Source organism: Pseudomonas entomophila L48 (genome assembly GCF_000026105.1).
Taxonomy (GTDB): domain Bacteria; phylum Pseudomonadota; class Gammaproteobacteria; order Pseudomonadales; family Pseudomonadaceae; genus Aquipseudomonas; species Aquipseudomonas entomophila.
The window spans coordinates 4711514-4825423 of record NC_008027.1; the positions used below are offsets into that span (position 1 = coordinate 4711514).

Annotated in this window: 102 protein-coding genes and 1 other RNA gene (2 of these 103 only partly in view); 41 read left to right on the forward strand and 62 right to left on the reverse strand. The window is 64.3% G+C overall.

The genetic code is table 11. The annotated features are described in order from the left end of the window. The 10 genes from PSEEN_RS20410 to edd all read right to left on the reverse strand — a co-directional run. On the reverse strand, positions 1-355 hold the 5' portion of the coding sequence (locus PSEEN_RS20410) for a carbohydrate porin (protein WP_011535463.1). The gene continues 989 nt to the left of window position 1, outside the view; the window shows 355 of its 1344 coding nt (coding positions 1-355); it begins with the start codon at positions 353-355; its stop codon lies beyond the left edge, outside the window. A gap of 189 nt (positions 356-544) precedes the next feature. After that, positions 545-1693, reverse strand: a complete 1149-nt coding sequence (locus PSEEN_RS20415; RefSeq protein WP_011535464.1) for an ABC transporter ATP-binding protein — start codon at positions 1691-1693, stop codon at positions 545-547. A gap of 3 nt (positions 1694-1696) precedes the next feature. Beyond that, complete coding sequence (locus PSEEN_RS20420) at positions 1697-2542, reverse strand: carbohydrate ABC transporter permease (protein WP_011535465.1); 846 nt, start codon at positions 2540-2542, stop codon at positions 1697-1699. After that, entirely contained in the window at positions 2535-3443 is a 909-nt protein-coding gene (locus PSEEN_RS20425) for a carbohydrate ABC transporter permease (RefSeq protein ID WP_011535466.1), read from the reverse strand. Before PSEEN_RS20425 ends, PSEEN_RS20420 begins: the two co-directional genes overlap by 8 nt. A 115-nt stretch (positions 3444-3558) precedes the next feature. Further along, the gene (locus PSEEN_RS20430) at positions 3559-4845 is read right to left on the reverse strand and encodes an ABC transporter substrate-binding protein (RefSeq protein ID WP_011535467.1); all 1287 of its coding nucleotides are present in this window, start codon (positions 4843-4845) and stop codon (positions 3559-3561) included. A 115-nt stretch (positions 4846-4960) separates the two neighbouring features. Next, positions 4961-6178, reverse strand: coding sequence for a D-mannose isomerase (locus PSEEN_RS20435; RefSeq protein ID WP_011535468.1), 1218 nt, complete (start codon positions 6176-6178; stop codon positions 4961-4963). A 199-nt stretch (positions 6179-6377) separates the two neighbouring features. Beyond that, positions 6378-7832, reverse strand: coding sequence for an ATP-binding protein (locus tag PSEEN_RS20440; protein WP_011535469.1), 1455 nt, complete (start codon positions 7830-7832; stop codon positions 6378-6380). Next, positions 7816-8511, reverse strand: coding sequence for a response regulator (locus PSEEN_RS20445; protein ID WP_373694293.1), 696 nt, complete (start codon positions 8509-8511; stop codon positions 7816-7818). The genes PSEEN_RS20440 and PSEEN_RS20445 overlap by 17 nt, the downstream gene beginning before the upstream one ends. Before the next feature lie 93 nt (positions 8512-8604). After that, positions 8605-9561 carry a glucokinase gene (locus tag PSEEN_RS20450; protein ID WP_011535471.1) on the reverse strand — a complete coding sequence of 319 codons (957 nt, stop codon included), beginning with the start codon at positions 9559-9561 and terminating at the stop codon, positions 8605-8607. Continuing rightward, complete coding sequence (edd, locus tag PSEEN_RS20455; protein ID WP_011535472.1) at positions 9558-11384, reverse strand: phosphogluconate dehydratase; 1827 nt, start codon at positions 11382-11384, stop codon at positions 9558-9560. Before edd ends, PSEEN_RS20450 begins: the two co-directional genes overlap by 4 nt. 266 nt (positions 11385-11650) lie before the next feature. Here edd and gap point away from each other — a divergent pair, with 266 nt between their 5' ends. From gap to PSEEN_RS20490, 7 genes are all read left to right on the forward strand, one after another. Further along, positions 11651-12652 (forward strand): type I glyceraldehyde-3-phosphate dehydrogenase, encoded by a 1002-nt coding sequence (gap, locus tag PSEEN_RS20460; protein ID WP_011535473.1) that lies wholly within the window; start codon positions 11651-11653, stop codon positions 12650-12652. Between the two features lie 210 nt (positions 12653-12862). Next, positions 12863-13375, forward strand: a complete 513-nt coding sequence (locus PSEEN_RS20465; protein WP_011535474.1) for an RNA polymerase sigma factor — start codon at positions 12863-12865, stop codon at positions 13373-13375. A gap of 93 nt (positions 13376-13468) precedes the next feature. Further along, the gene (locus PSEEN_RS20470; RefSeq protein ID WP_044488435.1) at positions 13469-14431 is read left to right on the forward strand and encodes a FecR family protein; all 963 of its coding nucleotides are present in this window, start codon (positions 13469-13471) and stop codon (positions 14429-14431) included. Between the two features lie 125 nt (positions 14432-14556). Next, positions 14557-17145 (forward strand): TonB-dependent receptor, encoded by a 2589-nt coding sequence (locus PSEEN_RS20475; RefSeq protein WP_011535476.1) that lies wholly within the window; start codon positions 14557-14559, stop codon positions 17143-17145. A 253-nt stretch (positions 17146-17398) separates the two neighbouring features. Further along, positions 17399-18004 (forward strand): biliverdin-producing heme oxygenase, encoded by a 606-nt coding sequence (locus tag PSEEN_RS20480; protein ID WP_011535477.1) that lies wholly within the window; start codon positions 17399-17401, stop codon positions 18002-18004. A gap of 49 nt (positions 18005-18053) precedes the next feature. Beyond that, positions 18054-18467 (forward strand): YbaN family protein, encoded by a 414-nt coding sequence (locus tag PSEEN_RS20485; protein ID WP_044488436.1) that lies wholly within the window; start codon positions 18054-18056, stop codon positions 18465-18467. Positions 18468-18524: 57 nt separating this feature from the next. Next, a complete protein-coding gene (locus PSEEN_RS20490) occupies positions 18525-19883 on the forward strand; it encodes a CoA transferase (RefSeq protein WP_011535479.1) in 1359 nt (452 codons plus the stop codon). Between the two features lie 79 nt (positions 19884-19962). On the opposite strand, the gene arcD (PSEEN_RS20495) is transcribed toward PSEEN_RS20490, so the two are convergent. Next, the gene (gene arcD, locus PSEEN_RS20495) at positions 19963-21390 is read right to left on the reverse strand and encodes an arginine-ornithine antiporter (RefSeq protein ID WP_011535480.1); all 1428 of its coding nucleotides are present in this window, start codon (positions 21388-21390) and stop codon (positions 19963-19965) included. A gap of 425 nt (positions 21391-21815) precedes the next feature. Here arcD (PSEEN_RS20495) and arcD (PSEEN_RS20500) point away from each other — a divergent pair, with 425 nt between their 5' ends. The 14 genes from arcD (PSEEN_RS20500) to PSEEN_RS20565 all read left to right on the forward strand — a co-directional run bounded on the left by arcD (PSEEN_RS20500) (position 21816) and on the right by PSEEN_RS20565 (position 41446). Next, positions 21816-23243, forward strand: coding sequence for an arginine-ornithine antiporter (gene arcD, locus PSEEN_RS20500; RefSeq protein ID WP_011535481.1), 1428 nt, complete (start codon positions 21816-21818; stop codon positions 23241-23243). A 31-nt stretch (positions 23244-23274) separates the two neighbouring features. Continuing rightward, a complete protein-coding gene (gene arcA, locus PSEEN_RS20505; RefSeq protein WP_011535482.1) occupies positions 23275-24531 on the forward strand; it encodes an arginine deiminase in 1257 nt (418 codons plus the stop codon). 69 nt (positions 24532-24600) lie between these two features. Next, on the forward strand, positions 24601-25611 hold the full coding sequence (locus tag PSEEN_RS20510) for an ornithine carbamoyltransferase (RefSeq protein ID WP_011535483.1): 1011 nt from the start codon (positions 24601-24603) through the stop codon (positions 25609-25611). Positions 25612-25725: 114 nt separating this feature from the next. Further along, positions 25726-26655, forward strand: a complete 930-nt coding sequence (arcC, locus tag PSEEN_RS20515) for a carbamate kinase (protein ID WP_011535484.1) — start codon at positions 25726-25728, stop codon at positions 26653-26655. 56 nt (positions 26656-26711) lie between these two features. Beyond that, on the forward strand, positions 26712-27080 hold the full coding sequence (locus PSEEN_RS20520) for a DUF5064 family protein (RefSeq protein WP_011535485.1): 369 nt from the start codon (positions 26712-26714) through the stop codon (positions 27078-27080). A 207-nt stretch (positions 27081-27287) separates the two neighbouring features. Beyond that, positions 27288-28796 carry a sigma-54-dependent transcriptional regulator gene (locus PSEEN_RS20525; RefSeq protein ID WP_011535486.1) on the forward strand — a complete coding sequence of 503 codons (1509 nt, stop codon included), beginning with the start codon at positions 27288-27290 and terminating at the stop codon, positions 28794-28796. Positions 28797-28999: 203 nt separating this feature from the next. After that, positions 29000-32617 carry a S8 family serine peptidase gene (locus PSEEN_RS20530; protein WP_011535487.1) on the forward strand — a complete coding sequence of 1206 codons (3618 nt, stop codon included), beginning with the start codon at positions 29000-29002 and terminating at the stop codon, positions 32615-32617. Next, on the forward strand, positions 32607-34106 hold the full coding sequence (locus tag PSEEN_RS20535) for an MBL fold metallo-hydrolase (RefSeq protein ID WP_011535488.1): 1500 nt from the start codon (positions 32607-32609) through the stop codon (positions 34104-34106). The genes PSEEN_RS20530 and PSEEN_RS20535 overlap by 11 nt, the downstream gene beginning before the upstream one ends. A 266-nt stretch (positions 34107-34372) precedes the next feature. Then, positions 34373-34756: a glycine cleavage system protein GcvH gene (gene gcvH, locus PSEEN_RS20540; RefSeq protein ID WP_011535489.1), complete on the forward strand. Its 384-nt coding sequence runs from the start codon at positions 34373-34375 to the stop codon at positions 34754-34756. A gap of 11 nt (positions 34757-34767) precedes the next feature. After that, positions 34768-37623, forward strand: coding sequence for an aminomethyl-transferring glycine dehydrogenase (gene gcvP / locus PSEEN_RS20545; RefSeq protein ID WP_011535490.1), 2856 nt, complete (start codon positions 34768-34770; stop codon positions 37621-37623). 155 nt (positions 37624-37778) lie between these two features. Beyond that, complete coding sequence (locus PSEEN_RS20550) at positions 37779-39155, forward strand: L-serine ammonia-lyase (RefSeq protein WP_011535491.1); 1377 nt, start codon at positions 37779-37781, stop codon at positions 39153-39155. Between the two features lie 26 nt (positions 39156-39181). Continuing rightward, the gene (gene gcvT, locus PSEEN_RS20555; RefSeq protein ID WP_011535492.1) at positions 39182-40303 is read left to right on the forward strand and encodes a glycine cleavage system aminomethyltransferase GcvT; all 1122 of its coding nucleotides are present in this window, start codon (positions 39182-39184) and stop codon (positions 40301-40303) included. A gap of 347 nt (positions 40304-40650) precedes the next feature. Beyond that, positions 40651-40860, forward strand: coding sequence for a cold-shock protein (locus tag PSEEN_RS20560; protein ID WP_011535493.1), 210 nt, complete (start codon positions 40651-40653; stop codon positions 40858-40860). A 97-nt stretch (positions 40861-40957) separates the two neighbouring features. Continuing rightward, entirely contained in the window at positions 40958-41446 is a 489-nt protein-coding gene (locus tag PSEEN_RS20565; RefSeq protein ID WP_011535494.1) for an RDD family protein, read from the forward strand. A gap of 138 nt (positions 41447-41584) precedes the next feature. On the opposite strand, the gene lptG is transcribed toward PSEEN_RS20565, so the two are convergent. Beyond that, complete coding sequence (lptG, locus tag PSEEN_RS20570) at positions 41585-42646, reverse strand: LPS export ABC transporter permease LptG (RefSeq protein ID WP_011535495.1); 1062 nt, start codon at positions 42644-42646, stop codon at positions 41585-41587. Beyond that, complete coding sequence (gene lptF, locus PSEEN_RS20575) at positions 42639-43754, reverse strand: LPS export ABC transporter permease LptF (RefSeq protein ID WP_011535496.1); 1116 nt, start codon at positions 43752-43754, stop codon at positions 42639-42641. Before lptF ends, lptG begins: the two co-directional genes overlap by 8 nt. Positions 43755-44043: 289 nt before the next feature. Between lptF and PSEEN_RS20580 the strand changes: the two genes are divergently transcribed. The 5 genes from PSEEN_RS20580 to rlmF all read left to right on the forward strand — a co-directional run bounded on the left by PSEEN_RS20580 (position 44044) and on the right by rlmF (position 50503). After that, positions 44044-45537: a leucyl aminopeptidase gene (locus PSEEN_RS20580; protein ID WP_011535497.1), complete on the forward strand. Its 1494-nt coding sequence runs from the start codon at positions 44044-44046 to the stop codon at positions 45535-45537. 48 nt (positions 45538-45585) lie between these two features. Continuing rightward, positions 45586-46014 carry a DNA polymerase III subunit chi gene (locus tag PSEEN_RS20585; RefSeq protein ID WP_011535498.1) on the forward strand — a complete coding sequence of 143 codons (429 nt, stop codon included), beginning with the start codon at positions 45586-45588 and terminating at the stop codon, positions 46012-46014. A gap of 5 nt (positions 46015-46019) precedes the next feature. After that, on the forward strand, positions 46020-46391 hold the full coding sequence (locus tag PSEEN_RS20590; RefSeq protein ID WP_011535499.1) for a hypothetical protein: 372 nt from the start codon (positions 46020-46022) through the stop codon (positions 46389-46391). 152 nt (positions 46392-46543) lie between these two features. Beyond that, the gene (locus PSEEN_RS20595) at positions 46544-49390 is read left to right on the forward strand and encodes a valine--tRNA ligase (RefSeq protein ID WP_011535500.1); all 2847 of its coding nucleotides are present in this window, start codon (positions 46544-46546) and stop codon (positions 49388-49390) included. Positions 49391-49552: 162 nt separating this feature from the next. Next, positions 49553-50503, forward strand: a complete 951-nt coding sequence (rlmF, locus tag PSEEN_RS20600) for a 23S rRNA (adenine(1618)-N(6))-methyltransferase RlmF (RefSeq protein ID WP_011535501.1) — start codon at positions 49553-49555, stop codon at positions 50501-50503. Positions 50504-50553: 50 nt separating this feature from the next. Here rlmF and PSEEN_RS20605 read toward each other — a convergent pair whose 3' ends face one another. Then, positions 50554-50835: an HU family DNA-binding protein gene (locus tag PSEEN_RS20605; protein ID WP_011535502.1), complete on the reverse strand. Its 282-nt coding sequence runs from the start codon at positions 50833-50835 to the stop codon at positions 50554-50556. Between the two features lie 392 nt (positions 50836-51227). Here PSEEN_RS20605 and yejK point away from each other — a divergent pair, with 392 nt between their 5' ends. Beyond that, entirely contained in the window at positions 51228-52235 is a 1008-nt protein-coding gene (gene yejK, locus PSEEN_RS20610; protein ID WP_011535503.1) for a nucleoid-associated protein YejK, read from the forward strand. A gap of 151 nt (positions 52236-52386) precedes the next feature. On the opposite strand, the gene PSEEN_RS20615 is transcribed toward yejK, so the two are convergent. From PSEEN_RS20615 to colR, 9 genes are all read right to left on the reverse strand, one after another. Beyond that, on the reverse strand, positions 52387-52683 hold the full coding sequence (locus PSEEN_RS20615; protein WP_011535504.1) for a GIY-YIG nuclease family protein: 297 nt from the start codon (positions 52681-52683) through the stop codon (positions 52387-52389). 43 nt (positions 52684-52726) lie between these two features. Continuing rightward, positions 52727-53185: a nuclear transport factor 2 family protein gene (locus PSEEN_RS20620; RefSeq protein ID WP_011535505.1), complete on the reverse strand. Its 459-nt coding sequence runs from the start codon at positions 53183-53185 to the stop codon at positions 52727-52729. 95 nt (positions 53186-53280) lie between these two features. After that, positions 53281-54555, reverse strand: a complete 1275-nt coding sequence (locus PSEEN_RS20625; RefSeq protein WP_011535506.1) for a CynX/NimT family MFS transporter — start codon at positions 54553-54555, stop codon at positions 53281-53283. Positions 54556-54568: 13 nt separating this feature from the next. Then, positions 54569-55216: a FadR/GntR family transcriptional regulator gene (locus tag PSEEN_RS20630; protein ID WP_011535507.1), complete on the reverse strand. Its 648-nt coding sequence runs from the start codon at positions 55214-55216 to the stop codon at positions 54569-54571. A gap of 298 nt (positions 55217-55514) precedes the next feature. Beyond that, entirely contained in the window at positions 55515-55748 is a 234-nt protein-coding gene (locus tag PSEEN_RS20635) for a hypothetical protein (protein WP_011535508.1), read from the reverse strand. After that, positions 55745-56446, reverse strand: coding sequence for a lipopolysaccharide kinase InaA family protein (locus PSEEN_RS20640; RefSeq protein ID WP_011535509.1), 702 nt, complete (start codon positions 56444-56446; stop codon positions 55745-55747). The genes PSEEN_RS20635 and PSEEN_RS20640 overlap by 4 nt, the downstream gene beginning before the upstream one ends. 6 nt (positions 56447-56452) lie before the next feature. Further along, positions 56453-57133 (reverse strand): class I SAM-dependent methyltransferase, encoded by a 681-nt coding sequence (locus PSEEN_RS20645; RefSeq protein ID WP_011535510.1) that lies wholly within the window; start codon positions 57131-57133, stop codon positions 56453-56455. 107 nt (positions 57134-57240) lie between these two features. Further along, positions 57241-58569, reverse strand: coding sequence for a sensor histidine kinase (locus PSEEN_RS20650; protein WP_011535511.1), 1329 nt, complete (start codon positions 58567-58569; stop codon positions 57241-57243). Next, positions 58559-59242: a two-component system response regulator ColR gene (gene colR, locus PSEEN_RS20655; protein ID WP_011535512.1), complete on the reverse strand. Its 684-nt coding sequence runs from the start codon at positions 59240-59242 to the stop codon at positions 58559-58561. Before colR ends, PSEEN_RS20650 begins: the two co-directional genes overlap by 11 nt. A gap of 181 nt (positions 59243-59423) precedes the next feature. Here colR and PSEEN_RS20660 point away from each other — a divergent pair, with 181 nt between their 5' ends. Further along, positions 59424-60152 carry a phosphatase PAP2 family protein gene (locus tag PSEEN_RS20660; protein WP_011535513.1) on the forward strand — a complete coding sequence of 243 codons (729 nt, stop codon included), beginning with the start codon at positions 59424-59426 and terminating at the stop codon, positions 60150-60152. Positions 60153-60262: 110 nt separating this feature from the next. Here PSEEN_RS20660 and groL read toward each other — a convergent pair whose 3' ends face one another. The 5 genes from groL to PSEEN_RS20685 all read right to left on the reverse strand — a co-directional run bounded on the left by groL (position 60263) and on the right by PSEEN_RS20685 (position 64916). After that, positions 60263-61903 (reverse strand): chaperonin GroEL, encoded by a 1641-nt coding sequence (gene groL, locus PSEEN_RS20665; protein ID WP_011535514.1) that lies wholly within the window; start codon positions 61901-61903, stop codon positions 60263-60265. A 50-nt stretch (positions 61904-61953) separates the two neighbouring features. After that, positions 61954-62247: a co-chaperone GroES gene (locus tag PSEEN_RS20670; protein WP_003260750.1), complete on the reverse strand. Its 294-nt coding sequence runs from the start codon at positions 62245-62247 to the stop codon at positions 61954-61956. A 213-nt stretch (positions 62248-62460) separates the two neighbouring features. Further along, positions 62461-62922: an FxsA family protein gene (locus PSEEN_RS20675; RefSeq protein ID WP_011535515.1), complete on the reverse strand. Its 462-nt coding sequence runs from the start codon at positions 62920-62922 to the stop codon at positions 62461-62463. Between the two features lie 66 nt (positions 62923-62988). After that, a complete protein-coding gene (locus PSEEN_RS20680) occupies positions 62989-63720 on the reverse strand; it encodes a HugZ family pyridoxamine 5'-phosphate oxidase (RefSeq protein WP_011535516.1) in 732 nt (243 codons plus the stop codon). A gap of 188 nt (positions 63721-63908) precedes the next feature. Continuing rightward, entirely contained in the window at positions 63909-64916 is a 1008-nt protein-coding gene (locus PSEEN_RS20685) for a DUF481 domain-containing protein (protein ID WP_011535517.1), read from the reverse strand. A 152-nt stretch (positions 64917-65068) separates the two neighbouring features. Between PSEEN_RS20685 and PSEEN_RS20690 the strand changes: the two genes are divergently transcribed. Then, complete coding sequence (locus PSEEN_RS20690) at positions 65069-65422, forward strand: MGMT family protein (protein ID WP_011535518.1); 354 nt, start codon at positions 65069-65071, stop codon at positions 65420-65422. Between the two features lie 43 nt (positions 65423-65465). Next, positions 65466-67013, forward strand: a complete 1548-nt coding sequence (locus tag PSEEN_RS20695; protein ID WP_011535519.1) for an AmpG family muropeptide MFS transporter — start codon at positions 65466-65468, stop codon at positions 67011-67013. A gap of 141 nt (positions 67014-67154) precedes the next feature. Here PSEEN_RS20695 and PSEEN_RS20700 read toward each other — a convergent pair whose 3' ends face one another. The 3 genes from PSEEN_RS20700 to PSEEN_RS20710 all read right to left on the reverse strand — a co-directional run bounded on the left by PSEEN_RS20700 (position 67155) and on the right by PSEEN_RS20710 (position 70046). Then, positions 67155-68399, reverse strand: a complete 1245-nt coding sequence (locus PSEEN_RS20700; protein ID WP_011535520.1) for an MFS transporter — start codon at positions 68397-68399, stop codon at positions 67155-67157. A 207-nt stretch (positions 68400-68606) separates the two neighbouring features. Continuing rightward, complete coding sequence (locus PSEEN_RS20705) at positions 68607-69446, reverse strand: mechanosensitive ion channel family protein (protein WP_011535521.1); 840 nt, start codon at positions 69444-69446, stop codon at positions 68607-68609. A 114-nt stretch (positions 69447-69560) separates the two neighbouring features. Next, positions 69561-70046: a YajQ family cyclic di-GMP-binding protein gene (locus PSEEN_RS20710; RefSeq protein WP_011535522.1), complete on the reverse strand. Its 486-nt coding sequence runs from the start codon at positions 70044-70046 to the stop codon at positions 69561-69563. A gap of 99 nt (positions 70047-70145) precedes the next feature. Between PSEEN_RS20710 and PSEEN_RS20715 the strand changes: the two genes are divergently transcribed. Genes PSEEN_RS20715 through PSEEN_RS20725 form a run of 3 tightly spaced genes read left to right on the forward strand, consistent with a single transcriptional unit; the run spans position 70146 to position 73690 of the window. Continuing rightward, a complete protein-coding gene (locus PSEEN_RS20715) occupies positions 70146-71063 on the forward strand; it encodes a putative 2-dehydropantoate 2-reductase (RefSeq protein ID WP_011535523.1) in 918 nt (305 codons plus the stop codon). A 37-nt stretch (positions 71064-71100) separates the two neighbouring features. Next, on the forward strand, positions 71101-73122 hold the full coding sequence (locus PSEEN_RS20720) for an ATP-binding protein (RefSeq protein WP_011535524.1): 2022 nt from the start codon (positions 71101-71103) through the stop codon (positions 73120-73122). 1 nt (position 73123) lies between these two features. Further along, positions 73124-73690, forward strand: coding sequence for a cob(I)yrinic acid a,c-diamide adenosyltransferase (locus PSEEN_RS20725; RefSeq protein ID WP_011535525.1), 567 nt, complete (start codon positions 73124-73126; stop codon positions 73688-73690). A 76-nt stretch (positions 73691-73766) separates the two neighbouring features. Here the strand turns inward: PSEEN_RS20725 and PSEEN_RS20730 are convergent, their stop codons facing one another. The 4 genes from PSEEN_RS20730 to secA form a co-directional block, all read right to left on the reverse strand. Next, on the reverse strand, positions 73767-74711 hold the full coding sequence (locus PSEEN_RS20730) for a Nudix family hydrolase (RefSeq protein ID WP_011535526.1): 945 nt from the start codon (positions 74709-74711) through the stop codon (positions 73767-73769). Beyond that, entirely contained in the window at positions 74708-75340 is a 633-nt protein-coding gene (locus PSEEN_RS20735; RefSeq protein ID WP_011535527.1) for a glutathione S-transferase family protein, read from the reverse strand. Before PSEEN_RS20735 ends, PSEEN_RS20730 begins: the two co-directional genes overlap by 4 nt. A 120-nt stretch (positions 75341-75460) precedes the next feature. Beyond that, positions 75461-76678: a bifunctional glutamate N-acetyltransferase/amino-acid acetyltransferase ArgJ gene (gene argJ, locus PSEEN_RS20740; protein WP_011535528.1), complete on the reverse strand. Its 1218-nt coding sequence runs from the start codon at positions 76676-76678 to the stop codon at positions 75461-75463. A gap of 167 nt (positions 76679-76845) precedes the next feature. Beyond that, entirely contained in the window at positions 76846-79584 is a 2739-nt protein-coding gene (secA, locus tag PSEEN_RS20745; protein ID WP_011535529.1) for a preprotein translocase subunit SecA, read from the reverse strand. 384 nt (positions 79585-79968) lie between these two features. On the opposite strand from secA, the gene PSEEN_RS20750 reads away from it, so the two are divergent. Continuing rightward, positions 79969-80424: a DUF721 domain-containing protein gene (locus PSEEN_RS20750; RefSeq protein WP_044488437.1), complete on the forward strand. Its 456-nt coding sequence runs from the start codon at positions 79969-79971 to the stop codon at positions 80422-80424. A gap of 158 nt (positions 80425-80582) precedes the next feature. On the opposite strand, the gene lpxC is transcribed toward PSEEN_RS20750, so the two are convergent. From lpxC to rsmI, 18 genes are all read right to left on the reverse strand, one after another. Beyond that, positions 80583-81494, reverse strand: coding sequence for a UDP-3-O-acyl-N-acetylglucosamine deacetylase (lpxC, locus tag PSEEN_RS20755; protein ID WP_011535531.1), 912 nt, complete (start codon positions 81492-81494; stop codon positions 80583-80585). Positions 81495-81606: 112 nt separating this feature from the next. Beyond that, a complete protein-coding gene (ftsZ, locus tag PSEEN_RS20760; protein ID WP_011535532.1) occupies positions 81607-82803 on the reverse strand; it encodes a cell division protein FtsZ in 1197 nt (398 codons plus the stop codon). Positions 82804-82858: 55 nt separating this feature from the next. After that, on the reverse strand, positions 82859-84121 hold the full coding sequence (ftsA, locus tag PSEEN_RS20765) for a cell division protein FtsA (RefSeq protein WP_011535533.1): 1263 nt from the start codon (positions 84119-84121) through the stop codon (positions 82859-82861). Positions 84122-84135: 14 nt separating this feature from the next. Next, positions 84136-85005 (reverse strand): cell division protein FtsQ/DivIB, encoded by an 870-nt coding sequence (locus tag PSEEN_RS20770; protein ID WP_011535534.1) that lies wholly within the window; start codon positions 85003-85005, stop codon positions 84136-84138. A gap of 5 nt (positions 85006-85010) precedes the next feature. Then, the gene (locus PSEEN_RS20775) at positions 85011-85967 is read right to left on the reverse strand and encodes a D-alanine--D-alanine ligase (RefSeq protein WP_011535535.1); all 957 of its coding nucleotides are present in this window, start codon (positions 85965-85967) and stop codon (positions 85011-85013) included. Beyond that, positions 85964-87412: a UDP-N-acetylmuramate--L-alanine ligase gene (gene murC, locus PSEEN_RS20780; protein ID WP_011535536.1), complete on the reverse strand. Its 1449-nt coding sequence runs from the start codon at positions 87410-87412 to the stop codon at positions 85964-85966. Before murC ends, PSEEN_RS20775 begins: the two co-directional genes overlap by 4 nt. Then, entirely contained in the window at positions 87405-88484 is a 1080-nt protein-coding gene (murG, locus tag PSEEN_RS20785) for an undecaprenyldiphospho-muramoylpentapeptide beta-N-acetylglucosaminyltransferase (RefSeq protein ID WP_011535537.1), read from the reverse strand. The genes murC and murG overlap by 8 nt, the downstream gene beginning before the upstream one ends. Beyond that, positions 88474-89688 carry a putative lipid II flippase FtsW gene (gene ftsW / locus PSEEN_RS20790; RefSeq protein ID WP_011535538.1) on the reverse strand — a complete coding sequence of 405 codons (1215 nt, stop codon included), beginning with the start codon at positions 89686-89688 and terminating at the stop codon, positions 88474-88476. Before ftsW ends, murG begins: the two co-directional genes overlap by 11 nt. Then, a complete protein-coding gene (murD, locus tag PSEEN_RS20795) occupies positions 89685-91031 on the reverse strand; it encodes a UDP-N-acetylmuramoyl-L-alanine--D-glutamate ligase (RefSeq protein WP_011535539.1) in 1347 nt (448 codons plus the stop codon). The genes ftsW and murD overlap by 4 nt, the downstream gene beginning before the upstream one ends. A 6-nt stretch (positions 91032-91037) precedes the next feature. Further along, a complete protein-coding gene (gene mraY / locus PSEEN_RS20800; protein ID WP_011535540.1) occupies positions 91038-92120 on the reverse strand; it encodes a phospho-N-acetylmuramoyl-pentapeptide-transferase in 1083 nt (360 codons plus the stop codon). Then, the gene (locus tag PSEEN_RS20805) at positions 92120-93487 is read right to left on the reverse strand and encodes a UDP-N-acetylmuramoyl-tripeptide--D-alanyl-D-alanine ligase (RefSeq protein WP_011535541.1); all 1368 of its coding nucleotides are present in this window, start codon (positions 93485-93487) and stop codon (positions 92120-92122) included. The genes mraY and PSEEN_RS20805 overlap by 1 nt, the downstream gene beginning before the upstream one ends. Further along, the gene (locus tag PSEEN_RS20810; protein WP_011535542.1) at positions 93480-94943 is read right to left on the reverse strand and encodes a UDP-N-acetylmuramoyl-L-alanyl-D-glutamate--2,6-diaminopimelate ligase; all 1464 of its coding nucleotides are present in this window, start codon (positions 94941-94943) and stop codon (positions 93480-93482) included. The genes PSEEN_RS20805 and PSEEN_RS20810 overlap by 8 nt, the downstream gene beginning before the upstream one ends. Then, positions 94943-96673 carry a peptidoglycan D,D-transpeptidase FtsI family protein gene (locus tag PSEEN_RS20815; RefSeq protein WP_162042962.1) on the reverse strand — a complete coding sequence of 577 codons (1731 nt, stop codon included), beginning with the start codon at positions 96671-96673 and terminating at the stop codon, positions 94943-94945. The genes PSEEN_RS20810 and PSEEN_RS20815 overlap by 1 nt, the downstream gene beginning before the upstream one ends. Beyond that, positions 96673-96966, reverse strand: a complete 294-nt coding sequence (ftsL, locus tag PSEEN_RS20820) for a cell division protein FtsL (RefSeq protein WP_011535544.1) — start codon at positions 96964-96966, stop codon at positions 96673-96675. The genes PSEEN_RS20815 and ftsL overlap by 1 nt, the downstream gene beginning before the upstream one ends. Beyond that, entirely contained in the window at positions 96963-97910 is a 948-nt protein-coding gene (gene rsmH, locus PSEEN_RS20825; RefSeq protein WP_011535545.1) for a 16S rRNA (cytosine(1402)-N(4))-methyltransferase RsmH, read from the reverse strand. The genes ftsL and rsmH overlap by 4 nt, the downstream gene beginning before the upstream one ends. Further along, entirely contained in the window at positions 97907-98362 is a 456-nt protein-coding gene (gene mraZ / locus PSEEN_RS20830; protein WP_011535546.1) for a division/cell wall cluster transcriptional repressor MraZ, read from the reverse strand. The genes rsmH and mraZ overlap by 4 nt, the downstream gene beginning before the upstream one ends. 308 nt (positions 98363-98670) lie before the next feature. Then, positions 98671-99030, reverse strand: an RNA gene (gene rnpB / locus PSEEN_RS25885) — RNase P RNA component class A. A gap of 223 nt (positions 99031-99253) precedes the next feature. Beyond that, positions 99254-100096 (reverse strand): 16S rRNA (cytidine(1402)-2'-O)-methyltransferase, encoded by an 843-nt coding sequence (gene rsmI / locus PSEEN_RS20835; protein WP_162042964.1) that lies wholly within the window; start codon positions 100094-100096, stop codon positions 99254-99256. Positions 100097-100316: 220 nt separating this feature from the next. Here rsmI and PSEEN_RS20840 point away from each other — a divergent pair, with 220 nt between their 5' ends. The 5 genes from PSEEN_RS20840 (at position 100317) to PSEEN_RS20860 (ending at position 104030) form a co-directional block, all read left to right on the forward strand. After that, the gene (locus PSEEN_RS20840) at positions 100317-102134 is read left to right on the forward strand and encodes a penicillin-binding protein activator (RefSeq protein WP_011535548.1); all 1818 of its coding nucleotides are present in this window, start codon (positions 100317-100319) and stop codon (positions 102132-102134) included. After that, positions 102134-102505: a YraN family protein gene (locus PSEEN_RS20845; RefSeq protein ID WP_011535549.1), complete on the forward strand. Its 372-nt coding sequence runs from the start codon at positions 102134-102136 to the stop codon at positions 102503-102505. The genes PSEEN_RS20840 and PSEEN_RS20845 overlap by 1 nt, the downstream gene beginning before the upstream one ends. An 87-nt stretch (positions 102506-102592) precedes the next feature. Next, a complete protein-coding gene (locus tag PSEEN_RS20850; RefSeq protein WP_011535550.1) occupies positions 102593-103186 on the forward strand; it encodes a phosphoheptose isomerase in 594 nt (197 codons plus the stop codon). Then, positions 103183-103761: a BON domain-containing protein gene (locus PSEEN_RS20855; protein ID WP_011535551.1), complete on the forward strand. Its 579-nt coding sequence runs from the start codon at positions 103183-103185 to the stop codon at positions 103759-103761. Before PSEEN_RS20850 ends, PSEEN_RS20855 begins: the two co-directional genes overlap by 4 nt. A gap of 50 nt (positions 103762-103811) precedes the next feature. After that, positions 103812-104030 (forward strand): YgdI/YgdR family lipoprotein, encoded by a 219-nt coding sequence (locus PSEEN_RS20860; RefSeq protein ID WP_011535552.1) that lies wholly within the window; start codon positions 103812-103814, stop codon positions 104028-104030. A gap of 48 nt (positions 104031-104078) precedes the next feature. Here the strand turns inward: PSEEN_RS20860 and PSEEN_RS20865 are convergent, their stop codons facing one another. From PSEEN_RS20865 to rplM, 7 genes are all read right to left on the reverse strand, one after another. Continuing rightward, positions 104079-104513, reverse strand: a complete 435-nt coding sequence (locus PSEEN_RS20865) for a ClpXP protease specificity-enhancing factor (RefSeq protein WP_011535553.1) — start codon at positions 104511-104513, stop codon at positions 104079-104081. 15 nt (positions 104514-104528) lie between these two features. Beyond that, positions 104529-105152, reverse strand: coding sequence for a glutathione S-transferase N-terminal domain-containing protein (locus PSEEN_RS20870; protein WP_011535554.1), 624 nt, complete (start codon positions 105150-105152; stop codon positions 104529-104531). A gap of 117 nt (positions 105153-105269) precedes the next feature. After that, the gene (locus PSEEN_RS20875; RefSeq protein WP_011535555.1) at positions 105270-106049 is read right to left on the reverse strand and encodes a cytochrome c1; all 780 of its coding nucleotides are present in this window, start codon (positions 106047-106049) and stop codon (positions 105270-105272) included. Further along, complete coding sequence (locus PSEEN_RS20880) at positions 106049-107260, reverse strand: cytochrome b (protein ID WP_011535556.1); 1212 nt, start codon at positions 107258-107260, stop codon at positions 106049-106051. Before PSEEN_RS20880 ends, PSEEN_RS20875 begins: the two co-directional genes overlap by 1 nt. After that, a complete protein-coding gene (gene petA, locus PSEEN_RS20885; protein ID WP_011535557.1) occupies positions 107260-107853 on the reverse strand; it encodes a ubiquinol-cytochrome c reductase iron-sulfur subunit in 594 nt (197 codons plus the stop codon). The genes PSEEN_RS20880 and petA overlap by 1 nt, the downstream gene beginning before the upstream one ends. Before the next feature lie 262 nt (positions 107854-108115). Further along, positions 108116-108508 (reverse strand): 30S ribosomal protein S9, encoded by a 393-nt coding sequence (gene rpsI, locus PSEEN_RS20890; RefSeq protein ID WP_003260797.1) that lies wholly within the window; start codon positions 108506-108508, stop codon positions 108116-108118. 14 nt (positions 108509-108522) lie between these two features. Next, positions 108523-108951, reverse strand: coding sequence for a 50S ribosomal protein L13 (gene rplM, locus PSEEN_RS20895; protein ID WP_003260798.1), 429 nt, complete (start codon positions 108949-108951; stop codon positions 108523-108525). A 257-nt stretch (positions 108952-109208) separates the two neighbouring features. On the opposite strand from rplM, the gene PSEEN_RS20900 reads away from it, so the two are divergent. Together PSEEN_RS20900 and PSEEN_RS20905 are read left to right on the forward strand one after the other, a co-directional pair. Beyond that, complete coding sequence (locus PSEEN_RS20900; protein WP_011535558.1) at positions 109209-110249, forward strand: NADP(H)-dependent aldo-keto reductase; 1041 nt, start codon at positions 109209-109211, stop codon at positions 110247-110249. Between the two features lie 242 nt (positions 110250-110491). Then, positions 110492-111412: a GlxA family transcriptional regulator gene (locus tag PSEEN_RS20905; protein WP_193383930.1), complete on the forward strand. Its 921-nt coding sequence runs from the start codon at positions 110492-110494 to the stop codon at positions 111410-111412. 131 nt (positions 111413-111543) lie between these two features. Here the strand turns inward: PSEEN_RS20905 and zapE are convergent, their stop codons facing one another. Together zapE and PSEEN_RS20915 are read right to left on the reverse strand one after the other, a co-directional pair. Then, positions 111544-112638 carry a cell division protein ZapE gene (zapE, locus tag PSEEN_RS20910; RefSeq protein WP_011535560.1) on the reverse strand — a complete coding sequence of 365 codons (1095 nt, stop codon included), beginning with the start codon at positions 112636-112638 and terminating at the stop codon, positions 111544-111546. 226 nt (positions 112639-112864) lie between these two features. Further along, positions 112865-113910, reverse strand: partial view of a tryptophan--tRNA ligase gene (locus PSEEN_RS20915; protein WP_011535561.1) — the 3' portion only. The gene runs 304 nt beyond the window's last position; the window shows 1046 of its 1350 coding nt (coding positions 305-1350); the start codon falls outside the window, past its right edge; the stop codon is at positions 112865-112867.

The following is a 113910-nucleotide window of genomic DNA, read 5'->3' on the forward strand; positions in this document are numbered from 1 at the left end:
TGCGGTCGTTGGACAGGTTGCGACCGCTACGCTCGGTGATCGCCAGCTTGAACTCGGTATCTTTCCAGCCGAGGATCTTCTCCAGGTCCAGATGCGCGCCCAGGGCGAACTGGTCGCTGTAGCGCGCGGTCTTGTCGTCGTTGTAGCCACCGTGCAGATTGCCGGCCACCTCGCCGACATAATCGAGGGTGAAGTCGTAGCCCTTCTCCAACAGCTCGGTGCGGGTGCCGCCCCAGTCGCCGGTCATCCATTTCGATTCCGACGAGAAAGCCTCGGCGGCCTGGGCCCCGCTGCTGCCGACCACGGCCAGCAGCGCCAACGAACCCAGGGTCCTGATGCGATTGCGATGTTCCATCCCTTTGCGTCCTCTTTTCTTGTTATTAACAGAACGAATCAACGGCTTGATCTTTCCTGTGGGAGCGGCCTTGTGTCGCGAATGGGCTGCAGAGCAGCCCCAGCGATTGTGCGGGTTGCTCAGATCCTGGGGCCGCTACGCAGCCCATTCGCGACACAAGGCCGCTCCCACAGGGTATGACCGCCGTACTTAACGGCCTTTGAAACGCGTCACGTTGTCCTTTACAGCGGTGGTGGCCAGGTCCAGGCGTTCGCCGCTGGCAGCGTCGAACAGCAGCACCCGCGCCGGGTCGAACTGCAGGTTGAGGCTGTCGCCGACCCGGCATGCCACATCCGGCGCCAGGCGGCAGCAGACCTTGGTCTGGTTGAGGGTGACGAACACCAGCAGGTCCGGGCCGGTGGGTTCTGTGACCTGCACCTCGGCACGGATGCCCGGCAGGCCATTGCCCTGCTCCGCCCCCAGCGCGATCTGCTCCGGGCGCACGCCGAGAATGATCTCAAGCCCCTCCAGCTCGTCGGCCGCCACGCCCAGCGGCAGCTCGCAACGCGCCTGGCCGCTGTCGAGCAGCGCCAGCACGCGGCCATCCTGCTTCGTCAGGCGCACCGGGATGAAATTCATCGGTGGCGAACCAATGAAGCTGGCGACGAACAGGTTGGCCGGGTCGTTGTAGATCTGCTGCGGCGTGCCGAACTGCTGGATGATGCCGTCCTTCATCACCGCCACCTTGTCGCCCAGGGTCATGGCCTCGATCTGGTCGTGGGTGACATACACCGTGGTGGTCTTCAGGCGCTGGTGCATCAACTTGATCTCGGTGCGCATCTCCACCCGCAGCTTGGCGTCGAGGTTCGACAGCGGCTCGTCGAACAGGTAGATCTTCGGCCGCCGCGCCAGGGCCCGGCCCATGGCCACCCGCTGCTGTTGGCCGCCGGACAGCTGGCCGGGCTTGCGCTCGAGCAGGTGCTCGATCTGCAGCAGCTTGGCGACCCGCGCCACTTCCTCGTCGATGGCCGCCTGGGGCAGCTTGCGGATCTTCAGGCCGAAGGCGATGTTGTCGCGCACATTCATGGTCGGGTACAGCGCGTAGGACTGGAACACCATGGCGATGTCGCGGTCCTTCGGGCTCATGCCACTGACATCCTCGTCGTCGATGAGGATCGCCCCGCCGCTGATGCTTTCGAGGCCGGCAATGCAGTTCATCAGCGTCGACTTGCCGCAGCCCGAGGGGCCGACCAGGATCAGGAACTCGCCGTCCTTGATCGCCAGCTGGATATCCTTGAGCGTGTCGGGCAGGCCCGCGCCGTAGGTCTTGTTCACGTTACGCAGTTCGAGTGTTGCCATGACTTACCCCTTGACCGCGCCGGCGGTCAGCCCGCGCACGAAATACTTGCCCGCCACCACGTAGACCAGCAGCGTCGGCAGCCCGGCGATCATCGCCGCGGCCATGTCGACGTTGTATTCCTTGGCCCCGGTGCTGGTGTTGACCAGGTTGTTCAGGGCCACGGTGATCGGTTGCGAGTCGCCACTGGAGAACACCACGCCGAACAGGAAGTCGTTCCAGATCTGGGTGAACTGCCAGATCAGACAGACCATGATGATCGGCGTCGACATCGGCAGGATGATCCGCCCGAAGATGGTGAAGAACCCGGCGCCGTCCAGGCGCGCAGCCTTGACCAGCGCCTCGGGGATGCTCACGTAGTAGTTGCGGAAGAACAGCGTGGTGAAGGCAAGGCCATACACCACGTGCACCAGCACCAGGCCACCGGTGGTGCTGGCCAGGCCCAGTTTGCCGAGGGTGAACGAGGCCGGCAGCAGCACGGTCTGGAACGGCAGGAAGCAGCCGAACAGCAATAGCCCGAAGAACAGCTGCGAACCACGGAAACGCCACATCGACAGCACGTAGCCGTTGAGCGCGCCGATGGCGGTGGAGATCAGCACGGCCGGCACGGTGATCAGGATCGAGTTGACGAAGTAGCCGCTGACCGTGGCCCAGGCCTTGGCCCAGCCGATGCCGGTGAACACCGTCGGCCAGCTCAGCAGGTTGCCGGTGCTGATGTCTTCCGGGGTCTTGAAGCTGGTCAGCAGCATCACCACCAGCGGCACCAGGTACAGCAGCACGGCCAGCAGCAGCACGCCATGGATGGCGATGCGGCTGAAGCCCAGCGCAGGTTTGTCGGTATGGCTAGTCATGGCGCTTGCCCCGCAGCTCGGAGTACAGGTAGGGAACGATGATCGCCAGCACCGCGCCGAGCATCAGGATGGCGCTGGCCGAGCCCATGCCCATCTGCCCGCGGCTGAAGGTGAACGAATACATGAACATCGCCGGCAGGTCGGAGGAGTAGCCCGGCCCGCCTGCGGTCATGGCCGCGACCAGGTCGAAGCTCTTGATGGCGATGTGCGCCAGGATCATCAGCGAACTGAAGAACACCGGCCGCAGGCTGGGCAGCACCACCGTCCAGTAGATGCGCGGCAGGCTGGCACCATCAAGCTGGGCGGCGCGGATGATCGACGGGTCGACCCCGCGCAGGCCGGCCAGGAACATCGCCATGATGAAGCCCGAGGCCTGCCACACGGCAGCGATCACCAGGCAGTAGACGACCCGATCGGGGTCGATCAGCCAGTCCAGGCGGAACCCTTCCCAGCCCCAGTCACGCAGCAGCTTGTCCAGGCCCATGCCGGGGTTGAGCAACCACTTCCAGGCGGTGCCGGTGACGATCATCGACAGGGCCATGGGGTACAGGTAGATGGTGCGGATAAAACCTTCACGGCGAATGCGCTGGTCGAGCAGCACGGCGAGGAACACGCCGATGGCCAGGGTCACGCCGATGAACAGGCCGCCGAACAGCAGCAGGTTCTTGCTCGCCACCCACCAGCGGTCGTTATCGAACAACCGCGCGTACTGCGCCAGCCCCGCCCATTTGTAGGTAGGCAGGAAGGTGGAGGTGGTGAACGAGAGGACGAAGGTCCACAGGATGTAGCCGTAGAAGCCCACCAGGACGATGAACATGCTGGGGGCCAGCACCAGTTTCGGTAGCCAGCGCTGCAGCGCGTCCAGGGGTGAAGCCCGCAAGCGGGCGGTTGCAGTGGTCATGGTTCAGATCCCGTTTCGAAAACGACACATAGCCCTGTAGGAGCGGCTTTAGCCGCGATCACCCGCGAAGCGGGTGACGGACACCGCGTTGCCTGCATCGCGGCTGCAGCCGCTGCTACTGAGCCGCCTTCACCGCCGCGTAGAGCTTCTTCGCCGCATCGGCCGGGTCGGCCTTGGGGTCGTTGATGTAGTTGGTCACCACATCGAAGAACGCCCCCTGCACGGCCAGCGTGGTCGCCATGTTGTGCGCCATGCTCGGCTGCAGCCCGCCGGACTTGGCGTCCGCCAGGAAGTCTTTGGCCGAGGCCTGGGCGCAGGCGTCGAAACCGTACTTGTTCATATCGGCCAGCATGTCGTTGCGCACCGGGATCGAACCCTTGTTGATGCTGAACACCTTCTGGAAGTCCACGCCCAGGACCTTCCTGGCGATGTCCTGCTGCCCCGCCGCAGTGCCTTCGTTCTTCTGTTTGAACACCACCAACGAGTCGATGTTGTAGAGGAACGCCTGGTCAGTGCCTGGGAAGGCCACGCACTGATAGTCCTTGCCCGCGGTCTTCTTGGCCAGGGTCCATTCACTCTTGGCCCAGTCACCCATGATCTGCATGCCGGCCTTGCCGTTGATGACCTTGGCGGCTTCGAGGTTCCAGTCCTGGCCCTTGCCATCAGGGTCCATGTAGGTGGCGACCCGCTTCAGCTCGGTGAGGGCCTTGACCATCTGCGGCCCCGTCAGGGCTTCCTTGTCGAGCTCGACCAGCGCCTTCTTGTAGCCTTCGACGCCCATCACCGAGAGCACCACGCTCTCGAACACCGTGCTGTCCTGCCACGGTTGGCCACCGTGGGCGAGCGCAATGAAGCCTGCGGCCTTGAGCTTGTCGCCGGCGGCGTAGAATTCATCGAGGGTGGTCGGCGCCTTGTCGATGCCGGCCTTCTTGAACACCTCGGGGTTGATCCACAGCCAGTTGATGCGGTGGATATTCACCGGTACGGCTACGTAGTCGCCGTCGTACTTCACGGTGTCGGCGACTTTCTTGTCGAGCAGGCCGTCCCACTTTTCTTCCTTGGCGACATCCTTGAGGACGTCAGGGTCCAGCAGTCCGGTGGCGGCCCAGTCCTGGATGTCCGGGCCTTTGATCTGGGCAACGGCGGGCGGGTTGCCGGCCACGGCGCGGCTCTTGAGCACGGTCATTGCGGTGGCGCCACCACCACCGGCCACGGCGCCGTCCTTCCAGGTGAAGCCATCCTTCTCGACCTGGGCCTTCAGCACATCGACAGCGGCCTTTTCACCGCCGGAGGTCCACCAATGGACGACCTCCACGTTGCCTTTGGTGTCGGCGGCATGGGCACTGAGGGAATAAAGGGAGGCGAGGGAAATCGCGGCGGCGAGACGAAGCGTCGAATTCATGGGAATACCTTTCTTGTTGTTATGCGTGGCAAGACTGTCGCTTGCTTTGCATCGAGTGTAAGGATCTCGCGCCCCGCCTCAGGTAACGAACGGATGCGCGATTGTCATCATCTGGTTACAAAGCCAGCGCCGTGGCCAGGCTTGGGGCCAGCGGCAGGCGTGGCAGCAGCAGGGCCTGGTAGGCGTGATAGAGGTCCGGCTTGCCGCCCCAGATACGGGCACTGGGCTGGTTGGCCGGGTCGAGTTCGTGGTGCCAACTGCCATGGGCGCGGTCGATGAAGTGCTCGCCGATGAAGTCCCAGAAGCAGCGATACCAGCGCTCGTACTGCGCCTCGCCCGTGCGTCGCAGCAAAGCGGCGGCGGTGGCGCAGGCCTCGGCGTGCACCCAGTGCAGGCGTTCGCGCACCACCGGGCGGTTGCGCCAGTCCAGGGTGTAGACCAGGCCCGGTGCGCCATCGACCTGCCAGGCATGGCGGCAGGCGCTGTCGAACAGGCCCTTGGCGGCGCTCGCCAGGCCCTTTGCCACGGGCAGGCCGGCCTGCTCGCGGGCTGCCTCCAGATGCAATAGCAAGCGTGCCCATTCGAAGGCATGGCCGGGTGTGGTGCCGTAGGGGCGGAAGCCATCGGCGGGGTTGTCGCGGTTGTAGTCCGGCAGGGCCTGCCAGTGTCGGTCGAAATGCTCGGTGATGCGCAAGCCATCTGTCGCGGACTGGCTGAGGATGAGCCGGTCAACAATTCGCTGGGCGCGATCCAGCCACAGCGTGTTGCCGGTCACGTCGGCCAGGGCGAGGAACGCCTCGACGCCATGCATGTTGCTGTTGGCGCCGCGGTAGGCCTCCGGCTGTTGCCAGTCGCGGGCAAAGGTTTCGCCCAGCGCGCCCTCCTCCTCGCTCCAGAAACGCTGCTCGATGACCTCGATCGCGTCCTCCAGCAGCGCCTGGGCGTGGCTGACACCGGCCACCACCGCCGAACTGGCGGCCAGGGCGACGAACGCATGCAGGTAGGCGGCCTTGTCGCTGCCGCGCTGGCCTTGCGGATGGGAGAACCAGCCGCCGAAGTCGGCGTCGCGCATAGGCTCTTGCAGTGCGGCGACGCCGTGCTCGACCAACCCCAGGCAGCCTGGCACACCCTGGATATGCGCCAGGGCGAAGCTGTGGGTCATGCGCGCGGTGGTCAGGGTTTCGGCGATGGCGCAACGGGGCAGGCGGCCTTCATCGTCGAGGTTGCCGAAGCCTTCGGACAAGCGCGAGGCCTTGGCGAAATCAAGCAGGCGCAGGGCTTCTGTCGTGAGCCAGGCGTGGTGGACCGGGGAATCGAGCCAGCTGTGGGTCATGGGACATGCCTTCCTTGTTGTTGTCAGCGGATTCTAGCCAGCCGTCCTGGCTGGCATGTCACGAAGGCCCGCAGGTTTGTCACCGGACGGTGACCTGTAGGAGCGGCTTCAGCCGCGATCACCCGCGAGCGGGTGCAGGGCACCGCGGTGCCTGCATCGCGGCTGAAGCCGCTCCTACAGGGAATCGCGGCAACCTTCCTCAATCGGCGGTTCGGGGCAGGTACAAGGTTACCCGCAATCCACCTTCGCGCAGGTTCAGCAGGCTCACTTCCCCGCCATGGCTGTGGGCGATGTTGCGCGCGATCCCTAGCCCCAGCCCGTACCCTTGTTGCTGCCCAGCCAGGCGAAAATGCGGCTCGAACACCTGCTCCAGGCGCTGCTCCGGCACCCCCGGCCCCTGGTCGTCGACTTGCAGCACGAAGCTTTCGGCGCTGTCGAGAATCCGCAGATGCGCCCGCTCGCCATACTTGATGGCATTGTCGATCAGGTTGCCGATGCAGCGACGCAGGGCCAGCGATTTGCCCGGATAAGGTGACAAGGCCTTGCCTTCGACCGTGATGCGACCATCACCCACGTAGGGTTCGGCAAGCATCTCCAGCACCTGGTTGAGGTCGATCGGCTCGATGTTCTCGTGGATGTCGGTGTCCTTCACGCACTGCAACGCGCCCTTGACCAGCAGCTCCAACTCATCCAGGTCGCGGTTGAACTTGGCCTGCACCTGTTCATCCTCCAGCAGCTCGACCCGCAGGCGCAGGCGCGTGATCGGTGTGCGCAGGTCATGGGACACGGCACTGAACAGCTGGGCGCGCTCGGTCAGGTAACGGCTGATGCGCTCGCGCATGCTGTTGAACGCCCGCCCCACCTCGACCACCTCGCTGCCGCCGCCCTCGGCCACCGGCGCCACGTCCGCGCCCAGCGACATTTCCCGCGCAGCCCGCGCCAGGCGCTTGAGCGGCCGGCTCTGCCAATGCACCAGCAAGCCGATGAACAGCAGCAGCATGGCGGTGGTGAGGGCGATGAAACCGATCTGCTGGCGCGGCAGGCGCTCGGCCTCAAGGCTGGTGTAGGGCTCGGGCAGCAGTGAGGCGATGTACAGCCACTCGCCTTCGTCCAGGCGGATCTGGGTGACCAGCACCGGGGGGTTGAGTGGCTCGAGGGTGAGCGAGTAGTGCGCCCACGAACGCGGCAGCTCATCGAGCTTCAGGCCGCTGTTGAAGATACGCAAGTCGTCCGGACTGACGAACGCCACGGAGATTTCCATCTGCTGCCCCAGACGCTCATGCAACACCTGCTGGAACACCTCGATCACCGCTTGCTTGCGCGGGGTGACCGGCAACACCGGCATCTCCAGCGGCTTGACGTTGAGCGAGACGAAGAAGCGCGTGCCGCCCATGCTGCGCAACTGGTCGAGGACCATGGGCCGGTAGCCCACCGGCAGCGAGCGGAAGTAGCTGACACTGGCGCTCATCGAATGGGCCAGGCTGCTGGCGCTGGCGCGCAGGCCCTGCAACTGGCTGGCGCGCAACTGCGCCACCCAGATCAGGCTCGACAGCCCCTGGGCCAGCAGCACCACCAGCAAGGTGAGCAGCAGCATGCGCCCCAGCAACGAACGCGGCAGCAGGCGCCAGCGCCGCTCGCTAGGCCGGGCAGACATGGGCCGCCAGCAGGTAGCCGCTGCCGCGCACGGTGCGGATCAATCGCGGGGGCTTCTCGGTGTCGCGCAGGCGTTGGCGCAAGCGGCTGACCGCCATGTCGACGATGCGGTCCAGGGGCATGGGTTCGCGGCCGCGTGTGGCATTGCCGATGGTGTCGCGGTCGAGGATCTGTTGCGGGTGGTCGAGGAACAGCTTGAGCAGGGCGAAATCGGCACCGGACAGGATCACTTCCTCGCCGTAGCGGTGAAACAGCCGGTGGCTGACCGTGTCCAGGCGCCAGTCGTCGAACGCGAGCACCGCGCTGGCCGGTGCCGCCTGGCCGAACTCGGCGCGGCGCAGCAGGGCCTTGATCCGTGCTTGCAACTCACGCGGGCTGAAGGGTTTGCCGAGGTAGTCGTCCGCGCCCAGTTCCAGGCCGATGACCCGGTCGGCTTCGTCGGAGCTGGCGGTGAGCATGATGATCGGCACCCGTGACAGGCGCGGGTGCTGGCGCACCCAGCGGCACAGGCTGAAGCCGTCCTCGTCGGGCAACATCACATCGAGGATCACCAGGTCGCAGGGGCTACTGTCCAGCGCGCGGCGAAAGCCCTGGCCGTCGGCTTCGGCGTGCACCTGGAAGCCGGAGCGGGCGAGGTAGGTCTGCAGCAGTTCGCGAATGTCCTGGTCGTCGTCGACCATCAGGATCGATTTACCGGCAGTGGTCACAATGGTCCTTCCTTTTGTCAGCGCAGATCTTCATGCCTGCTGTTGGGGCTTACCCCGCGATCAAAATCAGCGATCCAGTGATTGCTGCAGAGCCACCCCCGCCCCCAGCAACCCGGAAAACTCCGCCGTCACCAGCCACACCGGCACCCCGGCGAAATACCCGCTCATGCAGCCCTTGTCGGCAAAACTCGCGGCAAAACCACTGCGCAGGAACAACTCGGCGAAACGGGGAATCACCCCACCGACGATATAGACACCTCCCCGGGCGCCGAGGGTGAGCACATTGTTGCCCGCCACCCGCCCGAGGAATCGGCAGAACTGCTCGATCACCGCCAACGCCCTAGGCTCGCCGGCCAGGGCCGCGTCGGTGATCTGCGCCGGCGTCTTGTGCGTCGGCGTGGCGCCATCGAGCGCGCAGATGGCCTGGTACAGCCGCACCAGCCCGCCACCACTGAGCACGGTTTCGGCGCTGACATGACCGATCTGCCGATGAATCTCCTGGTGGATCGCCGCCTCGCGGGCATTGCCCACCGGCAGGTCGACATGCCCACCCTCGCCCGGCAGCGCCAGCCAGTGCTCGCCCAGGCGCAGCAGGCTGCCCACGCCCAGGCCGGTGCCAGGCCCGATCACCAGCGCCGGACGCGACGGGTCGGCCTGGCCGGCGCAAACCTCGTGGAACTCGCCGTCACGCAGCCGGGTCATGCCCAGGGCCATGGCGGAGAAATCGTTGATCAACAGCAGGCGCTCGACCTGCAGTGTCTGGCAGAAGGCGCTGCGGCTCAGCCGCCAGTGGTTGTTGGTGAAACGGAATTCGTCGCCGTCCACCGGCCCGGCCACCGCCAGGCACACCGCCGCCAGGCCGCCACGGGCGATGCCCTGGTCGGCGAGGTAGGCTTCGATGGCCTGCTCGGGGCTGGTAAAGTCGGCGGTCGCCAGGACCTGGACCGCGTGCAGTTCATTGTTTCGCCACAAGGCAAAACGTGCGTTGGTACCGCCGATATCGCCAACCAGCAGGGCTTTCATTCAAGGTGCTCCAGAGCCGAAGTGAAGGCGCTCGCGCCCTTTTCGGCCGAACTGAACGCCACGCGCATGAAGCCGAACAGCTCACGCCCGCAGCCCAGGTCGTTGCCCTTGGGCGGTTCGGGCAGGTCACGGCTGGCCAGTTCCTCGGCCGACACCATGATCCGCAGCGTGCCTTCGACACCATCGACGCGCACGATATCACCATCGCGCACCCGCGCCAGCGGGCCACCGTCGAAAGCCTCGGGGCATACATGGATGGCCGCCGGGATCTTGCCCGAGGCACCGGACATGCGCCCGTCGGTGACCAGCGCCACCTTGTAGCCCCGGTCCTGCAGCACGCCGAGGAACGGCGTGAGCTTGTGCAACTCGGGCATGCCGTTGCAGCGTGGCCCCTGGAAACGCACCACGGCGACGAAGTCGCGCTCCAGCTCACCGGCCTTGAACGCATCGGCCAACGACTGCTGGTCGTGGAACACCCGCGCTGGCGCTTCGACCACCTGATGCTCGCGCGCCACGGCGGACACTTTCATCACGCCACGGCCCAGGTTGCCCTCCATCACCCGCAGGCCGCCCTCCGGCGAGAACGGCCGCGCCACCGGGCGCAGGATGCTCTCGTCCAGGCTGTCCTTGGGGCCCTCGCGCCAGACCAGCTGGCCATCCTCGAGGAACGGCTCCTGGGTGTAGCGGCGCAGGCCATGCCCGGCCACGGTGTTGACGTCCTCGTGCAACAAGCCTGCGTCGAGCAGTTCGCGGATGAGGAAAGCCATGCCGCCAGAGGCCTGGAAATGGTTGATGTCGGCCTTTCCGTTCGGATAGACGTGGGACAGGGTCGGTACCACTTCGGAGAGGTCCGCCATGTCCTGCCAGGTCAGCTGGATGCCGGCAGCCTGGGCGATGGCCGGAATATGCAGGGTGTGGTTGGTCGAGCCGCCAGTGGCATGCAAGGCGACGATCGAGTTGACCAGCGCCTTCTCGTCGACGATCTCGCCGATCGGCATGAAGTTGCCGCTGGCCTTGGTCATGCGCGTGACCTGCCGCGCGGCCTCGGCGGTGAGGGCGTCGCGCAGCGGCGTGTAGGGGTTTACGAAGGACGCGCCCGGCAGGTGCAGGCCCATGACCTCCATCACCAGTTGGTTGGTGTTGGCGGTACCGTAGAAGGTACAGGTGCCCGGGCCGTGGTAGCTCTTCATCTCCGACTCGAGCAGTTGCTCGCGGGTGGCCTTGCCCTCGGCGTAGCGCTGGCGCACGTCGGCCTTCTCCTTGTTGGAGATCCCCGAGACCATCGGCCCACCTGGCACGAAGACCGTCGGCAGGTGGCCGAAGCGCAACGCGCCCATCATCAGGCCGGGGACGATCTTGTCGCAGATGCCCAGCATCAGCGCGGCGTCGAACATGTTGTGCGACAGGGCGATGGCGGTGGACATGGCGATCACTTCACGGCTGGCGATGGCCAGTTCCATGCCCGGCTCGCCCTGGGTGACACCATCGCACATGGCCGGCACGCCACCGGCGAACTGGCCCACCGAGCCGATGTCGCGCAGGGCCTGCTTGATCTGTTCGGGGAAGTGTTGATACGGCTGGTGCGCCGAGAGCATGTCGTTGTACGCCGAGACGATGGCCACGTTGGCGGCGTTCATCAGGCGCAGGGTCTGCTTGTCCTCACCGCCGCAACCGGCCACGCCATGGGCGAAGTTGGCGCATTGCAGGCTGGCGCGCATGGGTCCGTCACTGGCCGCGCCGCGGATCAGCTCAAGGTAGCGTTCACGGGTGCGGCGGCTGCGGGCGATCAGCCGTTCGGTGACCTCAAGGATGCGCGGGTGCATGTACTGGACTCCAGGCTAACGGTAAGGGCGGTCTCACCGGGCATTTTCCCTCCAAACGATTGCGACCTAGGCTCTAGAGAAAGACGCCTGACACGTTCGGGGAAGGGCTGACCCGACCACTCGTTGTATGTTTAAACAAAATACTGCCAGCAAAAAGGCTTGTTTTCTATCACTCGATGAATAATCTTGTAATTCCAACAACAAAACCGTTTCAGTGAAGCTACTCTTTGTGCCACAGGCTTCACCTGACTGCCAGAGGTAACGCCATGACCCTTCGCATCGCCATCAACGGCTTCGGTCGCATCGGACGCAATATCCTGCGTGCACTCTACACGCACGGCTACCGTCAGGACCTGCAGGTCGTCGCCATCAACGACCTGGGCGACAGCGCGATGAACGCCCACCTGCTCAAGTTCGACAGTGTCCACGGCACCTTCGACGCCACGGTCGAGTCTGACCACGAAAGCCTCACCGTCAACGGCGACCGCATCGCCGTCAGCGCCATCCGCAACCCCGCCGAGCTGCCCTGGAAAGCCCTGGCCATCGACGTGGTGTTCGAGTGCACCGGGTTGTTCACCGAGCGCGCCAAGGCCGCCGCGCACCTGACTGCAGGGGCTGGCAAGGTGATCGTCAGCGCGCCGGCCAAGGGCGCCGACGCCACCGTGGTGTACGGGGTCAACCACGACGTGCTGCGCGCCTCGCACCAGGTCATCTCCAACGCCTCGTGCACCACCAACTGCCTGGCGCCGGTCGCCCAGGTGCTGCACCGTGAGTTCGGCATCGAGCAGGGGCTGATGACCACCATCCACGCCTACACCAACGACCAGGTGCTCACCGACGTCTACCACACCGACCCGTACCGTGCGCGCTCGGCCACCCAGTCGATGATCCCGAGCAAGACCGGCGCCGCCGAGGCCGTGGGCCTGGTGCTGCCGGAACTGGCTGGCAAGCTCACCGGCATGGCGGTACGGGTACCGGTGATCAACGTGTCGCTGGTCGACCTCACCGTCAACCTCAAGCGCGAGGTGACGGCGGAGGAAGTGAACCAGGTGTTCCTCGAGGCCAGCCGCCACTCCCGGGTGCTGGGCTACAACGCGCTGCCGCTAGTGTCGTGCGACTTCAACCACAACCCGTTGTCGTCGATCTTCGACGCCAACCACACCCGCGCCAATGGCCGCATGCTCAAGGTACTGGCCTGGTACGACAACGAGTGGGGCTTCTCCAACCGCATGCTGGACAACTGCCTGGCGTTGTTCAACGCCAAGTGACCCTCGCGGCGTTGTACCTGTAGGAGCGGCTTTAGCCGCGATCACCCGCAAGGCGGGTGCCAAACACCGCGATGTCTGCATCGCGGCTGAAGCCGCTCCTACAGTCACCCGTGCGCCCCCCAATATTTACCCGCTCATGACAATTCCGCACTTGACCTGAAGCATGGATGATAAGCATTATCATTCACCCCAAAGCGGTCAGGTCTCCCCGTGAGTCAATCCCGGTTCAACTCAGTCTTCCTCAACCAGCGCCTCACGCTGCTGCGTACCCTGCAACGCATGGTGGGCAACCCCAGTACCGCCGAGGACCTGCTGCAGGAAACCTACCTGCGGGTGACCCGCGCCCTGGGCGAACGTCCCATCGAGCACCTGGAGCCCTTCGTCTTCCAGACCGCCCGCAACCTCGCCCTGGACCATCTGCGCGCCCGTCGGGTGCAGGCCCGCACACTGGTCGACGATGTCCCCGAGCAGGTTCTGCACAATGTCGCTGCCCCTGCAGGCAGCAGCGAAGACGCCGCCCATGCCGAACAACTACTCAAGCACCTGAGCGTCAGCCTCAGCCAGTTGACCGAGCGCCAGCAGCGCATCTTCATCCTCAGCCGTCTGCATGGCGCCAGCTACCTGGAGATCGCAGAACAACTGCAGGTCTCGGCCAGCACGGTACAGAAGGAACTGAAACTGATCATGGCCATCTGCATGGGCGTGGCCGACCGGCACCAGTGACAGCACCGCTCGCCAGTCCAACCGCGCAAAGCCCTTGCCATGCGCCTGGTCAGCACTGATCATGCGCAAAAAAGCCCGCCGCAAGGACCCCTCGTGACCGACCTGCCCTCCCCTCGCCCGACACCCGCCGCGCCTGACGCCCGTGCCCGTGCCCGCGCAGAGGCGATGGACTGGCTGATCCGCCTGCAGTGCGCCGACGAGCAGGACACCCAGGCCTTCGAGCACTGGCTGGGTGCCGAGCCGGAAAACGCCGAGGCCTACGTGGAAGCCGAGGCGCTGTGGAACGGCGCACCACTGCGCCAGGCCGCCGGCCAGCTGCACCAGCAGCGCCGCCGCACTGCCGGCGGGCGCCTGCGCCGCCACTGGAAGCCCCTGGCCACCGCCGCCATGCTGCTGGTCGGGCTGTTCACCTTCGGCAACCTGCCGGTGCGCCTGCAAGCCGACCACCTGACCGTGGTCGGCGAGCGGCAGCGCCTGCAGCTGGACGATGGCGCCAAGGTCCTGCTCAACACCAACTCGGCCTTCGCCAGTGATGTGCGCGACGGGCGCCAGGTAGCCCGCCTGCTGCAGGGCGAGGCGTACTTTCAGGTATCCGATGGCGGCCAACCCGCACTGGAAGTGCAAGCCGGACCGCTGCGCGCCAGCGTGCGCGACACCGATTTCGCCGTGCGCTACCTCGATGGCCAGGCCCAGGTGCGCGTGCAACGCGGCGATGTCGACTTGCAGGCGGCCAGCGATCAGCGCATCCGCCTCAGCGCCGGCGACAGCATCAGCGTCGGCCCCGACGGCTTCGGCCAGCGCCAGCGCCCGGACCTGCGCAAGGAGCTGGCCTGGATCGAGGGTCGCCTGGTATTCGAGAACTGCCCATTGAGCCAGGTGCTCGCCGAGGTGCGCCGCTACTACCCCGGCTGGATCATCAACCACAATGAACGCCTCGAGCAGGTCGCCGTCACCGGCAACTACCGCCTCGACCAACCCCTGGAAACCCTGCGCGCCCTCGCCCATATCACCTCGGCGCAACTGCACGAATACCCTGCACTGGTAATCCTCAACTGACCTGAAAGTTTTTTTACGCGATCGCCTTCCCTCGCCCGTCTCGTTATAGCCAATACGATTGATTCTCGTTCGAAAACGAGAACAGCCACTGCCTATAACCCTTCGCGCGACAGGGAGCGCTTTCGATGTCCACTGGTCAAACCCGCCCGTCCTCCACATCCCGCCGCCGCGGGCAACTGTCGCTGCTGACCCTGGCCCTGCTTGCCAGCGGCGCCATCAGCCTGCCGACGCTGGCCGCCGAGCCGGCACAGGCCAGCAGCCCGCGCATGGGCGACTACCGTTTCGCCATCGCCCAGCAGCCGCTGGTGTCAGCCGTCAATGCGTTCAGCCAGGTGACCGGTTGGCAAGTCGGGTTCAGCGCGGAGCTGGCCGAGGGCGTGGCGTCGCCAGGCGTACAAGGTTCGCTGGCTCCGGAGGCCGCGTTGCAACGGCTATTGCACGGCACCGGATTGAGCTACCGCAAGATCGGCAACGGTAACGTGGTGCTGGAACGCCAGGCGGCCGGCAATGCCATCGCCCTGCAACAGGTGACCGTCAGCGCCACCCGCAGCGCCCAGGACGTCAGCCAGGTGCCGAGCACCGTCAGCGTGCAGACCCGCGAACAGCTGGACCGCCAGAACGTCAACGACATCAAGGAACTGGTGCGCTACGAACCGGGCGTCTCGGTCGGCGGCGTCGGCCAGCGCAGTGGCCTGAACGGCTACAACATCCGCGGCATCGACGGTGAACGCATCCTCACCCAGGTCGATGGCGTGTCGATCCCCGACAGCTTCTTCTACGGCCCCTACGCCCAGACCCAGCGCAACTACGTCGACCCGGAAATCGTCAAGCGCGTGGAAATCCTCCGTGGCCCGGCCTCGGTGCTGTACGGCAGCAACGCCATCGGCGGCGCAGTGAGCTACTTCACCCTCGACCCCGACGACATCATCAAGCCTGGCAAGGATGTCGGCGCGCGCCTGAAGACCGGCTACAGCTCCGCCGACGATAGCTGGCTGACCTCCGCCACCGTCGCCGGCCGCCAGGGCGATTTCGACGGCTTGCTGCACCTGAGCCAGCGCAACGGCCACGAGACCGAATCCTACGGCGAGCACGGCGGCACCGGCCTGGACCGCAGCGAGGCCAACCCGGAAGACGTGCGCACCACCAACGTGCTGGCCAAGCTCGGCTGGAACTACGCCGACGACGCGCGCCTGGGCTTCACCTACGAGCACTACAAGGATGACCGTGACCAGAACATCCTCAGCGCCGTGGGCGGCCCGTTCATTCCGGGCCGTGGCGCCTCGAACATGTACCGCATGCGCCAGGGCAACGACACCGTCACCCGCGAACGCTTCGGCATCAACCACGAGTTCGGCCTCGACAGCCTGGTCGCCGACCATGTGAAGTGGAGCCTGAACTACCAGATCGCCAAGACCGACCAGCGCACCGACGAGCTGTACTTCGCCAGCGGCCGCCAGGTGTTCCGCGACCGCCAGACCACCTACAAGGACCGCCAGTGGGTCTTCGACGGCCAGTTCGACAAGGCCTTCAGCATCGGCGCCACCGAGCACCTGCTGACCTACGGCACCACCCTCAAGCACGAGAAAGTCACCGGCTCGCGCAGCGGCACCGGCACTTGCCTGAACGTGGGTGGCAGCTGCCGGGCCATCGGCCAGAACAGCCCGAGCGACGGCCAGGTGCTGGTCAGCGACTTCCCGGACCCGACCGTGAACACCTACAGCCTGTTTGCCCAGGACGAGATCCGCTGGAACAACTGGACCTTCCTGCCGGGTGCGCGCTATGACTACACCCGCATGGAGCCGAAGATGACCGCCGAGTTCCTGCGCGGTATCCAGGGCACCGGCGCGGCGCCCGGCAGCATCGACGACTCGGACAAGAAGTGGCACCGCGTCTCGCCCAAATTCGGCGTCACCTATGCCTTCAACGACAACTACACCTGGTACGGCCAGTACGCCGAAGGCTTCCGCACCCCGACCGCCAAGGCCATGTACGGGCGCTTCGACAACCCGACCCTCGGCTACAGCGTCGAGCCCAACCCGAACCTGGAACCGGAGAAGAGCAAGAGCTACGAGACCGGCCTGCGCGGCAACTTCGAGGCCGGCAACTTCGACGTGGCGGTGTTCTACAACAAGTACCGCGACTTCATCAACGAGGACGCCGTGCAGTCGGCCAACCTGGGTTCGACCTTCCAGGCCAACAACATCAAGCACGCCACCATCAAGGGCGCCGAGTTCAAGGGCCGCCTGAACCTCGACCACTTCGGTGCCGCGCAAGGCCTGTACACCCAGGGCTCGCTGGCCTACGCCCGTGGCCGCAACGACGACACCGGCCAGCCACTGAACAGTGTCAACCCGCTGACTGCGGTACTGGGCCTGGGCTATGAGCAGCAGAACTACGGCGGGTTGGTCAGCTGGACCTTGGTCAAGCGCAAGGACCGTGTCGACGACACCACCTTCTTCGCCCCCGATGGCGCCAGCAAGCAGTTCCGCACCCCGGGCTACGGCGTGCTGGACCTGACCGGCTACTACAAGGTGACCGACGACATCACCGTCAACGCCGGCCTGTACAACCTGACCGACAAGAAGTACTGGCAGTGGGATGACGTGCGCGGCTACGACGCGCTGGGCGAAGCCGGGGTGACCCAGCCGGCCAACCTGGATCGCCTGACCATGCCGGGGCGCAACTTCGCCATCAACCTGGTGTGGGACATCTGATCGACCGAAACCGGCGGCTGTATCGCGGTTGTAGGAGCGGCTTCAGCCGCGAAGCGGGCACCACAGTGTGCGGCACCCGCTTCGCGGGTGATCGCGGCTGAAGCCGCTCCTACACAGACCGCGCCGAATCAATGCGCGACGGCCCTGACTTCGATTCATGAGAATGATTTCACTTCGCAGGTGAGGTTTTTTTACTGTCCCGCGTCTTCTGTTTCGTCTTGTCACTAGACGCCCTATTTTCCAAGGATGCCCCATGAACGCCCCTTCCTCCGAGCGCGCCGCCCTGCGCTCCCAGCGCCTCAACCAGATCACCCACGCCCCGCACACCGAGCTGGATGCCCTGGTCAAGTCGCACAAGCCGTTCGACACCCGCGAGAGCTTCGCCCGCTTCGTGGTCGCCCAGTACCTGTTCCAATCCGAACTGCAGGCGCTGTACACCGACCCGCAACTGATCGCCATCGTCCCTGACCTGGCCGAACGCTGCCGCGCCGAACAGGCCCGCCTGGACCTGGCTGACCTCGACACCGAAGTTCCCTCCCCAGTGGCCGGTGCCCTGCAGTCGCCAAGCCTGGGTGAGGCCATGGGCTGGATCTTCGTCTCCGAAGGCTCCAAACTGGGCGCCGCGTTCCTGATCAAGCGTGCCGTGGCCCTCGAGCTGTCCGACAGCTTCGGCGCCCGTCACCTGGGCGAGCCGGCCGGTGGCCGCGCCGAAGGCTGGAAGCAGTTCACCCGCATCCTCGACAGCCTGGAACTGTCGCCGGAGGAAGAAGCCGCCGCCGAACGTGGCGCGGTCGCCGCCTTCGAGCGCTTCACCGAACTGCTCAAGCATGCCTACGCGACCGATGCCGCCCTGGCCTGACACGCTTTACCCGGCCGCCCTCGGGCGGCCACACCGTTGCCGTGAGACCATGACCCGAATCGCCCGCTCGAAACTGTCCCGCCTGCTGTATGCGATCCTGGCTTATGTCAGCCTGGGGATCGGCCTGGTCGCCATCGTCATCCCCGGCCTGCCCACCACCGAGTTCATCCTCCTCGCCGCCTGGGCCGCCACCCGCAGCTCACCGCGCCTGTCGGCGTGGCTGGAGAATCACCGCCTGTTCGGCCCGATCCTGTACAACTGGCGCAACGGCAAGGTGATCCAGCGCCGGGCGAAAGTCAGCGCCACCATCAGCATGCTGCTGTGCGCAGGATTGATGCTGACCTTCCTCGACCACCACTGGCCGGTGTTCCTCGCCATCGCCGGCATGACCCTGGGCAACCTGTGGATCTGGTCGCGCCCCGAGCGCCCGATCACACCCGCTGCCGTCGAACTGCAACGCTGAGCATTTGCGCCCCGGCGCAGGATGTACTGCAATTGGATCCACGAAGGAGGATCCTGCATGCAGCCGTTGCTCGAGACCATCGCTCATTCCCTGACCCTCGATCCTGCCGCCGTGCGTTGGCAAGGTATCGGTACCCTACCCTCCGCGTTCGCCGTCACCGGGCTGGCTTCGGCCAGTATCGCCGCCGCTGGCCTTGCCCTGGCCAACTTGCTGCGAGGCCAGCTGGACAGCTGCCCGCTGGTCCGCGTAGACCGGCGCCTGGCCTCCTTCTGGTTCGCCACCAGCCTGCGCCCCCAGGGCTGGGAGCCACCGCCCCTGTGGGATGCCATCGCTGGCGACTACCCGGCTCGTGACGGCTGGATTCGTCTGCACACCAATGCGGCGCATCACCGTGCCGCCGTCGTGAGCGTGCTCGGCCCGGTGACTGATCGTGCCAGCGTGGCCCGACGTGTGGCGCTATGGAACGCCGAAGCACTCGAGGCCGCCGTGGTCGCGGCCGGAGGCTGCGCGGCGCGAATGCGCGGTTGGCTGGAATGGTGTGAGCACCCTCAGGGCCGGGCAGTGAACGCGCAGCCACTGATCCTGCGCGACACCTTCGCCGGACCGTGCCGGCCCTGGCACGGCAGCGAGGCCAGGCCGCTGGCCGGCATCAAGGTGCTGGACCTCACCCGCATCCTCGCCGGCCCCATTGCCACCCGGCTGCTGGCGGGTTTTGGCGCCGACGTGCTGCGCATCGACCCGCCCGGCTGGGAAGAGCCGGCCGTCGCCGCCGAAGTGACCCTCGGTAAACGCTGCGCACGCCTGGACCTGCACACCCCCGAGGGCCGTCGCCTATTCGAGCAACTGATGACCGAAGCCGACGTGCTGGTCCACGGTTATCGCGCCGACGCGCTGGAACACCTCGGTCTGGGCGCCGAGTGGCGCCGCCAGTTGAACCCTGGGTTGATCGACGTAAGCCTGAACGCCTATGGCTGGAGCGGCCCCTGGCGGGACCGCCGCGGTTTCGACAGCCTGGTGCAGATGAGCAGCGGCATCGCCCGCGCCGGCATGCGCTGGCGGCAGGCGGAGCGCCCGGTGCCGCTGCCGGTGCAAGCGCTGGACCATGCCACGGGGTATCTGATGGCGGCCGAGGCGATCCGTGCCTTGGGTGAACGGTTGCTGACCGGCCAGGGTTGCCGCTCACGGCTATCGCTGGCGCGCACGGCGAAGTTGCTGGTGGAGCACGGGACCATGGACGAGGACCTGCCGCTGGCGCCGGAGTCGGCCGACGATCTAGACCCGCATCTCGAACGAACACCCTGGGGTGAAACGCGACGGATCAAAGCGCCACTCAAAGTGGGGGAAGCACGGCTGAGCTGGTCCCTGGGCGCCTGTGAACTCGGCTCTTCCAAAGCCTGCTGGCAAGGCTTTTTGTAGGAGCCAGCCTTGCTGGCGAACGCAAGGCGCAGCCTTGCCCGGTACACCGAGGTGCGCCCTTCGCCAGCAAGGCTGGCTCCTACAGGCTCAGCAGCCCCGAATAGAGCGCATAGGCCGCCAGCCCGGCCCCGGCCAGCACCGCCGCGAATATCAGCTTCTCCCAGGCCGTGAACAACACCTGCCCCTGCTCACGTTTGGCATGGGCGAACAGGATCACCCCCGGCGCATACAGCAACGCCGACAACAGCACGTACTTGAGCCCGCCGGCATACAGCAACCAGACCGCATACAACAACGCGATCACCGCCACCAGCAGGTCCTTGCGCCGCAGCCCGCCCTGCCCCGCGTAGCTCTCCCCCCGCAGCGCCAGCAACACCGCGTAGGCCGCCGACCAGAAGTACGGCACCAGGATCATCGACGACGCCAGGTAGATCAGGCTGGTGTAGGTGCCCGCCGAGAACAAGGTGATCAGCAGGAAGCCCTGGATCATCACGTTGGTCAGCCACAGGGCATTGGCCGGCACATGGTTTTTGTTCTCCCGCGCCAGGAACTGCGGCATGGTCTTGTCGCGGGCGGTGGCGAACAGGATCTCGGCACACAACAACGCCCAGGACAGCAAGGCCCCCAGCAGCGAAACCGCCAACCCGATGCTGATCAACAGCGCGCCCCAGGGCCCGACGATATGCTCCAGCACCGAGGCCAGCGAGGGGTTCTGCAGCCCCGCCAGTTCAGGCTGGGTCATCACCCCCAACGACAGCACATTGACCAGCACCAGCAACGCCAGCACGCCGAGAAAGCCCACCACCGTTGCCTTGCCCACATCCGAACGGTGCAACGCACGCCCGGAATAGACGCTGGCGCCCTCTATGCCGATGAACACGAACACCGTCACCAGCATCATGTTGCGCACCTGCTCGAGTACGCTGCCGAACTTGGGGTTGCTCAGCCCCCAGATGTCGCGGGTGAAGATGTCGGCGCGGAAGGCGAAGGCGGCGATGACGATGAACATCAGCAACGGCACCACCTTGGCCACGGTGGTCACCTGGTTGATGAAGGCGGCCTCCTTGATGCCACGCAGCACCAGAAAATGCACGGCCCACAACAGCAACGAGGCACAGCCGATGGCCACCGGCGTGTTGCCTTCGCCGAACACCGGGAAGTAGAAGCCCAGGGTGCTGAACAGCAGCACGAAGTAGCCAACGTTGCCCAGCCAGGCGCTGATCCAGTAGCCCCAGGCCGAAGAGAAGCCCATGTAGTCGCCGAAACCGGCCTTGGCATAGGCGTATACCCCGGAGTCCAGCTCCGGTTTGCGGTTGGCCAGGGTCTGGAACACGAACGCCAGGGCCAGCATGCCCACCGCGGTGATGCTCCAGCCGATCAGCACGGCCCCCACGTCGGCGCGCGCGGCCATGTTCTGCGGCAACGAGAAGATCCCGCCACCGATCATCGAGCCGACCACCAGCGCGATGAGCGCGCCAAGGCGCAGTTTCTGTCCTGGTTCGCTCATGGGGTTCCTCGTGCGCGGGCGCGCGTAAACGTATTTACCAATATTATTGTTACAGGATTTTTATCAAATCGAGCCATTAAACCTATAGCACTCATAACCGGAATGTCTATGGCATCCCCCTCATAAAAATCACAGTTGTCGAATACTTCACGAGCCGTCTAAACCTGTCGCTATTTACTGTGAAAAATTTGCGAAAACCCTAAAACGGTCTAACTTCACAGTTCGCAGGCGAAACGGAGCGTTTGCTCTAGAAGGACACGGAGGTGCCAGCGCACAAGGCCTGCGTCAGAGCTGTCGGCATCCTCCAGGAGGCGCATGAGAGATTTTTCTGATCTTCATGCGGGCATGAACTGATCTAAGTCAGCGAATGATCCAGGCGTCAGATTTATTCTGAGGTCAACTTTCTCCTGGTACGGAGTCGTTAAATGTCTGATTCTCCCGGAAAACTAAAACTAGGTGCACTTGTTGCACTTGTCGTCGGCTCGATGATTGGCGGCGGGATCTTCTCGTTGCCACAGAACATGGCCGCCAGCGCTGGCGTTGGGGCCGTGCTGATCGGCTGGGCCATCACCGCGGTGGGCATGCTCACCCTCGCCTTCGTCTTCCAGACCCTCGCCAACCGCAAGCCTGACCTCGACGGCGGGGTGTACGCCTACGCCAAGGCCGGTTTCGGCGACTACATGGGCTTCTCTTCGGCCTGGGGCTACTGGATCAGCGCCTGGCTGGGCAACGTCGGCTACTTCGTGCTGTTGTTCAGCACCCTGGGGTACTTCTTCCCGGTGTTCGGCGAGGGCAACACCCCGGCGGCGGTGATCGGCGCGTCGATCCTGCTGTGGGCGGTGCACTTCCTGGTGCTGCGCGGCATCAAGGAAGCGGCGTTCATCAACCTGGTCACCACCGTGGCCAAGGTCGTGCCGCTGGCGTTGTTCGCCCTGATCTGCCTGTTCGCCTTCAAGCTCGATGTGTTCACCGCCGACATCTGGGCCCTGGGCACACCTGAACTGGGCAGCGTGATGAACCAGGTGCGCAACATGATGCTGGTCACCGTGTGGGTGTTCATCGGCATCGAGGGCGCGAGCATCTTCTCCTCCCGTGCGGAAAAACGCTCCGACGTGGGCAAGGCCACGGTCATCGGCTTCGTCACCGTGCTGCTGTTCCTGGTGCTGGTCAACGTGCTGTCGCTGGGCGTGATGACCCAGCCGGAACTGGCCAAGCTGCAGAACCCGTCGATGGCGGCCGTGCTTGAGCACGTGGTCGGCCACTGGGGCGCGGTGCTGATCAGCGTGGGCCTGATCATCTCGCTGCTGGGAGCGTTGCTGTCCTGGGTGCTGCTGTGCGCCGAGATCATGTTCGCCGCCGCGAAAGACCACACCATGCCGGAGTTCCTTCGCCGCGAGAACCAGAACCATGTGCCGGCCAACGCCCTGTGGCTGACCAACGCCATGGTGCAGATCTTCCTGGTCATCACCCTGTTCTCCAACAGCACCTACCTGTCGCTGATCTACCTCGCCACCTCGATGATCCTGGTGCCCTACCTGTGGTCGGCGGCCTACGCGGTGCTGCTGGCGGTGCGCAGCGAGACCTACGAACAGGCCCTGGCCGAACGCCAGAAAGACCTGATCATCGGCGGCATCGCCCTGCTCTATGCGATCTGGCTGCTGTACGCCGGCGGCGTGAAATACCTGCTGCTCTCGGCCCTGCTCTACGCCCCTGGGGCGATCCTGTTCGCCAAGGCCAAGCGCGAGGTCGGTCAACCGATCTTCACCAACGTCGAAAAACTGATCTTCGCCGCCGTGGTCGCGGGCGCCCTGGTGGCGGCCTACGGCCTGTACGACGGCTTCCTGACGCTCTGAACCACGACTTCGCTTTACAGGAGGATTCACCATGTCCACTGAGAAACAGAAATACGGCGTTCATTCCGAAGCCGGCAAACTGCGCAAAGTGATGGTCTGCAGCCCGGGCCTGGCGCACAAGCGCCTGACCCCGAGCAACTGCGACGAACTGCTGTTCGACGACGTGATCTGGGTCGACCAGGCCAAGCGCGACCACTTCGACTTCGTCACCAAGATGCGCGAGCGCGGCGTCGACGTGCTGGAAATGCACAACCTGCTGACCGACATCGTCCAGCAACCCGAAGCGCTGAAGTGGATTCTCGACCGCAAGATCACCTCCGACACCGTCGGCGTCGGCCTCACCAACGAAGTGCGCAGCTGGCTCGAAGGGCTGGACCCTCGCCACCTGGCCGAATTCCTGATCGGCGGCGTGGCCGGCCAGGACCTGCCGGAAAGCGAAGGCGCCAGCGTGGTCAAGATGTACAACGACTACCTCGGCCACTCCAGTTTCATCCTGCCGCCGCTGCCCAACACCCAGTTCACCCGCGACACCACCTGCTGGATCTACGGCGGCGTGACCCTGAACCCGATGTACTGGCCGGCGCGACGCCAGGAAACCCTGCTGACCACCGCCATCTACAAATTCCACAAGGAGTTCACCGAAAAAGGCGAATTCCAGGTCTGGTACGGCGACCCGGACAAGGACCACGGCAACGCCACCCTCGAGGGCGGCGACGTGATGCCCATTGGCAAGGGCGTGGTGCTCATCGGCATGGGCGAGCGCACCTCGCGCCAGGCCATCGGCCAACTGGCGCAAAACCTGTTCGCCAAGGGCGCGGTGGAGAAAGTCATCGTTGCCGGCCTGCCGAAATCCCGCGCCGCCATGCACCTGGACACCGTGTTCAGCTTCTGCGACCGCGATCTGGTCACGGTCTTCCCGGAAGTGGTGAAAGAGATCGTGCCGTTCATCATCCGCCCCGACGAAAGCAAGCCCTACGGCATGGACGTGCGCCGCGAGAACAAGTCGTTCATCGAGGTGGTCGGCGAGCACCTGGGGGTCAAGTTGCGCGTGGTCGAGACCGGTGGCAACAGCTTCGCCGCCGAGCGCGAACAATGGGATGACGGCAACAACGTGGTGGCCGTGGAGCCCGGCGTGGTCATCGGCTACGACCGCAACACCTACACCAATACCCTGCTGCGCAAGGCCGGGATCGAGGTCATCACCATCAGCGCCGGCGAACTGGGCCGGGGCCGCGGCGGCGGCCACTGCATGACCTGCCCGATCGTGCGCGACCCTATCGATTACTAACGCCCACTGCACCCGGCCGCGCCCACGAAGCGGCGGCCGGGCTTCCAACCGAACTCAAGGAGAACCGTCATGGCGTTCAATATCCACAACCGCAACCTGCTCAGCCTCGAACACCACAGCACTCGCGAGCTGCGCTACCTGCTGGACCTGTCCCGCGACCTCAAGCGCGCCAAGTACACCGGTACCGAGCAACAGCACCTGAAGGGCAACAACATTGCCCTGATCTTCGAGAAGACCTCCACCCGCACCCGCTGCGCCTTCGAAGTCGCCGCCTATGACCAGGGTGCCAACGTCACCTACATCGACCCCAACTCCTCGCAGATCGGCCACAAGGAGAGCATGAAGGACACCGCCCGCGTGCTCGGGCGCATGTACGACGCCATCGAGTATCGCGGCTTCAAGCAGGAGATCGTCGAGGAGCTGGCCAAGTTCGCCGGCGTACCGGTGTTCAACGGCCTGACCGACGAATACCACCCGACCCAGATGATTGCCGACGTGCTGACCATGCGCGAGCACAGCGACAAGCCGCTGCACGACATCAGCTACGCCTACCTGGGCGACGCTCGCAACAACATGGGCAACTCGCTGCTGCTGATCGGCGCCAAGCTCGGCATGGACGTGCGCATCGCCGCGCCCAAGGCCCTGTGGCCCCATGACGACCTGGTCGAGCGCTGCCATAAATACGCCGAGGAAAGCGGCGCGCGCATCACCCTGACCGAAGACCCGAAAGCGGCGGTCAAGGGCGTGGATTTCGTCCACACCGACGTCTGGGTGTCGATGGGCGAGCCGATCGAAGCCTGGGGCGAGCGCATCAAGCTGCTCAAGCCCTACCAGGTGAACAAGGAGCTGATGAAGGCCACCGGCAACCCGCGTTCCAAGTTCATGCACTGCCTGCCGGCGTTCCACAACTCCGAGACCAAGGTCGGCAAGCAGATCGCCGAGCAGTACCCGGACCTGGCCAACGGCATCGAAGTGACCGATGACGTGTTCGAGTCACCGGCCTGCATCGCCTTCGAGCAGGCGGAAAACCGCATGCACACGATCAAGGCGATCCTAGTGTCGACCCTGGCCGACCTGTAACCCGGTCGCAACGCACCCTCGCGTAGGAGCCGGCTTGCCGGCGAACGGGCCACCGCATTCGCCGGCAAGCCGGCTCCTACAAGGGACGTGCCACCCATCAAAAGGACATTCCCCATGCGTATCGTTGTTGCTTTGGGCGGCAACGCCCTGCTGCGCCGCGGCGAGCCGATGACCGCCGACAACCAGCGCGCCAATATCCGCACCGCCACCGAGCAGATCGCCAAGATCCACCCCGGCAACGAGCTGGTCATCGCCCACGGCAACGGCCCGCAGGTCGGCCTGCTGTCGCTGCAGGGGCTGTCGTACAAGCCGGATGAAGCCTATCCGCTGGACGTGCTCGGCGCCGAGACCGAAGGCATGATCGGCTACATGATCGAACAGGAGCTGGGTAACCTGCTGGCCTTCGAGGTGCCCTTCGCCACCCTGCTCACGCAAGTCGAAGTGGACGCCAACGACCCGGCGTTCAAGGACCCGACCAAGTTCATCGGCCCGGTCTACGCCAAGGACGAAGCCGAGCGCCTGGCCAAGGAGAAAGGCTGGGTGGTCAAGCCCGACGGCGACAAGTACCGCCGCGTGGTGGCCAGCCCTAAACCCAAGCGCATCTTCGAGATCCGCCCGATCAAGTGGCTGCTGGAAAAGAGCAGCATCGTGATCTGCGCCGGCGGCGGCGGCATCCCCACCCTGTATGACGAGAACCGCAAGCTCAAAGGCATCGAGGCGGTGATCGACAAGGACCTGTGCTCGGCGCTGCTGGCCGAACAATTGGACGCCGACCTGCTGATCATCGCCACCGATGTCGACGCGGCGTACATCGATTTCGGCAAACCGACGCAGAAAGCCATCGCCCAGGCCCACCCCGACGAACTCGAGAAGCTGGGCTTCGCCGCCGGCTCCATGGGGCCGAAGGTCCAGGCCGCCTGCGATTTCGCCCGCCATACCGGCAAGGTGGCGGTGATCAGTTCGCTGGAGAACATCGAGGACATCGTCAAAGGCACCGCCGGCACCCGGGTTTCCACGCAGATGCCCGGTATCAGCTACCGTTGAATGCAGTTGGCGGGTGCCTGGCGCCCGCCGTTTTCAACCTTCCGGAGGATTCCGCCATGGCCCAGTATCAACCCGGTCACGTGCATATCGAGCGCACCGCGCTGAACACGAACGACCACAGCTATGACCTCAATATCGAGTACGAGGCGGCGACCGACCCCAAGGAAGGCAGAGGTATCCAGTTCCGCATGCACGGCCACATCGAGGGCAAGACCGTCGATGAAAAATTCTTCCTGGCCAAGGACCAGGTGCTGCCGAGCTTTCTGATGCAGTTGAGCCGCAAGGCCCAGTCGTACCTGCCACCACCGAAGAAGTTCGAGAACCTCGGCTCGCCGCACAAGCTGTATGACTATATGTTCGAAGACATTCGCACCAAGTTGGATGTGAAATCGGGCGACCCGATCAAACCTGAACACCTCGAGTGACTTCTGGGGCTGCTATGCAGCCCTTTCCGACCGGTCCGACGCCTCGGCAAGGCCGCTCCCACAGGTAAAACGCCGTATCTAAAAGCGGTGAGATACCTGTGGGAGCGGCCTTGCGTCGCGAAAGGGGCGCAACGCGCCCCCGGCAATGTTGGGCTAGCCCCGGCTCCCAAGGCATACTACGGCCTCCCTCGGCCATAATTGCCCCCCATGCGCATCCACGTCAGCTTCATCGACCGCGTCGGCATCACCCAGGAAGTCCTGGCCCTGCTCGGCGCCCGCAACCTGAACCTCGATGCCGTGGAGATGGTCCCGCCGAACGTCTACATCGACGCCCCCACCCTCAGCCCCGCCGTGCTCGAAGAGCTGCACGACGCCCTGTTCGAGGTGCGCGGCGTGCAATCGGTGGAAGTGGTCGACATCCTCCCCGGCCAACGCCGCCACCTGCAACTCGACGCCCTGCTCGCCGCCATGAGCGACCCGGTGCTGGCCGTGGACAGCGCCGGCAAGGTGCTGCTGGCCAACCCCGCGCTGATCGCCCTGTGCGGCCGCGAATCGGCCGGGCGCTCGGTGGGTGAGCTGTTCGGCGACTCCGATCTGCTGCAAGCGTTGCTGGACAACAACTTCCACCTGCCCATGCGCGAGATGCAGCTCAACGGCCAGAGCCTGCTGCTCGACGCCACGCCGATCACCCACGCCGGCGGCCTGCTGACGTTGTACCCGCCCAACCGCATGGGCGAACGCCTGTCGGCCCTGCACCACGACCACGCCGAAGGTTTCGACGCCATGCTCGGCGACTCCCCGGCCATCCGCACCCTCAAGGCCCGCGCCCTGCGCGTGGCCACCCTCGACGCGCCGCTGCTGGTGCACGGCGAGACCGGCACCGGCAAGGAATTGGTAGCCCGCGCCTGCCATGCCATCAGCAGCCGCCACAACGCGCCGTTCCTGGCGCTCAACTGCGCGGCGCTGCCCGAGAGCCTGGCCGAGAGCGAGCTGTTCGGCTATGCTCCCGGCGCCTTCACCGGCGCCCAGCGAGGTGGCAAACCGGGGCTTATGGAACTGGCCAACCAGGGCACGGTGTTTCTCGACGAGATCGGCGAGATGTCACCGTACCTGCAGGCCAAGCTGCTGCGTTTTCTCAGCGATGGCAGCTTCCGCCGCGTGGGCGGCGACCGCGAGGTGAAGGTGGACGTGCGCATCATCAGCGCCACCCACCGCGATCTGGAGCGCATGGTTGCCGAAGGCACCTTCCGCGAAGACCTGTTCTACCGCCTCAACGTGCTCAACCTGCAGGTCCCGCCGCTGCGCGATCGTGGCCAGGACATCCTGTCCCTGGCGCAGTATTTCATGCAGCAGGCCTGCACGCAGATCCAGCGCCCGCCCTGCCGCCTGGCCCCGGCCACCCATCCGGCGCTGCTGGGCAACCCCTGGCCGGGCAACGTGCGCCAGTTGCAGAACGTGATCTTCCGCGCGGCGGCCATCTGCGAAAGCAACGTGGTGGACATCGGCGACTTGGACATTGCCGGTACCTCGGTAGCCCGGGGGCACGATGGCGAAGTGGCGAGCCTGGAGCAGGCGGTGGGGGATTTCGAGCGGGAGTTGCTGCAGCGCTTGTATGCCAGCTATCCCTCGACACGGCAGCTGGCTGGGCGGTTGCAGACCTCGCACACGGCGATTGCCCAGCGCCTGCGCAAGTACGGCATCCCCGGCAAAGCCTGACCCTGGAACCACTCGATTTGGCGCGACCTCTGTAGGAGCGGCTTCAGCCGCGATCACCCGCGAAGCGGGTGCCACACACCGTGGTGCCTGCATCGCGGCTGAAGCCGCTCCTACAAAGGGCGCGACGGCCAGGACCGGCTACGCTGAAGGCACCCTGCCATCAACCTGCGCAGGGGGACTCGGCACGGACAGGGAGGGACACCATGGCACAGGCGCTGCTGGTCAAGATTCGGGGGAGCTTGAGCGACGGACACAGACAGGGGCTGGCCGCCGCAGTCGGCGCGCCGGACATGGAAGCGATCCTGACGATCCCCGCCCAACCTGGTATCGCCGGCGTGGCGGCCACGCAGGGTTCGACCTGGTACCGTGCCCCCTTGCCGCCCACGACCAACTCCTGGGACGCCGCCCATGCCATGCTGGCCCACGGGGCGGGTTTTGCCGCCACCGGGACCACGCCAATCGAGTTCGTCGAACCGGACATCGAGCAAGCCTGGCTCACCGAGTCGCCGGCACCCGCGACCGCGCTGGCCGCAGCGGCCTGCACCTTTCATCCCCAGGACAAGTCAGGCCAGAAGGCCGTGGTAAAGGATGACAACCAATGGCACCTTGACGACCGATTCACGCAGCTGGGCGCTGCGCGGGGCAAGGTCGCCAAGGACCAGCAGCAGGCCATCCGGATCGCGCACCTGGACACCGGCTACGACCCGAACCACGCTTCCCTGCCCCTGAACCTCGACAAACAGAACCAACGCAACTTTCGCGACCGTGATCACCCCAACGACGCGACTGATCGCACACCGGATGGCTGGACGGCCGTGCGCAACCAGGGCCATGGCCATGCCACGCTGAGCCTCCTGGCCGGCAACGAAATCAACAACCCCGCCATCGCGCAGGGCTTTTCCGGCTTCGTCGGCGGCGCGCCACACGCCACCGTCATCCCCATCCGCATCGCCGACTGGGTCGTGCGCTTCTCGACCAGCAGCATGGTCCAGGGCTTCCAGTACGCGGTGCAACAGAAGGTGCACATCCTGTCGATGAGCATGGGCGGCCTGTCCTCCCGCGCCCTCGCCGATGCGGTCAACCTGGCCTACGAGCACGGCGTGTTCATGGTCACCGCAGCAGGCAACAACTACGCCTGGGCACCGACACCCGGCTCGATCGTGTTCCCCGCCCGCTTCAAGCGCGTACTTGCGGCCTGCGGGGTGATGGCCAACGGGCGCGCCTACACCGGACTCAGCCCGGGCACCATGCAAGGCAACTATGGGCCGGCATCGAAGATGCAGACGGCAATGGGCGCCTTCACCCCCAACGTGCCGTGGGCCGAGTTCGGCTGCGGCAACCTGGTCAGCATGGACGGCGCGGGCACCTCCTCGGCCACGCCACAGCTGGCAGCCGCCGCCGCGCTATGGATGGCCAGCCATCAAACGGAACTGGCCACGTACCCGGAGCCGTGGATGCGCGTCGAGGCAACACGCGCGGCCCTGTTTGGATCGGCCTTGCGCACCACCGGCGCCATGGACGCGGAAGAAACCCTCGAGAAGATCGGACGGGGCGTGCTGCAGGCAAACGCGGCCCTTGGCATTGCGCCACCGGCAAAGGACGTGCTCGTGAAGACCTCACCGGCAGAGCCCAGCTGGAGCTGGCTCAACCTGATCACCGGTGCTGGCGGCGTCTCGCTTGCCCCGGGCCAGGCATCGGCGGTCGAGCAGATGCTGGCGCTCGAACTGACGCAAATGGCGCAGCGCCATCGCGCAGTGGACGAGGCGCTACCCGACGGTGACATCGGCACTGACATGCCAGCGGCCTTGCTCAATCGCTACCTCGAGGCGGCACTTGATTCCGGCAGTCCTTCAGCGCCTCTGAAAGCCTTCCTTGAAAGGCACCTTGGCCGGCCCCAAGGCGTCCCAGCCACGGGCCCCGTCACGGTAGCCGAGGGCCCACGCATCGCACGCAAGACCAAGCAACTCCCCACCCCGCCACGGCGCCTGCGCGTCTATGCGCTTGACCCGTCCATCGCCAAGCAGCTGGACTCCGTCGAGATCAACGAGACCGTCATCAACGTCCCCTGGGAAAAACTCGAACCAGGACCGGTTGGCGAGTACCTCGAGATCGTCGACATCGACCCCGCCTCCGACCGCCTCTACGACCCGGTGGACCTGAACGAGCCGAAGCTGCTGGCCCAGGATGGCTGGCCGCCCTCCGAAGGCAACCCGGCTTTCCACCAGCAGATGGTCTACGCCGTGGCGATGAAGACCATCAGGAATTTCGAGGAAGCCTTGGGCCGGCGTGTGCTCTGGGCTTCGCGCAAGGTCGCGGGCACCGGCGGGCAGGGCCAGCCGCACTACGAGTACCACAGCGTGCGCAGGCTGCGGATCTACCCCCACGCACTGCGCACCGAAAACGCCTACTACAGCCCCGACAAGGTGGCGCTGCTGTTCGGCTACTTCCAGTCCACCTCGACGGCGACCGCCGCCACCCCTGGCGGCAGCATGGTGTTTGCCTGCCTGTCCAGCGACATCATCGCCCATGAGATGTCCCACGCCCTGCTCGACGGTCTGCATCGCAGCTTCCAGGATGCCTCCAACCCAGACGTGCCGGCGTTTCACGAAGCCTTCGCCGATATCGTCGCGCTGTTCCAGCACTTCTCGATCCCCGAGCTGGTGCGTTTCCAGGTGCGCCAGGCCCGTGGCCGGCTGGATGCGGCGAAACTGCTGGGCTCCCTGGCCCAGCAGTTCGGCGAAGGAACCCACCGTGGCGGGCCCCTGCGCGACTACCTCGCCAAAGGCGACAAGCCCAGCTACCCCGACGAGCTGGAGGTGCACGCACGAGGCTCGATCCTCGTCTCGGCGGTCTATGAAGCGTTCCTCAGCATCGTCGACCGCCGCACGGCGGACCTTGTCCGTATCGCCACCAACGGCAGCGGGCTACTGCCCAGGGGCGCCCTGCTCCCCGATCTGGTCGAGCGCCTCACCGAAGAAACCTGCAAGACCGCCCGGCATGTGCTGCGCATCTGCATCCGCGCGCTGGATTATTGCCCCGCCGTCGACATCACCTTCGGCGAGTACCTGCGCGCACTGATCACCGCCGATATCGATTTGGTGGCCGTCGACCGGTTCCACTACCGCGTCGCCTTCATGGACGCGTTCCGCAAGCGCAACCTGCTGCCAGCGGACGTGCGCACGGTCTCGGAAGAGTCACTGGCCTGGGGAACACTGGTCGATACGCGACCGAAGTGGCTGAAAACGCTGGTCAAGGACCTCGACTTTGGCTGGGACCTCAAGCTCGATCGGGAAGCGATCCACAGGCTTAACGAAACCAACAGCAAGACACTGTGGGAACGCCTCTCCCGGCTTCTCAAGCGCCACCCCGAACTGTACCCGGCCTTCGGCCTGCTTCCCGACGTGCCGAAGTACACCGAGGACGGAGAGATCGCGGAGCCGGCGAGCCCCGGCCGGACCAACTTCTCGGTCTCCAGCGTGCGCCCCGCACGGCGTGTCGCCCCGGATGGCAGCTTTTTCACCGAGGTGGTGGCGACAATCATGCAGCGCCGCCGCGTGCCGGTGGACCCGAGTGACCCGCAAGGGCCACAAATGTGGTTCCGCGGTGGCGTGACGCTGATCATCGACCCAAGCAAGAACCACTGTGAGATCCACTACGCCATCGTCAAGAACTGCGGCAGCGAGAGCCGCCTCGCCCGGCAGCGGCAGAGCGCCTCGGGCGGCGGCTTCGGTGCGTTGCAGTCCCTCTATTTCGCGAACACCCCGAGCGAGCCGTTCGCGCTTCTGCACACCCACAACGGGGAGTTCGGCCATGCCCACTGACCAGCCAGGCTTCACCATCCGCCACTACTGCCAGGGCATTGGCGACTGCCACCTGCTGCGCTTCGACACAGCGGGTGGCGGCGACTTCTGGATGCTCATCGACTGCGGGATCCACACCGCCATCAAGGGCGGCTCGCAGATCATCGACGACATCGTCGAAGACCTCTATCAGCGGACCAAAGGCAAGATCGACGTGTTGGTGCTGACCCACGAGCACACCGACCACATCAGTGCCTTCCGCGAATCCTCGAACCGTTTTTCGCGCTTCAGCATCGGCGAGGTGTGGATGGCTTGGACCGAATCCCCCAGCGATCCCCAGGCCCAGCAGCTGGACAGGTTCAAGCAGCAGGCCCTGAGTGCCCTGTCCGGCGCCAGCCGTCAGTTGCATGGCGCGAACGCGGCAGGCACCGCAGCGTTTCGCGACGGCCTCGACCAGCTCCTGGCCTTCAGCTTCGGCGCCCAGGGCGAGACGGTGCGCGCCATGCGCGATGCCGCCGCCAAGCTGGGCAAGGCGGGCGTCAGGTACCTCGAGCCCACGCTCGCCCCCCTCGACATGCCCGGCGTACCCGCAGTCCGGGTGTATGTCCTGGCCCCCTCGCGAAACGCCGATTACCTCGACATCATCGACCGTGTCGGTGAGCGCTACCCGATGGCCAACAGCCTGCAAGGCCTGCGCACCGCCGAATCGCTCACGAATGCGTTCCGCGCGGCGGCATCGGGCAGCGGCTTCACTGACCCGACAGCACCCTTCGACGCCAGCCAGGGCACCCCGCTGAGCGAACTGACGCGCCCAGGCAAGACGTTCGCGGCAGACCCCATCGGCCGTTTCGCCTACGCGCACTACTACGGCCCAAGCGACCACTCCGACCTGCTGGACACGGGCAAATCCGCAAAGACAGTCGACGCGAGCGCGACCGACCAGGCCTGGCGTCGGATCGACTTCGACTGGCTTGGTGGCGCGGGCACGCTGGCGATGCAACTCGACAACAAGATCAACAACACCAGCCTGGTCCTCGCCTTCGAAATAGTGGCGACCGGGCGTGTCGTCCTGTTCGCCGCCGACGCGCAGATCGGCAACTGGCTGAGCTGGCAGGATGCAACCTGGAAGATGCCCGACGGCACCACCGTGACCGGCCCAGATCTGTTGAAGCGGACGGTCTACTACAAGGTGGGTCACCATGGCAGCGAGAACGCGACGGCCAAGGCCAAGGGGCTCGAGTTGATGATCAGTGAGGACTTGACGGCCTTCATCCCTACCAACGCGGAGGATGCCGGGAAAGTGCGTTGGGGCCGGATGCCATTCCCTTCGCTGCTGGCGGCCCTCGATACCCAGTGCCACCAACGCGTCGTACGCGCCGACGATGCGCAACTGTTGAAAGGAACAGCTTCCTTCCAGGCACCGTCCGGCTCGATCAAGGCACTTCGGGTGGGCAGTGTCGGCAAGGGAAACGACCAGCGTCGCACGTGGATCGAGTTCGACGTGGCCTAGCCCGTATCGAATTCAATCCACCGTAATCAAATCATTCCACATGAATTCGGAAGCGTCTGCGCAAGGGTTTGATCCTCCAGCGCTTTCGAATCGCTAGCCATGTGTATCGATTTCGTTCCATGCAGACGGATCGTATTTCCAATAAACAAATTAAATATTTGATTTATAAGGATATTTATAGTCTGGCCGCATTATTGCTAAGGGAATCCCAACCTTAAGAGCGTGGCCCAACCACGCCCAACGCCCCTGCTTCCCGAGGAATTCCCATGAGCGAGTTGCGTTTCACCGAAGATCACGAATGGCTGCGCGTCGAAGCTGACGGCAGCGTCACCGTAGGCATCACCGCCTACGCCCAGAACGCCCTCGGCGACGTGGTCTATGTGCAACTGCCGGAACTGCAGCAGTACGACAAGGGCGCCGAAGCCTCCACCGTGGAATCGGTAAAAGCCGCCAGCGGCGTGTACATGCCGCTGACCGGTGAAGTGGTCGCCGTCAACGATGGCCTGAACGACAGCCCCGAGCTAGTCAACGAAGACCCGCTGGGCGAAGGCTGGTTCTTCCGTTTCATCCCCGCCGACATGAGCGAAGTAAGCGCCCTGCTCGACCAGGACGCCTACGACCGCCTGCTCAAAGCCAACGACGACGCCTGAGGTACCGCACCATGACCATCAACCTCGGCACCGCCAACGAATTCATCGCCCGTCACATCGGCCCGCGAGCCGCTGACGAGCAAGCCATGCTCAACGCGCTGGGCTTCGACTCGCTGGAAGCGATGACCGCCGCCGTCATCCCCGACAGCATCAAGGGCACCAGCGTGCTCGGCAGCGAAGACGGCCAGAGCGAGGCCGACGCCCTCGCCGCGCTGAAAGCCATCGCCGGCAAGAACCAGCTGTTCAAGAGCTACATCGGCCAGGGTTACTACAACACCCACACGCCGGCGCCGATCCTGCGCAACCTCCTGGAAAACCCGGCCTGGTACACCGCCTACACCCCCTACCAGCCCGAGATCTCCCAAGGCCGCCTGGAAGCGCTGCTGAACTTCCAGACCCTGATCAGCGACCTCACCGGCCTGCCGATCGCCAACGCCTCGCTGCTTGACGAAGCCACCGCCGCCGCCGAAGCCATGACCTTCTGCAAGCGCCTGTCGAAGAACAAGGCCAGCCACGCCTTCTTCGCCTCCGTGCACTGCCACCCGCAGACTCTCGACGTGCTGCGCACCCGCGCCGAACCGCTGGGTATCGAGGTAGTGGTGGGCGACGAGCGTGAACTGGGCGACGTCAGCGCCTACTTCGGCGCCCTGCTGCAATACCCGGCCAGCAACGGCGACGTGTTCGACTACCGCGAGGTGGTGCAGCGCTTCCACGGCGCCGGCGCCCTGGTGGCCGTGGCCGCCGACCTGCTGGCCCTGACCCTGCTCACTCCGCCAGGCGAATTCGACGCCGACGTGGCCATCGGCAGCGCCCAGCGCTTCGGTGTGCCGCTGGGCTTCGGTGGCCCGCACGCGGCCTACTTCGCCACCCGCGACGCGTTCAAGCGCGACATGCCGGGCCGCCTGGTCGGTGTGTCGATCGACCGCTTCGGCAAGAGTGCCCTGCGCCTGGCCATGCAGACCCGCGAGCAGCACATCCGCCGCGAGAAGGCCACCAGCAACATCTGCACCGCCCAGGTGCTGCTGGCCAACATCGCCAGCATGTACGCCGTGTACCACGGCCCGGCCGGCCTCAAGCGCATCGCCGAGCGCACCCACGCGCTGACTGCCATCCTGGCCACCGGCCTGACCAAGCTGGGCATGAAAGTGGTCACCGGTGAGTTCTTCGATACCCTGACCCTGGCCACCGGCGACGCCACTGGCGCCCTGCACGACAAGGCCCGCGCCCAGGGCATCAACCTGCGCCAGGTCGACGCCGCCCACCTGGGCCTGTCGCTGGACGAGACCAGCAGCCAGGCCGATGTCGAGGCCCTGTGGCAGCTGTTCGCCGACGGCCAGGCCACCCCGGACTTCACCGCCCTGGCCGCGAGCGTCGCCGTGCGCCTGCCGGCCGCCCTGCTGCGCCAGTCGGCCATCCTCGAACATCCGGTATTCAACCGCTACCACAGCGAAACCGAGCTGATGCGCTACCTGCGCCGCCTGGCCGACAAGGACCTGGCGCTGGACCGCACCATGATCCCGCTGGGTTCGTGCACCATGAAGCTCAACGCCGCCAGCGAGATGATCCCGGTGACCTGGGCCGAGTTCGGTAACCTGCACCCATTCGCCCCGGCCGAGCAGAGCCAGGGCTACCTGCAGATGACCACCGAGCTGGAAGCCATGCTCTGCGCCGCCACCGGCTATGACGCCGTGTCGCTGCAGCCCAACGCCGGCTCCCAGGGCGAGTACGCAGGCCTCTTGGCGATCCGTGCCTACCACCGCAGCCGCGGCGACAGCCACCGCGACATCTGCCTGATCCCGTCCTCGGCCCACGGCACCAACCCCGCCACCGCGCACATGGCCGGCATGCGCGTGGTGGTCACCGCCTGCGACGCCCGCGGCAACGTCGACATCGACGACCTGCGCGCCAAGGCCATCGAACACCGTGAGCGCCTGGCGGCGATCATGATCACCTACCCGTCGACCCACGGCGTGTTCGAGGAAGCCATCGGCGAGATCTGCGCGATCATCCACGACAACGGCGGCCAGGTGTACATCGATGGCGCCAACATGAACGCCATGGTCGGCCTGTGCGCCCCGGGCAAGTTCGGCGGCGACGTCTCGCACCTGAACCTGCACAAGACCTTCTGCATCCCCCACGGCGGTGGCGGCCCGGGCGTCGGCCCGATCGGCGTCAAGTCGCACCTGGCGCCGTTCCTGCCTGGCCACGCCGCGCTGGAAAACACCCAGGGCGCGGTCTGTGCCGCACCGTTCGGCAGCGCCAGCATCCTGCCGATCACCTGGATGTACATTCGCATGATGGGTGGCGCGGGTTTGAAACGCGCCTCGCAGATGGCGATCCTCAACGCCAACTACATCGCCCGCCGCCTGGAAGAGCACTATCCTGTGCTGTACACCGGTGGCAACGGCCTGGTGGCGCATGAGTGCATCCTCGACCTGCGCCCGCTCAAGGACACCAGCGGCATCAGCGTCGACGACGTGGCCAAGCGCCTGATCGACTTCGGCTTCCACGCCCCGACCATGTCCTTCCCGGTGGCCGGCACGCTGATGATCGAACCGACCGAAAGCGAGTCCAAAGAAGAACTGGACCGCTTCTGCGACGCGATGATCCAGATCCGCGAAGAGATTCGCGCCGTCGAGAATGGCAGCCTGGACAAGGACGACAACCCGCTGAAGAACGCCCCGCACACCGCGGCGGAGCTGGCCGGCGAGTGGGCCCATGGCTACAGCCGCGAGCAGGCGGTCTACCCGCTGCCAAGCCTGGTGGAAGGCAAGTACTGGCCACCGGTGGGCCGGGTCGACAACGTGTACGGCGACCGCAACCTGGTGTGCGCCTGCCCGTCGATCGAGAGCTATCAGGACGTCTGAGGCGGTCTTGGGAAAGCTGGGGCCGCTGTGCGGCCCTTTCCGACCGGTCCGACGCCTCGGCAAGGCCGCTCCCACAGGGACGACGCCGCTCTTGTGGGAGCGGCCTTGCGTCGCGATGGGCTGCGCAGCAGCCCCAAAATCGTCAGGAGTACCACATGTCCCTGAGCGTCTTCGACCTGTTCAAGATCGGCATCGGCCCCTCCAGCTCGCACACGGTCGGCCCGATGCGCGCCGCCGCGCGCTTCGCCGAAGGGCTGCGCCGTGACGGCCTGCTGGCCAGCACGGTCAGCGTCAAGGCCGAGCTGTACGGCTCGCTGGGCGCCACCGGCAAGGGCCACGGCAGCGACAAGGCCGTGCTGCTGGGCCTCGAAGGCGAACACCCCGATACCGTCGACACCGAGTCCATCCCCGCCCGCCTGCAGGCGATCCGCGACAGCGGCCACCTGCGCCTGCTCGGCGAGCACGACATCGTCTTCGTCGAGAAGCAGCACCTGGCGATGATCCGCAAGCCGCTGGACTACCACCCCAACGGCATGATCTTCCGCGCCTTCGACCAGGCCGGGCTGCAGATCCGCAGCCGCGAGTACTACTCGGTGGGCGGCGGCTTCGTGGTCGACGAGGACGCGGCGGGCCATGACCGCATCGTCGAGGACAGCACCGTGCTGCCCTACCCGTTCAAGACCGGCAAGGAACTGCTCGGCCATTGCACCGCGCAGCACCTGTCGTTCAGCCAGGTGATGCTGGCCAACGAAGCCGCCTGGCGCCCGGAAGCCGAGACCCGTGCCGGCCTGCTGCGCATCTGGCAGGTGATGCAGGACTGCGTCGAGGCCGGCTGCCGCCACGAGGGCATCCTGCCCGGCGGGCTCAAGGTCAAGCGCCGGGCGCCGGCGCTCTATCGCCAGCTCAGCCGCCATCCGGAGGCGAGCCTGCGCGATGCGCTGTCGGTGCTCGACTGGGTCAACCTCTATGCCCTGGCGGTGAACGAGGAAAACGCCTACGGCGGCCGCGTGGTCACCGCGCCGACCAACGGCGCGGCCGGCATCGTCCCGGCGGTGCTGCACTACTACATGCGCTTCGTCCCCGGCGCCAGCGAAGACGGCGTGGTGCGCTTCCTGCTCACGGCGGCGGCCATCGGCATCCTCTACAAGGAAAACGCCTCGATCTCCGGCGCCGAGGTCGGCTGCCAGGGTGAGGTGGGCGTGGCCTGTTCGATGGCCGCCGGTGCCCTGTGCGAAGTGATGGGCGGTACCCCGCAGCAGGTGGAGAACGCCGCCGAGATCGGCATGGAACACAACCTGGGCCTGACCTGCGACCCCATCGGCGGGCTGGTCCAGGTGCCTTGCATCGAGCGCAACGCCATGGGCTCGGTGAAAGCGATCAACGCGGTGCGCATGGCCCTGCGCGGCGACGGGCAGCACTACGTCTCCCTCGACAAGGTCATCCGCACCATGCGCCAGACCGGCGCCGACATGAAAAGCAAATACAAGGAGACCGCCCGCGGCGGTCTGGCCGTCAACATCATCGAATGTTGACCCGAATAAAAAACGAGGAGTCACCGATGTCCGAAACACTGCACAAGACCCCGCTGCACGCCCTGCACCTGGAACTGGGCGCGCGCATGGTGCCGTTCGCCGGCTACGACATGCCCGTGCAGTACCCGCTGGGCGTGCTCAAGGAGCACTTGCACACCCGCGAGCAGGCCGGCCTGTTCGATGTCTCGCACATGGGCCAGATCATCCTGCGCGGCAACGATGCCGCCCGCGCCCTGGAGACGCTGGTACCGGTCGATATCGTCGACCTGCCGGTGGGCATGCAGCGCTATGCCATGTTCACCAACCCGCAGGGCGGCATCCTCGACGACCTGATGGTCGCCAACCTGGGTGACGACACCCTGTTCCTGGTGGTCAACGCCGCCTGCAAAGAGCAGGACCTGGCGCACCTGCGCAAGCATATCGGTGATCGCTGCGAGATCCAGCCGCTGTTCGAAGCGCGCGCCCTGCTCGCCCTGCAAGGCCCGGCGGCAGTCAAGGTGCTGGAACGCCTGGCCCCGGAAGTGGCCGGCATGACCTTCATGCAGTTCCGCCCGATCACCCTGCTGGGCAACGACTGCTTCGTCAGCCGCTCAGGCTACACCGGCGAGGACGGCTACGAGATCTCGGTGCCGGCCGCCGCCGCCGAAGCCCTGGCCCGCCGCCTGCTGGCCGAGCCTGAAGTCCAGCCGATCGGCCTGGGCGCCCGCGACTCGCTGCGCCTGGAGGCCGGCTTGTGCCTGTACGGCCACGACATGGACACCACCACCACCCCGATCGAAGCCAGCCTGTTGTGGGCCATCTCCAAGGTTCGCCGCGCCGATGGCACGCGCGCTGGCGGCTTCCCTGGCGCCGACACCGTGTTCGCCCAGCAACAGGCTGGCGTGGCACGCAAGCGGGTCGGCCTGCTGCCCCAGGAACGCACGCCTGTGCGTGAGGGCGCGCAGATCGTCGACCAAGCGGGCAAGGTGGTCGGCGAAGTGTGCAGCGGCGGCTTCGGCCCGACGCTCGGCGCCCCGGTGGCCATGGCTTATGTCGATAGCGAACATGCCGCACTGGATACCGAGCTGTTTGCCTTGGTCCGTGGCAAGCAAGTAGCCCTGAAAGTCAGCAAAATGCCTTTCGTGGCACAGCGTTACTACCGTGGCTGAATGAGTGTTTTGGACAGGTCCGACATATTCGTTTTCGAACCTGTCCAATAACTTCTGAACATAGCGCCAGGCCAGGCGCCACGCCGTTTCCGACAAATCGTTCGGTTATCGGGAAAAGCCTGATTTTCACCCGCCGGAAGGGCTTGTTTTTCGCTCAGGAGTTGGCGTAGAGTCACTGCACTGTGTTTGCATGGGTCGCAACAGTTCGTGACCTGGGCCAGTAGCCGCAATCCGCTACAACCCGTTCGACGTCTCTTACTTTCCTGCAACCCAGCCCAGTAATCTTTCACTTACAAAAGCGTGAAAGAAACTGTCATCAAAATTCAAGTTTCATAGGAAATAAGACAATGGCTGAGCGTCAGAACGGTACCGTCAAGTGGTTCAATGACGAGAAAGGTTACGGCTTCATCACCCCAGAGAGCGGTCCGGATCTGTTCGTCCACTTCCGCGCTATCCAAGGCAACGGCTTCAAGAGCCTGAAAGAAGGCCAGAAAGTGACCTTCGTTGCTGTGCAAGGCCAAAAGGGCATGCAAGCCGACGAAGTCATTCCTCAGTGATCTGACTTCCACAAAAAAGCCCCTGTGTTGACCCACAGGGGCTTTTTTGTGCGCGCAATTCCCTAGAATGGGCCTTTGCCATCTGGAGCCGTCCTGCATGTCCAAGCCTCTGCTCAACCCTCAGGGTGACTTCCCACCGGTCGGCCTGGGCCGGCGCCTGGCCGCCATGTTCTATGACTTCCTGCTGTGCACCGCCCTGCTGATCGTCACCGCCGGGGCTTACAAGATGATCCAGATGGCGATCATCGGCGAAGCGCGCATGCGCGAGCTCACCGAAGCGGGCGCGCTGGATGGCGACCCATTGCTGTCGACGATCCTGCTGTTCGCCCTGTTCGGCTTCTTCGCCAAGTTCTGGACCCACGGCGGCCAGACCCTGGGCATGCAGGTGTGGGGCGTGCGCGTGCAAAATGCCGACGGCAGCGCCATCAGCCTGTGGCAGGCGCTGCTGCGCTTCGTGGTGTCGATCGCCTCGTGGCTGTGCCTGGGGCTGGGGTTCTTCTGGTCGATGATCGACAAGCGCCAGCGCAGCTGGCATGACATCTATTCCGAGACACAGTTGGTACGCCTGCCCAAGCGCAAGAAATAGTGGCCACAGCCCCCCTGTAGGAGCCAGCTTGCTGGCGAACCCCTGCTGGCCCGGTTAGCCAGCAAGCTGGCTCCTACAAAAAGCAACCATCGCGCACAAAAAAGCCGACCCTGAGGTCGGCTTCTTCGTTTGGCGGGATCACCCCGCCCGGCGCATCAACCACAAACCGGCCAACGCACAGATACCTGCCGGTATCACCACAGCCAGCAACGGCGGGAAGCCGAACACCTGGCTCGAAGGCCCCAGCAGATCACCCGCGATGCGGAACACGAAGCCCACCAGCACGCCGGTGAACACTCGCTGGCCCAGGGTTACCGAACGCAGCGGCCCGAAGATGAAGGAAATCGCCATCAGCACCAGCGCCGCGGTCACCGCAGGCTGCAGGACCTTGGTCCAGAACGCCAGCCAGTAGCGGGAATTGTTCAGGCCCTGGTCGGACAGGTAGTGGATGTAGTCCCACAACCCGGTGATGGACAGCGACTCCGGTGCCAGCACCACGGTGTTGAGCAGTTCCGGGGTCACCGAAACGTCCCACACCTCTTCAGGCGCCTTGACCACTTCGGTGTGGTCGCCACGGAAGTAGGTGGTGGCCACATCATTCAACACCCACTTGCCTTCATGGTACTGCGCCTTGCGGGCGAAGCTCGAAGTCTGGATCTTGCGCTGCTCGTCGAAGCGATAGCGGGTCACACCCAGCAGCAGGCCGTTGGGCTGCACCGAGTTGATGTGTACGAACTCTTCGCCCTGGCGATGCCACATGCCGCGCTTGGAGCTCTGCGCCTCGCCACCACCCTGGGCCAGCGAACGATCGGCCTGGGCCTTGTTCTCGGTCACCGGGGCGACGTACTCACCGATCAGCAAACCAACCAGCATCAGCACCAGCATGGGTTTCATCACCGCCCAGACAATGCGGCCGATGGACACGCCGGCGGCGCGCATGATGGTCAACTCGCTGCTGCTGGCCAGGCTGCCCAGGCCGATCAGGCAGCCGATCAGCGCGGCCATCGGCAGCATGTCGTAGAGCCGGCGTGGTGCGGTCAGCAGCACGAAACTGCCGGCGTCCATCACCGTGTAGGTGTCGCTCAGGTCGCTCATCTCGTCGATGAAGGCGAACAACGAAGCCAGGCCGAGAATGATGCCCAGCACGGCGAGAATGGCCAGCAGCACGCTCTGGCCGATGTAGCGGTCCAGTTTAACCACGGGCCACCTCCGCACGGCGAGCGGCGCGCTTGAGACGCAGCGGCTCCCAGTACATCAGCGCCAGGCCGATGAGCAGGAACAGGCCATGGACCCACCAGATACCCAGCGAGATCGGCAGCTTGCCTTTCTCCAGGGCGCCACGCACGGAAATCAACATCGTCAGATAGGCCATGTACAGAAGAATCGCCGGCAGCAGTTTGAGGAAGCGGCCCTGGCGCGGGTTGACGCGGGACAGCGGCACCGCCAGCAGCGTCACGACGAACACCAGCAGCGGCAGCGACAGGCGCCACTGCAGCTCGGCGCGTTCGCGCACGCCCGGGTTGCCGAACAGGTCGGAGGTCGGGATCGCCTCGCGCTCGGTCACCTCTTCGGCGACCTCCGGTTTGGGCAGCAGCACGCCGTAGGTGTCGTACTTGATCGCCCGGTAGTCGGCCTGGCCCGGGTTGCCGTCATAGCGGTAGCCGTTCTGCAGCACCAGGTAGCGGTTGCCGTCAGCCTGCACTTCCTGGTGGCCCTTCTCGGCGACCAGCACCGACGGTGCGCGGTCCTTGGTCTTGTCCTGGTTGAAGCGTTTTTCGGAGATGAACACCCCCGCCAGGTTGATGCGATCGTCGGACAGCTGCTCAGTGTAAGTAACCCGCGAGCCATCACGCAGGGTCTGGAAGCGGCCCGGCACCAAGGTGTCGAACTCGGTGAGCGCATCCTGCTGGGCAATGATCTTCTGCACCTGGGCAACACCCAGGGGCGCCAGGCTCAGGCTCAGCCAGGCCACCAGCAGGGCGACCAGCGCCGCCGGCGCCAGGGTCATCGCCAGCAGGCGCTGCTGGCTCATGCCGGTGGCCGACAGCACGGTCATCTCGCTTTCGAGATACAGCCGGCCATAGGCGAGCAGGATGCCGAGGAACAGACCCAGGGGCAGGATCAACTGCAGGAAACCCGGCAGGCGGAAGCCCATGATCATGAACAGCACGCCCGGATCGAGCACGCCCTGGGCCGCCTGGGCCAGGTATTTGATGAAGCGCCCGCTCATGATGATCACCAACAGCACGGCGCTGACGGCGCTCAAGGTCACCAGGACCTCGCGGGACAGATAACGAAAGACGATCAAACCAGACACTCCTGGGTTGTCAGGGGCGGAAAGCCAAACGAACGATTCGGACAGCCAAGACCCATGCCGGTTCGCCGGGGCGAACCTCCATGTAAAGTGCGCGCATTATCCTGTGATTGACGGCGCCTGTCACTTGGCCGCGCATGACGGCGCATGACGGGGTTGTCATCGAGGTCGCGGCAGGCTCAAACTGGCAGCTTTTCCGCTGGCCGGCATCGGCCGCCAGCCGCGTTATCCGAGCGCCTGCGAAAGACAGCGCCCACTGACAGATCATTCGGGGACCCCAGACATGGAATTGGTTGTAAAAAGCGTAGCCGCTGTATCCGTCAAGACCGCCACTTTGGTCGTACCGGTCGGTGAAGGGCGCAAGCTCGGTGCCACCGCCAAGGCCGTCGACCTGGCCAGCGAAGGCGCCATCAGCGCCGTGCTCAAGCGCGGCGACCTGGCCGGCAAGCCGGGCCAGACCCTGCTGCTGCACAGCGTTCCGGGCCTGAAGGCCGAGCGCGTGCTGCTGGTGGGCAGCGGCAAGGACGAGGCGCTCGGTGACCGCGCCTGGCGCAAGCTGGCCGCCAGCGTCGCCGGCGTGCTCAAGGGCCTGGGCGGCAGCGACGCGGTGCTGGCCCTGGACGATATCGCCGTGACCGGCCGTGACGGCCACTACGGCAAATACCGCCTGCTGGCCGAGACCCTGCTCGACAGCGACTACGTGTTCGACCGCTACAAGAGCCAGAAAGCCGAACCGCGCGCCCTGAAGAAGATCACCCTGCTGGCTGACAAGGCCGGCCTGGCCGAAGCCGAACGCGCCGTGAAGCACGCCAGCGCCATCGCCACCGGCATGGCCTTCACCCGCGATCTGGGCAACCTGCCGCCGAACGTCTGCCACCCGAGCTTCCTGGCCGAACAGGCCAAGGGCCTGGGCAAGGCGCACAAAGGCCTCAAGGTCGAGGTGCTGGACGAGAAGAAGATCAAGGAACTGGGCATGGGCGCGTTCTATGCCGTGGGCCAGGGCAGCGACCAGCCGCCACGCCTGATCGTGCTCAACTACCAGGGCGGCAAGAAAAGCGAGAAGCCGTTCGTGCTGGTGGGCAAGGGCATCACCTTCGACACTGGCGGCATCAGCCTCAAGCCCGGTGCCGGCATGGACGAGATGAAGTACGACATGTGCGGCGCCGCCAGCGTGTTCGGCACCCTGCGCGCCGTGCTCGAGCTGCAACTGCCGATCAACCTGGTGTGCCTGCTGGCCTGCGCCGAGAACATGCCGAGCGGCGGCGCCACCCGCCCAGGCGATATCGTCACCACCATGAGTGGGCAGACCGTCGAGATCCTCAACACCGACGCCGAAGGCCGCCTGGTGCTGTGCGACACCCTCACCTACGCCGAGCGCTTCAAGCCACAGGCGGTGATCGACATCGCCACCCTGACCGGCGCCTGCATCGTCGCCCTGGGCAGCCACACCTCAGGCCTGATGGGCAACAACGACGAGCTGGTCGGCCAACTGCTGGACGCCGGCAAGCGCGCCGACGACCGCGCCTGGCAACTGCCGCTGTTCGACGAGTACCAGGAGCAACTGGACAGCCCGTTCGCCGACATCGCCAACATCGGTGGCCCGAAGGCCGGCACCATTACCGCTGGCTGCTTCCTGTCGCGCTTCGCCAAGGCTTACAACTGGGCCCACCTGGACATCGCCGGCACCGCATGGATCAGCGGCGGCAAGGACAAGGGCGCCTCGGGCCGCCCGGTCCCGCTGCTGACTCAATACCTGCTGGACCGCGCTGGCGCTTGATGCCCCACGCCGGTGGCGCCCTGGTGCCACCGGCCGGCAGACCAAACCATGAGCCAAGTCGATTTCTACATCCTGCCCACCGACTCGCTGTCGGCGCGGCTGGATTTCGCCTGCAAACTCTGCGAGAAAGCCTGGCGCCTGGGGCACCGGGTCTACCTGCACTGTCAGGACGAGGCCCAGCGCCTCGACCTGGACGAGCGCCTGTGGCGGTTCAAGGGTGAAGCCTTCATCCCCCACAACCACGCCGAAACGCACCAGGATGCCAGCGTCGCCCTTGGGCTCGGCAACGACGCCGGTGAGCACCGCGACCTGCTGATCAACCTGGGCGGCGACGTCCCTGGGTTCGTCGGCCAGTTCGAACGGGTCGCCGAGATCGTCGTGGAGGAGCCGACCATCCGCCTGGCCGCACGCGAGCGATTCCGTTTCTACCGCGAACAGGGCTATGCTCTGCAAGACCACCGCTTACAGCGACTTTGACGACGATGGACAAGCAGCTGACTTCCCTCACCCATTCCGCCCACCTGCTCGACGATCTCGAATCGATCCGCGAGCTGCTGGGAGACGCCAACCTGCAACCACCGCTTTTGACCGAGACGGTGGAGCAGATTCCCCTGTTGCTCGACGAGCCCGCCAGCGCCGCACCGTCGGTCGTCGAGACCGCGCCTGCGAAAGCGCCTGAAGAGGATGCCCAGGCTCGCCGCCAGGACACCCTGCTGCACCTGGACACCGAACTGCGCGCCGCCGCGCAACTGATCATGCAGGACGTGATCAACGACTTCACCCCGCACATCGAGACCGAGATCAAGCGCCGCCTCGATGCGCGCCTGGAGCGCTTGCTCAAGCGTTCCGAGTGATCCCGTTCGCCAGCAAGCTGGCTCCTACGCAGGATCCCCCGTAGGAGCCAGCTTGCTGGCGAACTCACTCATCCCTCCCCTGTCGCCTGCGGCCTCCACGTTGGTTATACTTCCCGGCTTTCCCGAATTAATGCCTAAGGGTCCCGCCGCGCATGGATAAGACCTACCAGCCGCACGCCATCGAAACTTCCTGGTACAACACCTGGGAGTCCGAGAACTATTTCGCTCCACAAGGTGCAGGCGAGTCCTACACCATCATGATCCCGCCGCCGAACGTGACCGGCAGCCTGCACATGGGCCACGGGTTCAACAACGCGATCATGGACGCGCTGATCCGCTTCCGCCGCATGCAGGGTCGCGACACCCTGTGGCAACCAGGCACCGACCACGCCGGCATCGCCACCCAGATGCTGGTGGAGCGCCAGCTCGAGGCGAAAGGCCAGAACCGCCATGACCTGGGCCGCGACAAGTTCCTGGAAAAAGTCTGGGAGTGGAAGGATCAGTCCGGTGGCAACATCAGCCGCCAGATCCGCCGCCTGGGCTCGTCGGTGGACTGGAGCCGCGAGCGCTTCACCATGGACGACGGCCTGTCCGAAGCAGTCAAGGAAGCCTTCGTGCGCCTGCACGAAGACGGCCTGATCTACCGCGGCAAGCGCCTGGTCAACTGGGACACCAAGCTGCACACGGCGATTTCCGACCTCGAAGTGGAGAACCACGACGAGAAGGGCCACCTGTGGAACCTGCGCTACCCGCTGGCCGACGGCGCCAAGACCGCCGAAGGCAAGGACCACCTGGTGGTCGCCACCACCCGTCCGGAAACCCTGCTGGGTGACGTCGCCGTTGCCGTCAACCCGACCGACGAGCGCTACCAGGCACTGATCGGCAAGTTCGTCGAACTGCCGCTGGTCGGCCGTCGCATCCCGATCGTCGCCGACGACTACTGCGACCCCGAGTTCGGCACCGGCTGCGTGAAGATCACCCCGGCCCACGACTTCAACGACTATGAAGTCGGCAAGCGCCACAACCTGCCGCTGCTCAATATCTTCGACAAGAACGCCACCGTGCTGGCTGCCGTGCAGGCGTTCAACCTCGACGGCAGTGTCAACGAAGGTATCGACACTTCGCTGCCGGCCCAGTACGCCGGCCTCGACCGCTTCGTCGCGCGCAAGCAGATGGTCGCCGACCTGGACGCGCAAGGCCTGCTGGTCAGCATCGACGACCACGCCCTGAAAGTCCCGAAAGGTGACCGTTCCGGCACCGTCATCGAGCCGTGGCTGACCGACCAGTGGTACGTCTCCACCAAGCCACTGGCCGAACCTGCCATCGCTGCCGTGGAAGACGGCCGCATCCAGTTCGTCCCGAAACAGTACGAGAACATGTACTTCTCCTGGATGCGTGACATCCAGGACTGGTGCATCAGCCGCCAACTGTGGTGGGGCCACCGTATCCCGGCCTGGTACGACGAGGCCGGCCAGGTCTATGTTGGCCGCGACGAGGCCGAAGTGCGCGCCAAGCACAAGCTGGGCAACGAAGTGGTCCTGCGCCAGGATGACGACGTGCTCGACACCTGGTTCAGCTCGGGCCTGTGGACCTTCTCCACCCTGGGCTGGCCGGAGCAGACCGAGTTCCTGAAGAAATTCCACTCCACCGACGTGCTGGTCACCGGCTTCGACATCATCTTCTTCTGGGTCGCCCGGATGATCATGCTGACGATGCACCTGATCAAGAACGAGGACGGCACCCCGCAGGTACCGTTCAAGACCGTGTACGTGCACGGCCTGGTCCGCGACGGCCAGGGCCAGAAGATGTCCAAGTCCAAGGGCAACGTCCTCGACCCGCTGGACATCGTCGACGGCATCACCCTCGACGCCCTGCTGGAAAAACGCACCAGCGGCATGATGCAACCGAAGCTGGCCGAGAAGATCGCCAAGCAGACCAAGGCCGAATTCCCGGAAGGCATCGCCAGCTACGGCACCGACGCCCTGCGCTTCACCTTCTGCTCGCTGGCTTCCACCGGCCGCGACATCAAGTTCGACATGGGCCGCGTCGAAGGTTACCGCAACTTCTGCAACAAGATCTGGAACGCCGCCCGCTACGTACTGGACAAGGGCGAGGACTGCGGCCAGAACGGCGAGGCCTACGAGCTGTCGCTGGCCGACCGCTGGATCATCTCGCAGTTGCAGCGCACCGAAGCCGAGGTGACCCGCCAGCTCGAGCAGTTCCGCTTCGACCTGGCCAGCCAGGCGCTGTACGAGTTCATCTGGAACCAGTACTGCGACTGGTACCTGGAGCTCTCCAAGCCCGTGCTGTGGGACGAGAACGCCCCGGTCGAGCGCGCCCGCGGCACCCGTCGCACCCTGGTGCGCGTACTGGAAGTCGCCCTGCGCCTGGCCCACCCGTTCATGCCGTTCATCACAGAAGAGATCTGGCAGCGCATCGCGCCGCTGGCCGGCATCGAAGGCAAGACCATCATGCTGCAGCCTTGGCCTGAAGCGAACGAAAGCCGCATCGACGCCGCTGCCGAAGGCGACATCGAGTGGCTGAAAGAACTGATGGTCGGCCTGCGCAACATCCGCGCCGAGATGAACATCGGCCCGGGCAAGCCGCTGCCGCTGTTCCTGAAGAATGCCAACGCCGACGACCAGCGCCGCCTGCAGGTAAACGAAGCCCTGCTGAAGAAACTGGCCAAGGTCGAGTCCTTCACCGTGCTCGGCGAGCAGGACGAGGCGCCGCTGTCGGCCACCGCGCTGGTGGGTGACCTGCAGGTGCTGGTACCGATGGCCGGCCTGATCGACAAGGACGCCGAACTGGCGCGTCTGAGCAAGGAGATCCAGCGCCTGCAGGGCGAGGTCCAGCGCGTCGGCGGCAAGCTGTCCAACGCCGCCTTCGTCGACAAGGCCCCGCCTGCGGTGATCGAGAAAGAGCGCGCCAAGCTGGCCGAGTCGGAACAGGCCCTGGCCAACTTCACCGAGCAGCATGCGCGGATCGCTGCGCTGTAACAACCTGATAGACCGCTGGGGCCGCGTTGCGGCCCTTTCGCGACACAAGGCCGCTCCCACAGGACGGCGCCGACTTGAAAGGCGCCACTATCCTGTGGGAGCGGCCTTGTGTCGCGAAAGGGCTGCAAAGCAGCCCCACTGCCGGCAACACCGGATCCGACCATGACCGACAAACCCACCCTGCACCCCCGCAACCGCCACCAGGGCCGCTACGATTTCCCCGCCCTGATCAAGGCGCACCCGGATCTCGCCCGCTTCACCATCACCAACCCCTACGGCAAACCCAGCATCGACTTCGCCAACCCCGAAGCCGTGCGCGTGTTCAACCGTGCCCTGCTCAAGGCCCAGTACGGTGTCCAGCACTGGGACATCCCCGCCGACTACCTGTGCCCGCCGATCCCCGGCCGCGCCGACTACATCCACGTGCTGGCCGACCTGCTGGCCGAGGACAACGCCGGCGATGTACCCCGCGGCGCCCAGGTGCGGGCCCTGGACATCGGTGTCGGCGCCAACTGCATCTACCCCCTGCTGGGCCACAGCGACTACCGCTGGCGCTTCCTCGGCTCGGACATCGACACCACCGCCCTGGCCTCGGCCAAGGCCATCGTCCAGGCCAACAAGCTCGACAAGGCCATCGGCTTGCGTCAGCAAACCCAGCCCAAGCACATCCTCGCCGGGCTCCTGCAGGCGGACGAGCGCTTCGACGTGACCTTGTGCAACCCGCCCTTCCACGCCTCACGCGAGGAAGCCACCCGCGGCAGCCAACGCAAGTGGAAGAACCTCGGCAAGCAGGACCCCAAGCGCAAGTTGCCGGTGCTGAATTTTGGCGGGCAGAACAACGAGCTGTGGTGCGAAGGCGGCGAGATCCGCTTCGTCAGCCAACTGGTCGGCGAAAGCGTGCAGTACGCCGAACAGGTGCTGTGGTTCACCAGCCTGGTATCGAAGGCCAGCAACCTGCCGGGCATCGAGGCAGCCTTGAAGAAGGCCGGCGTGAAAGCCCTGCGCATCGTCGAGATGGGCCAGGGCCAGAAGCAGAGCCGGATGGTCGCCTGGAGCTTCCACGACGACGCGGCCCGCCAGGCATGGCATGCCCGGCGTAAATCACAGGCATGAAAAAACCGCGCCCGGGCAAGCCGGGCGCGGTTTCGTCAACGCATCAACAATTACTTGTTGATCGAGTCGGTCAGCACTTTGGCTGGAACGAACTTGACGACTTTCTTGGCAGCGATTTCGATGGCGGCGCCAGTCGAAGGGTTGCGGCCGGTACGGGCAGGACGCTCGGAGACTTTCAGCTTGCCGATGCCTGGCAGGGTGATTTCAGCGCCGTTTTCCAGTTGGTCGGCGACGATCTGGCCCAGTTGCTCCAGGGCAGCGCGCGCGGTGGTTTTCGGCGCGTCGATGGATTCGGCGATATCGGCAATCAGTTGGTCTTTGGTCAGTGCCATGGTGATGTTCCTTCCCTATCAAATTCAGTGGTTGTGCAGCGTGCTTGGTCGGTGGTCGGGCCAGCCCGGGACAATCCAGAGGCCGCGTCGATCGCGTATGTAGATGCGCAAATCGGCGTTTGGTTCGACACCCCGCAAACGTGCTGCCAGCAATGCGCCACACAAGGGGCGCAAGACCGCGCAAAGCTACCACAGGAATCGATAAATATCCGCTGTCGACATTGATTTTGTGCAGGTTTTTCGGGGGTTTTCGGAAAAATCGCAAAAAAATGAACAAAAAACGAACAACTGGCATTTCCGCCAACATCTGGCCACTGCATCACCCCTGCCCTGAGGTAAACTGAGCGACTTTTGCAGCGCGGCTTTCCCCCGCCCACACCACCGAGATTTCCATGCCAATCCGTCATTGCATCGTTCACCTGATCGACAAGAAGCCCGATGGCAGCCCCGCCGTGCTCCATGCCCGCGACAGCGAACTGGCAGCGTCCGACGCCATCGAAAACCTCCTGGCCGACCTCAACGACAGCTACAACGCCAAACAAGGCAAAGCCTGGGGCTTGTTCCACGGCGAATCCGGCGCCTACCCGTTCAGTGGCTGGCTCAAGCAGTACCTGGACGAGGAAAAGGACTTCGCCACCTTCAGCCGCGTCGCCATCGAGCACCTGCAGAAGCTGATGGAGGAATCCAACCTCTCCACCGGCGGCCACGTGCTGTTCGCCCACTACCAGCAAGGCATGACCGAGTACCTGGCCATCGCCCTGCTGCACCACAGCGAAGGCGTGGCGGTGAACGCCGAGCTCGACGTCACCCCGTCGCGCCACCTCGACCTCGGCCAGTTGCATCTGGCAGCGCGGGTCAACCTGTCCGAGTGGAAGAACAACCAGAACTCGAAGCAGTACATCTCGTTCATCAAGGGCAAGAATGGCAAGAAGGTCTCGGATTACTTCCGCGACTTCATCGGCTGCCAGGAAGGGGTCGATGGCCCGGGCGAGACCCGCACCTTGCTCAAGGCGTTCAGCGACTTCGTCGAAAAAGAGGACCTTCCGGAAGAGTCTGCCCGAGAAAAGACCCAGACCCTGGTCGACTACGCCACCACCCAGACCAAGCTGGGCGAGCCGGTGACGCTCGAGGAGCTGTCCAGCCTGATCGACGAGGACCGCCCCGAGGCGTTCTACGACCACATCCGCAACAGCGACTACGGGCTGTCACCGGAGATCCCGGCGGACAAACGCACCCTCAACCAGTTCCGTCGTTTCACCGGGCGCGCCGAAGGCCTGTCGATCAGCTTCGAGGCGCATTTGCTGGGCTCGAAGGTGGAGTATGACGAGGAGGCCGGCACGCTGGTGATCAAGGGCCTGCCGACTCAACTGATCGACCAGTTGAAACGGCGCAAGGACTGATTACACCCGTAGGAGCGGCTTCAGCCGCGAACACCGGCAACGCCGGTGCCATCCACCGCGTCGCCTGCATCGTGGCTGAAGCCACTCCTACAACGAATGCAAGGCGCAGCCTTGCCACGGCGCGGGCCTCGTTCGCCAGCAAGGCTGGCTCCTACACGGTCTTCTGCGCACCGGCGAACGAGGCGACCAACGCCTCCTTCGCCGACTTGCGCAGCTTCTTGACCAAGCGCTCCTGGCGCAGCGCCTCGCCCTTGTCCGGCCACTGCTCCACGTACACCAGCGCCTGCGCCGGGCTGGTCTTGAAGTACCTCGCCCCCTGGCCCTTCTGGTGCTTGATGAAGCGCCGCTGCGGATCGTCACTGATACCGCAGTACAGCGAGCCATTGGCGGCCCGCACCAGGTACACGTACCAGGGCTTGCACTCGGGGGTGATAGGTGTCTCGCTCACGGCTCGATTCAATACAGCTGAGGATGGCCGCCAGCTTACCCGCTCAACGGGCCTGCTGGAATGCACGCAAGCCTTTGAACGCTTGCTGACGCACCTTGTTCTGCAGCATCGGCGTCCAGCCCAACAGCACACCGGGCATGCCCAACGCCTGGCGCGCCCAGCGCCACAGGTCGAAACTGTCGTCATGCTGGCAGATCAGCCCGTCGTGGATCACGAAGCGCGCCTGGATGTCGTTGACCACCACACGGCCGGTCTGGCTGAACAGATAGGTCGCGACCCAATGCGCACCGTCGCTGCGGACATTGTCGAAGGTGAGGGTAAAGTCCTTGGCGCGGGAGGTGAGCATGCGCCACATGTCACCGGCGTCCTGGCCACGCAAGGTGCCGAAAACCGGGTCGCTGAAGACGATATCGTCGCTGTAGCAGGCCACCATGGCCTCGGCATCCAGGCGCTGGAAGGCCTGGTAGAAACGGGTGATCAGGGCGCTGTTGGCGTCGCTCATGGGCTGGTCCGTGCTCGGGTCGAAAACCGCACGATAATCCCAGCCCAGCCATGGCGCCATCTCCATTTGCGCCATGAATGGTGGGCAGGCCCGCTTCAGAGTTTCTCGCTGACGACCCCGACATGCAGCGCCCGCCCGGCGCCAAGCCCGAACAGGATCGCGCCGGCGCCCAGCACCGCGAAGATCCACCCGACTGCGCTCCAGCCTCCCGTGAGGTCATGCACCAGCCCCACGGCGAACGGCCCCATCGACGCCAACGTATACCCCACCCCTTGGGCCATGCTCGACAGGTTGGCAGCCACGTGGGCGTCCTTCGAACGCAGCACGATCAGGGTCAACGCCAGGGCGAAGGTACCGCCCTGCCCCAGCCCGAGTACCACCGCCCAGCCCCATAGCCCTTCGACGGGCGCGTACAGGCAACCGAACAACCCTGCGAGGGTTACCAGCATCACCACCACGATGGCCAAGCGCTGATCCTTGCCACGGGTCGCCAGCCAGGGCGCGCTCAATGAGCTTGCCAGTTGCACGATCACCGAACCGGACAGCACCAACCCGGCTTCGGTAGGGCTCAAGCCACGCCCGATCAGGATCGACGGCAACCAGCCGAACACGATATAGGCCAGCGACGATTGCAGCCCCATGTACAGGGTCACCTGCCAGGCCAGCGGATCGCGCCACAGGCCGCGCACGCGATAGGCCACCTTGTGCAGGCCATGGCCCTGTCGGGCCTGGGGCAGCCACATCAGCATCGCCAGCAACGCAGGCAACATCCAGACGCCCAGGCCCACCGCCCAACTACCGTCAAAATGCTGCGCCAGCGGCACGGTCGCCCCCGCAGCCATGGCCGCCCCCAGGCACAAGGCCATGGTGTAGACCCCCGTCAGGGCGCCAGCATGCCGGGGGAAATCGCGTTTGACGATGCCCGGCAACAAGACGCCGATGATGCCGATACTCGCCCCCGCCATCAGGCTGCCGAGGAAAACGCCGGCCACCCCCAGCGTACTGCGTACGAGGATGCCCAGTGCCAGGGTGAGAAGGATGCCGAGGATCACCCGTTCGCTACCGAAGCGCCGTGCAAGGATGGGCGCCAGCGGCGCGAACAGCCCCAGGCACAACACCGGCAGCGTGGTCAGCAGGCCGGCCTGCGAAGCATTGAGCCCCAGCCCTTCGGCGACCTGGCCAAGCACCGGCGCCATGCTCGACAGCGCCGGGCGCAGGTTCAGCGCCACCAGCACCAGCCCGAGCAACAGTAACCAAGGGCGGTGTACCGCTGGCGTCTGCTGCTGGACCTGCTCGTCATCAGCTTCGGCGTCGATCAGCAGTTCGTCGAGTTCCGCTTCGCGGGGGTGAGTATTGCGGGTCTGTTGCATGACCTTGTCCCTGTCAGGATTCGATAAGGGTCCGGCTCAGGCGCTTGGCCCGCTGCGGATCGCGTTGTTCGATGGCGTCGAGGATGTCCCAGTGCAGGTCGAGCACGGCCTGGCTGCGTGGAACGCCACCCATGTTGTGCTGCAGGGTGGCGGCCACCACACCGGAGAAGTAGCGGTACAGCTCGCTGAGCGCCGGGTTGTGGGCGGCGTCGACCAGGCGTTGATGGAACACCAGGTCGCAGGCGACGTAGGTATCCAGGTCGCCGTGAAAATGGCCCGCGCTGTGCTGCAGGGCCTGGCGCAGGTCGCGCAGGTCTTCTTCGTTGCGGCGCAGGGCGGCCAGGGCGATGGCTTCGGCTTCGAGGATGTGGCGGGTTTCGCGAGCATGCTCCAGGGTGCAGCGGGACATCGCCTGGACGGCCTGCAGTGGGTCCTGAGCCGTGCGCAAGTAGCTGCCGTCGCCCTGGCGGATCTCCACCAGGCCGCTGAAGGCCAGCACACGCATGGCTTCTCGGACGGTGTTGCGGCTGATGCCCAGGTCACTGGCCAGCTCGGGCTCGGTGGGCAGGCGCTGGCCTATCGACCAGGTGCCCTTGGCGATGCGCTCGCGGAGCTGGTCGACGGCTTGCTCGACCAGGGAGCGTTTGATCAGGGGGGACATGCATTACGTCCAATCATCGGATGAATTTGTCGCGACGTTGGACGATAGCGTTTTTTTGGGGGGTGGGACAAGGGGTGGAGGTTCTGAGGTGGGAGGTCGAGCGCCGCCGCGCGGCGCATCGCGGATGAATCCGCTCCTACAGGCGGGTGGCGCCACGTTGGACAAACAGGAGCACGTTGCAACAGGGTAGGAGCGGATTCATCGGCGATGCGCCGCACGGGCGGCGCTCGATCTCACAGGCGCTGCAACGTTTACGTCGAACAACCTGAAAACCCTGACGCCTGCATCCAACAGGACCTCAGCCAAAAGGCCGCAACCCCTGCCTCATCCCAAACAGAAACAACAACAAATCATGGTCCGGCTCGACCCGCGCCTGCCCGGGTTTGACCACCACCCGCGGCAACGGGCAAGCCTCACCCACCTCGGCCTTGCTGAACACCATCGGCCTGGGTTGCTCCCAGGCAGCCGCAGCCACCGTGGTGACCCCCAGCGCCCCGACGAAAAACAAAGCTCGAGCGATTTCGAGTTTCATTGCTCTAACCCTTTGACAGCGCTGCCAAACGCCATCTGGTAAAAATAGAGCAGGCTGCGCCACTCCGCCTCGTTCAACGACGAATGGCGACGAAGCTGACGCAAGTCGTTGTACGCCGCACGCTGGCAACGGATACGCCGCCGGCACTTCTCCAGGTCGAGCAGCGCAACCTCGACACGGGCCTGTTCACCCTCGCCGATCACCTTCACGAATACATGCTTGCCGTACAGGCAGCCATGCTGCCAGTGCCCCAGGTGCATGCGCGCCAGATTGTCGGCCAGGTCCTTGAGCATGCGCTCATGCACCGCTTGCGGATACCGCTCGCGGGCACCGTCGGCATGCCAGGCGTCGAGCTCGACGAAACCGTCCAGCGCCTCGCTGACCAGCAAGGCCCGCCACTGATGATCGGCATCACGCTCGGCACCGGCGTAGACAATTCGAGGCACGCGCACACCCAGTTGCTCGAAGCTGTTCAGCGCATCAAGCTCGCGCAAGACCGTGGGCCGACCAAACGGGTGCAGCAGGCTGCGGTAGATATGGCCGACCTGACGCTTGGCATAGAGGGTCTGCCCAGTGTCCGTGGACAACCGTTGCACACCGCTCTCGCCACCACGCCGCTGATTGGGCTCCTCGACCCACTCCCCTTGCTGCTGCCAGTAATAATCGAACTGCCTGGTCTCTCTCTGGGCCACTGCCATCAATACCTACCCTTTGCGCAATACGTACACTCGCCACATGGCATAGAACGGCAGGAAGTCGAGTCGTTCCTGAATTCTGAATCCGGCTGCAACAAATTCTTCTTCTACTGTAGCCGCTGGTAACACAAAACGGTTCTGGTAGCTGTCCTGCTCCGCCCGCTGGCTACGCCGTGCTTCCAGCTTTCTGCGCCGCCATGCCTTGAAGTTCCCATCCACCCACAGTGACAAGATAACGCTATCGCGGCTAACTCGTTGAAATTCCGAAAGAATAGTCTGTCGATGAAGAGGATCGCCGATATGGTGGAACAAGCGCATGCAGAAGATGCTGTCCACCGAATTGTCCGGCAGATCAATAGCAAATGCCGATGTCTGCAAAGGCCGTACCCGTGCCACCACCTCTGGCGGTTGCGCCGCACACGCTGTCTCGATCATCGCCGCGGAATTGTCGGCACCAATGATCACGCGATTGGGTTTTTCCGCCAGCAACGGCCAGAAGCGCCCAGCACCACAAGGCAGGTCCAGGACCAGGCCAGGCTCACCCGCCAATGTCAGCGCACGACGTGCCAGTTGTTCATCGCGCTGGTGGGACAGACGACGGGCAAGGCCATCCTGGTGCTTGCGAAAATACTCCTGGGCATGATCCCGGTCGTACTTGTCGGAAAATTCGAGTTTGATAGGGCTTCGCATCGGGCATCTCCTGACTCCAATGCGCCCACCTTAGGTAGGCAAGCGTTGGCGTCAGGTCATGCGGATGTGAAAAATCTGTCAGCGTAAAACACAGATGTTACAAGAAGTTAATCAGTGATCGATGCCTGTTCGCCGCCATCCGTATCCAGATTCGCCGTTTTCCCTTGGCTCAGGTCCACCTGGAAACGGCAGCCATGGGGCAGCGTCGTGGTCAGGGTGACCCGCCAACCCTGGTCATCGCAGATGCGTTGAACCAGCGACAGGCCCAACCCCAGCCCTTCTCCACGACGCTCGTCGCCCCGCACGAACGGCCGGAACATCGCTTCGCGCTCTTCCTCGGGGATCCCCACGCCGCTGTCCTCGACACTGAAACCTGCGGGCTCGAGGCTCAAGCGAATGTAGCCACTGTCGGTGTAGTGGGCGGCGTTGCGCAACAGGTTGCCCATCACCGATTGCAGGAACGTGGCGTTGTACAACACCTGGCTGGCAGCGGCGCGGCCATCGTAGTGCAGTGCCAGGCCTTTCTGCTCGATAGTGTCGCGCCATACGCCGGTCAGGTCATCGCCGACTTCGCGCAGGGTCGCACGGGACGCCACCGCACCTTCATCACGCTGGGCACGGGCAAGCATGAGGAAGGTCTTGACCAACTCGCGCATCTCCTCCGTAGCCCGGGCGATACGCTCGACCTGGCTGCGCGAACGGCTGTCCAGGTTTGGGTTCTCCATCAACAGTTCACAGGAGGTGGCCAGCACCATCAGCGGTGTACGCAGTTCATGGCTGACATCACTGGTGAACAGCCGCTCGCGGGTCAGCGCATCGCGCAGACGTCCCAGGGTGTCGTCAAACGCCACCGCCAGTTGGCCGACCTCGTCCGCGGCATAATCCGGCGCCAAGGGCGGCGCCAACCCAAGCAGTTGGTCACGATGACGGACCTGACGGGCCAGCCGGATCACCGGCGCCATCACCCTGCGGGCCAGCAGCCAACCGAGGATCACCGCCAGTGCCAGGCTGAGCACGAAACCCACCACCACCACCGCGAACAGTACCCGCTCGCGCTCCTCGAAATCGCTCTGGTCCTGCAGCAATACATAACGCCGTCCATCGACGATTTCGACCATGGCGTGATACGACAGCTGGTCGCGGAACACTTCATGGAAGCCCGCATCGAGGTGACGCAGGTCCTTGGGCAGCTCGAAGTCATCGCGCCCACCGCTGAAGTAGAACAACTGGTCCGGGCGCGGGCGATGGCTCCAATCGCTGACGCTGTCCATGCGCAGCAGGCGCTGCAGGTCACCGCCGAGCACCGACGAGATCAAACGCTCCTCGACCAGATGGACGGTGGCGACGATGCCGAAAGCGAACGCCCCGGCCACCAGCGCGCTCATCAAGGCAAAGGCGATGATGATGCGCTGGGCAAGGCTCTGCTTAAACTCCATCGCGGCCCTCGGCGAGGCGATAGCCGACGCCATGGACGGTATGCAGCAGGGCTTTGTCGAACGGTTTGTCGATCACCTGGCGCAGCTGGTGGACATGGCTGCGCAGGCTGTCACTGTCCGGGCAGTCATCGCCCCACAGGGCTTCCTCCAGCACTTCGCGGCGCAACACGTGGGGGCTCTTTTGCATCAACACGGCCAACAGCTTCAGGCCAACAGGGTTGAGCTTGAGCAGGCGGCCCTGGCGGGTGACTTCCAGCGTGTCGAGGTCGTAGCTCAGGTCGGCGACCTGCAGCGTGCGACGACCGCCTCCCTGGGCACGGCGCAGCACCGCTTCGATGCGCGCGGCCAGTTCGGACAGGGCGAACGGCTTGAGCAGGTAATCGTCGGCGCCGGAGCGGAACCCTTGCAGACGGTCGTCCAGTTGATCGCGGGCAGTGAGCATGATCACCGGTGTATCGCGGCGCGCATCCTCGCGCAGGCGCTTGCACAGGGTGTAGCCATCGATGCCCGGGAGCATGATGTCGAGCACGATCAGGTCGTAGTGCTCGGTGGCGGCCAGGTGCAGGCCGGAAAGACCGTCCTGGGCGCAGTCGACGGTATAGCCCTTCATACCGAGGTAGTCGGCCAGGTTGGCCAGGATATCGCGGTTGTCTTCAACCAACAGAATGCGCATCGGGTTCTCCTGTGCGGCGCTTTGCTCGCGGCGCGGCAGGCGCAGCTTAAGGCCATCGCCAGCGTCGTACCAGCCCCGAGCAGAAATCGCCGAACTTGACAGATTTTTCACTGATCCTTCACGGACACAGGATAGCGGGCGCCCGACAATGCCCGGTCTTTTTCAGTCCTCTGGAGCTGTCATGCCGGAAACCCTCCGCCCTCGCCCGATCAACCCGTGGCTGTACCTGGGTATCCCTTTCATCACGGCCGTGACCCTGATCCTGCTCGAGTGGACCTCGCTGGACCTGGACGTGGCCGACCTGTTCTTCGACCAGGCCGCCGGTGAGTTCATCGGCCGTCACAGCTATCTGCTGGAAACCGTGCTGCACGACCGCGTCAAGCAAGGGGTGATCGCCTTCGGGCTGATCGCCGTGGCCGGGTTCGCCGCGAGTTTCTTCTGGAAACGGCTGTGCGGCTGGCGCCGCGAACTGGGCTGCCTGGTGCTGGCGCTGGGGCTGTCGACGGCCTTTGTCACGCCCTTGAAGAAGGTGACCCAGGTGCAGTGCCCCTGGAGCCTGACCCAGTACGGAGGCAAGGAAACCTACAGCAAGCTGCTGGAGCCGCGCCCGCCCACCGACAAACCCGGGCTGTGCTGGCCGGGTGGCCATGCGGCAACCGGTTTCTGCCTGTTTGGCCTGTTCTTCATGCTGCGCGACCGGCGTCCGCGCCTGGCGCGGGCGGCCCTGACGCTGGCATTCGTGGCCGGCTCGGTGTTGTCGGTCGGGCGGATGATGCAGGGGGCGCACTTTTTGTCGCACAACCTGTGGACGGCGGTGTTCTGCTGGTTGATCGGGTTGGGGTCGTATTACCTGGTGTTGTATCGCCGGGGAGTGACGGTTGCGGCAGCACCTCAGAACAGCGTTGCCTGATCGCGGATGAATCCGCTCCTACAGGGGCGGATTCATCCGCGATGGGTTGGACGCCAACAAAAAGCCCCGCACTAGGCGGGGCTTTTTTTGTAGCAGGGGGTAAGGCTGGCTTACATCATGCCGCCCATGCCACCCATGCCGCCCATGTCAGGCATGCCAGCAGCTGGCTTGTCTTCCGGCAGGTCGGCAACCATGGCTTCGGTGGTGATCATCAGACCACCGATCGAAGCTGCGGCTTGCAGGGCCGAACGGGTGACCTTGGCTGGGTCCAGGATGCCCATCTCGATCATGTCGCCGTACTCGCCGGTAGCGGCGTTGTAACCGAAGTTACCCGAACCTTGCTTGACCTTGTCAGCGACAACGCTTGGCTCGTCGCCTGCGTTGGCAGTGATCTGGCGCAGCGGCGCTTCGACGGCGCGACGCAGCAGGGCGATACCGACGTTCTGCTCTTCATTGTCGCCTTTGAGGTCGGCAATGGCAGCCAGGGCGCGAACCAGGGCAACACCACCGCCAGGCACCACGCCTTCTTCGACGGCTGCGCGGGTGGCGTGCAGGGCGTCTTCAACGCGGGCTTTCTTCTCTTTCATCTCGACTTCGGTGCCAGCACCGACCTTGATCACGGCAACACCGCCAGCCAGTTTGGCCAGACGCTCTTGCAGCTTCTCACGGTCGTAGTCCGAAGAGGTTTCTTCGATCTGGGCACGGATCTGCTTGACGCGTGCTTCGATGTCGCCGTCGGCGCCAGCGCCGTCGATGATGGTGGTGTTTTCCTTGGACAGGATGACGCGCTTGGCGTTACCCAGGTGCTCCAGGGTGGCGGTTTCCAGGGACAGGCCGATTTCCTCGGAGATGACCTGGCCGCCGGTCAGGGTGGCGATGTCCTGCAGCATGGCCTTGCGGCGGTCGCCGAAGCCAGGAGCCTTGACCGCTGCAACCTTGACGATGCCGCGCATGTTGTTGACGACCAGGGTCGCCAGGGCTTCGCCCTCGACGTCTTCGGCAACGATCAGCAGCGGACGGCCGGCCTTGGCAACGGCTTCCAGCACTGGCAGCAGTTCGCGGATGTTGGAGATCTTCTTGTCGACCAACAGCAGCAGCGGGCCTTCCAGCTCGGCAACCATGGTGTCCGGCTTGTTGACGAAGTACGGCGACAGGTAGCCGCGGTCGAACTGCATGCCTTCTACGACGGACAGTTCGTTTTCCAGGCCCGAGCCTTCTTCAACGGTGATCACGCCTTCTTTACCGACTTTTTCCATGGCTTCGGCGATGATTTCACCGATGGAGTTGTCGGAGTTGGCGGAGATGGTGCCTACCTGGGCGATGGCCTTGGAGTCGGCGCATGGCTTGGACAGGTTCTTCAGCTCGGCGACGATGGCGGCGGTAGCCTTGTCGATGCCGCGCTTCAGGTCCATCGGGTTCATGCCGGCAGCGACGGCTTTCAGGCCTTCGTTGACGATGGCCTGGGCCAGTACGGTGGCGGTGGTGGTGCCGTCACCGGCAGCGTCGTTGGCCTTGGAGGCAACTTCCTTGACCAGCTGGGCGCCCATGTTCTCGAAGGCGTCTTTGAGCTCGATCTCTTTGGCGACGGAAACGCCGTCCTTGGTGATGGTCGGCGCGCCGAAGCTCTTGGCCAGGACCACGTTGCGGCCTTTCGGGCCCAGGGTCGCTTTTACCGCGTCAGCCAGAACGTTGACACCAACCAGCATTTTCTTACGGGCGGAATCGCCGAATTTTACGTCTTTAGCAGCCATGATCGTTTAATCCTTGGAATTCTTTGGAATAACGGGAAGTCGGGGGGAAATCAGCCTTCGATGACGGCCAGGATTTCGTTCTCGGCCATGACCAGCAGGTCTTCGCCATCGACTTTCACGGTGTTGCTGCCCGAGTAAGGGCCGAAAACCACTTTGTCACCCACTTTCACGGCCAGCGCGCGTACTTCGCCGTTGTCCAGGATGCGACCGGTGCCAACGGCGACGACTTCGCCGCGGTTTGGTTTTTCAGCGGCCGAACCCGGCAGGACGATACCGCCAGCGGTTTTCGATTCTTCTTCGCTGCGACGGATGACGACGCGGTCATGCAGAGGACGAAGCTTCATTGTCGATCTCTCCCAAATTGTGGTTTTCATCGGCCGGTGTCAGCACCGGCGGGTTGATTCGGTCCGGCGTTGCCGGTCAGGGCCCGCCTTCAGCGAACCCCGTGTGTCATGCCCGGTGAACTCACCGGAAACCTTGCGGTGACCACTACATGAGGCCAGTGAAATCAATTACAAGGCTTTGAATGGAAAAATTTTTGCAGGTGCGGTCACGGGTTACTTGTCGCGACGCTCGTACTCGCCCTCGATGACATTCGGGCGATGGCCACCATCGCGTGGCTGGGCCTGGAACGGGTCATCCTGGAACGCGCGCTGGCGCAGGGTCTGCTCTTCGGCACGGCGGCGCAGCTTGCCGGCCACCAGGCGGCGGGTGAACGGCAACAGGCACAGCACACCCAGCACGTCGCTGATGAAGCCCGGCAGCAGCAGCAGGCCACCACCGACGGCCAGCATCAGGCCCTGGAACATGTCCTCGGCGGGCAGTTCACCGCGCTGCAGGCTTTCACGGGCACGCAGGGCGGTGGCCAGGCCGGCCACGCGCATCACCAGCACACCCAGGGCGGAACCGGCGATGATCAGCAGCAGCGCCGGGAAGAAACCGATGGCGGCGCTGACCTTGACGAAGACGAACAGCTCCAGCACCGGAAAAATCAGAAACAGCAATAGAAAAGCACGCATCAAGCATTCCTCTACGGAAGAGAATCTTCCTGTAAGAGCTTCAGATGGATGCGTGCGCTGACGTTTTCAACCCTCAACTGCCACCGCAACCGGCCATTGGTCGGCGCGGGCCAGCAGAACCAAGGCTTCGCGCACTTGTGTCGGATTGTTGCAGGTGCTTGGGAAGGCCAGCCAGTAAACCCCCTGGCCAATGCGCAAGTGCATGCCTTCGCTGTCGATGCCGACCATCTGCGCCGACGCCGTGCGAGGCAGGTCGGTCAGCTCGACGTAGTGGGCAATGGCATTGGCGTGATCGCTGTTCATGTGTTCGATCATGCTCGCTTCGGACTTGCCGGCGAAGGGGTTGGCCAGGGTGACCTGGTCGAGCCAGTGGATCGCACCGAAACCGCCGATGTAGCGGTGACGCACGGGTTGCAGCACCCAGAAATCGAAATCGTGGGCCTTGTGATAGTTCGCCGACTCCGGGAAGTACCGGTAGTAGCGCGCCGCCGCTGCTTCGATGGCCGCTTCGTCCGTCAGCTTGTGCGCCTCGGCCATTACGGTCAGACGGCCGACAGCCTGGACATCCTCGGCGTCACGCTCACCCACCAGCAGCGAGCACTTGGGGTCTTTCTGCAGGTTGTGGGTGTGCTGGGCGATACGGCTGATGAGGATCAGCGGATGGCCCTCGGCGTCCAGGCAGTACGGGACCACCGAACCGAAAGGGTAGCCGGGCATGGACTTGGAATGGGTCGAGAGCACGCCGCGGTATTCCTTGAGCAGCAGTTCCCGGGCGGGGCGGAGGGCGTTGGTACTCACTGGCGTGGGCTCCTGGCAGCGATTCGATGGGTGACAAGATAAGCATTATCACCCTCCCCTGCCACTGGGGCTTTATGTAGGAGCGGCTTCAGCCGCGATGCGGGCAACGCGGTGCCTGGCACCCGCTTTGCGGGTGATCGCGGCTAAAGCCGCTCCTACAGGCGTCGTGCCAGATCAATGGAAGAGGACTACCAGGTTACGCCGAATCCTGCGGTATAGCGCGTCTTGTCCAGATCACTGTCCCGCGTGCCCTTGATCAGGTCCTTCTCCGCCTTGAGGTTGAGCGAGGCCCATTCGGTGACCTTGTAGCGCAGGCCCATCTCGGCATCCAGCGAGTAGTCGGCAACGGTACCCAGCGGCTTGCCGAACTCGCCATTGGTGAAGAACTCCACCCGCTTGCCGATCAGGTAGCGGTTGTAATCCCACTTCACGGCGGCGGAATAGAAGTTGTCCTTGCCACCGTCGCGGTATTCGAAATCGGTACGGTTGATCAGCGAACCCAGGGAGAACGCCCCCAGTTCATCGTCCCAGAACTGGTAGCCCGGGCCGGTACCGACGGTGCGCTGGCGGGCCAGGTCCTCGATCTGGTCACGCTTGTACTCCAGGCGGCCCTGCCAGAACCACTTGTCGGTGATGAAGCGGTCCAGGGCGTACTCGGCGCTCCAGTTGTTGGTCGTGGTGACCTCGTCCTTGGTCTCGCGGTTGTACTCGCCCTCGGCATTGTGCCGCCAGCGGCCATGGCGGGCGGTGGTCTTGAAGCTGACGTCGTAGTCGTCGCTGTTGGTTTCGGCGCGCTTGTAGTCCATCGCCACGTCGACATTGCCTTTCCACAAGAAGTCCTCGACCAGCGGCCGGGGCTTCATGATCTGCTCGATACTGGCCAGCTCGACGGTCTTGGGCGCCTCACCGTTGGCCAGGGTCACCTTGCCAGGCTCCGCGGCCTTGAGCGACTTGGCTTTCTCGCCGCTGTAGGCGTCCTGCTTGACCAACAGTTCCTGATCGCTTTCCAGCGTCTTGACCTGTTTCCAGTCCAGGGCGATCGAGCCGCCATAGGGGGTTTCCAGCAACAGCTTGCCGCCGTCGAAGACCTTGATCTTGCCGCTGAGCCGGTCTCCGTTCTTCATCCATACGGTGTCGGCGAGCGTCGGGGCGCTGAGGGAGGCGACGATGAGGCACAGCAGGGTTCTAGAATACATAAGCGGACTACAGGTTCGATTTGGCGAAAAAGCCGGGCATTATCCGGATCGACACGACTTGAGCAAGGACAGACCGAGGCCATGCCGACGAGTTCAATTCTCATTACCCACCGCCGTTCATCCGTTTTCATCCACAGCTCAGGAGTCGTCTGATGTCCAGCGACACACCCCTCAGCCACGACAATGCCGAGGCCCGACGAACGGCCCTGTATTCGGTGCTGGGGCAAGTCCCACCGGGCAAGGTGGTCAGCTATGGCCAACTCGCCGAATTGGCGGGGCTTGGCCGCGCGGCGCGCTGGGTGGGCCGCACCCTCGGGCAGCTACCCGCCGACACTCGCCTGCCCTGGCATCGAGTGCTCGGCGCTGGCGGGCGGTTGAGCCTGGCCCTGGGCACGCCATCGGGCGACGAACAACGCGCCCGATTGCGCGCAGAAGGCGTCAACCTGACCAATAATCGTGTGGATATGGCGCGCCATGGCTGGCGCCCGATGGAGCACAGCGGTTAGAGTGCGCGCTTTGTTTTCGCTAACTTGAGGCAGATGTTGGCCCATGCCCCGTAAAACCTGGCGCGCTGCGCTCGCTGCCTATGCCAGCCCGTCAACCTTGGTGCTTTTGCTGCTCGGATTCGCCGCCGGCCTGCCCTACATGCTGGTGTTCTCGACCCTGTCAGTGTGGTTGCGCGAGGCGGGCGTGGCCCGCGAGACCATCGGCTACGCCAGCCTGATCGGCCTGGCCTACGCGTTCAAGTGGGTATGGTCGCCCCTGCTCGACCAGTGGCGCCTGCCGCTGCTCGGCGGCATGGGCCGTCGTCGCTCCTGGCTGCTGCTGTCGCAGGGGCTGGTGGTGGTGGGCTTGATCGGCATGGGCTTCTGCGACCCGCAAAAGCACCTGTCATGGCTGATCGCCCTCGCCGTGCTGGTGGCCTTCGCCTCGGCCACCCAGGACATCGCCGTCGACGCCTATCGCCTGGAGATCGCCGACGACCAGCGCCAGGCGGCCCTCGCCGCCAGCTACATGGCGGGCTACCGGGTTGCCGCGCTGCTGGCCACCGCCGGTGCGCTGTTCTTCGCCGAATGGTTCGGCTCCACGGGTTTCAGCTACCTGCACCAGGCCTGGACCGGCACCTACGTGCTGTTCGGCGTGCTGATGCTGCCCGCGCTGTTCACCACCCTGGTGATGCGTGAGCCGCCGGTGCCCCTGCGTACCCAGCTGTCGGCCGCGCGCTACGGGCTGATGCACCAGCTGGTGTCGGTGTTCGTGCTGATCATCCTGCTGGTATCGGTGCCCGCCAGTTTCACCCAGATGTACAACACCGACTGGGCCAGCGTGGTGTTCGGCGATTCGTCCATGCTCGACCTGCTGCTCGAAGACCGCGCCTTCCTGCGCCTGATCCTCTATGCGCTGCTGACCTGGCTGTGCCTGTCGTCGATGGGCCGTCGCGGCCTGGCGCCGGTACTCACGCCGGTCAACGACTTCATCACCCGCTACCGCTGGCAGGCCTTGCTGCTGCTTGGGCTGATCGCCACGTATCGCATGTCGGATACGGTGATGGGCGTAATGGCCAACGTGTTCTACATCGACATGGGCTTCACCAAGGACCAGATCGCCAGCGTCAGCAAGATCTTCGGCCTGATCATGACCCTCGTCGGCGCCGGTGCCGGTGGCCTGCTGATCGTGCGCTTCGGCATCCTGCCGATCCTGTTCATCGGCGGCGCAGCCTCGGCGGCGACCAACATCCTGTTCCTGATGCTCGCCGACATGGGCCCGAACCTGGAAATGCTGGTGGTGACCATCTCGCTGGACAACTTCAGTTCCGGGCTGGCCACCTCGGCATTCGTCGCCTACCTGTCGAGCCTGACCAACCTGAAGTTCTCGGCTACGCAATATGCCCTGCTCAGCTCGATCATGCTGCTGTTGCCGCGCCTGATCGGCGGCTATTCAGGGGTGATGGTGGAGAAGTTCGGCTATCACGATTTCTTCCTGATTACCGCCCTGCTGGGCGTACCGACGCTGGTGCTGATCGCCTTGCACTGGCGCCAGGAGATCGGCCGGGGAAAGCAGGCACCGGTCCAGAGCCCCGCGGCTGAACAAAGCTGACCTGTAGGAGCGGCCTTGTGCCGCGAAAGGGGCGCAACGCGCCCCCGGCAATGGTCATGTGGAGCTCAGATTACTGGGGCCGCTATGCGGCCCATTCGCGGCACAAGGCCGCTCCTACAGGACTCAGTGTGGTCCTCGGGTTTACTGAGCGACCGCCCCTTCCCCAGAGCGCCCACCGACCACGAACCACAACGGCCACAAGGCCAGTGCCCCTGCGATGGCGGCCGCCACGGCAAAGTGCATCAGGCTGCCCCCCGCCCCCAACATCGCCAGTACCGCGCCGCCCAGCCCCAGCAAGGCGATGGTGATCATCCCCAGCATCGCCGACACCAGGCCCTTGCTCTGCTCGCTGGAGAACAGCGTCATGCGGTAAAGCACCGCGTTGGCAACGCCCAGGCCAAGGGCATACAGCGACATCCCGGCCACCACGCTGGGCACCGTCGGCCAGAACCAGGTCGCCAGGAGCATCAGGCCAAGGCCCGCCAGGTAAGGCAGGAGCGCCCCACGTACCAGCGCAGGCAGCGGATAGCGATTGGCAATGCGGTTGATGATCAGGTTGCCCAGGATCAGTCCGCCGAAGACCGGCAACTGCCACAAGGCGTACTCCATCCTGCTCAGGCCCTCGTCGGTGATCAGCAACACCGGTGACAGGCCGATCCAGCCGATCAGCGGCAAGCCCACCAGCCCCAGCGCCGCGCTGCCGGCGACGAAACGGCGGTTGCTCAGCAGTTGGCCGTAACCGGCCAGCAAGGGCAGCAGGTGGATCGGCGTGAACGGCAGGCGCGAGCCGTCGCGGCGCTCCACCCCCAGGGTTTCAGGCATCAATCGGTACAGCAGCACCCAGCACAGCACCGCGCCAGCGGCAAACGCGACGAACAGCCAGCGCCAGTCCAGCCACTCCAGCAGCAAGGTACCGACCAGCGGCCCCAGCAGCGGTGACAGCAGGGCGATGTTGGCCAGCAAAGCCATCATGCGCACCGCGTCGGCTTCGCTGAAGGCCTCGTTCAACGCCGGGTAGCTGACCGTGACCACGAAGCCCAGGCCGATACCCTGCAGCAGGCGCAGCAAGTTGAACAGACCGATATCATGCACCCAATAGGTCGCCAGGCAGGCCACACCAAAGAGCACGCATCCTGACAACAGCAAGGGGCGTCGACCGAAGCGGTCGGACAGAGGGCCGATCAGCCATTGCAGGACCACGCCGCCCAACAAGTACAGGTTCACGGCGTGAGGGATGTATTGGGGGCTGGCCTTGAGGTCGTCGACCACCACCGGCATGGCGGGCATGACCGCGTCGCTGGCCAAGTAGGTCAGCAACTCGAACAGCGCCAGGGTCAGGCCAAACAGCAAGGCGCGCAGGGGGGTGATGTACAGCAGAGGTTTCATGATGGCTATCGGGTGTGAACAGTGGAGTCAGGGTATATGCCAGATACGACCGGAGGTTGGCTGTGAACAAATGTAATGGGATGGAAAACAATGGGGCCGCTGCGCGTCCCTTCGCCGGCAAGCCGGCTCCTACGGGATTGGTGCAACCCTTGTAGGAGCCGGCTTGCCGGCGAAGGGGCCCGCAGCGGCCCCAATGATGAAGCTTGGTTACTGTACGGCCGCTTCCTGCACCACGCGAATCACCCGCTGCGGGAACGGAATATCGATGCCCTCGGCCTTGAGCCGGTCACGGGCATGCTCGTTGAGCATGAACAGCACGTCCCAGTAATCCGGGGTCTTGACCCAGATGCGCAGCGACACGGTGATCGAGCTGTCACCCAGGGTCGAAACCACCGCCTGCGGCGCCGGGTCCTGCAGGACACGCGGGTCCTGGGCCAGCTCCAGCAGCACGTTGCGCGCCTTCTGCAAGTCGGCGTCATAGTCCACACCCACGTCGAACACGACCTTGCGGGTCGGCTGGCGGTTGGTGTTGGTGATGATGCCGTTGGACAGGCTGCCGTTGGGCATGATCACGGTCTTGTTGTCACCGGTACGCACCACAGTATGGAAGATCTGGATGCTGTCCACGGTGCCGGCGACACCCTGGGCTTCGATCCAGTCGCCAATGCGGAACGGACGGAACATCAGGATCAGCACCCCACCCGCGAAGTTCGCCAGGCTGCCCTGCAGGGCCAGGCCGATGGCCAGGCCCGCAGCACCGATGGCGGCGACGAACGAGGTGGTCTCGATGCCGATCATCGACGCCACGCTGACCATCAGCAGCACCTTCAGCACGATATTGGCCAGGGTGCTGATGAAGCCCTGCAACGCAGCATCGGCACGCAGGCCGACCAGCTTGCCCAGGCGGGCGCTGAGCTTGTTGATGATCCACCAGCCGATGGCCAGTGTCAGCAGCGCCAGCAGAAGGCGGCTGCCATATTCCATGATCAAGGGAATCCAGGTCTGCGATTGACGGACCAGCTGATCGACTTCAGCGTTCAAATCCATGTTTTTCTCCTGATGCCGAGCGGCACGTACACAGTGAAGCAGGCCGCGTGAACGAACGCGGCCCGGGCCCCGATGGACATCACTACGCCATCAAGGTTCCGGGCCGGCGCACGATCAGTCGCGGAAGTTGTTGAACTGCAGCGGCATGTCGAATTCCTTGGTACGCAGCAGGGCGATGGCTTCCTGCAGGTCGTCACGCTTCTTGCCGGTCACGCGCACCTGCTCGCCCTGGATGGCGGCCTGGACCTTGAGCTTGCCGTCCTTGATGGTGGCGACGATCTTCTTGGCCAGGTCTTTGTCGATGCCTTCGCGGAACTTGGCTTCCTGCTTCTTTTCCTTGCCCGAGGCGTAGGGGTCCTTGGTTTCCAGGCACTTGACGTCGATCTTGCGCTTGACCAGCGCCAGGCGCAGGATTTCCAGCATCGCTTCGAGCTGGAACTCTTCCTCGGCGGTCAGCAGCACGGTCTGTTCCTTGTCCTTGAACTCGAAGGTGCCTTTGCCCTTGAGGTCGTAGCGGCGATCGAGGTCCTTGATGGCGTTGTCGACAGCGTTCTGCACTTCGTGCTTGTCCAGTTCCGATACCACGTCGAACGAAGGCATGGGTGTTCTCCAGAAAAGAAAGCGCGCTCGTCTGAAGATGGAGCGCGTCGGGTTTGATGGTTAAAATGCGGACTCATTATAACGGGTTGCGAAACGCAGATGAGCAGCACCTGGCACATTCTCGGCGCCGGTAGCCTCGGCAGCCTCTGGGCCTGCCGCCTGGCCCGCGCCGGCAAGGCGGTCCGCCTGATCCTGCGCGATCCGCGGCGCCTGGCGGCCTATCAAGCCGCAGGCGGGCTGACCCTGGTCGAGCAGGACCACGCCAGCCATTACGCGATTCCCGCCGAAACCGGCGACAATCCTGGCCCAATCCATCGCCTGCTGGTCGCGTGCAAGGCTTACGATGCCGCGCCCGCCGTGGCCCATCTCGCCCCACGCCTGGCCGATGGCGCCGACATTGTGCTGCTGCAGAACGGCCTGGGCAGCCAGGACGAAGTGGCCGAGCAGGTACCCCACGCCCGCTGCATCTTTGCCTCGAGCACCGAAGGGGCGTTCCGTGAAGCCGACTGGCAGGTGCGTTTCGCCGGCCATGGTTTCAACTGGCTGGGCGACCCCGGCAACCCCGCCACGCCGGCCTGGTTCGATGACATGCGCGAGGCAGGCATTCCTGCCGAATGGACCGTCGACATCCTTCCCCGCCTATGGCGCAAACTGGCGCTCAACTGCGCGATCAACCCGCTCACTGTGTTGCACGACTGCCACAACGGCGGCCTGCTGGAGCACCTGGTCGAAGTCACCGGGTTATGCGACGAACTGGCCGAGCTGTTGCGTCGTTGCGGGCAACCCAACGCCGCCAGCGACCTGCACGAGGAAGTGCAGCGGGTCATCCTCGCCACCGCGGCCAACTACTCTTCCATGTACCAGGACGTCCGCCATGGCCGGCGCACCGAAGTCCACTACCTGCTCGGCCATGCCTGCCGCGCCGCCGAACGTCACGGCGCGGCCGTGCCCCGGTTGGAACGCCTGCACCAGCGCCTGGTCGATAGCCTGAAGGCTCGCGGCCTGCCCAGCACCTGATGCCACCCACCCAACGGAGATGGAAACCGCCTTGCCCATGACCCTGCGCCAACGCCTGGACAACCTCCCGGTCGGGCAGAAACTGCTGGCGGCCCTGCTGGTGCTGCTGGTCACCATCCTGCTGGTGGCCAACCTGGCATTCATCAGCGCCGCCTACTGGATCACCCAGGACAGCATGGCGCCCCAGGCCTTGCAGACCATCGGCAAGCTGGTGTCCAACCCGCAGCTGTCTTCGCAGGCCGGGGACTCGCCAGAGACCGCCAACGCGCTGCTCAAGGAACTCGACAGCTACTCGCAGCTGCGCGCAGCAGCCATCTACGCCAGCGACGGGCGCCAGCTCGCCCAGCTCCAGCACGGCGACACGCTCACCCTGCCCAAGCGCTTTCGCAACATCGACGGCTGGCGGCTCACAGAGTTTCGCAGCACCCAGTTGATCCGCCTGCCCCGCGACGGCGGCCCGCCGGCGCACCTGCTGCTGGTGGCCAGCAGCGAACTGCCCACGGCGTTCTACACCGGCACCCTGTCGGCCAGCTTGGCCATCCTGGTATTCAGCGTGCTGCTGTGGCTGGTCATCGCCCGTCAGATCAAGCGCCTGATCACCCTGCCGATCAACCGCCTCGAGGAGCTGACGCGCCAGGTCACCCGCGAAGAAAGTTATGCCCTGCGCGCCAAACGCGGCAACGACGACGAAATCGGCAGCCTGGCCGAGGCATTCAACACCATGCTCTCGCGCATCGAGGCCCGCGAGCAGCAGCTCAAGCGCACCCGTGACGAGTTCCAGTCGGCCTACGACCAGGCCCAGGGTTTGGCCGAGGAAACTCGCCACACCAACCGCAAGCTGGAGCTCGAAGTCCAGGTGCGCAGCAAGATCGAGAAGAAGCTCACGGGTTTCCAGAACTACCTCAACAGCATCATCGATTCCATGCCCTCGGCACTGATCGCCCTCGACGAGCAGCTCTATGTCACCCAGTGGAACCATGAGGCCACGGTGCTTTCCGGCACGCCCCTGGACGAAGCGCTGAACCAGCCGATCTTCCTCGCCTTCGAACCCCTAAAGCCGTTCCTGCCACAGCTCAAGGAAAGCGTTGAGAAACACCGGGTGGCGAAGATCGAGCGGATCACCTGGCCCAAGGACGACGACCTGCGCCACTACGCCCTGACCTTCTACCCGCTGACCGGCGGCGGCGGGCGAGGCGTGGTGATCCGCATCGACGACATCACCCAGCGGCTGTCCCTGGAGGAAATGATGGTGCAGTCGGAGAAGATGCTCTCGGTCGGCGGGCTGGCCGCCGGCATGGCCCACGAGATCAACAACCCGCTGGGGGCGATCCTGCACAACGTGCAGAACATCCGCAGGCGCCTGTCACCGGAGCTTGCGCGCAACCAGGAACAGGCCGCCGAGCTGGGTATCGACCTGCCAAGCGTCAACCGCTACCTGGACAGCCGCGAAGTGCCCAAATTGCTCGACGGCATCCAGCAGGCCGGTGCGCGGGCGGCGAAGATCGTCACCCACATGCTCAGTTTCAGCCGCCGCAGCAACCGCCAGCTGGTGCCCTGCGAACTGCCGGCACTGATCGACCAGGCGGTGGAGATCGCCGGCAACGACTTCGACCTGACCATCGGTTTCGACTTCAAGGGCCAAGCCATCGTCCGTCAGTTCGACCCGACGCTCGGGCCAGTGCCCTGCACCGCCAACGAGCTCGAACAGGTGCTGCTCAACCTGTTGAAGAACGCCGCCCAGGCCATCCACCAGCGCCCGCAGCCCAGCGAGCCCGGGCGGATCATCCTGCGCACCCGGCTCAACCCGCCGTGGGCGGAGATCCAGGTCGAGGACAACGGCATCGGCATGCCCGAGGCAGTGCGCAAGCGTACTTTCGAACCGTTCTTCACCACCAAGGAGATCGGCCAGGGCACGGGCCTGGGGCTGTCGGTCTCGTACTTCATCATCACCAACAACCACAAGGGGCAGATGGAAGTGCAGTCCACGCCCGGCCAGGGCACCTGCTTCACCCTGCGCCTGCCCCTCGGCCAGCCGGCCGCCAGCAAGACGGAGGCATGACATGGGCTATCGCCTGTCGAAGATCTACACCCGCACCGGTGACAAGGGTGAAACAGGGCTGGGCGATGGCCGCCGGGTACCCAAGGACCATCCGCGCATCGAAGCGATCGGCGAGGTGGACAGTCTCAACAGTCAGCTAGGGGTGCTGCTGGCCGGGCTGGCCGACGCCGGGCTGACTGAAGTGTTCGAGGTACTGGCGCCCTGTCAGCACCGCTTGTTCGACCTCGGTGGCGAACTGGCGATGCCCAGCTATCAGGCGCTGAATGTCGCGGAAGTCGAACGACTGGAAGCGGCCATCGATAGATGGAACGAAGAACTGGGGCCGCTGAAGAACTTCATCCTGCCCAGTGGTTCGGCGCTGGTGGCCCAGGCCCATGTGTGCCGCAGCCAGGCGCGGGCGGCGGAGCGACGCTGCCAGCAGCTGAATGCCGTGGAACCGTTGGAGGGCGTTGGGTTGGCGTACATCAACCGGCTGTCGGACCTGCTGTTCGTGGCGGCGCGGATCATCGGACGACGTCAGGGGGTGGCCGAAGTGCTGTGGCAGCCTGCTGGAAAGCCGCAGGCCTGAACCGCTTCGCCGGCAAGCCGGCTCCTACAGGGATTGCACACGCCCGTAGGAGCCGGCTTGCCGGCGAACAGGTCGTTTAAACATCAGGCCAGAAAGCCCGGATCCCCGCAACGCCCTGAGCGCCAGCTTCCCAGGCCCGCTCTCGCTCACCCGGTCCGACACCGCCCAGCAGGAACACCGGATGACTGATTCCTGTGATCAGTCGCTGCGCCTCATCCCATCCCAGCGGCGTGGCATCCGGATGGGTCTGGGTCGCCTGCACTGGCGACAGGGTGACGAAGTCCACCCCCATCTGCTCGGCCAGCGCCAGTTCCTCGGCGTTGTGGCAGGACGCCGCCAGCCAGCGTTCTTTCGGGAACGGTCGGCCCTTCGCGGCATACTTGCGCAGCTGCGCGGCGGTCAGGTGCCAGCCCGCCGACGGGAAATCGCCCAACCATTCCAACGGCCCCTTGAGCATCAGTTGCGCCTTGCCCGCGCACAACCCGACCGCGTCCACCGCGACATCGCGGTACTTGGGGTCGTACATGTCGGGCGCGCGCAGCTGGATCAGCCTGATCCCACTGGCCACTGCCCTCTGGATTCCCTTGAGCAGCTCCGGCACCTCCAGGCCATCCGGCGTGATCAGGTATTGATCAGGCAGGCGCGCCGCAGCGACGATCGGCTTGTTGGCCTCGGGGAACTCGTACTGGCCCAGGTCACGCGGTGCCACCCAAGCCAGCGGCTGGCCCTCAGCGCCATGGGGCTCACCGGTGAACGCATCGACTTCACGCACGTCCAGCAGCACCTGCTTGTCCGGGTAGTCGTGGCTGACCTTGATCAACGGCCGCGAACGCGCAACCTCGATACCCAGTTCCTCGCGCAGTTCACGGGCCAGCGCCACCTCGACGCCTTCGCCGTCCTCAACCTTGCCGCCCGGGAACTCCCACAAGCCGCCCTGATGCTGCGTGTCGGCGCGACGGGCGATCAGGATACGGCCGTCAGTACCGCGAATGACTGCGGCAACCACATGAATCCGCTTCACCCTTCACGCTCCGCCAGGCCAGCTTTCTGCCAGGCCTGAAACGCAGGCCACTGGTAGATGGTTTCGATGTAGGCGGCCGCTGCGGCCGGTACGTCGACACGGTAGGTGCGCAGGCGCACGGCCACCGGGGCGAAGAAGGCATCGGCCAGGGTCGGCCGGCCGAACAGGAACGGGCCGCTGTCCTTGGTCACCAGGCGGCATTCGTTCCACAAGGCGACGATGCGGTCGATATCGACCTGCACGTCCAATGGCACCTCATCCAGCGCCTGGTCGCGGGACAGATCGAAGGGCATTGCGCCGCGCAAGGCGAAGAAGCCGCTGTGCATCTGCGCGCAGGCCGAGCGGGCCTGGGCACGGGCGGCAACATCCTCGGGCCAGAGCCTGGCCTCGGGGTGTTGCTCATTGAGAAATTCGGCGATGGCCAGGGAGTCGGCGATCACGCCATGCTCGGTCTTGAGCAAGGGCACCTTGCCAGTGGCCGAGAACGCGAGCAGGCGCTGGCGGGTGTCTGGCTGATTGAGCTTGACCAGGGTTTCTTCGTAGGGGGCGCCGGCCAGCTCGAGGGCTAGGGCGCCGCGTAGCGACCAGGAGGAATACAACTTGTCGCCGATGATCAGGTGGTAGCTCATGAAGCTGCTCCATCAGGTTCGGATACGAGGGGCTGCTGCGCAGCCTTCGCCGGCAAGCCGGCTCCTACGGGCGTCGCGCCAATCTGTAGGAGCCGGCTTGCCGGCGAACAGGCCGGTGAATCAGGTACGGTACTCAGCGTTGATCTTCACGTACTCGTGGGACAGGTCGGTGGTCCAGATGGTTTCGCTGCACTGGCCACGGCCCAGCTCGATGCGGATGGTGATCTCTTCCTGGGCCATTACCGCCGAACCCTGCTCCTCGGTGTAGCTCGGGCTGCGGCCGCCTTGGCTGGCGATGCAGACGTTGTCCAGGTACACGTCGATCAGGCTGACATCCAACGCTGGTACGCCCGCACGGCCCACGGCGGCCAGAATGCGGCCCCAGTTGGGGTCGGAGGCGAACAGCGCGGTCTTGATCAGCGGCGAGTGCGCCACGGCGTAGCCGACGTCCAGGCATTCCTGGTGATTGCCGCCGCCGTTGACCTGCACGGTGACGAACTTGGTCGCGCCCTCACCATCACGGACGATGGCCTGGGCCACCTCCATGCACACCTCGAACACCGCCTGCTTCAGCGCCTCGAACAACGCGCCGCTGGCCTCGGTGACCTCAGGCACATCGGCCTTGCCGGTGGCGATCAGCATGCAGCAGTCGTTGGTCGAGGTGTCGCCATCGATGGTGATGCGGTTGAACGACTTGTTCGCGCCGTCCAGCATCAGGTCTTTGAGCACAGCCGGTGCGACCTTGGCGTCGGTGGCGATGTAGCCCAGCATGGTGGCCATGTTGGGGCGGATCATTCCCGCGCCCTTGCTGATGCCGGTGACAGTGATGGTCTTGCCGTCGAACTGGAACTGACGGCTGGCACCCTTGGGCAGGGTGTCGGTGGTCATGATGCCGGTGGCGGCTTCGGCCCAGTGGTTCTCGGACAGGTTGTCCAGGGCGGCCTGCAGCGCGCCTTCGATCTTCTCGACCGGCAGCGGCTCGCCGATCACGCCGGTGGAGAACGGCAGCACCGACTCAGCGGGCACGCCGGCCAGCTCGGCCAGTTTGGCGCAAGTGCGCTCCGCCGCAGCGAGGCCTGGTGCGCCGGTGCCGGCGTTGGCATTGCCGGTGTTGGTCAGCAGGTAGCGCACGGTGCCCTGCACGCGCTGCTTGGAAAGGATCACCGGGGCGGCGCAGAAGGCGTTCAGGGTGAACACGCCAGCCACGCTGGAGCCTTCGGCACAGCGCATCACCACCACGTCCTTGCGCCCGGGGCGCTTGATGCCCGCCGAGGCGATACCGAGTTCGAAACCGGGAACCGGGTGCAGGGTGGGCAGGGGACCAAGACCAACAGCCATTAGAGCGCTCCTAGAAATTTCGCGGGGAATTTAAGAGGGCCGCGTTGCGGCCCTTTCGCGGCACAAGGCCGCTCCTACAGAACCTGGCGCGGCACCTGTAGGAGCGGCCTTGTGCCGCGATGGGCTGCAACGCAGCCCAAGGTTTTCATGCCAACAGTGCAGTCAGATCATTCGATCTGACCGTGGCAATGCTTGAACTTCTTGCCCGAACCGCACCAGCACGGCTCGTTGCGGCCCAGCTTCTGGTCATTGCGCACAGGCGCCGCGGCGACGGCGACTTCGGCGCCCTCCTCGCTGGCCTGCAGGTCGCTCTCCATGCCTGGCGCGGCAGCGTGCTGGAACTGCATGCGACTGGCCAGTTCCTCGGCCTCGCGGCGCAGGCGGGCTTCCTCTTCCGCGGGGTCTTCGCGGCGCACCTGGACGTGCGACAGCACGCGGATAGTGTCGCGCTTGATCGACTCCAGCAGTTCCTGGAACAGGGTGAACGACTCGCGCTTGTACTCCTGCTTCGGGTTCTTCTGCGCATAGCCGCGCAGGTGGATACCGTGGCGCAGGTGGTCCATGGTCGACAGGTGGTCTTTCCACAGGTCGTCCAGTACGCGCAGCAGGATCTGCTTCTCGAAGGTACGCAGCGCGTCTTCGCCAGCCTGGTCTTCTTTCTCGTTGTAGGCGTCGGTGATTTCCTTGATCAGCCGCTCGCGCAGGGTCTCCTCGTAGAGGTGATCGTCCTCGTCGAGCCATTGCTGGATCGGCAACTTCATGGCGAAGTCGCTGGCCAGCGAGGCTTCCAGGCCTGCCACGTCCCACTGCTCGGGCAGCGACTGCGGCGGGATGTGCTGGCTGATGGTGGCATCGAGCACTTCCTGGCGGAACTCGGCGATGGTGTCGCCGATGTTCTGGGCCGCCAGCAGGCTGTTGCGCATGTGGTAGATCACCTTGCGCTGTTCGTTGGCCACGTCATCGTATTCGAGCAGCTGTTTACGAATGTCGAAGTTGCGGCCTTCGACCTTGCGCTGCGCCTTTTCGATGGCGTTGGTCACCATGCGGTGCTCGATGGCCTCGCCGGACTGCATACCCAGCGCCTTCATGAAGTTCTTCACCCGGTCGGAGGCGAAGATACGCATCAGGCTGTCTTCCAGCGACAGGTAGAAGCGGCTGGAGCCAGCATCGCCCTGACGACCGGCACGGCCACGCAGCTGGTTGTCGATACGGCGCGACTCGTGGCGCTCGGAAGCGATCACGTGCAGGCCACCGGCCTCCAGCACCTGCTGGTGACGTTTTTGCCAATCGGCCTTGATCTGGGCGATCTGCTCGGGGGTCGGATTGTCCAGGGCGGCGACTTCAGCTTCCCAGTTACCGCCCAGCAGGATGTCGGTACCACGGCCGGCCATGTTGGTGGCGATGGTCAGCGCGCCCGGGGCACCAGCCTGGGCGATGATCTCGGCTTCCTTCTCGTGGTACTTGGCGTTCAGGACCTTGTGGTCGATGCCTTCCTTCTTGAGCAGGTTGGACATGTGCTCGGACGTTTCGATGGTCGCGGTACCGACCAGTACCGGGCGGCCCAGCGCCATGCTTTCTTTGATGTCAGTAATGATCGCCGCGTACTTCTCGTCGGCTGTCAGGTACACCAGGTCGTTGAAGTCCTTGCGGGCCAACGGCTTGTTCGGTGGGATGACCATCACGTTGAGGTTGTAGATCTGGGCGAACTCGAACGCCTCGGTGTCGGCGGTACCGGTCATGCCCGACAGCTTGGTGTAGAGACGGAAGTAGTTCTGGAAGGTGGTCGAAGCCAGGGTCTGGCTTTCGGCCTGGATGTTCAGGTTTTCCTTCGCTTCGATGGCCTGGTGCAGGCCTTCGGACAGGCGGCGGCCCGGCATGGTACGGCCGGTGTGCTCGTCGATCAGGAGGATCTGGCCGTCCTGGACGATGTATTCGACGTTGCGATGGAACAGCTTGTGCGCGCGCAGGCCGGCGTAGACGTGGGTCAGCAGGCCCAGGTTGTGCGCCGAGTACAGGCTCTCGCCTTCGGCCAGCAGGCCCGACTGCGTCAGCATGTCCTCGATGAACTGGTGGCCGGCCTCGTTCAGTTCGACCTGGCGGCTCTTCTCGTCGATGGTGTAGTGGCCTTCTTGAGTGACCTGGCCTTCGACTTCTTCGATGTGCTGGGTGAGGCGCGGGATCAGGCGGTTGATCTCGATGTACAGCTTGGAGCTGTCCTCGGCCTGGCCAGAGATGATCAGCGGGGTGCGCGCTTCGTCGATGAGGATGGAGTCGACTTCGTCGATCACCGAGAAGTTGAGCTCGCGCTGGAACTTCTCGTCCTGGCTGAACGCCATGTTGTCGCGCAGGTAGTCGAAACCGAACTCGTTGTTGGTGCCGTAGGTGATGTCGGCGGCGTAGGCTGCGCGCTTCTCTTCGGGCGGCTGGAAGGCCGAGACGATGCCCACGGTCAGGCCGAGGAATTCGTAGAGCGGACGCATCCAGTTGGCGTCACGGCGGGCCAGGTAGTCGTTCACCGTGACCACGTGCACGCCCTTGCCGGACAACGCGTTCAGATAAACGGCCAGGGTACCGACCAAGGTCTTGCCTTCACCAGTGCGCATTTCTGCGATCATGCCTTCGTGCAAGGTCATGCCGCCGATCAGCTGGACATCGAAGTGGCGCATGCCCATCACGCGCTTGCCGGCCTCACGGGCCACGGCGAAGGCTTCAGGCAACAGCTGGTCGAGGGTTTCGCCTTTGGCCAGGCGCTCCTTGAACTCTGCGGTCTTGCCCCGCAGCTGCTCGTCGGAGAGGGCCACCATCTTCTCTTCGAGAGCATTGACGGCGCTTACCGTCTTGAGCATGCGTTTGATTTCACGCTCGTTCTTGCTTCCAAAAAGTTTTTTTAACAAAGGCGCAAACATATCGGCAGGATCTTCCACACGTAGGGATGGAGGGCGGCCCCATGAGTCGCCCGTGCAGCCCTGAGGCCGCATGCGAACGAGCATTCTACCCGGAAACGATGGTGAGGAAAGTGGTGGATTTCCACGATGCTGGCACAGCGCTTTTAGGGGGCCTGACTAACATAGGGGCTTTTCGCGCAAGTTCAAGGTGCGGGAAGATGAAACGTATCGAGAATGACTTGCATCAATATCCAAGCTCTGCCGGTGTCTGTGCGGGCCCTTTCGCCGGCAAAGCCGGCTCCTACAGGCACGGCGCCGATCTTGAGAGGGCACGGCCTTGCGGTGAAGAGGCCAGCGCAAGGGCATCTGTTAGACTGTCGGTCTTGTAATCACCTGCGCACGCCCATGGCCTACAAACCCTCCCCTGCCCGCCCGCCCGCCGCCCTGCTGCGCCAGGCCCGCCCGCTGCGCCTGCTGCTCAACCAGGCCGAACGCCTGGAGCACCTGCAGCGTCTGCTGGAAAGCCAGTTGCAGCCGGCTGCCCGCGAGCACTGCCATGTGGCGTCCTGGAAAGAGGGTACTTTGTTGCTGGTGGTGACCGACGGCCACTGGGCGACCCGTCTGCGCTACCAGCAGAAGCGCCTGCAACGGCAACTCCAGGCCATGGAAGCCTTCGCCAACCTGTCGCGCATCCTGTTCAAGGTGCAACCACCCTTGGTGCCTGCCAAGCGTGAAGGTCAGGGGCCGGAGCTGTCGGAACATGCCGCCGAGAGCATCCGCGGATCGGCCGACGGGATCAGTGATCCGAAGTTGCGGGCGGCGCTGGAACGGCTGGCCGCGCACGCACAGGCCAAAGGTTGACCCTGTAGGAGCGGCTTCAGCCGCGAAGCAAGCGACACGGTGCATGGCACCGGCTGCGCCGGTGTTCGCGGCTGAAGCCGCTCCTACAGGCCTGCGCCCAAGGCCAATAAAAAAGGCCACCCGAAGGTGGCCTCAATCACTAGAGAGAGTGTTCGAACTTACACGGCCGCAACAGGGCGCATGTACGAGATCGGTGCCGTGCTGGCATCTTCGAAAAACACCACTTCCCAGGCATCTGTTTCTGCGATCAACTTGCGCAGCAACTGATTGTTCAACGAGTGGCCGGACTTGTAGCCCTTGAACTCGCCGATCAGGCTGTTGCCCAGCAGGTAGAGGTCACCAATGGCATCGAGGATCTTGTGCTTGACGAATTCGTCTTCGGAGCGAAGGCCGTCTTCGTTGAGCACGCCAGTCTCATCGACAACAATGGCGTTCTCGACGCTGCCGCCGAGCGCAAGATTGTGCTTGCGCAGGTACTCGATGTCTCGCATGAACCCGAAGGTCCGCGCGCGGCTGACTTCTTTCACGAACGAGGTGCTGGAGAAGTCTACAGACGCGCTCTGGGTCTGGCCCTTGAGGACCGGGTGATCGAAGTCGATCTCGAAGCTCACCTTGAACCCGTCGAATGGCAGGAAAGTGGCGCGTTTGTCGCCGTCTTCCACTGTCACTTCGCGCAGGATGCGGATGAACTTCTTCGGTGCGTCCTGTTCTTCCAGGCCGGCCGATTGGATCAGGAATACGAAGGGTCCGGCGCTGCCATCCATGATCGGCACTTCCGAGGCGGAGAGCTCGACGTAGGCGTTATCGATGCCCAGGCCCGCCATGGCGGAGAGCAGGTGCTCGACCGTATCGACCTTGACGTCACCGTTGACCAGCGTGGTGGACATGGTGGTCTCACCGACGTTGGCCGCGCGCGCCGGGATCTCCACGACGGGAGAAAGGTCGGCGCGACGGAAGACGATGCCGGTGTCGACAGGCGCAGGCTTGAGGGTCAGGTAGACCTTCTCCCCGGAGTGCAGGCCGACGCCCGTGGCACGGATGGTATTCTTCAGGGTGCGTTGTCTAATCATGGCATTGGCCGCTTCAGCGCAAATTGCGAACAGGTATCAACAAAGGCTGGGGATGATAACAGACCCGGCCTTTGCTGAACACCAATCACCCTAATACCCCTGATAAATTCCATCAATCGGCCTGACGACGCAGGAACGCCGGGATATCCAGGTAGTCCAGATCATCCTGAGGGTTGAGTTTAGCTGCCGCTGCGGCACCCGCATGCGCCTGGTTGCGCATCACGGTCGGACGCTCCAGGTCACGGTAGTTCACCGCCGACTGCTCCTGGCGAACCGGGGCCGGGTTGGAGGCCTCGTATACCTGCTGAGCGGTCTGCAGGGTGTTGTCCACCACCTTGACCGGCTTCTCGATGCGCGCGCCCAGGCCAGTGGCCACGACGGTCACGTGCAGCTCGTCGCGCATGTCCGGGTCGATCACGGTGCCGACCTTGACCATCGCGTGGTCGGAGGCGAAGGCCTCGATGATGCTACCCACGTCGGAGTACTCACCCAGCGACAGGTCCGGACCTGCGGTGATGTTCACCAGGATGCCGCGGGCGCCCTGCAGGTTGACGTCTTCGAGCAGCGGGTTGCGGATCGCCGCCTCGGTGGCCTCGCGGGCACGGTTCGGGCCGCTGGCGCAGCCGGTACCCATCATCGCCATGCCCATCTCGCCCATCACGGTGCGCACGTCGGCAAAGTCGACGTTGATCATGCCCGGGCGCTTGATGATGTCGGAGATGCCGCGCACGGCACCGGCCAGTACATCGTCAGCCTTGGCGAAGGCGGACAGCAGGCTTGCATCCTTGCCCAGGATGGTCAGCAGCTTCTCGTTGGGGATGGTGATCAGCGAGTCGACGCTCTCGGCCAGCATGCGGATGCCTTCATCGGCGATCTGCATGCGCTTGCGGCCTTCGAACGGGAACGGACGGGTCACCACCGCAACGGTGAGGATGCCCATTTCCTTCGCCACTTCGGCGATGATCGGCGCCGCGCCGGTACCGGTACCGCCGCCCATGCCGGTGGTGATGAACACCATGTTGGTGCCCTGCAGCACTTCGGCGATGCGCTCACGGTCTTCCAGCGCGGCCTGGCGGCCGACTTCTGGATTGGCACCCGCGCCCAGGCCCTTGGTCACGCCGGTACCCAGTTGCAGGATGGTGCGTGCGCCGATGTTCTTCAGCGCCTGGGCATCGGTGTTGGCGCAGATGAACTCCACGCCCTCGATGTTGCTCTTGACCATGTGGTTGACCGCGTTGCCGCCGCCACCACCGACGCCGATCACCTTGATGACCGGACTTTGCGGGACGTTGTCTACGAGCTCGAACATTTTCCCTCTCCTTACAGTTCTCTAGTTGTTGCGCCTACCACTACTGCTTTGAAACTTAGAAGTTGCCCTGGACCCAACGCTTGAGTCGTTCAAGCACCGGGGCCTTCGGTTCATCGCCATAGCTGTTGTTGCTGCTGTTGCTGATACCGGTCAGGGACGGGTCCTCGGACTGCTTCTGCAGGCCGTAGGTGAGCAGGCCCACACCGGTGGAATAGATCGGGTTGCGCACCACGTCGCTCAGCCCCCGAACGCTGTGCGGCACGCCCAGGCGTACCGGCATGTGGAAGATCTCTTCGGCCAGTTCCACGGCGCCTTCCATCTTCGCGGTGCCACCGGTGAGGACGATGCCGGCCGGTACCAGGTCCTCGAAGCCACTGCGACGCAGCTCGGCCTGGATCAGGGTGAACAGCTCGTCGTAACGCGGCTCCACCACTTCAGCCAGGGCCTGGCGCGACAGCTCGCGCGGCGGACGGTCGCCGACGCTTGGTACCTTGATGGTTTCGCCGGCGCCGGCCAGCTTGGCCAGGGCGCAGGCGTAGCGGATCTTGATTTCCTCGGCGTACTGCGTTGGGGTGCGCAGGGCCATGGCGATGTCGTTGGTGACCTGGTCGCCGGCGATCGGGATCACTGCGGTGTGGCGGATCGCGCCTTCGGTGAAGATGGCGATGTCGGTGGTGCCGCCACCGATGTCCACCAGGCACACGCCCAGCTCTTTCTCATCGTCGGTCAGCACCGAGTAGGCCGAGGCCAGCTGCTCGAGGATGATGTCGTCGATTTCCAGGCCGCAACGGCGCACGCACTTTTCGATGTTCTGCGCGGCGTTGACCGCGCAGGTGACCACGTGGACCTTGGCTTCCAGGCGTACGCCCGACATGCCCAGGGGCTCGCGCACGCCTTCCTGGTTGTCGATCACGTAGTCCTGCGGCAAGGTGTGCAGCACCCGCTGGTCGGCCGGAATGGCCACGGCCTGGGCGGCGTCGAGCACGCGCTCGAGGTCGGCGGTGCTGACTTCACGGTCGCGGATGGCGACGATGCCGTGGGAGTTCAGGCTGCGGATGTGGTTGCCGGCAACGCCGACGAACGCCGAGTGGATACGGCAGCCGGCCATCAGCTGGGCCTCTTCCACGGCACGCTGGATCGACTGCACGGTCGACTCGATGTTCACCACCACGCCCTTCTTCAGGCCGCGCGATGGGTGGGTGCCGATGCCCACGATCTCCAGGGTGCCGTCCTCGCCGACCTCACCCACCAGCGCCACCACCTTGGAGGTGCCGATGTCCAGCCCGACGATCATTTTGCCGCTATGCGCGTTTGCCATGGTCCTGCCTCTCTCTAATTCTTCGCAACGGCGGGTTGGGCCGTCGTCGGTGCATTCGGTTCCCGCCAGCCAACGGCAAGTCCATTGGCGTAACGCAGATCGATGCGGGCGATATTGGTGATCTGGTCTTTAAGCGTTTTGTCGTAAATGGCAATGAAACGGCGCATCTTCTCCACCAGATGGTCGCGCCCCAGCAGCAACTCGATACCCGGCCCGGCGCTTCCCGCGCCCGTGGTCAGGAACCAGCTGCCTCGCTCGCGCAGCTCCAGGCGAGCGATGGAAAAGCCCATGGGGCGCAGCATCTGGCTCAATACCTGATACTGCTGCATGACTTGTTGCTGAGCGCGCTGCGGCCCGAACAGCTGCGGCAGGTGCTCGTAGTTGGCCAGCTCGCGCGGGGTGAAGGCCTGGCCCTGGTTGTTGAGCAAGGCCTCGTCGCCCCAGCGCGCCACCGGCAACTGTTCCTCCAGACGGATCACCACCTCGTCTGGCCAGACCCGACGCACTTCGGCGTGGGCGATCCATGGCATCTGTTCCAGTTCCACGCGCATCGCCGCCAGGTCGACGGTGAAGAAGCTTGCCGCCACGTAGGGCGCGATCCGTTGCTGCACCGCCTGCTGGCTGATGTAGCTGAGGTCGCCCTGCACGGCGATCTTGGTGATCGGACGATCGGCGTAAGGCATCAGGCGAATGGCGCCTTCATAGGCGCCAAAGCCCGCCGCCACCAGCAGCACCGGCCACAGCAGGCGCTTGAAGCCACCAAAACTCGGGCGAGGCAGGCGCGCCGATACGGGCTCGTCGGCCACCAGTCGGCTGGCGCCACGCGGCACCGGCTTGCTACGGCCGGTAACGGGTTGCTGCTGACGTACCATCGCGCCTTGCATGGCTGTTAACCTCGCGTCGCTACGCTGTCGGCCAGGATCGCCAGCACCAACTGCTGGAAGTCCAGGCCGGCCGCGCGGGCCGCCATGGGCACCAGGCTATGGTCGGTCATGCCAGGTGCGGTGTTGACTTCGAGCAGCCAGAACCGGCCCTGCTCGTCCTGCATCACGTCCAGCCGGCCCCAACCCTCGATGCCGATGGCATCGCAGGCGCGCGCGGTCAGGTCGATCAGCTCTTGCTCCTTGACGCTGTCCAGGCCGCACGGGATGCGGTACTGGGTGTCATTGGCGATGTACTTGGCGTCGTAGTCGTAGAACACATGCGGGGTGCCCAACGCGATCGGCGGCAGCACTTGGCCGCGCAGTACGGCGATGGTGAACTCCGGGCCATGGATCCACTGCTCGACCAGTACCTGCGAGTCGTACTTCGCGGCGTCTTTCCAGGCGGCGACCAGCTCTTGCTCGCTGTTCACCTTGGCCATGCCGATACTCGAACCTTCATGGGCAGGTTTGACGATCAACGGGAAGCCCAGTTCCGCGCTGGCGGCAACACAGTCCTGTTCGCTGGCCAGCACCGCGTGGCGTGGCGTGGGGATACCCAGGCTCTGCCACACCTGCTTGGTGCGCAGCTTGTCCATGGCCAGTGCCGAGGCAAGGATGCCGCTGCCGGTGTAGGGGATCCCCAGGCACTCGAGCAGGCCCTGCATGCTGCCGTCTTCACCGCCACGGCCGTGGAGGATGATGAAGGCGCGGTCGATCTTTTCGTTCTGCAGGCGCGCCAGCAGGTCGTCACCCACATCGATGGCGACCACGTCGACACCGGCGCTGGTCAGCGCTTCGATCACCGCCGCACCGGATTTCAGCGAAACCTCACGTTCGGCGCTCTTGCCGCCGTAGAGCACGGCAACACGGCCGAAGGCCTTGACGTCGAGGGTGGAGTGCAGCTTGTCGTAGGCGCTGGTCATTTCGACTTCTCCTGCTTGGCGCCTGCGAACAGCGGGCTTTTCATCAATTGCGGAGCCAGGCCGCCGACATCACCGGCACCCTGGCAGATCAGGATGTCGCCGGCGCGCAGCAGCGGCTTGACCAACGGCGCCAGCTCGGCACCACGTTCGATGTAGATCGGGTCGAGCTTGCCGCGCTGGCGGATGCTGTGGCACAGCTGGCGGCTGTCGGCACCGGGGATCGGCTCTTCGCCAGCCGGGTAGACCTCCATCAGCAGCAGCACGTTGGCATCGCCCAGCACCTGCACGAAGTCGTCGTACAGATCGCGGGTGCGGCTGTAGCGGTGCGGCTGGTAGACGATCACCAGGCGGCGGCTCGGCCAGCCGCCGCGCACGGCCTTGATCACCGCGGCCACTTCGGTCGGGTGGTGGCCATAGTCGTCGACCAGCATCACGCTGCCGCCTTCGACCGGCAGCTCGCCATACACCTGGAAGCGCCGACCAACACCCTGGAAGCCGGACAGGCCCTGGACGATGGCCTCGTCGCTGATGCCTTCGTCGGTGGCGATGGCGATTGTGGCCAGGGCGTTGAGCACGTTGTGGTTGCCCGGCATGTTCACCGACACCTCCAGCGGCTCGCAGTCGCGACGCAGCACGGTGAAGTGGGTTTGCATGCCCTGCTGGCGCACGTTGATGGCGCGAATGTCGGCCTCTTCGCTGAAGCCATAGGTGACGGTCGGGCGCTTGACCTGTGGCAGGATCTCACGCACCACCGGGTCGTCCAGGCACATCACCGCCAGCCCATAGAACGGCAGGTTGTGCAGGAATTCGACGAAGGTCTTCTTCAGCTTGTTGAAGTCGCCTTCGTAGGTGGCCATGTGGTCGGCGTCGATGTTGGTCACCACGGCGACCATCGGCTGAAGGTGCAGGAAGCTCGCGTCACTCTCGTCGGCTTCGGCGATGAGATAGCGGCTGGTGCCCAGCTGCGCGTTGGTACCGGCAGCAGTCAGACGACCACCGATGACAAACGTCGGGTCGAGGCCACCGGCGGCGAACACCGAGGCCAGCAAGCTGGTGGTGGTGGTCTTCCCGTGGGTGCCGGCAACGGCCACGCCATGGCGATAGCGCATCAGCTCGGCGAGCATCTCGGCACGCGGCACCACCGGAATGCGACGCTCCAGTGCAGTGGCGACTTCCGGGTTGGCCGGGTTGATCGCGCTGGACACCACCAGCACGTCGGCGCTGGCGGCGTTCTCGGCACGGTGGCCGACGAAGATCTCGGCGCCGAACGACTCCAGGCGCTCGGTGACCGGCGAAGCCTTGAGGTCGGAACCGGACACTTCATAGCCCAGGTTCAGCAGCACTTCGGCGATACCGCACATGCCCACGCCGCCGATACCGACGAAGTGAATGCGACGGATGCGGCCCATCTTCGGTTGCGGCATGGCTTTCTGGCTCTCAACCATGGGCCACCTCCAGGCAGATATCGACCACGGTGCTGGTTGCGGCAGGTTTGGCCAGGCGACGTGCGGTGCCGGCCATGGTGTTGAGTTTCTCGGGTTGCATCAGCACCTCGTTCAGGCGTTCAGCGAGTTGCGCTGCGCCAGTTGTCGCTTGCGGCATCAGGAAGGCGGCGCCTTCTCGAGCCAGATATTGGGCGTTGTGGGTCTGGTGGTCGTCGATGGCGTGGGGCAAGGGCACCAGCACCGAGGGCAGGCCCGCCGCCGCGAGTTCGCTGACGGTCAGGGCGCCGGCCCGGCACACCACCATGTCGGCCCAGCCATAGGCGTGGGCCATGTCCTTGATGAACGGCTCGACCTGAGCCTCGACACCTGCCTCGTGATAACGCTCGGCAGTGGTCGGCGCGTGATTTTTTCCGGCCTGGTGGAACACCTCTGGCCGCAGGTTCGCGGGCACCTCGGACAGGGCCTTAGGCAACAATTTGTTCAATGGTTCCGCGCCCAGGCTGCCGCCCATGACCAACAGGCGTGCACGGCGCTCGGCCAGGGGCGCGCGCTGCGCATCCATGAACAGCTCCGGGCGCACCGGGTTGCCGGTGGTACGCAGCTTGTCGTTGGCCTCGAAGGTGCCCGGGAACGCTTCGCAGACACGGGCCGCCAGCGGCACCAGCAGGCGATTGGCGGTGCCGGCGCGGGCGTTCTGCTCGTGAATGACCAGCGGCACGCCGCACAGCCGTGCAGCCACGCCGCCGGGGCCCGTCACATAACCACCGAAGCCGATCACGCAGACCGGCTTGAGTTCACGCACAATGCGCCGCGCCTGAAGCACGGCCTTTACCAGGGTGAACGGCGCCTTGAGCAGCGACAGCTTGCCTTTGCCCCGCAGGCCAGTGACCTGGATCAGGTGCAGCGGCAACCCCGCCTGGGGCACCAGTTCGTTTTCGATACCACGCGGGGTGCCCAGCCAGTGCACGCTGTAGCCACGGGCCTGGAACTCGCGGGCACAGGCCAGGGCCGGGAACACATGCCCCCCGGTGCCGCCCGCCATGATCAACACGTTCTTGCCGTCAGCGGCCATGGCTGGTCTCCTCGGCAAAATCGCTCTCCTTGAATTCATGTTCCTCGCTACCCAGGTGCGTGCGGCTTTCCCACTCGATCCGTAGCAACAGCCCCACGCAGGCACAGCAGATCACCAGCGAGCTGCCCCCGTAGCTGAGGAATGGCAGGGTCAGGCCCTTGGTGGGCAACAAGCCTACGTTCACGCCAATGTTGATCAGGAATTGGCCGATCCACAGGAACGACAGGCCAAAGGCCATGTAGGCGGCGAAGAACTGCTTGGCCTTCTCGGCCCACAGGCCGATGTACAGGGCCCGAACAGTGACGAAGACGAACAGCGCGATGGTCAGCAGCGAGCCGACCACGCCCAGTTCCTCGGCCAGCACCGAGAACACGAAGTCGGTGTGCGCCTCGGGCAGGTAGAACTGCTTCTGCACGCTGTTGCCCAGGCCCACGCCCAGCCACTCGCCGCGGCCGAAGGCGATCAGCGCCTGGGTCAGCTGGTAGCCGGAACCGAACTGGTCGGACCAGGGGTCGGTGAAGGTAATCAGGCGCGCCATCCGGTAAGGCTGGGCCTGGACCAGGACCACCACCGAAATGACCGCCAGCACCACCATCAGCGAGAAGCGGAACAGCCCCACCCCTCCGAGGAACAGCATGGCCGCCGCAGCGCCCATCATCACCACCGTGGCACCGAAGTCCGGCTCCATCAGCAGCAGGCCGGCCATCGGCAACAACACGATGAACGGCTTGAAGAAGCCCATCCAGCTCTCGCGCACCTCGGTCTGCCGGCGCACCAGGTAACCGGCCAGGTAGATGACCACGAAGACCTTGGCGATCTCGGAAGGCTGGACGTTGAAGAAGCTGAAGCCGATCCAGCGCATCGACCCGTTCACCTCGCGGCCGATGCCCGGCACCAGTACCAGTACCAGCAGGCCGAAGGCACCGATCAGCATGAGGAAGCCCATGCGCTGCCAGGTGGCGATCGGCACCATCATGGTCATCACCCCGGCGCCCAGGCCGAGGGTGACGTACACCAGATGGCGGATCATGTGATACAGCGGGTTGCCCGACTGCACCGCGGCCACTTCCGAGGAGGCCGAAGTGATCATCACCAGGCCCAGGCCGAGCAGCGCCAGGCATCCGGCCAGCAGCGGGAAGTCCAGGTCGATGCCACGGCCGCTGATCAGCGGCGACGGGTAGGGCTTGAGGATGCCGAAGATCATGCCAACCCCTCCGCCGCCTGGGCGAACAGGCGCCCGCGTTCTTCGAAGTTCTTGAACATGTCGAGGCTGGCGCAAGCGGGCGACAGCAGCACTGCATCACCAGGCTGGGCGAGTTCGGCGCAGCGTTGCACGGCTTCGTCGAGGGTCTTGACCCGCACTTGTGGCACGGTATCGCCCAAGGTTTCGGCCAGGCGCTCGGCGTCACGGCCAAGCAGCACCACGGCGCGGCAGTGCTGGGCCACAGGCTCGCGCAAGGCGGCGAAGTCCGCGCCCTTGCCATCGCCACCGGCGATCAGCACCAGCTTGCCCTCGATATCGGCACCCAAGCCTTCGATGGCGGCCAAGGCGGCACCGACGTTGGTGGCCTTGGAATCGTCGTACCAGTTCACGCCATTGCGTTCACGGACCCACTGACAGCGATGGGCCAGGCCCTTGAACTCGCGCAACGCCTCGAGCATGGGCTCGAACGGCAGGCCGGCGGCATGGCCAAGGGCCAGCGCGGCCAGGGCATTGCTCTGGTTGTGAGCGCCACGGATCTTCAATTCACGTACCGGCATAAGCGTCTGGAACTCGAAGGCCAGGTGCTTCTCGCCATCGACTTCCCGCAGCCCGAAGGCCTTGAAGTCCGGCGCATTCAGACCAAAGCTCCAGCTCGGGCGACCTTCGACCGGCAGCGGACGGCTCAGGGCATCCTGGCGGTTCACCACCACCTGGCGGGCACCGCGGAAGATCCGGTGCTTGGCCAGGTGATAGGCCGGCAGGCCGCTGTAGCGGTCCATGTGGTCCTCGCTGATGTTCAGCACGGTGGCCACTTCGGCATTGAGCTGGTCGGTGGTCTCCAGCTGGAAGCTCGAAAGCTCGAGCACGTACAGCTCCACGCTGTCGTCGAGCAGGTCCAGCGCCGGCGTGCCCAGGTTGCCGCCCACTGCCACACGTTTGCCTGCCTGGGCGGCCATCTCGCCGACCAGGGTGGTCACGGTGCTCTTGGCGTTGGAGCCACTGATCGCGATGATCGGTGCTTTGGCGTGGCGGGCGAACAGCTCGATGTCGCCGGACAGCGTCACGCCCCGCGCCGCGGCCTGCTGCAGGGCCGGAGTGGCCAGCGCCAGGCCGGGGCTCACGTACAGCTCGTTGGCGCGGCAGAGGAAGTCGACGTCCAGCTCGCCACAGCGCACTTCCACCTGCGGGTAATCACGGCGCAGGGTATCCAGTTCCGGCGGTTGCTCGCGAGTGTCGGCGACCGCAAAGGCGATGCCCCGGCTCGCCAGGAAGCGAACCAGGGACATGCCGCTCTTGCCGAGGCCGACAACGATGCGGAATTGGTCGGAAGCGATCAGTGACACGCTCGTTTACCTCAGTTTCAGGGTGGCAAGGCCGATCAGCACCAGGATCACGGTGATGATCCAGAAGCGGACGATCACACGCGGCTCGGGCCAGCCCTTGAGTTCAAAGTGGTGATGGATCGGCGCCATGCGGAACACCCGCTTGCCGGTGAGCTTGAAGGACGCCACCTGGATGACCACCGACAGGGTCTCCATCACGAACACGCCGCCCATGATGAACAGGACGACTTCCTGGCGGACGATCACGGCGATGGTGCCCAGCGCCGCGCCCAGCGCCAGGGCGCCGACGTCGCCCATGAACACCTGGGCCGGGTAGGTGTTGAACCACAGGAAGCCCAGGCCCGCGCCGATCAGCGCGCCGCAGAACACGATCAGCTCGCCCGCGCCCGGCACATAGGGGATCAGCAGGTACTCGGCGAACTTCACGTTGCCCGACAGGTAGCAGAAGATGCCCAAGGCGCCGCCGACCATCACGGTCGGCATGATCGCCAGGCCATCGAGGCCGTCGGTCAGGTTGACCGCGTTGCTGGAGCCGACGATGACGAAGTAGGTGAGCACGATGAACCCGGCACCCAGCGGGATGGCCAGGTCCTTGAGCATCGGGATGATCAGCGTGGTCTCGACGCTGGTAGGGGCGGTCTTGTACAGGAAGATCGCCGCGGCCAGGCCGAACACCGACTGCCAGAAGTACTTCCAGCGGCTCGGAAGGCCGCGAGAGTTCTTCTCGATCACCTTGCGGTAGTCGTCGACCCAACCGATGGCACCGAACGCCAGGGTGACGATCAGCACCACCCACACATAGCGGTTGGTCAGGTCGGCCCACAGCAGGGTGCTGATGGCGATGGCGGACAGGATCAGCGCACCGCCCATGGTGGGGGTGCCGGACTTCGACAGGTGCGATTGCGGGCCGTCGTTACGCACGGCCTGACCGATCTGGCGGATCTGCAGGGTACGGATCATCCACGGGCCCAACCACAGGGCCAGGGACAACGCGGTCAACACACCCAGGATCCCACGCAGCGTGAGGTACTGGAAGACCGCGAAGCCCTTATGGAACTGTTGCAGATACTCAGCCAACAGCAGCAGCATTAATGTTTCTCCCCGCTGGCACCGCACAATGCGGCCACGACGTTTTCCATCGCAGCGCTGCGCGAGCCCTTGATCAAGATAGTGGTGTCGCTGGCTGCTTCCGTGCGAACGGCATCGATCAGCTCAGCTTGAGTAGCGAAATGGCGCCCTTTTTCGCCGAACGCCTTGACCGCATGGGCCATGTTGGTGCCCACCGCGTATAGCGCGTCAACCTTGCCACGCGCGTAGTCACCCACCTGACGGTGGCCTTCCTCCGCCCATTGCCCCAGTTCGCCGATATCCCCGAGCACCAGGACGGTGCGTCCGGAAAAGCCGGCGAGTATATCAATGGCGGCGCACATGGAGGTGGGATTTGCGTTGTAGCTGTCGTCGATCACCCGCACGCCGCTGGGGGCGACCTGCGCCACGGTACGGCCCTTGACCGGTTGCACGGCATTCAGGCCGGCGGCGATGCCACTCAGGCTCAGACCAACGGCATGGGCGGCGGCGGCGGCGGCCAGGGCATTGCTGACGTTGTGGATGCCCAACAGGTTCAGCTGCACCGGGACACTGCCGTCCGGACCGTGCAAGGTAAACGACGGGCAGCCACGGGCGTCGCGACCGATGTCACTGGCGTGGAAATCGGCTTGTGGGTTGTCCAGAGCAAAGCTCAGGATCCGGTGGGTCCCCGCACGCTTGCGCCAGATGTCGAAGGCCTTGTCGGCCAGGTTGAGAATGGCCGTGCCGCCCTCGCCCAGGCCTTCAAGAATTTCGCCCTTGGCTTCGACGATCTTCTCCGGGCCACCGAACTCGCCGACATGGGCGGTCCCGGCGTTGTTGATGATGACCACCTGCGGCTTGGTCAAACCGACGGTATAGCGAATCTCGCCCATACGCGAAGCGCCCAGCTCGATGACCGCGGCGCTGTGCTCGGGGGCGATTTCCAGCAGCGTCAACGGCGCGCCCAGGTCGTTGTTCAGGTTGCCGCGGGTAGCGTGCACCGGGCCACGGGTGCGCAGGATCGCCGCGAGCATTTCCTTCACCGTGGTCTTGCCGCTGGAGCCGGTGATGGCGACGACCGGCTTGTCGAAGGCTGCACGATTCAATGCACCGAGCTGCCCCAGGGCCAGACGGCTATCGGCAACCACCAACTGCGGCAGGTCGACATCGGCGATCTCGCGCTCGACCAACGCGGCGACAGCCCCCTTGGCCTTCACATCGGCCAGGTAGTCGTGGCCATCGAAACGCGGGCCGGCCAGGGCGACGAAAAGCTGCCCCGCACCAACGCTGCGGCTGTCGATACTGACGCCGGTGAAACTGGCATCGGCCCCGACGTGGCGGGCACCCAGTGCCGTGGTCAGCTGGCTGAGTGTCATGGGCTTAAGCATGTGGAGCCTCCCAGGCTGCAAGGGCCTTCTCGGCTTCGACCAGGTCGGAGAAGTCATGGCGCTCGCCATTGATCTCCTGGTAATCCTCATGGCCCTTGCCCGCCAGGACGATGACATCGTCGGCGGCGGCAGTGGCGATCAGGTGGGCGATGGCCTCGCCTCGGCCGGCGACGAACTCGATGTCGGCAGGCTTGGCGAAACCAGGGCGAATGTCATCGAAGATGCGCAGCGGGTCTTCGGTACGCGGGTTGTCGTCGGTGACCAGCACGCGATCAGCCAGGCGCTCGGCCACTGCCGCCATCAGCGGACGCTTGCCGCTGTCACGGTCGCCACCGCAGCCGAACAGGCACAGCAGTTTGCCGTGGGCGTGCGGGCGCAGGGCCTCGAGGACTTTCTCCAGGGCATCCGGTGTATGGGCGTAGTCGACCACCACCAACGGTTTGTCACCACCGCCCAGGCGCTGCATGCGGCCAATCGGCCCGTGCAACTGTGGGGTGACCTTGAGGATTTCGTCCAGCGGATAGTCCAGTGCGAGCAAAGTGGCCACGGCCGCGAGCATATTGCTCAGGTTGAAACGGCCAAGCAGCCGACTGCGCAAGGCGTGCTCGCCCTGCGGGGTCACGATCACGGCGCGCACGCCATCGTCGTTGAAGGCAGCCTGCTTGCAGAACAGCGTCGCCGCCGGGTCCTGCAGGCTGTAACTGATCAGGCGCGATTGGCCATGGGCCTCGGCCAGGCGGCGACCGAAGTCGTCGTCCAGGTTGACGACACGTGCACGCAAGCTCGACCAGGCGAACAGCTTGGCCTTGGCAGCCTCGTAGGCCCCCATGCTGCCGTGGTAGTCAAGGTGGTCGCGGGACAGGTTGGTCATGACCGCAATGTCGAAGTCCAGCGCGGCGACCCGGCCCTGCTCAAGAGCGTGGGAGGAAACCTCCATGGCCACGGCCTTGGCGCCGCCCTTTTTCAGATCGTTGAGCGTCGCCTGCACGGCGATCGGATCCGGCGTGGTCAGGCGGCCGCTCTGCAGCTCGCCATAAAAGCCGGTACCCAGGGTGCCGATCAGGCCGCACCGCTGCCCAAGGGCGTCGAGCGCCTGGGCCAGCAGTTGAGTGACGCTGGTCTTGCCGTTCGTTCCCGTGACGCCCACCAGCTCGAGCTGGCGGCTCGGCTCGCCGTAGAAGCGTCCGGCGATCTGCGACAACTGACCGATCAGGCCCTTGACCGGGATCAGAGGCACCTCGGTGATCGGCAACACACTGGCGCCCTGCTCTTCATAGGCCACTGCGGCGGCGCCACGGGCCAAGGCATCAGCGATATGGGCGCGGCCGTCGACCTTGGCGCCAGGCACAGCCAGGAACAGATCGCCCGGGCGCACGGCGCGGCTATCAAGGGTCAGCTCGCGAATCAACGGATCGCGGCTGGCGTGGGCAAACAGTTTGCTCAATGGCATCGTCATCAACCTCGCCCTCCCTTGGCGGGTACTGCGCTGGCTTGCTGCGTCGAAGGCGGCGGCAGGTTGTCCGGCGGTACGTTCATCAGGCGCAGGGTGCCCGACATCACTTTGCTGAATACGGGGGCCGAGACCAGGCCACCGAAGTAGCCGCCCTTGCCCGGTTCGTCGATGACCACGACGATGGCATAGCGCGGGTCGCTCATCGGGCCGAAGCCGGCGAACAGGGAGCGGTAGGCGTTCTCGGTGTAGCCCTTGGAACCGACGGTGGCTTTACGCGCCGTACCGGACTTGCCGGCCACGTGATAGAACGGCACCTGGGCGCGGAACACGCCGCGCGGCGCCTCGATCACCTGCTGCAGCATGGCCTGCACGGTTTCGGCGGTTTCTTTGGGAATGGCCTGCACCGCTTCCGGCGCCTTGTCGACCTTGAGAATCGACAGCGGCACCATCTTGCCGTCGTTGGCCAGGGCGGCGTAGGCATGCACCAGTTGCAGGGCGGTCACCGAGACGCCATAGCCGTACGACAGGGTTGCCGTCTCGGCCTTGCGCCATTCGCGGTGGTTGGGCAGGTTGCCAACGCGTTCGCCAGGGAAACCCAACCCAGTGTACTGCCCGAGGCCAACCTGCGACATTACCCGGTAGATGGCCTCGCCACCGATATCGAAGGCGATCTTGCTCATGCCGACGTTACTGGAGTTGATCAGGATGCCGGTCAGGTCGAGGATCGGGCCCTCGCTCTTGGAGACGTCCTTGATGGTGTAACGGCCGATCTGCAGGCTGCCTGGGTATACCTCGACCTTGTCGGTGGGCTTCCAGCGGCCGCTCTGCAAGGCGGCACTCATGGAAATAGGCTTGACCGTGGAGCCCGGTTCGAACACGTCGATGATCGCCCGGTTGCGCATCGCTGCCGGGAACATGCTGCGGCGGTTGTTGGGGTTGTACGTGGGCTGGTTGACCATGGCCAGCACCTCGCCGGTCTTGACGTCCATGATCACCAGGCTACCGGCCTTGGCGTCCTGCTCGGCGATGGCGTTGCGCAGCTCGCGGGTGGCCAGGTACTGCAGGCGCAGGTCGATCGACAACGCCAAGGTCTTGCCGGCCTTGGCGTTCTTGGTTACCTGGATGTCCTTGATCAGCCGGCCACGTCGGTCCTTGATCACCTGCCGCTTGCCGGGCACGCCGGCCAGCCATTCGTCATAGGCCAGCTCGACCCCTTCGCGACCGTGGTCGTCCAGGTCGGTGAAGCCGACCATGTGCGCGGTGACGTCACCGGCCGGATAGAAGCGGCGGAACTCTTCCAATCCATACACGCCGGGCACCTTCAGGTCGAGCACCTGCTGCCCCTGTTCCGGGGTCAGGCCACGGACCAGGTAGATGAATTCCTTGCTGGCCTGCTGGGTCAGGCGCTCGATCAATTGCTGCGGGTTCTGCCCAAGGGCGGCGGCCAGTTGCGGCCAACGGTCCTTGGCCACCTGCATTTCCTTGGGGTTGGCCCACAGGGTAGTGACCGGCGTGCTCACGGCCAGCGGTTCACCGTTGCGGTCGGTGATCAAGCCACGGTGCGCCGGGATCGGAATGTGACGCAGGCTGCGGGCATCGCCCTGCCCCTTGAGGAAGTCGCGATCGACCACCTGCAGGTCGATGATGCGCCAGCAGATGGCACCGACCATCAGCGCCAACAGGCCGACGACCACGCGGAAACGCCAGGGGTAGAGTGCGCCTTCGAGCTTCATCATGGCGCCACCATTCGCACTTCGTCCGCGGCCGGCACGCGCATTTTCAGCTGTTCGCTGGCCAACGTCTCGATCCGGCTGTGGGCGGTCCAGGTGCTTTGTTCAAGAATGAGGCGACCCCATTCGGCCTGGGCCTTGTCGCGCTCGTTCAATTCGCCGTAAAGGGTGTTGAGCAACTGGCGGTTCCAGTGGGCGCTGTAGGATACGGCGATAGCCGAGACCAGCACGCCGACGAACAGCAGAAGCATCAGGAAGCTTCCGCCTGGCAAAGGTTTGGCGAACAGCCGGCTCACCGCAGCTTCTCCGCCACCCGCATCACGGCGCTGCGCGATCGCGGGTTGGCCTTGAGCTCTGCCTCGGAGGCGAATTGCGCCTTGCCGATGAGCTTGATCCTCGGTTCGAAAGTCTTGTGTTGCACCGGCAGGTTGCGCGGCAGGTTGTCCGCCTCGCCCTTGACCAGCTTGCGCATGAACAGCTTGACGATACGGTCTTCAAGGGAATGGAAGCTGATCACAGCCAGACGGCCGCCGACCTCCAGCGCATCAAGCGCCGCTTCAAGACCGGTCTCGAGATCGCCCAGCTCGTTGTTGACGTGGATGCGAAGACCCTGAAACGCACGGGTCGCTGGATTCTTGCCCTTTTCCCAGGCTGGATTGGCGACCTTGAGCACCTCAGCCAGGTCAGCAGTGCGGGTGAACGGTTGCTTTTCACGACGCTCCACCACCGCACGGGCCATACGCCCGGCAAAACGCTCTTCGCCATATTCCTTGAACACCCGGGCGATTTCTTCCACAGGCGCAGTGGCGATGAATTCGGCGGCGCTGATGCCCTGGTTCGGGTTCATGCGCATGTCAAGCGGGCCGTCATTGAGGAAGCTGAAGCCGCGCTCCGGGTCATCCAACTGTGGCGACGACACCCCAAGGTCGAGCAGGATACCGCTGACCTTGCCGGCCAGATCACGCCCCGCGACCTCAGCACCCAGCTCGGCAAAGCTGCGCTGCACAATGACAAAGCGGCCGTCTTCGGCCGCCAGCGCTTGCCCCGTGGCAATCGCCTGTGGATCCTTGTCGAACCCCAGCAGCCGCCCTTGCGGCCCGAGCTTGCTGAGGATGAGGCGGCTGTGGCCGCCACGCCCGAAGGTGCCGTCGAGATAGCAACCGTCGGCGCGCAGGGCCAATGCCTCGACGGCTTCGTCGAGGAGGACGGTGATGTGGTTGAAGCCGCTATCTATGGTCACAGGATCAGGTCACGCAAGTCATCGGGCATGGCGCCCGGTTGTTGGATAGCTGCAAGGTCGGCTGCCGAAACCGCGTTCCAGGCATCCTCGTCCCACAGCTGGAATTTGTTCAGCTGCCCCACCAGCATCGCTTTCTTGTCGAGCTTGGCGTACTCACGCAGGCGGGGCGGTACCAGGAAACGCCCACTGCCGTCGAGCTCCAGGTCAACCGCATTACCGATCAGCAAACGCTGCAGGCGACGGTTTTCCTCACGCAAGGACGGCAAGGCGCGCAACTTGGCTTCTATCTGTTCCCACTCGTCGAGGGGATAAACACACAAGCAGGGGTCAACGGCGTCGATGGTCACGATCAACTGACCATTGCAACGCGAATCGAGCTCGTCACGGTACCGGCTCGGCATGGCGAGACGGCCCTTGGCATCGAGGCTGACGGCGTTGGCTCCGCGGAACACGGCTGCGATTCCCCACAATGTTAGCTTTTTTGTGCCAGAAAACCCACTTCATCCCACTTTCTGCCACTTGCGCACACTATAGGAATCCGCCCGCCACACCGTCAAGGCACGTTCATAAGGAAAACCCTTACAGGACGGCGATTTAGCGCAACATTGGAAGGTGAAAGGAGTGTGAAAGAGAAAAACTGACGAGAAAAATCAAACCCACTCAAGCGGATAGGGCGCAGAGTTAAAGTGATTTATTAAGAGTAAGATTTTTTCGGTATTACCAAGGCGTTTCTGCTATCGAATCAAGCAGGGAGGGAGGGGTGGAGAGTCGATCTGTAAGCCGGGTTTTGTCGAGGACAGTCATTCCTCTACGACGGCCATCACTGGACGCCTCTAGCAACCTACCCGGTTCCGACGCGGGCCGCGCCGTATGGAACCCTATTTGGTCTTGCTCCGAGTGGGGTTTACCTAGCCACGAACTGTTGCCAGTCGCGCGGTGCGCTCTTACCGCACCTTTTCACCCTTACCGGCGCCGAAGCGCTTAGGCGGTTGTTTTCTGTGGCACTTTCCGTAGGCTCGCGCCTCCCAGGCGTTACCTGGCACTCTGCCCTATGGAGCCCGGACTTTCCTCCCCCGCCTCTTGCGGAACAAAAGACGGCAGCGACTGTCCGATCGACTCTCCGCCGACAAGGTTACCGGCAGGCGCGCTCAAGAACAAGCGATGTAACAAATAATGCCATTTGGCCATTATCGCAACCTCGGTCGATTACCTGGCCACAGGGGCCTTGACCGCGTGATGGCGGCCAGGTGTTTGGCGACAGCCTTGCAGCGCTCTCAAGATCGAGCGCCGCGCGGGCGGCGCTCGATCTCATGAGCCCCACACCTTGACCTCGAAAGCCCCAATCAGCTGGTTTTCTGCTTATCCAACGCCAACTGATACAGCAGGTTCTTGCGCACCCCAGTGATCTCGGCCGCCAGTGCCGCGGCCTTCTTCAACGGCATCTCTGCCAACAGCAGATCCAGAACGCGCTGCGCCTCGCTGCTGATCGCCTGCTCACCTTCAGGCGCGCTCCAGCCAGCCACCAGCACCACGCACTCGCCACGCTGCTGATTGCTATCGCCCTGCACGAATGCGCGCAGCTCGGCCAGCGGCAGGCCCTTGAGCGTCTCGAAAGTCTTGGTGATCTCACGTGCCAATACCGCCGGGCGATCACCACCAAACACTGCCTCCATATCCTCCAGGCATTCGAGGATACGATGGGGCGCCTCATAGAAAATCAGCGTGCGCGGTTCTTCACTCACTTGCTCCAGGCGCGCCCGACGCCCTGCTGTCTTGGCCGGCAGGAACCCTTCGAAGATGAATCGATCCGACGGCAGCCCCGCCGCCGACAACGCCGCGATCAGCGCACACGCGCCTGGCACTGGCACCACCTGCACACCCGCTGCCCGCGCCTGGCGCACCAAGTGATAGCCCGGGTCGGAAATCAGCGGCGTACCAGCATCGGACACCAGCGCCACATCGTCACCGGCCAGCAACCGGGTGATGAAGCGACTACCTTCGTCGCGCTCGTTGTGCTCATGGCAGGCCGCCAATGGCGTGTCGATACCGAAATGCTGGAGCAGACGCACCGAGTGGCGAGTGTCCTCTGCGGCGATCAGGCTGACATCGGCCAGCACTTTCAGCGCCCTGGCGCTCATGTCGTCGAGGTTGCCGATGGGCGTGGCGACCACATACAGCGTTCCCATGGTGGATTTCGAAGCCCCTGCAACATCAGTCACTGCGCACACCTGCATTTCGGATCAAAGGCGCCATTGTAGCCCGAGCGCCGGTAACAGGGCGCAACGAACTTCACCGCTCACCTGCCCGGCGCCACCTATAGTGAAGGTTCGGCATCGGCAAGATCGCGCCCGGACCGCCGCTTGGGTACAATTGTCGGCCAACTTGATCGAGTAACAGGACCTTTACATGATCGCTTGCCTGCGGCTGTTCACAGCCCTCTGCCTCGCTGCCCTGCTGGCAGCCTGCGCCAGCTCGCCCTCATCCAGCCTGGGCGAACTGCCACGCACCCCGGACGCCAGCATCGAGCAACTGCTCGACAAGGCAGCCACCAGCAAGTCGGCCGAAGACGCCGCACTGCTGCGCCTGAGCGCCGCCGACCTGGCCTACAAGCAAAAGGACTTCCCCCGCGCCGCCCGCATTCTCGAGCAGGTGCCGCTGGACTCGCTCAAGCCTGCCCAGCAAGTGTTCGCCTCCACGCTGGCCGCCGAACTGGCCATGAGCCGCAACCAGCCCAAGGCAGCCCTGACCGCCCTCGCCCACCCAAGCCTGCAACGCGTCGGCGAGCTGCCGGAAGAACAGCAGTTGCGCACCTACAGCGTGCACGCCGCCGCACTGGAGGCTGATGGCCAGACCCTGGCCGCCGCCCAGCAGCGCGTGCTGCTCGTCCCACTGCTCAACGCCCAGGCCGCCGCAACCAACAATGACGCCATCTGGGCCCTGGTCGCCTCGCTGCCCGCCGAACAACTGCAGCAGCCCTCCAGCGATGCGACACTCGCCGGCTGGACCAGCCTGGCGCTCGCGGTGAAGAGTGCCGGCACCCTCGAACAACAGCAGGCGGCCATCGACGCCTGGCGCAAGCAAAACCCCGACCACCCGGCTTCGAAACAACTGCCGGTGGCCCTGACCAAACTCAAGGAACTGGCCAGCCAGCCCCTGACCAAGATCGCCCTGCTCCTGCCGCAGGAAGGCCAGCTTGCAGGCGTTGCCCGCGCCCTGCGCGACGGCTTCATGGCCGCCCATTTCCAGGCCCAGCAAGGTGGCCAGCCAGCGCCCGCCGTTCAGGTGTTCGACAGCTCGCGCATCACCTCGCTCGATGACTTCTACCGCCAGGCCCAGGCCGCCGGTGTGCAACTGGTCGTCGGCCCGCTGGAAAAACCCCTGGTGAAGAAGCTCGCCGCCTATCCACAACTACCCATCACCACCCTGGCACTGAACTACGCCGACGCCGGCCAGAAAGCACCGCCGCAGTTGTTCCAGTTCGGTCTTGCCGCCGAGGACGAAGCCCGCGAAGTCGCCCGCCGTGCCCGCGCCGACGGCATGGCCCGTGCTGTTGCGCTGGTCCCGAGCGGTGAATGGGGCGATCGCGTGCTCGCCGCATTCCGCAAGGATTGGGAAGCCAATGGCGGCACCCTGCTCGCCGCCGAGCGCATCGCCCAGCCAGTCGCCCTGGCCCAGCAGATCGCCGAGCTGTTCCAGCTGCGTCAGAGCGAAGGCCGCGCCAAGAGCCTGCAGAGCACCGTGGGTGGCAACATTGCCGCCCAGCCGTCGCGCCGCCAGGACATCGACTTCATCTTCCTCGCAGCCACCCCGCAGCAGGCCCAGCAGATCAAGCCGACCCTCAACTTCCAGTACGCGGGTGACGTACCGGTCTACGCCACCTCGAACCTGTACAGCGCCAGCGGCGACGTCAACCAGTACAACGACATGAACGGCATCCGCTTCTGCGAAACCCCGTGGCTGCTCGACAGCACCAACAGCCTGCGTCAGCAGGTGGTGCAGCAGTGGCCTCAGGCCGCAGGCAGCCTCGGTCGCCTGTACGCCATGGGCGTCGACGCCTACAGCCTGGCCCCCCGCCTGGACCAGCTCAAGGCACTGCCAGGCAACCGAATCGAAGGCCAATCCGGCAGCCTGAGCATGAACGTCAATCAGCGTGTCGAGCGCCAATTGCCCTGGGCCGAGTTCTCCGGCGGCCAGATCAAGCGCCTGCCGGACACCCCTCGCTGATGCCTGACGCATCGCCATCCTGCGCCGGCCAGGCCGCCGAAGACCACGCCCTCGAGCATCTTCGAGGGCAGGGTTTGCGGCTGCTGGCCCGCAATTGGCGATGCAAGGGCGGTGAGCTCGATCTGGTCATGCTCGATGCCGATACAGTAGTATTCGTCGAAGTCCGCTATCGGTTGCACGCGGGCTTTGGTGGCGCGCTCGGCAGTATCGATGGGCGCAAGCAGAAGCGACTGACGCTTGCCGCCAACCTTTTCCTGCAGAGCGAACCCCGCTGGGCCGATAAGCCCTGCCGCTTCGATGTTGTCGCCCTGCAGGGCCAGGGGCACGCGGGGCAACCGCTTCAATGGCTGAAAAACGCCTTCGAATGCTGAACCCTATCCGAATTCCAAGCTCTATGTTTCGCGGGCTGGTCCCTGTCGCGCGTCGCGCCAGCCACCGCCCTACTTAAGGTCACCCAGATGGACATGCAATCCCGAATTCGCCGGCTGTTCCAGGCCAGCATCGACACCAAGCAACAGGCAATGGACATCCTGGCACCCCACATCGAGCAGGCCAGCCTGGTCATGGTCAACGCCCTGCTCAGCGACGGCAAGATGCTCGCCTGCGGCAATGGCGGCTCGGCCGGCGACGCCCAGCACTTTTCCTCGGAGCTGCTCAACCGCTTCGAGCGCGAGCGCCCGAGCCTGCCAGCCATCGCCCTGACCACCGACAGCTCCACACTCACCTCGATCGCCAACGACTACAGCTACAACGAAGTCTTTTCGAAGCAGATTCGCGCCCTGGGCCAACCCGGCGACGTCCTGCTGGCGATCTCCACCAGCGGTAATTCGGCCAACGTGATCCAGGCGATACAGGCTGCCCATGACCGCGAAATGATTGTCGTCGCCCTGACCGGCCGCGACGGCGGCGGCATGGCGTCGCTGCTGCTGCCCGAGGACGTGGAGATCCGCGTCCCCTCGACGGTCACCGCGCGCATCCAGGAAGTCCACCTGCTGGCGATCCACTGCTTGTGCGACCTGATCGACAGCCAACTGTTCGGGAGTGAAGAATGATCCCCAAGCGTCTCGGCCTGATGGCCCTCACCCTGTGCCTGAGCCTCTCCGGCTGCAGCTCGGTATTGACCTCGACCCGCAATTCGCCCATCGAGGATGACCGTGGCACCCGCACCATCGGCAGCAAGATCGACGATTCGCTGATCGAAACCAAGGTCTCGGTCAACATTGCCAAGGCCAACCCTGAGCTGGACAAGGGTTCGCACATCGTCGTCAGCAGCTACAACGGTGTTGTACTGCTCGCCGGCCAGACTCCGCGCGCCGACCTCAAGTCGCTGGCCGAACAGACCGCCAGCCAGGTCCAGCGGGTCAAGAAGGTGCACAACGAACTGCAGGTCATCCAGCCTTCCTCCATCCTCGCGCGTAACAACGACGCCTGGCTGACCACCAAGATCAAGACCCAGATGCTGGCCGACGAGAGCGTTCCCAGCTCACGCATCAAGGTGATCACCGAAAACGGCATCGTCTACCTGCTTGGCCTGGTCAGGCAGCAAGAGGCCAACGCTGCCACCAATGTGGTACAGGGCGTCTCGGGCGTGCAGAAGATCGTCAAGCTGTTCGAATACATCGACTGACCCCTTCGCCGGCTTGCCGGCGAACAACCCTCGAAACCCAGGAAACACTCATGAAGAAGCTTCTGCTGCCCGCCCTGCTCATCGGCGCTTTCGCCACCCTGGCCGGCTGCTCCACCCCGAGCGTGATCACCCTCAACGACGGCCGCGAACTGCAGACCACCGACACGCCGGAATTCGACCGTGCCTCGGGCTTCTACGAGTTCAAGCAGCTGGACGGCAAGCCGACCCGCATCAACAAGGACCAGGTCCAGAGCATCAAGGACCTGTAATCCGAAAGCAGTAACAAAAAAGGCGATCCATCCGGATCGCCTTTTTTGTTACTTGACCACCTTGAGGCTGGGCCGACCACTCGGACGTGGCGGCTGACCACCACCCTCGGGCGGACCATCGTCATTCGGCTCGACACCCTCATCCGCCGTCAGATCATCCCCATCGTCGAGTGGCGGCTCGAGCTCGAAGACCATGCCCTGGCCATTCTCCCGGGCGTAGATACCCAGGATCGCGCCGATCGGCACATACAGCGTGTGGGCCACGCCACCGAAGCGCCCCTCGAAGCTCACCGCCTCATTGTCCATGTGCAGGCTGCGCACGGCGCTGGGGGAGATGTTCAGCACGATCTGGCCATCACTGGCGAAACCTTGGGGCACCTGGACGGCCGGGTACTCGGCATTGACCAGCATGTGGGGGGTGCAATCGTTGTCGACGATCCACTCGTACAGCGCTCGAACCAGATAAGGGCGACTGGAGTTCATCAACGGCTCCTTTTTTTAAACCTTGCGCATTTCACGTTCGGTAGCGGACAGGCTCGCCTGGAAAGGCTCGCGGGCGAACTGTCGCTCCATGTAATCCAGCAGCGGCTTGGCCTGCCGCGGCAATTCGATACCCATCACCGGCAAACGCCAGAGGATGGGCAGTAGACAGCAATCGACCAGGCTTTGCTCCTCACTCATGAAGCAGGCCATCTCGCCAAACAGCGGCGCCACACCCGTAAGGCTCTCACGCAGCTCCTTGCGCGCCTGGGCGCGTGCCGCGTCGCTGCTGCGCGTATCGAGCACTGTGTCGGCCAAGGCGCACCAGTCGCGCTGGATGCGATGCATCAGCAGGCGGCTGTTGCCACGGGCCACCGGATAAACCGGCATCAACGGCGGGTGCGGGTAGCGCTCCTCGAGATACTCCATCACCACCGATGACTCGTACAACGCCAGGTCTCGATCGACCAGGGTCGGCAGGCTGCCGTAGGGGTTCACTTCAACCAGCTTGGGCGGTAGACGCTTGGGGTCGACATCGATGATCTGCACCGTGACGCCTTTCTCCGCGAGCACGAGGCGTACCCGATGAGAATAATGATCAGCGGGGTCGGAATAGCAGGCTAACCTGTTGGTTGCGCCCATGTAGCGCCTCCTCGCACGGGATGCTTGTAAAACTCTAAATGAAAACGCGCCCGGGGCGCCCAGGCATGTCTGCCAAGGCGCCCCGGGCGCGTTCAACTACCAGAAACTACTGCGTGATCAGTGCACGTCCTTCCAGTATTCGCGCTTGAGCAAGTAGGCGAACACGAAGAAGAAAGCCAGGTACAGCAGTACATAGGTGCCTATGCGCTGGCTTTCCAGTTTGACCGGGTTGGCCGAATAGGCCAGGAAGGTCACCAGGTTCTTGACCTTCTCGTCGAACTGCTCGGTGGTCAGGGTACCGGATTTCTCCTCGACGGTCAGCTGGTCGCACGCTTCATGGGTCAACGGGCTGCCGGTCAGCGGGTCGAATTGCTTCTTGCCGTCGATCACGGTCTGTACCTGCTTGCAACCAATCACCTGGTTGCCTTGCAGCCCGACCAGCACGTTGGGCATGCCCACATTGGGGAACACCTTGTTGTTCACCCGGTAGGGCCGCGCCGGATCCTCGTAGAAGCTGCGCAGGTAGGTGTACAGCCAGTCGTTGCCGCGCACCCGGGCGACCAGGGTGAGATCGGGTGGCGCCGCGCCGAACCAGGTCTTGGCATCGTTCGGCTGCATGCCGATCTTCATGTGGTCGCCGATCTTGGCACCGGTGAATACCAGGTTCTCGAGCATCAGCTCGTGGGGTATCCCCAGATCGTCGGCTACCCGCTCATAGCGCTGGAACTTGGCGCTGTGGCAACCCATGCAATAGTTGGCGAAGGTACGCGCGCCGTCCTGGAGGGCGGCCTTGTCGGTCAGGTCGACATCGACCTTGTCCAGCTCCAGGCTGTGTTCGGCAGCGAAGGACAGGCCAGGCATCAGTGCCAGCAAAAATACTGCAATCAACTTTTTCATCAGCCAGTCACCCTTTCCGGAACCGGTTTGGTCTTCTCAAGCCTTGTGTAGAACGGCATCAGCAGGAAGTAGGCGAAGTACAGCACCGTACACACCTGCGACAGCAAGGTCCGGCCCGGTGTTGGCGCCAGTACGCCCAGCACGCCGAGGATGACGAAGGCCACGCAGAACACCAGCAGGAAGATCTTGCTCAGCCAGCCCTTGTAGCGCATGGAGCGCACAGGGCTGCGGTCGAGCCAGGGCAGCACGAACAGCACGGCAATGGCGGCGCCCATGGCGATCACGCCGAACAGCTTGTCAGGGACCGCACGCAGGATCGCGTAGAACGGCGTGAAGTACCACACCGGTGCGATGTGCTCAGGCGTCTTGAAGGCGTTGGCCTGCTCGAAGTTCGGTTTTTCCAGGAAGTAGCCGCCCATTTCCGGGAAGAAGAACACCACGGCGCAGAACACGAAGAGGAACACCACCACGCCGACGATATCCTTGACGGTGTAGTACGGGTGGAACGGAATACCATCCAGCGGAATGCCGTTCTCGTCCTTTTTCTTCTTGATGTCCACACCATCCGGGTTGTTCGAACCCACTTCGTGCAGTGCCAGGATGTGCAGTACCACCAGGCCGAGGATCACGATCGGCAGGGCCACCACGTGCAGGGCGAAGAAGCGGTTCAGGGTGATGCCGGAAATCAGGTAGTCACCACGGATCCACTGAGTGAGGTCGCCGCCGATCACCGGGATCGCGCCGAACAGCGAGATGATCACCTGGGCACCCCAGTACGACATCTGGCCCCACGGCAGCAGGTAGCCCATGAAGGCCTCGGCCATCAGCGCCAGGTAGATCAGCATGCCGAACAGCCAGACCAGCTCGCGGGGCTTCTGGTAGGAGCCGTAGAGCAGGCCGCGGAACATGTGCAGGTAGACCACGATGAAGAATGCCGAGGCGCCGGTGGAGTGCAGGTAGCGCAGGATCCAGCCGTACTCGACGTCGCGCATGATGTACTCGACCGAGGCGAAGGCCTCTTCCGCCGAGGGGGTGAAGCTCATGGTCAGCCACACGCCGGTGACGATCTGGTTGACCAGCACCAGCAGCGCCAGGGAGCCGAAGAAATACAGGAAATTGAAGTTCTTGGGCGCGTAATACTTGCTCAGATGGTCTTCCCACATTTTCGTCGCGGGGAAGCGCGCATCGATCCACTCCATGAACTTGCTCATCATGCTTTCTCCTGATCGATGCCGATGACGATGAGATCGTCCGACTCGTACGAGTGCGGTGGCACTGGCAGGTTCAGCGGCGCCGGCTGGGACTTGTAGACACGGCCTGCCAGGTCGTAGTGCGAACCGTGGCACGGGCAGAAGTAGCCACCGACCCATTTCGGACCGAGGTCGGCCGGGGCGACTTCAGGACGGAACGTCGGTGAGCAACCCAGGTGGGTGCACAGGCCGACCAGGACGAGAATCTCGGGCTTGATCGAACGGTTCTGCGGGTCGACGTAGGTGGGCTGCACCGACGCCTTGGACTCAGGGTCGGAGAGCTCACCGGCGATCTTTTTCAGATTACCGAGGATCTCTTCCGTTCGCCGCACGATGAATACAGGTTGGCCACGCCATTCAGCCACCATCTGCTGCCCGGGCTCGACCTTGGCAATATTGACCTTCACCGGTGCACCCGCGGCTTTCGCCTTGGCACTGGGAAACCATGACCCTACGAACGGTACCGCAGCCCCCACTGCCCCCGCTGCCCCGACCACGGATGTCGCGGCTACGAGGAAGCGGCGCCGGCCTGCGTTGACGCCGTCATTGCTCATTCAGTCCTCTCCCATCAGCTTGCTTGGCCTGCTCTAACAGGCATCTACTTAGGTATGTCTGTGGCACTAAAAATTGGCCGCAATGGTAAGGAACAAATCCACACACTGACAAGGTGATTACCCGCTAGTTGGGGTGCAACCCTCGCTTTGCTTGATCTGTGTCTATGCGGCAAACAACCACGGACTAGCTGACAGGTTAGTTCAAGACATAAAAAAAGCCCGGTTCCAAGGAACCGGGCTTTTTTCGACTGCCGAAGCGGTATTAACGCTTGGAGTACTGAGGACGCTTACGCGCTTTACGCAGACCCACTTTCTTACGCTCGACTTCACGGGCGTCGCGGGTGACGTAGCCAGCACGACGCAGGGCGCCACGCAGGGTTTCGTCGTATTCCATCAGGGCGCGGGTGATGCCGTGGCGGATCGCACCGGCCTGACCGCTGACACCACCACCGGAAACGGTGACGTAGATGTCGAATTTCTCAACGGTTTCGGTCAGTTCCAGCGGCTGGCGAACAACCATGCGAGCGGTTTCGCGGCCGAAGAACACGTCCAGAGAACGGTTGTTGATGGAGATGTTGCCAGTACCCGGACGCAGGAAAACGCGTGCGGTTGCGGTCTTGCGACGGCCAGTGCCGTAGTTTTGAGTCGCCGACATAATGAACTATCCCGTTAGATCTTCAGTTCTTGAGGCTGCTGAGCAGTGTGTGGGTGAGCAGCACCCGCGTACACTTTCAGCTTACGGTACATGTCGCGACCCAGCGGGTTCTTCGGCAGCATGCCTTTGACCGCGGTTTCGATAACACGCTCAGGGGCCTTGGCGATCAACTTCTCGAAGTTGATTTCCTTGATACCGCCCGGGAAGCCGGAGTGGGAGTAGTACATCTTGTCGGAAGACTTGGCACCAGTCACACGAACCTGCTCGGCGTTGATGACGACGATGTAGTCGCCGGTGTCAACGTGAGGGGTGTATTCTGGCTTGTGCTTGCCACGCAGGCGGCTAGCGATTTCGGTAGCCAGACGACCCAGGGTCTGACCAGCGGCGTCGACTACGAACCACTCGCGCTTTACTGTTTCCGGTTTAGCAGTAAAAGTTTTCATTCTCTAAAGCCTCAGAGGCCGCCCAGCGAAAAATAGACGGCGAATCTTACTGGATAGTGCACAACTTGCCAAGGGCAAGCGCGCAGCCGAACGCTGACGCTTTTGGGGGCTCGGGTCGGGCACGCCAATGTTCGACGGGGTTCATCCTGCGTGGTGGTGCATCACTTCCGCCACACGGAGAGGGGCAGAATTATCCAGATTGCGCAAAAAATTTCAACCTGCTTTTATGGCTATCTTTGCCCAGGAGCAGTTCCCCGATGGAATACCGCAAGCTCGGTCGTACCGACCTCAACGTCAGCGCCCTGTGCCTGGGCACCATGACCTGGGGCGAGCAGAATACACAAGAGCAGGCCTTCGCCCAGATCGCACTGGCCAAGCAAGCCGGCATCAACTTCATCGACACCGCCGAGATGTACCCGGTGCCACCGCGCCCGGAGACCTACGCCGCCACCGAGCGCATCATCGGCAACTGGTTCGCGAAAAATGGCGACCGTGACGACTGGCTGCTGGCCAGCAAGGTCGCCGGCCCCGGCAACGGCATCAGCCACATCCGCGACGGCCAGCTCAAGCACAACCGCCAGCACATCGTCGCCGCGCTGGACGCCAGCCTGGAACGCCTGCAGACCGACCGCATCGACCTGTACCAGCTGCACTGGCCCGAGCGCAGCACCAACTTCTTCGGCAAGCTGGGCTACCAGCACCTGCCCCAGGACATCTTCACCCCGCTGGAAGAAACCCTGGAAGTGCTCGACGAACAGGTGCGCGCCGGCAAGATCCGCCATGTCGGCCTGTCCAACGAAACCCCGTGGGGCACGATGAAGTTCCTGCACCTGGCCGAAAGCCGCGGCTGGCCGCGCGCGGTGTCGATCCAGAACCCCTACAACCTGCTCAATCGCAGCTTCGAGGTGGGACTGGCGGAAGTCGCGATCCGCGAGCAGTGCGGGTTGCTGGCCTATTCGCCGCTGGCCTTCGGCATGCTCTCGGGCAAGTACGAAAACGGCGCTCGCCCGGCGAACGGCCGCCTGACCCTGTTCAGCCGCTTCGCTCGCTACTCCAACCCACAGACGGTGGCGGCCTGCAGCCGCTATGTGCAACTGGCCCGCGAGCATGGTCTGGACCCGGCGCAGATGGCCCTGGCGTTCGTGACGCGCCAGCCGTTCGTGACCAGCAATATCATCGGAGCGACAACGGTGGAACAGTTGCAGAGCAACATCGACAGCCTGGCCCTGAACCTGGGCGATGAACTGCTGGCGGCGATCGAGGCGATTCACCAGGAGCAGCCCAACCCGGCGCCTTGAACCAAATCGCGGCTGAAGCCGCTCCTACAGGGTTCAGCGCCCACTCTGTAGGAGCGGCTTCAGCCGCGAAGAAAGCAGCGCGGTGCATCGGGGTAGACACAATCGCCAAAAAATAAGACGATCCAGCCGGTGATTGACCACTCTACCCTATAAGAACAATGACAATGATGTTTACCCAACCCTCCGCGTCGCTGCGGCGCGTCAGCATCCTGGCCATTGATAAAGTGTTCGCTTCGACACTGATGCAGGCCAAGGACTTCTTCCACCTCGCCAGCCTGCGCTACAGCAAGCAGCTGGGCCTGGGCCTGCAGCCGATGTTCGAAATCGGCCTGGTGAGCCCCGACGGCCTGCCCGTGGACAGCTTCAGCAATGTGCAGTTGCCGGTCGACAGTGACCTGAACGACGCCGATGTGATCATCCTCCCAGCCTTCTGGGACGACTTCGACAACCTGCTGCAACGCTACCCTCAGGTACTGCCCTGGCTGCGCGCCCAGCACGCCCGTGGCGCGGTGCTGTGCGCCGAGGCCAGCGGGGTGTTCTGGCTGGCGGAATCCGGCCTGCTCGATGGCAAGGAGGCGACCACCTACTGGCGCTTCTTCAGCAACTTCGCCGAGCGCTACCCGAAGATCCGCTTGAACCAGGACAAGCACCTCACCGACGCCGACAACCTCTATTGCGCTGGCGGCACCACCTCAGCCTGCGACCTGTACATCTACCTGATCGAGCGCTTCTGCGGCGCCAACGTGGCGCGCGCCGTGGCCCGCGACATCCTCTACGAGGTGCAGCGCAGCTACACGCCGGGGCGCATGGGTTTCGGTGGGCAGAAGCTGCACCAGGACCTGATTATCCTGCAGATCCAGCACTGGCTCGAAGAGCACTTCGCCGACAAGTTCCGTTTCGAGGACGTGGCCCGCAACCACGGCATGAGCATCCGCAACTTCATGCGCCGCTTCCAGGGCGCCACCGGCGACAAGCCGCTGCACTACCTGCAGCGCCTGCGCATCGAGACCGCCAAGGGCCTGCTGTCGAGCACGCGCAAGAGCATCAAGACCATCAGCTACGAGGTGGGCTACGACGACGCGAGCTTCTTTGCCAGGCTGTTCCGCCAGCATACCGAGCTGTCGCCGAACCAGTATCGACAACAGTTCATGCAGGAAGCCTGAGATGCGTCACGGCGCAAACCAGTAGGAGCCAGCCTTGCTGGCGAACCAGGCGCCGCGGTGCATGGCACCGGCTGCGCCGGTGTTCGCCGGCAAAGCCGGCTCCTACGACGATCGCGTCAACTTTCGAATGTTTACGGCTTGTGCGCCCGCGACAGGAACTCGTGGGACTGCATCTCCAGCAGGCGGCTGAGCGTGCGCTGGAACTCGAAGCTCAGGCGCCCGCCGGTGTACAGGTCCTTCAGCTCCACTTCCGCCGAGATGATCAGCTTCACGTTGCGGTCGTAGAACTCGTCGACCATGTTGATGAAGCGGCGGGCGATGTCGTCGGTGGTCACGCCCATCTGCTCGACGTTGCTCAGCAGCACGGCGTGGAAGATCTTGCCCAGCTCGATGTAGTCGTTCTGGCTGCGTGGGCCGTCGCACAGGGCACGGAAGTCGAACCAGGCCACGTCGTCGCAGGTGCGCAGGGCGTGGATTTCACGGTTTTCGATCATCAGCACGTCATTCTCGACAGCCTGGGTGCACTCGGGCGTCAGCGCCTTGAAGCTGGCGCGCAGGCTCTCGTGGGCGGCGGCGTCGAGCGGGAAGTGGAACAGCTCGGCCTGTTCCAGGTGGCGCAGGCGGTAGTCGACACCGCTGTCGACGTTCACCACATCGGTGTACTGCTTGATCATGGCGATGGCCGGCAGGAAACGCGCACGTTGCAGGCCGTCCTTGTACAGGCCGTCCGGCACGATGTTGGAGGTGGCCACCAGTGACACGCCGTTCTTGAACAGCTCTTCCATCAGGGTGCCGAGGATCATCGCATCGGTGATGTCGGATACGAAGAACTCGTCGAAGCAGATCACCTTGGCTTCTTCACTGAAGCGCTTGGCGATGATGGTCAGCGGGTTCTTCTCGCCCTTGAGGGTCTTCATCTCTTCGTGCACACGCTTCATGAAGCGGTGGAAGTGCGTGCGCATCTTTTGCTTGAACGGCAGCGCTTCATAGAAGGTGTCGACCAGGTAGGTCTTGCCTCGCCCTACCCCGCCCCAGAAGTACAGGCCCTTGACCGGTGTCTGCTCCTTCTTGCCGAACAACTTGCCGAACACGCCCGGCTTGTTGTTCTGCGCGTGCACCAGGTCGTCGTACAGGCGCTGCAGGTGACGCACCGCAGTTTCCTGCGCCGCGTCATGGAAGAAGTCGGGACGTTTCAGATCTGCTTGATAGCGTTCTAGGGGAGTCATGATTTCGTTAGCGAGGCAACAAAAAACGGGCCGTCACTGTAGCGACCGGCCCGCCTGATGGCAATCATACATATGACCATCCGTGTGTCGATGGTCGGCTTGCACAAACCCAAGGGTTTGCCTAGGACCGTAGGAGCCAGCCTTGCTGGCGAAACAGGCACCGCGAATGCCTGGCACCGGCGAAGCCGGTGTTCGCCAGCAAGGCTGGCTCCTACAAGACCGCGCTTCAGGCCTGCGGTGGTGCCAGGGCCTCACGCAGGGTGGCAATAGCACCGTCACGGGCTTCGGCATTGTCGAACTGCGGCCCTTCGGCAACCTGCTCGCCTTCCAGCCACAAGCTGAAGCCCAGGCCTTCGACGCGCACATCGGCCTCGCCACCTTGTTGCAGCTGCTTGCTCACGGCACCCGCGCTCTTGCCATCGGCGAAGCTGCGCGACAGCAGCAGTTGCTCGCCGTCGGCGGCCAGCAGGCGGAAGCGGAAACTGCCGTCCTCGTCGCGGAAGCTGACGAAGCGGGCACTCTTGGCGGCCTTCTTCTTCACTTCGGCGGTGGCTTGCACGGTGGTGCGGAACGAACGCAGGCCAACCGCCTCCCGCAGCTGCTCGAGGAACGGCGTGGCGGTCTTGCGGGCCTTGGCGGCGCCGGCCAGGAGGATGTCCTCCAGATCCGACGGGCGCGAAATCAGCTGGTGGTAGTGCTCGCGTTTCTCGGCCAGCTGGCCGTCGAGCAGTTGGAACAGGCGCTGCTTGGCCTCGCCCCAGCCCAAGCCCTGCATCAGCTCTTCACGGAACCCGGCACACTGCGCGGGCGTCGAGAAGGCCTGGAACAGGGTGAACAGGTGCGAATTGTCCGGGTCCTTCGCCTCGCCCGGCGCCTTGGAGTCAGTGACGATGCGCGAGATGGCATCCTTCATGTCCTTGGCGCTGGTGAACAGCGGGATGGTGTTGTCGTAGCTCTTGGACATCTTGCGCCCGTCAAGCCCCGGCAGGGTCGCCACGCTTTCCTCGATCACCGCTTCCGGCAGGGCGAAGAAGTCCTTGCCCTGGCCGAACAGGTGGTTGAAGCGCTGGCCGATGTCACGGGCCATTTCCACGTGCTGGATCTGGTCACGGCCGACCGGCACCTTGTTGGCGTTGAACATCAGGATGTCGGCGGCCATCAGCACCGGGTAGCTGAACAGGCCCATGGTCACGCCGGCGTCCGGGTCTTCGCCGGCCTCGACGTTCTTGTCCACCGAGGCTTTATAAGCATGGGCGCGGTTGAGCAGGCCCT

What these genes read in the sequence shown, in the direction of transcription:
- rpsI (WP_003260797.1), bottom strand. Translation starts at nt 108,508, where the DNA reads ATGTCGGCGACTCAAAACTACGGCACTGGCCGTCGCAAGACCGCAACC.
- PSEEN_RS20415 (WP_011535464.1), bottom strand. Translation starts at nt 1,693, where the DNA reads ATGGCAACACTCGAACTGCGTAACGTGAACAAGACCTACGGCGCGGGC.
- groL (WP_011535514.1), bottom strand. Translation starts at nt 61,903, where the DNA reads ATGGCTGCTAAAGACGTAAAATTCGGCGATTCCGCCCGTAAGAAAATG.
- gap (WP_011535473.1), top strand. Translation starts at nt 11,651, where the DNA reads ATGACCCTTCGCATCGCCATCAACGGCTTCGGTCGCATCGGACGCAAT.
- PSEEN_RS20675 (WP_011535515.1), bottom strand. Translation starts at nt 62,922, where the DNA reads ATGCGTGCTTTTCTATTGCTGTTTCTGATTTTTCCGGTGCTGGAGCTG.
- PSEEN_RS20860 (WP_011535552.1), top strand. Translation starts at nt 103,812, where the DNA reads ATGAAGAAGCTTCTGCTGCCCGCCCTGCTCATCGGCGCTTTCGCCACC.
- PSEEN_RS20430 (WP_011535467.1), bottom strand. Translation starts at nt 4,845, where the DNA reads ATGAATTCGACGCTTCGTCTCGCCGCCGCGATTTCCCTCGCCTCCCTT.
- secA (WP_011535529.1), bottom strand. Translation starts at nt 79,584, where the DNA reads ATGTTTGCGCCTTTGTTAAAAAAACTTTTTGGAAGCAAGAACGAGCGT.
- PSEEN_RS20840 (WP_011535548.1), top strand. Translation starts at nt 100,317, where the DNA reads ATGATCGCTTGCCTGCGGCTGTTCACAGCCCTCTGCCTCGCTGCCCTG.
- PSEEN_RS20485 (WP_044488436.1), top strand. Translation starts at nt 18,054, where the DNA reads ATGACCCGAATCGCCCGCTCGAAACTGTCCCGCCTGCTGTATGCGATC.
- PSEEN_RS20530 (WP_011535487.1), top strand. Translation starts at nt 29,000, where the DNA reads ATGGCACAGGCGCTGCTGGTCAAGATTCGGGGGAGCTTGAGCGACGGA.
- PSEEN_RS20425 (WP_011535466.1), bottom strand. Translation starts at nt 3,443, where the DNA reads ATGACCACTGCAACCGCCCGCTTGCGGGCTTCACCCCTGGACGCGCTG.
- PSEEN_RS20525 (WP_011535486.1), top strand. Translation starts at nt 27,288, where the DNA reads ATGCGCATCCACGTCAGCTTCATCGACCGCGTCGGCATCACCCAGGAA.
- murC (WP_011535536.1), bottom strand. Translation starts at nt 87,412, where the DNA reads ATGGTTGAGAGCCAGAAAGCCATGCCGCAACCGAAGATGGGCCGCATC.
- gcvP (WP_011535490.1), top strand. Translation starts at nt 34,768, where the DNA reads ATGACCATCAACCTCGGCACCGCCAACGAATTCATCGCCCGTCACATC.
- ftsZ (WP_011535532.1), bottom strand. Translation starts at nt 82,803, where the DNA reads ATGTTCGAGCTCGTAGACAACGTCCCGCAAAGTCCGGTCATCAAGGTG.
- PSEEN_RS20595 (WP_011535500.1), top strand. Translation starts at nt 46,544, where the DNA reads ATGGATAAGACCTACCAGCCGCACGCCATCGAAACTTCCTGGTACAAC.
- PSEEN_RS20645 (WP_011535510.1), bottom strand. Translation starts at nt 57,133, where the DNA reads ATGCGAAGCCCTATCAAACTCGAATTTTCCGACAAGTACGACCGGGAT.
- PSEEN_RS20520 (WP_011535485.1), top strand. Translation starts at nt 26,712, where the DNA reads ATGGCCCAGTATCAACCCGGTCACGTGCATATCGAGCGCACCGCGCTG.
- PSEEN_RS20625 (WP_011535506.1), bottom strand. Translation starts at nt 54,555, where the DNA reads ATGCAACAGACCCGCAATACTCACCCCCGCGAAGCGGAACTCGACGAA.
- PSEEN_RS20590 (WP_011535499.1), top strand. Translation starts at nt 46,020, where the DNA reads ATGGACAAGCAGCTGACTTCCCTCACCCATTCCGCCCACCTGCTCGAC.
- PSEEN_RS20440 (WP_011535469.1), bottom strand. Translation starts at nt 7,832, where the DNA reads ATGTCTGCCCGGCCTAGCGAGCGGCGCTGGCGCCTGCTGCCGCGTTCG.
- PSEEN_RS20580 (WP_011535497.1), top strand. Translation starts at nt 44,044, where the DNA reads ATGGAATTGGTTGTAAAAAGCGTAGCCGCTGTATCCGTCAAGACCGCC.
- PSEEN_RS20585 (WP_011535498.1), top strand. Translation starts at nt 45,586, where the DNA reads ATGAGCCAAGTCGATTTCTACATCCTGCCCACCGACTCGCTGTCGGCG.
- PSEEN_RS20635 (WP_011535508.1), bottom strand. Translation starts at nt 55,748, where the DNA reads ATGAAACTCGAAATCGCTCGAGCTTTGTTTTTCGTCGGGGCGCTGGGG.
- PSEEN_RS20770 (WP_011535534.1), bottom strand. Translation starts at nt 85,005, where the DNA reads ATGCAAGGCGCGATGGTACGTCAGCAGCAACCCGTTACCGGCCGTAGC.
- PSEEN_RS20535 (WP_011535488.1), top strand. Translation starts at nt 32,607, where the DNA reads ATGCCCACTGACCAGCCAGGCTTCACCATCCGCCACTACTGCCAGGGC.
- mraY (WP_011535540.1), bottom strand. Translation starts at nt 92,120, where the DNA reads ATGCTGCTGCTGTTGGCTGAGTATCTGCAACAGTTCCATAAGGGCTTC.
- lpxC (WP_011535531.1), bottom strand. Translation starts at nt 81,494, where the DNA reads ATGATTAGACAACGCACCCTGAAGAATACCATCCGTGCCACGGGCGTC.
- PSEEN_RS20480 (WP_011535477.1), top strand. Translation starts at nt 17,399, where the DNA reads ATGAACGCCCCTTCCTCCGAGCGCGCCGCCCTGCGCTCCCAGCGCCTC.
- PSEEN_RS20865 (WP_011535553.1), bottom strand. Translation starts at nt 104,513, where the DNA reads ATGAACTCCAGTCGCCCTTATCTGGTTCGAGCGCTGTACGAGTGGATC.
- PSEEN_RS20870 (WP_011535554.1), bottom strand. Translation starts at nt 105,152, where the DNA reads ATGGGCGCAACCAACAGGTTAGCCTGCTATTCCGACCCCGCTGATCAT.
- colR (WP_011535512.1), bottom strand. Translation starts at nt 59,242, where the DNA reads ATGCGCATTCTGTTGGTTGAAGACAACCGCGATATCCTGGCCAACCTG.
- PSEEN_RS20845 (WP_011535549.1), top strand. Translation starts at nt 102,134, where the DNA reads ATGCCTGACGCATCGCCATCCTGCGCCGGCCAGGCCGCCGAAGACCAC.
- arcD (WP_011535480.1), bottom strand. Translation starts at nt 21,390, where the DNA reads ATGAGCGAACCAGGACAGAAACTGCGCCTTGGCGCGCTCATCGCGCTG.
- PSEEN_RS20550 (WP_011535491.1), top strand. Translation starts at nt 37,779, where the DNA reads ATGTCCCTGAGCGTCTTCGACCTGTTCAAGATCGGCATCGGCCCCTCC.
- argJ (WP_011535528.1), bottom strand. Translation starts at nt 76,678, where the DNA reads ATGGCTGTTGGTCTTGGTCCCCTGCCCACCCTGCACCCGGTTCCCGGT.
- rsmI (WP_162042964.1), bottom strand. Translation starts at nt 100,096, where the DNA reads ATGGGAACGCTGTATGTGGTCGCCACGCCCATCGGCAACCTCGACGAC.
- PSEEN_RS20815 (WP_162042962.1), bottom strand. Translation starts at nt 96,673, where the DNA reads ATGAAGCTCGAAGGCGCACTCTACCCCTGGCGTTTCCGCGTGGTCGTC.
- PSEEN_RS20715 (WP_011535523.1), top strand. Translation starts at nt 70,146, where the DNA reads ATGAGCAGCACCTGGCACATTCTCGGCGCCGGTAGCCTCGGCAGCCTC.
- PSEEN_RS20685 (WP_011535517.1), bottom strand. Translation starts at nt 64,916, where the DNA reads ATGTATTCTAGAACCCTGCTGTGCCTCATCGTCGCCTCCCTCAGCGCC.
- PSEEN_RS20565 (WP_011535494.1), top strand. Translation starts at nt 40,958, where the DNA reads ATGTCCAAGCCTCTGCTCAACCCTCAGGGTGACTTCCCACCGGTCGGC.
- ftsW (WP_011535538.1), bottom strand. Translation starts at nt 89,688, where the DNA reads ATGATCTTCGGCATCCTCAAGCCCTACCCGTCGCCGCTGATCAGCGGC.
- PSEEN_RS20750 (WP_044488437.1), top strand. Translation starts at nt 79,969, where the DNA reads ATGGCCTACAAACCCTCCCCTGCCCGCCCGCCCGCCGCCCTGCTGCGC.
- rplM (WP_003260798.1), bottom strand. Translation starts at nt 108,951, where the DNA reads ATGAAAACTTTTACTGCTAAACCGGAAACAGTAAAGCGCGAGTGGTTC.
- PSEEN_RS20700 (WP_011535520.1), bottom strand. Translation starts at nt 68,399, where the DNA reads ATGAAACCTCTGCTGTACATCACCCCCCTGCGCGCCTTGCTGTTTGGC.
- PSEEN_RS20775 (WP_011535535.1), bottom strand. Translation starts at nt 85,967, where the DNA reads ATGACCAGCGCCTACGACAAGCTGCACTCCACCCTCGACGTCAAGGCC.
- PSEEN_RS20805 (WP_011535541.1), bottom strand. Translation starts at nt 93,487, where the DNA reads ATGCTTAAGCCCATGACACTCAGCCAGCTGACCACGGCACTGGGTGCC.
- petA (WP_011535557.1), bottom strand. Translation starts at nt 107,853, where the DNA reads ATGAGCAATGACGGCGTCAACGCAGGCCGGCGCCGCTTCCTCGTAGCC.
- PSEEN_RS20810 (WP_011535542.1), bottom strand. Translation starts at nt 94,943, where the DNA reads ATGACGATGCCATTGAGCAAACTGTTTGCCCACGCCAGCCGCGATCCG.
- PSEEN_RS20560 (WP_011535493.1), top strand. Translation starts at nt 40,651, where the DNA reads ATGGCTGAGCGTCAGAACGGTACCGTCAAGTGGTTCAATGACGAGAAA.
- yejK (WP_011535503.1), top strand. Translation starts at nt 51,228, where the DNA reads ATGCCAATCCGTCATTGCATCGTTCACCTGATCGACAAGAAGCCCGAT.
- PSEEN_RS20690 (WP_011535518.1), top strand. Translation starts at nt 65,069, where the DNA reads ATGTCCAGCGACACACCCCTCAGCCACGACAATGCCGAGGCCCGACGA.
- arcC (WP_011535484.1), top strand. Translation starts at nt 25,726, where the DNA reads ATGCGTATCGTTGTTGCTTTGGGCGGCAACGCCCTGCTGCGCCGCGGC.
- murG (WP_011535537.1), bottom strand. Translation starts at nt 88,484, where the DNA reads ATGGCCGCTGACGGCAAGAACGTGTTGATCATGGCGGGCGGCACCGGG.
- PSEEN_RS20710 (WP_011535522.1), bottom strand. Translation starts at nt 70,046, where the DNA reads ATGCCTTCGTTCGACGTGGTATCGGAACTGGACAAGCACGAAGTGCAG.
- gcvT (WP_011535492.1), top strand. Translation starts at nt 39,182, where the DNA reads ATGTCCGAAACACTGCACAAGACCCCGCTGCACGCCCTGCACCTGGAA.
- gcvH (WP_011535489.1), top strand. Translation starts at nt 34,373, where the DNA reads ATGAGCGAGTTGCGTTTCACCGAAGATCACGAATGGCTGCGCGTCGAA.
- PSEEN_RS20605 (WP_011535502.1), bottom strand. Translation starts at nt 50,835, where the DNA reads ATGGCACTGACCAAAGACCAACTGATTGCCGATATCGCCGAATCCATC.
- arcD (WP_011535481.1), top strand. Translation starts at nt 21,816, where the DNA reads ATGTCTGATTCTCCCGGAAAACTAAAACTAGGTGCACTTGTTGCACTT.
- PSEEN_RS20475 (WP_011535476.1), top strand. Translation starts at nt 14,557, where the DNA reads ATGTCCACTGGTCAAACCCGCCCGTCCTCCACATCCCGCCGCCGCGGG.
- edd (WP_011535472.1), bottom strand. Translation starts at nt 11,384, where the DNA reads ATGCACCCGCGCATCCTTGAGGTCACCGAACGGCTGATCGCCCGCAGC.
- PSEEN_RS20650 (WP_011535511.1), bottom strand. Translation starts at nt 58,569, where the DNA reads ATGGAGTTTAAGCAGAGCCTTGCCCAGCGCATCATCATCGCCTTTGCC.
- zapE (WP_011535560.1), bottom strand. Translation starts at nt 112,638, where the DNA reads ATGACTCCCCTAGAACGCTATCAAGCAGATCTGAAACGTCCCGACTTC.
- PSEEN_RS20620 (WP_011535505.1), bottom strand. Translation starts at nt 53,185, where the DNA reads ATGAGCGACGCCAACAGCGCCCTGATCACCCGTTTCTACCAGGCCTTC.
- PSEEN_RS20850 (WP_011535550.1), top strand. Translation starts at nt 102,593, where the DNA reads ATGGACATGCAATCCCGAATTCGCCGGCTGTTCCAGGCCAGCATCGAC.
- PSEEN_RS20705 (WP_011535521.1), bottom strand. Translation starts at nt 69,446, where the DNA reads ATGGATTTGAACGCTGAAGTCGATCAGCTGGTCCGTCAATCGCAGACC.
- PSEEN_RS20720 (WP_011535524.1), top strand. Translation starts at nt 71,101, where the DNA reads ATGACCCTGCGCCAACGCCTGGACAACCTCCCGGTCGGGCAGAAACTG.
- PSEEN_RS20900 (WP_011535558.1), top strand. Translation starts at nt 109,209, where the DNA reads ATGGAATACCGCAAGCTCGGTCGTACCGACCTCAACGTCAGCGCCCTG.
- PSEEN_RS20725 (WP_011535525.1), top strand. Translation starts at nt 73,124, where the DNA reads ATGGGCTATCGCCTGTCGAAGATCTACACCCGCACCGGTGACAAGGGT.
- PSEEN_RS20880 (WP_011535556.1), bottom strand. Translation starts at nt 107,260, where the DNA reads ATGAGCAAGTTCATGGAGTGGATCGATGCGCGCTTCCCCGCGACGAAA.
- ftsA (WP_011535533.1), bottom strand. Translation starts at nt 84,121, where the DNA reads ATGGCAAACGCGCATAGCGGCAAAATGATCGTCGGGCTGGACATCGGC.
- PSEEN_RS20695 (WP_011535519.1), top strand. Translation starts at nt 65,466, where the DNA reads ATGCCCCGTAAAACCTGGCGCGCTGCGCTCGCTGCCTATGCCAGCCCG.
- PSEEN_RS20510 (WP_011535483.1), top strand. Translation starts at nt 24,601, where the DNA reads ATGGCGTTCAATATCCACAACCGCAACCTGCTCAGCCTCGAACACCAC.
- PSEEN_RS20490 (WP_011535479.1), top strand. Translation starts at nt 18,525, where the DNA reads ATGCAGCCGTTGCTCGAGACCATCGCTCATTCCCTGACCCTCGATCCT.
- rlmF (WP_011535501.1), top strand. Translation starts at nt 49,553, where the DNA reads ATGACCGACAAACCCACCCTGCACCCCCGCAACCGCCACCAGGGCCGC.
- PSEEN_RS20735 (WP_011535527.1), bottom strand. Translation starts at nt 75,340, where the DNA reads ATGAGCTACCACCTGATCATCGGCGACAAGTTGTATTCCTCCTGGTCG.
- PSEEN_RS20420 (WP_011535465.1), bottom strand. Translation starts at nt 2,542, where the DNA reads ATGACTAGCCATACCGACAAACCTGCGCTGGGCTTCAGCCGCATCGCC.
- PSEEN_RS20630 (WP_011535507.1), bottom strand. Translation starts at nt 55,216, where the DNA reads ATGTCCCCCCTGATCAAACGCTCCCTGGTCGAGCAAGCCGTCGACCAG.
- PSEEN_RS20670 (WP_003260750.1), bottom strand. Translation starts at nt 62,247, where the DNA reads ATGAAGCTTCGTCCTCTGCATGACCGCGTCGTCATCCGTCGCAGCGAA.
- PSEEN_RS20905 (WP_193383930.1), top strand. Translation starts at nt 110,492, where the DNA reads ATGCAGGCCAAGGACTTCTTCCACCTCGCCAGCCTGCGCTACAGCAAG.
- arcA (WP_011535482.1), top strand. Translation starts at nt 23,275, where the DNA reads ATGTCCACTGAGAAACAGAAATACGGCGTTCATTCCGAAGCCGGCAAA.
- PSEEN_RS20445 (WP_373694293.1), bottom strand. Translation starts at nt 8,511, where the DNA reads ATGGTCGACGACGACCAGGACATTCGCGAACTGCTGCAGACCTACCTC.
- PSEEN_RS20875 (WP_011535555.1), bottom strand. Translation starts at nt 106,049, where the DNA reads ATGAAAAAGTTGATTGCAGTATTTTTGCTGGCACTGATGCCTGGCCTG.
- PSEEN_RS20855 (WP_011535551.1), top strand. Translation starts at nt 103,183, where the DNA reads ATGATCCCCAAGCGTCTCGGCCTGATGGCCCTCACCCTGTGCCTGAGC.
- PSEEN_RS20435 (WP_011535468.1), bottom strand. Translation starts at nt 6,178, where the DNA reads ATGACCCACAGCTGGCTCGATTCCCCGGTCCACCACGCCTGGCTCACG.
- PSEEN_RS20660 (WP_011535513.1), top strand. Translation starts at nt 59,424, where the DNA reads ATGCCGGAAACCCTCCGCCCTCGCCCGATCAACCCGTGGCTGTACCTG.
- PSEEN_RS20450 (WP_011535471.1), bottom strand. Translation starts at nt 9,561, where the DNA reads ATGAAAGCCCTGCTGGTTGGCGATATCGGCGGTACCAACGCACGTTTT.
- PSEEN_RS20640 (WP_011535509.1), bottom strand. Translation starts at nt 56,446, where the DNA reads ATGGCAGTGGCCCAGAGAGAGACCAGGCAGTTCGATTATTACTGGCAG.